The sequence below is a fragment of the Hamadaea sp. genome (genome assembly GCF_013362815.1).
GTDB lineage: Bacteria > Actinomycetota > Actinomycetes > Mycobacteriales > Micromonosporaceae > Hamadaea.
In genome coordinates this window covers 112,597-198,084 of record NZ_JABFVK010000043.1, presented here as the reverse complement: position 1 = coordinate 198,084, position 85,488 = coordinate 112,597, and the positions used below count along the sequence as shown (strand labels likewise).

Sequence of the window (85,488 nt, the reverse complement as noted above, 5' to 3'; positions counted from 1 at the left end):
TGACCTCCTTCATACCGGCCCGAGATCGTTCTTCGCGGTGGCCGTGATCGTTCTTCGCGCTGGCCGTGATCGTTCTTCGCGCTGGCCCGTGATCGTCGGATGCCGACAATCAATGCACGATTCGTGCCTCGATTGTCGGATGCCGACGATCACTGCAGTGTCGGGTGCTCCAAGATTGTCGGCATCCGACAGTGATGGCGGCAGGCAACCCAAGAAGGCGGGGGGCCTCGCCCGCCACGGCTATGGCGGCCCGAGGCGGTCCCGCAGACGTCCGAGCGGCGGCAAGATCAAGTGCCGCTGGCCAGCGGATCCGACGGCCAAACGGAGATCATGTTCCCTTAGTCAGCGCCAAGGGGCCTGTTTTCCGCTGGAAACCGGCTCATGATCTCCAAATTCGGGCTCTCGACGCTGACCACCGGCACATGATCTTGCGACTAACCGGAGCGGTCAGTTGATCAGGGTCATGAGGTGTTGATCAGGGCGCTCGGGACACGACACGCCGGTTGATCATGGCGATAAGTTCATGATCAACGGGGGTGAGCCTGGGCGCGAGGCGGGCCCGGCGCGAAAGCGCCGAGCCCGCGAAGCGAGCGGGGGCCCGCAAGGACGGGGTCACCGGGAGGCGAGCAGCCGCCGGGGGTTGAACCGAAGAAGGAACTCGCGGAACTGGCTCATCCGGTGAACGGTCCGGCTGAGCAGCTCCAGCATCCCGGTACGCCACCGAGCCAGCACCGACGGCGGCATGATCACCGCGAGGATGCGCGTACGCCGGTCGGACATGCCGGCGAGGTGCCGCCGGATGAGTCGCAGCGCTTCCGGCAGGGCCTGCGGATCGAGCGGGTTCCGGGCGTACCGGGCTCGTTCTTCGGCCAGTCCGAGTCGTTGCGCTCCGTCGGCCGCGGCCGAGTCGAGTTCCTGTTCGGCGATGAGTCGCCGGGCCACCGCGCGGGGAGTCTCCGCGGGGTCGGCCGGAACCCGGAAGTCGACCAGGGTGTCGAGCAGTTCGTCCCAGGCGTCGTGGGCCAGTGAGCGGGCTTGGTCGGCGCTGGTGTCGGAGATGACGACCATCGTCCCGGCCGGGGCGACGTCCAAGTCCGGCGACGGCTTGCCGTCGGACCGGGATCGACGCGTACGCAGCATGCGGCGGCGTACGCCGGGCACGCTGAGCAGCAGCACCAGGAGAACGACCGCGCCGAGGAGATACCAGGGCCATACGGGCGTCTTCTCGATCGGCTGGCCGTCCGCACCGAACTGCAGGTCGGGATCGTGGTCGGTGGGGTTGCGCTTGTCGATGTCGTCGCCGGAGCCCCCGCCCGGTCCGGCGCTGAACGACGGGTTCGCCGTCGGCCCGGTCGTCTGGTTCGGGTCCGGGGCCCACGCGGAGGCGACCGATCCCGCGACGTAGGTGCTCGGCGTAGCGTCGAACGGCACCCAGCCGAAGCCCTGGAAGTAGACCTCGGTCCAGGCATGCAGGTTGCGGTTGGTCAGGGTGAACGTGTACTGCCCGTTCGCCACGTGCACGTTGTTGCCGCGTGCGAAACCGAACGCGACCCGGGCCGGGATGCCCGCCGTACGCACGAGCCAGGCCATCGCGGCGGCGTACTGCTCGCAGAAGCCCGTCTTGTTGTTCAGGAAGTCGACGATCTTCTGCCCGGACGTGCCCGCCGGGGCTTCCAGGCTGTACTTGAACCCGTTCTTCGAGGAGAAGAAGTCGTAGATCGCGCGCACCTTCTCATACGGCGTCTTGGCGTTCTTCGTCAGCTCGTCGACCTTCTTGCGGACCTCCGCGACCAGCGGAACCGCGGTGAACTGCCGTCGCATCGCGTTCTCGGCCGACAGCTCGGGGGCCTCGTTCAATTCCTGTGGCGTATAGGTCGAGCGGACGTAGTCGAAGTCGTAGGAACGTCCGCCGGCCCGGGATCGGAGCGAGAAGACGACCCCCATGTTCTGGTCGTAGGACCAGTCCGAGCCGATCCGCCGGGTCTGGACGGGCTCGGCGTACACGGGCAACAGGGGCATGTCGAAGCCCTTGGAGACCTCGACCGTCGCCGAGTACTTCTCCCGCGTCACGCCGAACGACGGCCGCTGGTACGGATCGGGCAGCGGGTTGCCGATGCTGGTCCCGCTGGGCGGCCGGGTGCCGAAGCCACCCGAGCTCAGCTCGTCGGCGACGCCGAACCGCAGGTAGTACGGGTTCGCGTCGGTCGTGGTGACCTTGACGAGGTCGGTGACGTCCTTCTGGTTCAACCGGCCGCTGAGGTCGGCGAACAAGTCCGTCTGGCCGACGCCCCGGCCCGTGCCCTTGCCGGCGCCGCCCGAGCCGTTCGCCCCGAACTGGTCGAAGAAGCTGGAGCTGAGCTGGGGGATCAGCAGGGGGATCACGATCGCGACGACCACGCCGACCACGCCCAGCCGCCGGCCGGCCGAGGCGAGCGGGGACGGCTCCCAGACGTCGACGTCGCGGCCCTCCCCGGTGAACCGGCGGCCGAAGCGGCGTACGCGGTCGACGTTGTCGCTGACCAGGAGCCACAAGTACGCCGCGGCAGCGAAGACGAACGGGACGACCGCGACGGAGTCCGGGTAGACCGCCACCGGCACGGCGTAGATGGCCAGCATCGGCAGCCCGGTCAGGGCCGGCCGCCGCATCGCCACCGTGAGCAGGTCGTTGATGATCGCGACCAGCCCGATCCCGAAGACCGTCAGGAACAGCAGTCCGTCCAGGTCGGGCACGGGTACGCCGTTGTTCTGGATCTGCGTCCCGGCGGTGGACAGCAGCGACGAGAAGTACTTGACCGTCGCCGGGGTCGGGATGATGCCGAGCAGCGAGTGCCCGTTGGAGAACAGCAGCGTCAGGATGATCACCAACGCGCCGAGCATCCCGAACCCCTGAGCGGCCGCCCGGCCGCGCAGTGCGCGTACCCCTGCTGCCGTCGCGGCGATGACCCCGACGGCGAAGGCCGATTCGATCAGCCAGGTCCAGGACTGGAAGATGCCTGCGAGCGGCGTGGCCGCGAGCAGGGTGGCCGCCGCGGCGACGAAGCCGAGGTGACGACGGTTGGTCACGAGAGCACCAGCCTTTCAGCGGTCATCGGCGGCCCGTCGTGGGCAGGGCGGTCTCGGCCAGCGCGGCCCGCCAGGCGAACCCGGCCGAGCCGCGGCCGGCGTGCGGCCAGAGAGCGGCGAGCTTGGCGCCGTGTTCCGCGCCGACGACCCGCCATCCGTTGTGGAGCAGGGCGAGCGCCGCAGCGGCCCGGTCGCGGTCGGCGGTCGTGCGGGCCTCGGGCGGCAGGTTGAGCCAGGTCGAGGCGTCGATCGCGAACGCGACACAGGTGGTGCCGCTGGCCCGCAGCCCGGCGAGGATCTGCGTCTCCGCCTCGCCGATCTGGCCCAGGATCGCGATCACCAGACCGCCGTCGGACCGGCGCTTGGCGTGCTCGACCAGGGCGGCCAGGGTGGCCCGGTTGCTGGTCTTGACCTCGGCCAGCCGGTCCATCAGGTGCGCTTCACCGGCCGCGTCGTGCGCGTCGACGTCGATGTCTCCGTCGGAGACCAGCCGGATCCGGTAGCCCGCGTCGCGCAGGTGCATCGCGATGCTCGCGGCGGCGGAGACGGCCCACTCGAAGCTCGCCGTCGGTCCCTCCCCGCGATGGGCGGTGGCCCGGGTATCCAGCAGGATCGTCGCCCGGCTCTCCCAGGGCTGCTCCTCCCGGCGCACCATCAGCTCGCCGACGCGCGCGGTCGAGCGCCAGTGCACTCGCCGCAGGTCGTCGCCGTGCCGGTACTCCCGGGTGGCCGCATCGTCCTCACCGTGCACCGACACCGAGCGGGCCCGTGAGTCGCCCGAGCCCGCGAACTCGCCCGCTAGGCGTACCGAGGGAAGCGGCACGACCTGCGGGATGACCACCAGGTGGTCGGTGCTCGGAAAGGACCGGGTCAGCTCGCACAGCCCGAACGGGTCGGTCATGCGGATGGCGAGCGGGCCGACCTCGTACCGGCCCCGGGTGTCGGCCGGAACCGTGTAGGCGACCGAGCTCGCCTGGCCCGCGCCGAGCCGTTCCAGCACGAGCCGCGGCCGGCTGCCCAGGGCGTACGGGAGCCGGTCCTCCAGCAGGAGGGTCCCGGTGGGCAGCCGCGACATGTTCGCCAGCCGGAGCACGACGCGCGAGCGGGAACCCACCGGCACCCGGTGCGGCTCCACCGAGCGCGTGCACGACAGCTTGTACCGGGCCCGGCCGACGTAGGCCGCCGCGAGCAACGGCAGCACGGCCAGCAGGGCGGCAACGCGCATGAGGTCCCGCTCGCCGAGGATCAGGGATGCGAGCGCGGCGGCGGCGGCCGCGGCGAAGAACGCTCGCCCCCGGGTGGTCAGGCCGCTCAGCGCCTCGCGCACGGCGTCATCGCCTCCGCTCGAAGGCCTGCGTGCCCTGCCGCCGCTCGCTCGGCACCGGCAGGCGGTGCACCAGGTCCGCGACGATCGCATCAGTGGTACGCCGAGAGAGCTGAGCGTCGGCGGTGGGGATGATCCGGTGCGCCAGGACGGGCACCGCGAGCGACTGGAGGTCGTCCGGCAGCACGTAGTCGCGGCCGTCCAGGGCGGCGATCGCCTTCGCCGTCCGCAGCAGTTGCAGGGTGGCCCGCGGGGACGCGCCCAACCGCAGATCGCCCGACTCACGGGTGGCGGTCACCAGGGAGATCGCGTAACTCTTCACCGCTTCGGAGACGTGCACTGCGCGTACCGTGGAGATCATCTCGCGGACGCGCGCGGCGTCGGAGACCGCGGTCAGATCTTCCAGCGGGTCCTGCGCGGAGTGGACGTCGAGCATCGCGAGCTCGGCACTGGCGTCGGGGTACCCCATGGCGATGCGGGCGGTGAACCGGTCGCGCTGCGCCTCGGGCAGCGGGTAGGTCCCCTCCATCTCGATGGGGTTCTGAGTCGCGATGACCATGAACGGCGTCTGGAGCGGGTAGGTGACGCCGTCGACGGTGACCTGCCGCTCCTCCATGCACTCGAGCAGGGCCGACTGGGTCTTCGGCGAGGCCCGGTTGATCTCGTCGCCGACGACCAGGTTGGCGAAGACCGCGCCGGGCTTGAACTCGAAGTCGTGGTTCTCCTGGTTGTAGACGTTCACGCCGGTGACATCGCTCGGCAGCAGGTCAGGGGTGAACTGAATGCGCCGCACGGAACAGTCGATCGACCGGGCCAGCGCCTTGGCCAGCTTCGTCTTGCCGACGCCGGGGACATCCTCGATCAGCAGGTGGCCCTCCGCGAGCAGAACCGCGAGCGCGAGGCGGACGGTGGCCGTCTTGCCCTCGATGACCTGCTCGATGTTGGCGACGATGGCTTCCGCCGCCGCCTGGAAATCTTCGGCCGACAGAGCGGGGTTGAGCTCCTCGCGGCCGCCGTCCCACGACCCAGGTGTCAGGGGGTTACGGGTGGTCAACGGGCCTCCTCAAGATCGTGACCTCCGGTGCGTCTGTAAGACGCCCATGCCCCGCCTGTGGGTTGCAGGCCCGCCGTCGGCGAGGCGGCACTGGTTGTGTGGGAGAAGTCTCCCCGAGTTACTTGCTCCCGGCAACAAAGTGCGCTACCCGTTCGACGCTACCTCGGGTGCGGCGGTACACTGCGGGACATGGGCCGGACTTTCGAGCTCCTTAGCGAGCCGTGCTGACGCAGCAAGCAGCGTGAGCACGGCGACCCCTCCTGCGTGAGGGGCTTTTTTGTGCCTAAGTGTGCCCGGCAGTCGATAGACAGAGGTGAAGACGATGAGCGAGGCGGACACCCCCGCGTTCCGCTACACGGCGGCGCTGGCGAACCAGATCGAGAAGCGCTGGCAGGACTATTGGGCGGCGAACGGCACGTTCCACTCGCCGAACCCGGTCGGCCCGCTCGCCGATCCCGCCCACCCCCGGTCCGGCGCCGACAAGAAGTTCGTGCTGGACATGTTCCCGTACCCGTCGGGCGCGGGGCTGCATGTCGGGCATCCGCTGGGCTTCATCGGCACCGACGTCTTCGCCCGGTTCAACCGGATGGCCGGGTTCAACGTGCTGCATACGATGGGCTTCGACGCCTTCGGCCTGCCTGCCGAGCAGTACGCCGTCCAGACCGGTACGCATCCGCGGGTGACCACGGAGCAGAACGTCGAGCGCTACCGGGCGCAGCTGCGCATGCTGGGCCTGGGTCACGACGAGCGGCGCAGTGTCGCCACGACCGACGTGCCCTTCTACCGCTGGACGCAGTGGATCTTCCTGCAGGTGTTCAACTCCTGGTACGACGAGGCGGCCGGCAAGGCCCGCCCGATCGAGGAGCTGGAAGCCGCGTACGCCGCGGGCGAGCGCCCGACGCCGGACGGCCGCCCCTGGGCGGAGCTGACCGTGCAGGAGCGCCGCGCGATCATCAACGAGCACCGGCTGGCGTACGTGTCGAACGCGCCGGTCAACTGGTGCCCCGGGCTGGGCACCGTCCTGGCGAACGAAGAGGTCACCGCCGACGGCCGTAGCGAGCGCGGCAACTTCCCGGTCTTCAAGGCCAACCTGAAGCAGTGGATGATGCGGATCACCGCGTACGGCGATCGGCTGATCGACGATCTGGACACGCTGAACTGGCCGGAGCCGATCAAGCTGATGCAGCGGAACTGGATCGGCCGCTCGACCGGCGCGCACGTCGACTTCGCGTCCGACGCCGGTGCGATCAAGGTGTTCACGACTCGTCCCGACACCCTGTTCGGCGCCACCTACATGGTCCTGGCTCCGGAGCACGAGCTGGTCGACGTGCTGGCCCCGGCGGAGTGGCCGGAAGGCACCAACCCGAAGTGGACCGGTGGCCACGCCACCCCGGCCGCGGCGGTCGCGAGCTACCGGGCATTCGCCGCTGCCAAGACCGATGTGGAACGCCAAGCGGACGCGAAGGAGAAGACGGGCGTCTTCACGGGGGCGTACGCGACGAACCCGGTCGACGGCCGCCAGGTCCCGGTGTTCATCGCCGACTACGTCCTGGCCGGGTACGGCACGGGCGCGATCATGGCGGTGCCGGGACAGGACGAGCGGGACTGGGCCTTCGCCGAGGTCTTCGAGCTGCCGATCATCCGGACGGTGCAGACGCCGGACGGCTGGGAGGGCAAGGCGTACACCGGCGACGGCCCGGCCATCAACAGCGCCTCCCCGGTCAGCACCAGCCTGGACGGGCTGGGCGTGGCCGAGGCGAAGGCGAAGATCATCGAGTGGCTGGAGGCGAACGGCCACGGCACCGGTGCCATCACCTATCGGCTGCGGGACTGGCTGTTCAGCCGCCAGCGGTACTGGGGCGAGCCGTTCCCGATCGTGTACGAGGTGCTGCCGGACGGCACGGTCAGCGACGAGCCGATCGCGCTGCCCGACTCGATGCTGCCGCTGGAGCTGCCCGAGATCGACGACTTCTCGCCGAAGCTGTTCGACCCGAATGACGCGAACACCTCGCCGGAGACGCCGCTGTCGCGTACGCGTGAATGGGTGGAAGTAGAGCTGGACCTGGGCGACGGCCCGAAGCGCTACGTACGCGAGACGAACACCATGCCGCAGTGGGCCGGTTCCTGCTGGTACCAGTTGCGGTACCTGGACCCGACCAACGCCGAGGCGTTCGTCGACCCGGCGAACGAGGCGTACTGGGTGGGGCCGCGCGAGGGACAGGAGTCCGGCGGCGTCGACCTGTACGTCGGCGGCGTCGAGCACGCCGTCCTGCACCTGCTGTACGCCCGGTTCTGGCACAAGGTGCTGTTCGACCTGGGCAAGGTGTCCTCGTTCGAGCCCTACCACCGGCTGTTCAACCAGGGCTACATCCAGGCGTACGCCTACACCGACGAGCGCGGCGTCTACGTCCCGGCCGAGGAGGTGACCGAGGAGCACGCCGGCGTGTACGTCTGGCAGGGCGAGAAGGTCGACCGGGAGTACGGGAAGATGGGCAAGTCCCTGAAGAACGTCGTGACGCCGGACGAGATGTGCGCGCAGTACGGCGCGGACACCTTCCGCGTCTACGAGATGTCGATGGGGCCGCTGGAGGTGTCGCGTCCCTGGGAGACCCGGGCGGTCGTCGGCGCGCAGCGGTTCCTGCAGCGGGTCTGGCGGGCGATCGTCGACGAGGAGTCCGGCCAGGTCACCGTGGTCGACGAGGCCGCCGACGAGGCGACCCAACGGCTGCTGCACAAGACCATCGCGGGCGTCCGGGAGGACATGTCCGAGCTGCGGTTCAACACCGCCGTGGCGAAGCTGATCGAGCTGACCAACGGCATCACGCGGCTGGAGCACACGCCGCGCGAGACCGCCGAAGCCCTGACGCTGATGGTCGCGCCGTTCGCCCCGCACATCGCCGAGGAGCTGTGGCGCAAGCTGGGTCACGGCGACTCGCTGACCTACGCCGACTTCCCCCAGGCCGATCCGGCCCGGCTGGTCGAGGACCGCGTCACCTACCCGGTCCAGATCAACGGCAAGGTCCGCGGCCGGGTCGAGGTCGCGGCTTCCGCCGCAGAAGATGTGGTACGCACAGCGGCGCTGGACGCCGTGACGGACGCCTTGGGGGGCAAGGAGCCGAAGAAGGTCATCGTCGTGCCGGGCCGGATGGTCAGCATCGTCGCATGACACTTTTGTCATCATCGGTGGACGGCAGCGTTTTCGCAGGAAGACGGGCCGTTCACCGGTTGATGACAGCCCACGTGACAAAACAGAAGACGTTGGTCGATGAGCACGCCTGAGCTGCGCGACAAGGCTGTCGCTCATGAAACTCTTGTCCACTCGACGTCGCAAGATAACCGCCGCCATCGCGGCCTTCCTGCTCGTCGGCGCAGGCGGTGCGGCCGCCGCCGGTGAGAAGTTCTGGGAAGAACTCGGAGTCATCGACGAGCCCGGCGCGGGCACGCCGTTCCAGCCGCACGAGTTCGCCGAGATGATGGCCGGAGAGGCGGGCGAGAACGCCGGCGACGAGGCCTTCGAGGCGCTCACCATCGCCCAGCAGTTCGCCGACGCCCGCACCGCGCCCGGCATCGTCGCGCCCGGCGCCTACAGCGCGGCGTACGCGCAGCTCACGAGCATGCCGAAGACGGCGGGCACGTGGTCGGAGGTCACCAACAAGGTCTACGACGCCGACGATCCCCGCTACCGCGACTGGTACTCCAACTCGAGCGGCGGCGCGGGCAACGTGACCGGCCGCATCACGGGTCTGGCGGCCGACAACGCCGGTCACGTGTACGCCGCGGGCGCGGACGGCGGTGTGTGGCGCTCGGCGACCGGCGGCGGTCACTGGACCCCCATCGCCGACCAGCTCCCCTCGCTGTCGAGCGGCACCCTCGTCCTCGCCGACGACGGCTCGCTCTGGTACGGCACCGGTGAGGCCAACACCGGCGGGACCTCGTACGCCGGCTCCGGCGTGTATCGCCTGGCGGACCCGGCGAACGGCCAGTTCACCCCGGCGAACCGGGTCGGCGGCACCGAGCTGGAGAGCACCGTCATCTCGAAGCTGCGGTTCGCGGGCGGCCTGGTGTGGGCCGCGACCAACCGGGGCGTCTACAGCCACTCGGCCGCCTCGGCGACCGGAGCCTGGACGTTCCACTACACGCCGAACCCGTCCTACCTGCCGGGTGGCGCGAACGCGGGAACGGCGAACGCGGCGTACAAGAACATCGTGAACGACATCGCGGTGGACCCGAAGAACCCCAAGCACGTCATCGCGGCGATCGCCTGGCGGTCCGGTGACACGTACAACGGCTTCTACGAGACCACCGACTACACCCAGGGCACGGCGAGCTGGCACAAGGTGAACCCGACCGGCGCGATCCCGGCGGACGACATCGGCCGGGTGACCTTCGCGTTCGCGGCGGACGGCAGCACCCTGTACGCCATCAACCAGTCCCCGAAGCTGCTGAACAAGGCGGTCGGCACGGTCAACAGCTACCTCGACGGCGTCTACGTCTCCAACGACGGCAACCCGGCCGGTCCGTGGAACAAGATCGCGGAGTCGGAGAAGCTGGCCAACTCGGGCTCGGCGCTGAAGCAGTCGGTCGGCGGCAAGGGCTACGGACCGGGCATCCAGTCCTGGTACAACCACTTCCTGCAGGTAGACCCGACCGACCCGAAGCACGTCTGGCTCGGGCTGGAAGAGGTCTACGAGACCACCGACGGCGGCTCCACCTGGAAGACGGTCGGCCCGTACTGGAACTTCTACTTCGGCTGCTGGGCGATCGACGACGCGCACAACAAGTGCCCGGACTCGACCCACTCCGACCAGCACTCCATCGCGGTCGGCAGCTACCAGGGCAAGGCGTACGTGTATGTGGGCAACGACGGTGGAGCCTACCGTCGCCCCGTACGCGGGCAGACCAACGCCGAGGGCCACGCCACCGACTGGAGCAGCCTGAACGACGGCACCATCGACGCCTTGCAGTACTACTCGGTCTCGGTCGGCAAGGACACCTACAACGGCGTTTCCGGCGTCGGCGTGACCGGCGGTCTGCAGGACAACGGCACCTCGCTGCTGCGGCCGGGCGACACCGTGATGGGCTCCAACTTCGGCGGCGACGGCGGCGACTCGCTCGCCGACCCGCAGAACATCTGCCGGCAGGTGCAGGAGTACACCAACCTGTCCATGTCGGTGACCGAGAACTGCGCGGCGAACCCCGGCGCGACCAGCACGGACGACGCGACCTCGTGGAAGATCCAGCCGTACACGAGCCGCCCGGGTGACGAGCCCGCCCGGTTCATCGCGCCGTTCTCGCCGGACTCCACGAACCCGAACGTGTGGGTCGCGGGCGGCCAGCACGTGTGGGTCAACGACATGGGGTACGCCATCCGCAACGGCAAGCAGTGGAAGAACGTGTTCGACCTCGGGGCCGGGCACACCGCCACCTCGGTCGCCGTCAGCAACGGCGTCGCGTACGTGGGCTGGTGCGGTCCGTGCAACAACTCCGGGTTCACCCGGGGCATCGCCACCGGCAAGATCGGCGACCCGACCAGCTGGCACCAGCTGGCCCTGCCGATCACCGGCGTCGTGCCCAACCGGATGGTTCAGGGCCTCGACGTCGACCCGGCCGACGGCCAGCACGTCTTCGTCGCGATCAACGGCTTCTCCCGCCGGTTCACCGAAGGGCCCGGAGCCGGGATCGGCCACGTCTTCGAGTCCCACAACGGCGGGGCCGACTGGACGGACGTCTCGGCGAACCTCCCGGACGTCCCGGCCAGCTCGATCAAGCTGCTGCCCAACGGCGGGTTGATCCTCGCGACCGACCTCGCGTCGTTCTACCGCCCGGCCGGTTCGGCGAACTGGCTGCGCCTCGGAACCGGGCTGCCGCTGACCGTCGGCATGGACATCGAGTACTCGGCGGCGGACAACTCGGTGTACGTGGCCACCCACGGCCGGGGCATCTGGAAGATCGCGCTCCCGTAAGTACCGACGACGTGGCGGTCGGCTACGGCTCGAGAACGATCGAGTCGCCGCTGACCGCCACGTTCTTCGCGGGCAACGCCTGCGTGGCCGGCCCCTGCTTCACACTGCCGTCGGTGATCGAATACTGGCTGCCGTGGCAGGGGCAGGTGATCGTCCCGTCGGCCACCGTGCCGACCGTGCAGTGCTGGTGAGTGCAGACCGCACTGAATCCCTTGAAGTTCCCGGCGGTCGGCTGAGTCACCACCACCTCCTGATTCGCGAAGATCTTGCCGCCGCCGACCGGGATGTCCGCCGTCTTGGCGAGCGTCGTCGGGCCGGTGACGGAAGTGGTGGGCTGTCCGGTCGAGGTGGACGTGCCGTCTCCGCCCCCGCCACTGCACGCGGCGGCCAGCCCGGTCGCGGCGACTCCGGCCGCACCGGCGATCCCGGTCACGAAGGCCCGCCGAGTCGACGTCATGTCCGCCCCCACACTGATTCGGCACCGGAGTCGCCGGTGCGTACGACGTAATAGGCCGTGATCACCGCCAGGACCAGCACAACCACCTGGGTCACGGGTCGCAGCCAGGCCGGTCCGGCCGAGCCGCGCCGGAGCACCCAGAACAGCAGCCCCACGGCGACGGCCAGCGCCAGCGTCCACCAGAACGTGGAAGTGCCGAACGATCGGTGATGGAGCACGTTGGGTGGTCGTTGGGTGGGGTAGCGGGCGGCGATGAACTTGTCGCCGGACAGCTTCGCAGCCAGCGCGGCCAGCGGCGCGAGGACGGCCAGTCCGGCGGTCGCCCAGTCCGTCTTCGCGCGCCAGCGGGGTACGAAGGCGTACACCACGGCGAACAGCGCCAGCAGGGCCACGAAGACCACCGCCGCGTGCACGTAGAGCGGATGGGCCGGTATGCCCAGAATGTCACTGAACATGACGCCAGTCTGCCGCAAAGACCAGCGCTGGATCAGGGTTCCGGGTCAGATCTTGGGTCAAGATTCGACCCGGAACCCTGATCCAGCGCGCAACAGCGCGGTGGGCATTCGCCCAAAGATCAAGCGCGGCGGGAGGTCACTCGCCAGTAGACGGCGGCACTGGCGCTGACCAGCGCGCCCAGTGCGGCGGGCAGGTAGGTGAGCAGGGTGGCCCCGCTCGGGGCGACGACGGCGGCCCCGATCGCGGCGTACGCGAACGCACTGGGCGCGCCGCCGATCGCGGTGCCCGCCAGATAGTGCCGGAACCGGGTCGCCGAGCTGCCGTAGGCGTACCCGACGAGGCCGAACGGTGCGATCGGGAGGAGGCGTACGACGACGACGGCGAGCGTGCCGCGCTGCGCCAGCCAGGTGTCCAGCCGGGCGATCCGCCCCCGCAACCGTCGTTGCACGGTGTCCCGTCCGGCCCAGCGTCCCAGCCAGAACGTGGCGACCGCAGCGCCGACCGCCGCCACGAGGGCCACGCCGGCTCCGGCCACCGCGCCGAACAGCAGGCCGCACGCCAAAGAGATGGCGGTACGCGGAACGAGCGCCATGAGCAGGCCGGCTGCCGCGACGACGGTGGCCGCCGGGCCGAATGCGCCCAGTTCGCGTACCTCGCCGGGCACGGCGGTCAGGGGAACCTGGCTGGCCAGGAGCGCCACGACGCCGACGCCGAGACCCAGCACACCGGCGCGGATGAGGGCCCGGCGACGGAAGTCCGAGGCCGGAGTCTCCGCAGCGGTCATCGGCCGACGGCGGTCAGCCGCTCGGCCCGGAGCCGATCCGGCCAGGTGTCGTCCAGCGGCCCGAGCGACTGTTCGCCGGTCGCCCAGCACAGCAGGAGATCTGCGAGCGCAGGGTTACGAGCCAAGGCGGGGCCGTGTGCGTACGTCCCGAGAATCGTCTCGGACCAGGCCCCCTCCGTGACGCCGTCGTTGCCGACGCCCGTGGTGACGCGGACCAGCGGTTTGACCCCGGGCCCGAGATGGGTGCGGCCGCCGTGGTTCTCGAAGCCGGTGAGCGGCGGGAGACCGAGCGTGGGGTCGACGTCGCCGGCCAGCTCGCCGACGGCGCGTGAGGGGCCGCGGTCCGAGCTGATGTCGATCATGTCGAGGCCGGGGCACTTGTCGCCCTTGGCGAAGAACGTGCTGCCGAGCAGCTGATATCCGGCGCAGACGGCGAAGATCACGGCCCGGTTGGCGGCGGCCCGGGCCAGTCCGCCGTCGGTGAGCAGCCGCTGCGCGGCGAGCGCCTGCGGGCCGTCCTCGCCGCCGCCGAGCAGGTAGATGTCGCCCTGGTCGGGCAGTCGCTGGTCGGAGCGCACCTCGATGGTCTGGGCGGGTATGCCGCGGGCGCGGGCTCGGTGCGCGAGGATCAGCATGTTGCCGCGGTCGCCGTAGGTGGAGAGCAGGTCGGGGTAGACCCAGACGATCTGCAGCCCGCCGTTCAAATCAGAGGACACGATCCAGCTCCGCTCGGATGTCTTGGAACGCGGTGTAGTTGGCGATGACCTCGAGGCGGCCCTGCGGCACCGCTGCGACCGCGTCGGCGAAGGTCTTGACGTGCGTGAACGGCACGCCGTTGATCTCCAGCCGGACGGCTAGGTCCATCGCCCGATCGCCGCTCACGAGCACCTGACGCCCCCGCAGCGGACTGAAGTCCACGTCGTAGAGCCAGCTCGTGTCCAGGCCGTCGGGGTCGCGGGCGTTGATCGCCAGCAACGTCGGCGCGACGTCGGCCATCTCGAACGCCTCGAGCCAGCTCGCCGGGTTCTTCGCCAGGAGCAGCCGGACCAGCCGGCCGTCCCGCTCCACCTGGGCGTACCGGCCCGCGACGCTGGCCACCGAGCCGAGCCGGGGAATGGCATCGATCGGATTCACCCCGAACTTGGCGGCCACCGCGAGCGCCGTCGCGGCGTTGCCCAAGTTCACTGTGCCGGGCAGTTGCAGCTTCACCTCGTGCGGTACGCCGTCCGGCGCGACCACCTCGCCGTCGAGCAACGTCCACTGTGGAGAAGGACGGCGCAGATCCCCGTTGGCGCAAGCCCAGCCACCGGCCTCACCGCGCTGGATGTGGCCACCGCAGGCGGGGCAGACGTGCGAGTCGTCCTGCCACCGTTGACCGGCGGAGAACCAGGTGACCTCGTCGGCCGGGTGTGCGCCAGCGGCGTACACCACCATCGGGTCGTCGGCGTTGGCGACGATGTGCACCTTCGGGTGCGCGGCGAGCGCCTGCCGCCAGAGGTCGGCCATCATGGCGACCTCCTTGGCCCGGTCGAGCTGGTCACGTGAAAGGTTCAGCAGTGCCACGACCCGAGGTTCGGTCGCCTGAATGACCTGCGCGAGGTAGTGCTCGTCGACTTCGAGCACCGCGTAGCGAGTGGCGCCGGCGCGCGCGAGCGCGGAAGTGTGCCCGGTCGGCATGTTCGCGCCGAACGAGTTCGTCGCCACGTCGCCGAGTACGCCGAGCGCCGCCGCCGTGAACCGGGTGGTGGTCGTCTTGCCGTTGGTGCCGGAGACCAGCGCGATCTCACGACCCGCCGCCAGATGGGCGAGCAGGTCGGGATCGATCATCATGCCGAGCCGGCCGCCGATGACCGACCCGTCGCCCCGGCCAGTAGCGCGCGACAGCGCGGCCGCCGTCTTCGAGACGGATACGGCGAAGGCCGTACGCAGCGGCAGCTTCTTCTCGTCCGACACGCGGCTAGAGTACGCGATCCGTTTTCGTGATTGGTTGTGTGGCTTGAATCACGGACATCTCCGGCAAATCGTTGCGACAATCCGGGCGCTCGTCCTGCGGGAGGGACATCTTGGCTGCTCAGAGGCCCTTCGGCGGGGTTGGCTCGGGCGTCGGCCATGCACTAGAAAAAGGACGCCGGTCGATGACCGGTGGACGCCCGGTCCCGCCGAGCCCTGCCCGGCCGAGGCGTTCACCCCCGAAAGCATCGGGCAGGGGTGGGGGACCCACTTACGCCGTCGGCCACGCCGACGGCTTGGGGTGAAGCCGCCGTCCTGACCGGACGTCGTGGCCGGGCAACCTTCTGCGCCCGAACCCGACAGCTCACCTCACAGGCGTGCTGAAGGGAAGTCCCATGCTGAACTCCTTCTGGGAGCGCGCCCGGAGGCTGCTGTTCGGCAGCCGCCGGCGCGGTCTGCTCACCGTCGGCGCGGCGACCATCGCGGCCGCGGCAGTCGGCATTCCGGCGCTGGCCGCCGGGCCTCAGCCCACCCCCGGCGGCCTGCCTGCCTCGGCCCCCATGTCCGCCAGCGCCTCCGCCTCCGTTGAGCCTGTCTCGCCTTCCCCGTCGGTGTTTCCTTCCGCGTCTCCCTCTGCGGCTGCCTCGAAGAAAGCGACGGCGAAAGCGACCACCAAGGCCGCGACTTCGAGGGCAACGGCAACGGCTGCGACGAAGGCGGCGATCGTGCTGCGCGAAGTGGCGAAACTCAAGGGGTCGCCGTACGTGTTCGGGGCGACCGGGCCGCGGACCTTCGATTGCGCCGGGCTCACCCAGTTCGTGTACGCGAAGATCGGCGTCAAGCTGGTCAACTACGTGCCGACGCAGTTGGACAAGGCGAAGGTGGTGCCGCATTCGAAGCAGCGCCCCGGTGACCTCGTCTTCTTCCTGAGCGGCGATTTCGCGTACCACGTCGGGATCTATGCCGGGAACCACAAGATGTGGGACGCCCCGACCGAGGGCCAGACCGTCGGGCTGCACGAGATCTGGGACGACTCCTACGTCGTCGGCCAGTTCTTCTGATCAGTTTGTGGCCGCCGTTCGGCGGCTTCGGCTCGTCCGATCGGGGGAGGACCTCGGTCGGGCGAGCCGGACGAGTTCTGTGGGCTGCGTCACCAGCCGAACCGGACATCGCGGCCGTCGATATCGGACATCGATGCATCGACCGCTCGTTGAGGGTAGTTTTCCCAGCTCTCAGAGCCTTCTCAGGTTCTTGGCGAACTCGCAGCCTGGTGAGTAGAAACGATCCGCCGGTCGGGTTCACCCGGGCGGCGGCACTGCGGATACGCCGAATCCCGCCCGTTCGTGGTGCCCACCCCTGAGCAAATGGATGGGCGGGAGCCGGGCACCCCTGTACGCCGGGCCTGTTCAACAGGCCGGCCGCCGCGGAGCGCTGACTCACTCCGCCTTCCGTGCCCGGTGTCGGAGCCGCCGTCCTCATCGGACGCCGCGGTGGGCCGCCTCGCCGCGGCGATTCCGACAGCGCACTTCGCAGGCGTGCCGGAAGGACGACGATGAAGTCTCGGATCAGGCGGCGTACCGCCGGACTCGTGCTGGCGGTCGGCGCCGGCGTGCTGGCCGCGACGCTGACGGGCACCCCCACCCAAGCGTCCTCAGTTTCCACAGTGGTCTCGGCCGGCACCGTCGTGGCGGACTCCACGGTTCCCACCGTGCCGACGGCGACCGCGACGACCTCCACCGCGACCGTCTCGGCGGTTCCCGTCGCGGTGTCGAGCCGGGCGGCCAAGGCGGCCAAGGTGATCGCGCTCGCCAAGCGGTACAGCGGCCGCCCCTACCGCTGGGGCGCGGCCGGGCCCAAGCGCTTCGACTGCACCGGATACACGAAGTTCATCTACAAGAAGGTCGGCGTCAAGCTGCCCCACAGCGGCGGCCAGGGTCGGAAGGGCAAGAAGGTCTCGCGGGCCAAGGCTCTCCCCGGCGACCTCGTGATCTTCCGCGATTCGAGTGGGCGGGTGTATCACGTCGGCATCTATGCGGGCGGCAACAAGATGTACGACGCCCCGACCTATGGCAAGAAGACCGGACTGCACCGCATCTGGAGCAAGAAGGTGGAATTCCGCCGGGTGCTCTTCTAAGACTTCTCACCCATCCCCGTAAAGCAGCGGAGCCCGCACTACTAGTGCGGGCTCCGCTGTATTCGCAGCGCTTAACTGGTGCTTAACGAGCGCTCACGGTATCGGTGACGGTGATGTCGGAAACCGGACGATGTTGATCTTCATAGCCGCCCTCCACCCGAACGTACCTGTTGTGACCTGGCCAAATGGGGAGGGCTCGGGGCGTCGTGACCGTCGATTTTGGTTGACGGTGGAGGGAAGTGGAGTAAAGTGGGGCCCACTGGTGGGGCTGGGAGGCCCGGCCGGCCGGGGGAGCGGCTCGCCGCGAACGAGCTGATTCCCGTCTGCGTCACTGGGGGGTGGGGCCGATGTTTCTCGGCACGCATACCCCTCGCCTGGACGACAAGGGCCGGTTGATTCTTCCGGCGAAATTCCGGGACGAGCTGGCGGGAGGTGTCGTGATCACTAAAGGGCAGGAGCGTTGCCTCTACGTGTTCCCGGTCGCCGAGTTCCAGCGATACGCCGCCGAGCAGTCGGCCCGTCCGATGAGTGACAAGGCGGCCCGGGCATACACCCGGGTGCTGTTCTCCGGCGCCCATGACGAGGTCCCCGACAAACAAGGCCGGGTCACCATTCCGCCACCCCTTCGGGCGTACGCGGGACTGGAGCGCGACTTGGTGGTCATCGGGGCCAGCACACGTGTCGAGATCTGGGACAGCGCCGCCTGGGAGGCGTACCTCGCCGAGAGCGAGGACGTCTTCTCGGACGTCGACACCGCCGGTGACGCCGGCCTGCCGACGGAAGCGGGGTGACGCCGGCCCGACGGTGAGCGCCAGGCGCCTGGAAGCGATGCCGCGAACATCGCACACCGGGCACGAAACCGGCGTACCGCGAGATCTCCAGCCGCTTGTCGGCTCCTGGCGCCACTTCCCCGGCGCCAGGCGTACTGCTCTCTCGAACCCCTTGGGAACGGGGAACAAGAGGTGCGAGAAGCGGATGGGGATCTGGCGGTACGCCGGGATCAGACGAGCAGAACAGCAGGGGGTCGAGATGCAGCAGCCGCGCGGTAGGCACGTGCCCGTCCTGCTCGAACGCTGCCTCGACCTGCTGGCTCCCGCGCTCACCGTCGACCGCGCCGAGCAGGCCGGTGGCCGGACGTACCACGTCGACGCCACCCTCGGCCTGGGTGGCCACGCCGAAGCCGTGCTCCTGCGCCATCCCCAGACGGTCCTCATCGGACTCGACCGGGACACCGAGGCGCTGGAGCACTCCCGGCAACGGCTGGCTCCCTTCGCCGACCGCGTCCATCTGGTGCACGCCGTCTACGACGAGCTTCCGCAGGTGTTGCGGAGTCTCCGGATCGCCCGGATCGACTCGATCCTGTTCGACCTGGGCGTCTCCTCGTTGCAGCTGGACGAGGCGGACCGGGGATTCGCGTACGCCCAGGACGCTCCGCTCGACATGCGGATGGACCAGAGCCGAGGGATGACGGCGGAGCAGGTGGTCAACACCTACGAACCCGGTCAGCTGGTACGGGTGCTGCGCGTTTACGGCGAGGAGAAGTTCGCCTCCCGGATCGTGGAGTCCATCGTCAAGGAGCGGTCGAAGGGACCACTCACCAGCTCGGCGCGGTTGGCTGAACTGGTTCGCGACGCCATTCCGGCGGCTGCCCGGCGTACCGGGGGGCACCCGGCGAAGCGAACCTTCCAGGCCCTGCGCATCGAGGTGAACCGGGAACTGGTGGTGCTGGAGGCGGCACTGCCCGCGGCGCTGGACGTTTTAACGCCTGGTGGCCGGATCGTGGTCATGTCCTACCACTCCTTGGAGGACCGGATCACCAAGCAAGCATTCGCAGCACGGGCGAAGTCCACCGGGCCGATCGACCTACCGGTCGAGCTGCCGGGAACCGGACCGACCCTGCGGCTGCTGACCAGGGGGGCGGAGCTGCCCAGCGAGACCGAGGTCGCGGAGAACCCGCGAGCCGCCTCGGTCCGTCTGCGGGCGGCAGAGAAGATCGGGGGTCAGTCATGAGCAACTCCAACGCGGCGCGGGCGCCGCGCGACGACGACCGTCGGCTGGACCGGGCGCGGGCGGAGGCTCGCACCGAGGCGGGCCGGACCGCGCCGGAGCGGGCGAAGCTGCGGCTGGCGCCGCCGATGCCGGTGTCCGGTCCGCGGGTGCCGTTCGTCGTGATGATCGTGGTCCTGGTGATGGCCGGGGTCGTGGGCATCCTGGCGCTCAACCAGAAGATCAACGAGAACGCGTTCAAGCTCGACAAGCTGCGCGCGGAGCAGGCCAAGCTGGACCGGCAGGAGCAGGACCTCAACCAGCAGATCGCCGAGAAGGAGGCGCCGGGCAACCTGGCGGCGCAGGCGCGGAAGCTGGGCCTGGTCCCGGCGGGCGCGCCGGCCTTCATCCGGCTGCCGGACGGCCGCATCGTCGGCGTTCCGCAGCCGGCCAACGGCGAGCCGGCCATCACCAGCCAGGGGGGCTGATGCCGCAGCAGCGCGGCTCCGACGGCGACCGTGGGCGTACCGGGAAGTCCGGTGCGCCCACCGGCCGTTCCACGGAGGACAAGAACCGGCTCGGCCGGGCGCGGGCCTACACCCCCCGCGGCCGCACCGTACGCGAGCAGTCGTCCCTGCGGGTGGTGCCCCCGATCGATCAGTCCGAAGAGGAGTCGATCAGGGAGTCCCGGACACGCCACGCCGGTCGATCACGCCCGAAAGTTCATGATCGCGCGGAAAAGCCGGGAGGTCGCGCGGAAAAGCCGGGGGCGCGCGCGGAAAAGCCGGGAGGTCGCGCGAGCAAGGGCGGGATGAGCAGGCCGAGGCGGCCGAAGGCGGTCAAGGTGCCGAAGCCGCCGCGTCCGGCGAACCCCCAGCGACGGCTGCGTCTGGCGGCGGGCCTGGCGCTGCTCATGTTCACGGCGGTCGGCGTACGCCTGATCGAGTTGCAGTTCGAGGGCGCGCCCGCGGCGGCGGCCCAAGGCTTGGAGTCGCGCCTCGAACATCGCACGCTCTACGCCTCCCGAGGGTCCATTCTGGACCGCAACGGCGCGATCATGGTGCACAGCCTCGAAGCGCGTCTGGTGTACGCCGACCCGACGCTGATCAAGGATCCGGCCGGGGCGGCGGCGAAGCTCGCCCCGTTGCTGGGCCGCCCGGTGTCGGAGCTGCTGCCGCTGCTGGCCCCGCACAACCAGCCGAACACGACCAATCCGCAGCGCTACGAGGTGCTGGGCCGGGACGTGTCGATCGAGACCGGCGACGCGGTGAAGGCGATGAAGATCGACGGCGTCGCGGTGGACCGCTCGGAGCGGCGCGACGTGCTGAGCCAGGACGTCGCGGCCAACCTCATCGGCTTCACCAACGAAGACGGCGGTCTGGTCGGCCTCGAAGCGCGCTTCGACGAGCTGCTCGCGGGCAAGAACGGGCTGAGCACCTATGAGGTGGGTCAGGGCGACCAGCTCGACAAGGAGATCCCCGGCGGCTACCACAAGACGGTCCCGGCGCGGAACGGCTCGACCCTGCAGCTGACCATCGACCGGGATCTCCAGTACGAGGTCCAGCGCATCCTCACCGCGAAGATGCAGCAGGTCAAGGCCACCTTCGGCAGTGCGACGGTGATCGACGTCAAGACCGGTGAAGTGGTGGCCCAGGCGAGCTGGCCGACGTACAACGCGGCCAATCCGCTGGCCAGTCAGCCGTCGGATCGGGGCGACGTCGCGAGCAACGAGCTGGTCGACCCGGGTTCGGTGCACAAGGCGATCGTGCTGGCGGGAGCGCTGGAGGAGGGCGTGATCACGCCGGATTCCACCGTCACCGTCGCACCGACGATCAAGGTCGCGGACAAGACCTATGAGGACACCCACAAGTTCGCCAGCGGCACGAAGATCACGATGCCGGCGCTGATGGCGTACTCGTCGAACGTGGGCACCATCAAGATCTCGCAGCAGCTGGGCGCGGAGAACCTGTACAAGTACCAGCGGCTGTTCGGGCTCGGCCAGCCGACCGGGATCTCCATTCCGGGCGAGGCGTCCGGGGTCGCCCGGCCGCCGTCGGAGTGGCAGGGCTCGGACTTCGGCTCGATTCCGATCGGCAACGGCGTCTCGGTGACTCCGCTGCAGATGACCGCGGCGTACGCGGCGATCGCGAACGACGGCGTCTACATCCAGCCGCACCTGGTGAAGAACATCATCGGCCCGGACGGCAAGGTACGCCCGGCGGAGACCCCGGCCAGTCACCGCGTGATCAGCGCCGAGCACGCCGCCCAGCTGCGGCTCATCATGGAGCCGGTGACGACTGCGGTGGGCGCGACCGCGCGCAGCGCCGCGATCCCGGGGTATCGGGTGGCCGGCAAGACGGGCACCGGCCGCTATTACGCCACGAACGGGTACGGCAAGGGCGAGGTCGCGTCGTTCATCGGCATGGCGCCGGCCGAGTCGCCGCGCTACGTGATCGGCGTCTTCGCGTACACCCCGGGCGGTAACGGCGGCGTGGTCTGCGGTCCCGCCTTCAAAGACATGATGTCCTTCGCGCTCAAGCACTTCGGTGTCGCCCCGAGCGGGGAGAAGCCCCCGACCTTCGTGGCGACCCGCTGACCTCCGGTAGGGTGCTCAAGCGTGCCTGTCAGTCTCCGACCCGCCACCGGCGAGCCCGTGGCGCTGGCCACCCTGGCCGAGCTGCTGAAGATCCCGGCCGCCGAGCCGGGACCGCTCGTGAGTGGCGTGACGCACGCCGGTGACGAGGTGCTGCCCGGTGATCTCTACGCAGCGTTGCCGGGTTCTCGCCGGCACGGCGCGGAGTTCATCGGCCAGGCGGCGGAGGCGGGGGCGGTCGCCGTCCTGACCGATCCGGCGGGGGCCGAGATGGCCGCGGCCGCGGGGCTGCCCGCGCTGGTCGTGGACGATCCCCGGGCCGTCCTCGGGATCGTGGCCGATCGCGTTTACGGCGAGCCCAGCCGCGATCTCGTTCTCATCGGCATCACCGGGACCGCCGGGAAGACGTCGACGGCATACCTGGTCGAGTCGGGGTTGCGGGCCGCCGGGCACGTCACCGGCGTCATCGGCACGGTCGAGACGCGCCTCGGCGATCTGACGATCAAGAGCAAGCGCACCACGCCCGAGGCCACCGACCTGCACGCATTGCTCGCGGTGGCCCGGGAGAACGGAGTCACGGCCGTCGTCATGGAGGTCTCCAGCCACGCGCTGGCCCTCGGCCGGGTCGGCGGCGTCCGCTTCGCCGTCGCGGGCTGGACCAACTTCGGACTCGACCACCTCGACTTCCACGCCACGACCGAGGAGTACTTCGCCGCGAAGGCCTCGCTCTTCGACGGCCGCGCCCGATCCGAGGTGCTCAACCTCGACGACCCCGCGCTCACCCCGCTCATCAAGCCCACGACCATCACTTACTCCGCGTCGGGCAATACAAGCGCCATATGGTACGCACAAGGCATATCCGGCGGGTATGACCAGCAGTTCACGGCGTACGGGCCGGGGGGAGCGCCGGTGCGGGCCGGGGTCGCCTTGGCGGGCCGCCACAACGTGGCGAACGCGCTGCTCGCATTGGCTTCGCTGACCGAGGTCGGGGTGGACCCGCAGACGGCGGCTGACGGCATCGCCGCTTGTCCCGGCGTACCGGGGCGGTTGGAGCGGGTCGCCGGGCCGGTGAACACCCGACGAGACATCGTCGGCGTGGTGGACTACGCGCACAAGCCGGATGCGATCGTGGCCGCGCTGAAGGCGCTGCGGGAGCTGGCCGAGTACCGCCACGGGCGGCTCATCTGCGTCATCGGCGCGGGCGGCGACCGCGACCGGGGCAAGCGCCCGATCATGGGCAAGGCGGCGGCCGACGGGTCCGACCTGCTCATCGTCACCGACGACAATCCGCGGACCGAGGACCCGGCGCAGGTCCGGGCCGAAGTCATCGCCGGAGTTCCCAACCCGGCGGACGTCATCGAGATCGCCGGGCGGCGTACGGCGATCGACGAAGCAGTCCGGTTGGCGCGTACGGGAGACGTGATCGCCGTGCTGGGCAAGGGCCACGAGACCGGCCAGGAGGTCGGCGACGAGGTGTTGCCGTTCGACGACCGAGTGGAGCTGGCCGACGCGCTCACCGCGGCCGCCCTGGCGGAAGGGGAGTCAGCATGATCCGGATGACCCTGGCCGAGATCGCCGCCGCCGTCGGCGGGACGCTCAGCGAAGCGGACCCCGAGGCGACGGCGACCGGGCCGGTCGAGTACGACACTCGCCGGGACCTGACCGGTGGCCTGTTCGTGGCGTTCCCCGGAGCCAACGTCGACGGGCACGACTTCGCCGCCCGCGCGGTGGCCGACGGCGCCGTGGCGGTCCTCGGTTCCCGAGCCGTCGCCGGCGTACCGATGATCCTGGTCGACGACGCGCTGACCGCGATCGGCCGGCTCGCCCGGGCGGTGCTCGACCGGCTGCCCCAGCTGACCGTCATCGGCATCACCGGCTCGTCCGGCAAGACGAGCACCAAGGACATGATCGGCCAGCTGCTGGCACGGCTCGGCCCGACGGTGGCCCCGCCCGGCACCTTCAACAACGAGCTCGGCCTGCCGCATACGGCGCTGATGGCCGACGAGCAGACGCGGTTCCTCGTCCTGGAGATGGGCGCGCGCGGGCCGGGTCACCTGACCTATCTCTGCGGCATCGCCCCGCCCAAGATCGGCGTCGTGATCAACGTCGGCGTGGCGCACATCGGCGAGTTCGGGTCGCAGGACAAGATCGCCGAGGCGAAGGGCGAGCTGGTCGAGGCGTTGCCCGCCGACGGCGTGGCGGTCCTGAACTTCGACGATCACCGGGTGGCCGCCATGGCGTCACGCACCCGCGCTCAGGTCGTCGGAGTGGGCACGTCAGACCAATCGGTGGTACGCGCCGAGGACGTCACCCTCGACGGGCTCGGCCGTCCGGCGTACAAGCTGATCTGGCCGGAAGGCGAGACGGCCGTGACCTTGACCGTGGCCGGCGCCCACCAGGTGGGCAATTCGCTGGCCGCGGCGGCCGTGGCGCGCGCGGCCGGGATGAGCGTGACCGAGTGTGGCGAGGGGCTGTCCACGTTGCGCGCGGTCTCCAGCCGAAGGATGGATGTCTTCGACCGTGCCGACGGTGTCACGGTGATCGACGACTCGTACAACGCCAATCCGGCCTCGACCGCCGCCGCGCTGCGCGCGCTGGCCGCCCTGGGCAACGCCCCGGATGGACCGGCTCGCCGCACGGTGGCGGTGCTGGGTTATCACGCCGAACTCGGTGAGCACGAGCGGTCCGGGCACGAAGAGGTGGGCCGGACCGCTGCCGAGACCGGAGTGAGCCTGCTGGTCGTGGTGGGCGACAACGCCGCGCCGATTCGCGACGGAGCGACGGCGGTGGCGCGATGGGGAGGAGACTCGGTGCTGGTCAGCGATCAGGACGCGGCCGTCGCGCTGCTCGGGGAGCGGCTGCGCCCCGGCGACGTCGTGCTGGTGAAGGGCTCGCGCTATCGGACCTGGCAAGTCGTCGACGCGCTCCGTGCGGTGACCGCATGAGCGGCCGGAGGTCGATCATCGGCAAGCGCAGTCTTACTCAGGCGGTCGCCGGCCGAAGGACGGTGACCGCATGAGCGGCCGGAGGTCGATCATCGGCAAGCGCAGTCTTACTCAGGCGGTCGCCGGCCGAAGGACGGTGACCGCATGAGAGCGGTTTTCGTCGCGATCATCGTCGCCTTTGCGGTCTCCCTGTTCGGTACGCCGCTGGCGATCCGCGCGTTCACCCGGCTGAAGGCCGGTCAGCCGATCCGCTCCGACGGACCGCAGATGCACCAGACCAAGAAGGGCACCCCCACGATGGGTGGCGTCGTCTTCATCGTCTCCACCGTCATCGCGTACGTGGCGGGGCACATCGCCCTGATCACCCTGCCCAAGGCGCAGATCGGCCAGGTCCGCCCGACCATTACCGGCCTCGTCCTGCTCGGGTTGTTCGTGTTCTGCGGCGCGGTCGGCTTCATCGACGACTTCCTCAAGGTACGCAAGCGCAACAGCGAGGGCCTCAAGGAACGCGGCAAGCTCCTCGGCCAGCTGATCGTCGGCGTGGTCTTCGGCGTCATCGCGATCTGGCCGATCGACGCGTTCAAGAGCACCAACCAGCAGACCGTGGCCAGCACGAAGCTGTCGTTCATCCGCGACATCGACTGGCTGGAGCTCGGCCGGATCGGCGCCATAATCGTCTTCGTCCTGGTCATCCTCGCGGCCAGCAACGGCGTCAACCTCACCGACGGTCTCGACGGGCTCGCCACCGGCGCTTCGTTCATGGTGCTTTCGGCGTACGCGTTCATCGGGTTCTGGCAGTACCGCCACTGGTGCGCCGACCCGGCGTACAAGTCGGGCTACTGCTACGTCGTCCGCGACCCGCTCGAGATCGCCATGATCGGGGCGGCGGCCGCGGCGGCCTGCGTCGGCTTCTTGTGGTGGAACGCGTACCCGGCCCGGATCTTCATGGGCGACACCGGCGCGCTCGGTCTCGGCGGCCTGGTCGGCGGCCTGGCCGTCTCGACGCGTACCACGCTGCTGCTGCCCATCCTGGGTGCGCTGTTCGTCATCGTCACGATGAGCGTGATCATCCAGCGGATCTCTTACAAGACCACCGGTAAACGGGTCTTCCGCATGTCGCCTCTCCAGCACCACTTCGAATTAGTGGGCTGGAGCGAGGTGAACATCGTGATCCGGTTCTGGATCATCGCCGGAATCGGGGTGGCGGTCGCGCTGGGCATCTTCTACGCCGACTTCCTGAGCGCGGTCTCCTGATGTCCTCGGTGTACGAAGGCCGTCGGGTCCTCGTCGTCGGCACCGGCACCGCCGGGGCGGCGAGCGCTCGGGCGCTGCTCAAGGCTGGTGCGCAGGTCACTGTCACCGACCAGAAGGCGACTGACGCGCTCGCTGCGCTTCGGGATCTCGGGGCTGTGGTCTCCGTGGGCGCGGGTTCGGGCTCGAGCGTTGGGGATTTAGGGCTTTTGTCCGGTATTTCGGACTTAGTGGTGTCGCCTGGTGTGCCCCCGTACCACCCGCTCGCTGCGGCGGCGGTCGCGGGCGGGATCGACGTCTACTCCGAGCCGGAGTTGGCCTGGCGGCTTCGGGGTCCGGGCGCACCGCCTTGGTTGGCCTTGACCGGCACCAACGGCAAGACCACCACCGTGACGATGCTGGCCGCGATCCTGCGGGCCGCCGGGCACCAGACCGGCGCGTTCGGGAACATCGGCGTACCGCTGGTGGAGGTGCCGGACGGGCTCGACGTGCTCGCCGTCGAACTGTCCAGCTTCCAGCTGCACTGGTCGTCGCAGTTGGCGCCGGAGGCCGGGGCGATCCTCAACCTCGCCGACGATCACCTCGAGTGGCATGGCGACTTCGCGGCGTACGCGGGCGCGAAGGAGGCGATCTGGCGGTCGGCCCGGGCCGGCACCGGCACCGCCGTCGGCAACGCCGACGATCCGCGCGTGTTCGCCGCCCTCACCCGAGCCGGGGGCAAATCGCCGGTCGCATTCACCCTGGGCGCGCCCGCTCCGGATCGCTTCGGGGTGACCGACGGCCGGCTGACCACCCCGGACGGGCAGCCGATCATCGAGGCCGACCGGATCAAGCCGGCCGGTACGCACAACGTCGCCAACGCGCTCGCCGCCGCCGCGCTGGCCGTGGCGTACGGGGTCGCCGTCGAGGCCATTCGCGACGGGCTCGCCGGATACGTGCCCGAGCCGCACCGGAACGCGTACGTGACGACGGTCGCCGGGGTGGACTATGTGGACGACAGCAAGGCGACCAATCCGCATGCGGCGCTGGCGTCGCTGACGGCGTACCCGCGGATCGTCTGGGTGGCCGGCGGTCAGCTCAAGGGCGTCGACGTGGACGAGCTCGTCCAGACGGTGGCGTCGCGGCTGGCCGGTGCGGTGCTGCTGGGAGTCGATCGCGAGCAGATCGCGGCAGCGTTGGCGCGACACGCGCCCGAGCTGCCCGTCGTCCAGGTCGCGAGGACCGATGATGGTGCGATGGGGGAGGTCGTCGCCGCCGCGGCACGGCTCGCGCAGCCGGGCGACACCGTGCTGCTCGCTCCGGCCGCCGCCAGCAAGGACATGTTCCACGGGTACGACCATCGAGGTTCGGCGTACGCCGCCGCCGTCCGGGCACTGGCCACCGACGTGCGGGACGGCTGAGGGGCGGGCATGACGCAGGCGACCGGCACACCTGATCCGCCGCCTCCGGCGGACGGGACCGGCTCCGCCCGGGCCGCGGGTGAGCAAGCTCGACCGGCCCGGCCGCCGTTCGATCCGCAGCGCACCGTGCTGGCGTTCGTCTCCGCCCTGCGGGGACTGCTCGACCGGCCGCTCGCCTCGTACTACCTGCTGCTGGCGAGCGTGGGGCTGCTGCTGATCATCGGTCTCACGATGGTCTTCTCCGCGACCGCCGTGACCAACTACAGCAAGGGCCTCAACCCGTACGGATCGCTGATCCAGCAGCTCGGCGCGGCCGCCGTCGGCCTGGTGGCGTTCTGGATCTGCCAGCGGCTGCCCCGGCGCACCTACCGGGCGATGGCCCGGCTCATGCTGATGGCCGCCATCGCGCTGCTGGCGATGCTGGACCTGATCAACCTCGTCGCGTCGCTGCGCAACCAGGAGACCGCCCGGTGGGGCCCGGTCGAGGCGAGCGACCTGTGGCTGTCCATCGGCTCGGTCGTCCTCCAGCCCTCCGAGCTGGCCAAGTTCGCCCTGGTGGTGTGGGGCGCCGACGTGCTGGTCCGCAAGGGCGACCGCATTCTGCAGTGGCGAGAGCTGTGGACCCCGCTGTTCCCTGCGGTCGGCCTGCTCTTCGTCCTCGTCGGGTACGCCGACCTCGGCACGATGCTCGTGCTCCTGGCCATCTTCGTCGGCATGCTCTTCGTCGCCGGCGTACGCGGCCGGGTGTTCGCCGGCATGATCGGGGTGGCCCTGGTCGGCGTCATCCTGCTGGTGTTCGCGCCGGGCAAGGACTACCGCAAGGGCCGGTTCACCGCGTTCCTCGATCCGACCAACTGCAGCCGGGACGACTGTTACCAGATCAAGCAGGGGTGGTACGCCATCGCCCACGGCGGCTGGTTCGGCGTCGGCCTCGGCAACGGCTCGCTGAAGTGGAACTGGCTGCCCGAGGCGCACAACGACTTCATCTTCGCCGTCATCGCCGAGGAACTCGGGGTCGTCGGCTGTCTGATGGTGGTGACGCTGTTCGCCGTTCTCGCGTACACGGGACTGCGGATCGCCCGGCGGGTGCCGGACTCGTTCCGCCGGATCGCGGCGGCGGCGGTCACCATCTGGTTCATCACCCAGGCATTCATCAACATCGGCGGCGTCATCCGATTGCTGCCGGTCACCGGCCTGGTGCTGCCGTTCATCTCGCACGGCGGCAGCGCGATCGTGGTCTCCCTGGCGGCGGTCGGCATGCTGGCCTCGTTCGCCCGGACCGAGCCCGCGGCGGCGGCCGCCCTGCACGCCCGTCCGAGCGGGAAGTGGGTGCAGCTACTCTGGGCCCCGTTGCCCGCGATCGCCCGGCGGCACCGGCCGCCGGACGCCGCCGCGCCGGCTGCGCCCACCCCCCGGGCGCCCACCCGCACCGAGGCGGGAGCCGGACGAGGACGGCGAGGCGGCCGCGGGCCGGCCGAGGACTGAGGAGGACAGCGGTGAGTCAGTTGCGTTCGGTGGTGCTGGCCGGTGGAGGCACGGGCGGTCACATCTACCCGCTGCTCGCCTTCGCCGACTGTCTGCGGCGGCACGACCCGGGCATCCGGATCACCTGCCTGGGCACTCCGAAGGGGCTGGAGACCGACCTGATCCCGCCGGCCGGCTACGACCTGCGGCACATTCCGGCCTACCAGCTGCCCCGGTCGATCAACATGAACCTGCTGCGTACGCCGGACCGCATGTACCGCTCGTCGCGGGCGGCCCGGGCGATCCTCGACGAGGTCGACGCGCAGGTCGTCGTGGGCTTCGGCGGCTACGTCAGCGTCCCGGCGTACCTGGCGGCGTGGCGGCGGCACACGCCGATCGTCATCCACGAGGTGAACGTGCCGCCGGGCGTGGCGAACAAGCTCGGCATGCGCTTCACGGAGAACGTGGCGGTCGGCTTCCCGCACCAGGTGGTGCAGGCCGAGGCGCTGCGCGAGGCGACCGTGGTCGGCGTGCCGCTGCGGCGCTCGATCACCCAGCTGGACCGCCCGGCCATGCAGGCCGCCGCCCGCAAGCACTTCGGGCTGGACCTCGATCGGCCGACCCTGTTCGTGTTCGGCGCGTCCCAGGGCGCCCGCTCGATCAACCTGGCGATGGCCGGGGCCGCCCGGGCGATCACCGACGCCGGTATCCAGGTTCTGCACGTCATCGGGGCTCGCAACGACGACGTCGAGATCCCGGCCGGGCTGTCGGCGCCCTACGTCACCGTCAAATTCATCAACGAGATGGAACTCGGGTACGCCGCGGCCGACTTCGTGCTGTGCCGCGGTGGCGCGCTGACCTGCGCCGAGACCGCCGCGCTGGGGGTGCCGGCCGCGTACGTGCCGCTGCCCTACGGCAACGGAGAGCAGCGGCGCAACGCTCTACCAGTCGTTGAGGCCGGTGGAGGCCTGATCGTCGACGACGCCGATCTGAGTCCAGAGTGGATTGCACGGACGCTCGTCCCGATCGTCACCGACCGCCACCGGGTGGCGGCGATGGGGGCGGCCGCGGCGGCGTACGGACGGCGCGACGGCGACGAGGCCCTCCGGGAGTTCGTCCTGAAGGCGGCGGGAGTGAGGGACTGATGGCAGCAGTGGAGACCGCGAACATGACCCCGGCCGGGGTGCTCACGGCCGAGGAGCTCGGCACCGTGCACATGATCGGCGTGGGCGGCGTCGGGATGAGCGGCCTGGCCCGGCTGCTGCTGACCCGGGGCATCCCGGTGACCGGCAGTGAGCTGCGCGAGTGGCCGTCGCTGGCCGGCCTGCGGGCGCTCGGCGGCGTCATCCACATGAAGCACGAGCCGTCCAACTTGGACGGTGTCGACACGGTCGTCTACTCCACCGCGATCCCGGCGGACCACCTCGAACTCGTCGAGGCCCGGCGGCGCGGGCTGCGCGTACTGCACCGGTCCGAAGCGCTGGCCGCGGCGATGACCGGACGGCGCACCATCGCCGTCGCGGGGACCCACGGCAAGACCACCACCACCTCGATGGCGACGCTGATCCTCCAGCACGCCGGGCTCGACCCGTCGTTCTTCATCGGCGGGGAAGTGGGCGAGGTCGGCTCGAACGGCCATCACGGCTCGGGCGAGTACTTCGTCGCCGAGGCCGACGAGCACGACCGGTCGTTCCTGGTCTACCGGCCGCACGTCGCGATCGTCACCAACATCGACGTCGACCACCTGAACACCTACGGCGACATGGACGGGCTGCGGGCCGGGTTCGCCGAGTTCGCGCGGCTGACCGACGCCGACGGGTTCGTGATCACCTGCGCCGACGACCCGTACACCCGGGTCCTCGCCGAGACGCTGCGGGCCGAGGGCCGCTCCGTCTACACCTACGGTGAGGCCGAGGACGCCGACTTCCGGCTCACCGAGATCACCTCCGGCGTCGCCGGGGTCCGCTACTTCGGCTCGCTCGACGGCGAGCCGCTGGGCGAGTTCTCGCTGCCGACGCCCGGTCGTCACCTCGGACTCAACAGCGCGGCCGCGGCGCTCACCGCGCTCAAACTCGGGGTGCCGGCCAAGACCGTCATCGACGCGCTCGCGGCTTTTCCCGGCGTACGCCGACGGTTCGAGCTCAAGGGCATCGTCAACGGCGTACGCGTCTACGACGAGTACGCGTACCACCCGACCTCGATGACCGCCGCGCTGAGCACGTTGCGGGAGGTCGCCGGGGCGGGCCGGTTGCTGGTGGTGTTCCAGCCGTACCGCGTCTACCGCACCCGTGATCTCCAGGAGGAGATCGCCACCGCGCTGGCCATCGCCGACGAGGCGATCGTGCTGGAAGTGTTCGGCCCCGGCGAGGTACGCGAACCGGGCCAGGGTGGCGTGGCGCTGACGGCGGCGATCCCGTTGCCGGAGGAGGCCAAGGTGTTCGTGCCGTCCTGGGAGGACGTTCCCGCCGAGGCGGCTCGCCGGGCCCGGATCGGCGACGTGGTGGTGACCATGGGCGCGCCGCCCATCTCGCTGATGGGCGATGAGTTGATCGCCGCGTTGCGGGGCGACTCCGACGACGCCGAACCGCTCAACGGCAGCGGCGGCGGCGGTGGTTCGCCCTACCAGGCGCGGCATTCGCGCGCCGAGGCCTGACGGACGGATGGGGGACTGACGGGGGATGTCTCAGACGCCGGACGGGCCGCGTCGCTGGCGGCTGGTGCGGGCTTCCCGGGACGCGGTGCCGGCCTCGGTCCGCCGCTTCATGGCCCGGGCGCGCCGCCGCCGCTTGCGCGCCGCCGCGCCGTGGGGGGCCGGAGCGCTGATCCTGCTGCTGGTCGGCGGGCTGGTCTGGCTGGCCCTGCAGACTTCGGTGCTCGGCGTCGACCTGATCCGGGTCACCGGAGTGCAGATCCTCAGCCCCGACGACGTACGCGCCGCCGCCGAGATCCGGCCCGGTACGCCGCTCGCCCGGGTGAACACGAAGTCGGTGGCCCGCCGGATCGAGCAGCTGGCTCCGGTGGAGTCCGTCGACATCGGCCGGAGCTGGCCCAACACCCTGACCGTGAAGGTCGTCGAGCGTACGCCGATCGCAGTGGTGCCGGTGGACAAGAAGTTCGCCGTGGTGGACCGGTTCGGCGTCGTGTTTCTCACAGTGGACGACCGCCCTGGAGATCTGCCCGAACTCAAGCTGACCCAGCCGGGGCCGGACAGTCCGGAGACGCGGGCCGGGCTTCAGGTGCTGGCGTCGCTGACCCCGGAACTGAAGGCGGAATTGGTGCGCATAGTCGTGGACGCCCCCGCGCGTATCCGCCTGGAGCTGCGGAAAGGCCGTACGGTGGTATGGGGCGACGCGACACAGGGGGATGTGAAGGCTCGCGTCGCGACCGCTCTGCTGACCCGATCGGGTACGCAGATCGACGTGAGCGCGCCCGAGGTGGTGACGATCTCCTAGCCTGATCCAGGAGACAGTCCATAATGGAGCGCTTCCGACACGCCGGACCGGGTCCTTGGATCGCGGCGCGCGGACGCCTACTTTTTCGTCAGAGCCACATAGTTGACAAAACTCTAAGGCTCAACTAGAGGGTGAGGGTTTCACAAACCTCGCCCTCGCCGCACAGCAGCAGCACGGAAGCAGTACAGCAGCACCACAGCACCAGCGCCATCGGGGCACGGCCGGACCCGGGGCGATCCGACCTCGAAAGGAAGGCCCGATGACACCTCCGCATAACTACCTCGCGGTCATCAAGGTCGTCGGCATCGGCGGCGGCGGTGTCAACGCCGTCAACCGAATGATCGAGGTGGGACTCAAGGGCGTCGAGTTCATCGCGATCAACACCGACGCGCAGGCACTGCTGATGAGCGACGCCGACGTGAAGCTGGACGTGGGCCGGGAACTGACCCGCGGCCTCGGCGCCGGCGCGAATCCCGAGGTCGGCAAGAACGCCGCCGAAGACCACCGGGACGAGATCGAGGAGGTCCTCAAGGGGGCCGACATGGTCTTCGTGACCTGTGGCGAGGGCGGCGGCACCGGCACCGGCGGCGCGCCCGTGGTCGCCAACATCGCCCGCAAGCTCGGCGCGCTCACGATCGGTGTGGTCACCCGGCCGTTCTCCTTCGAGGGCAAGCGCCGTCAGGTCCAGGCCGAGTCGGGCATCGAGGAGCTGCGCAACCAGTGCGACACGCTCATCGTGATCCCGAACGACCGGCTGCTGGCTCTCGGCGACCGCGGCATCACCATGATGGACGCGTTCCGCCAGGCCGACCAGGTGCTGCTCTCCGGTGTCCAGGGCATCACCGACCTGATCACCACGCCGGGTCTGATCAACCTGGACTTCGCCGACGTCAAGAGCGTCATGAGCGGGGCCGGCAGCGCGCTCATGGGCATCGGTAGCGCACGCGGCGACAACCGGGCGGTCGAGGCGGCCGAGCGGGCCATCTCCAGCCCGCTGCTGGAGCAGAGCATGGACGGCGCGCGGGGCGTGCTGCTGTCCATCGCGGGTGGTTCGGACCTCGGTCTCTTCGAGATCAACGACGCCGCCCAGCTCGTCACCGATGCGGCGCACCCCGAGGCGAACATCATCTTCGGCGCGGTCATCGACGACGCCCTGGGCGACGAGGTCCGAGTCACGGTGATCGCGGCCGGGTTCGACGGGGGCACGCCGACCTACAAGCCGGCCGAGCTCAAGCGGCCCGTCCCGGTCACGGAGACGGTCATCCGGAACCCGGTGCCGACCAGCGAGCCGCCGCGTCAGCCGCAGCGCAAGGTCCTCTTCGACGACGTCGACGTGCCCGACTTTCTCAAAAACGGCTCCTGATCGTGTTGATCATGAACCCAAGGTCCCCGTCGTCGGCGTGTCGAGGCACCTGACTCCATGATCAACGAAGAGCGGCTGGCCGAAATAGCAGCCAACCTGGCGGCGGTGCGGAAACGCATCGCCGCCGCGTGCGCTGCCGTCCAGCGCCGGCCGGACGAGATCACCCTGGTCGCGATCACCAAGACCTATCCCGCGTCCGATGTGGTGCATCTGGCGACGCTCGGCGTACGCGAGGTCGGCGAGAACCGCGATCAGGAGGCGGCCGGGAAGGCGGCCGAAGTCCGGGCGGCCGGAGCCGACGTGCATTGGCACTTCGTGGGCCAGCTTCAGCGGAACAAGGCCCGGTCCGTCGCGTCCTATGCCGACCTCGTCCACTCGGTGGACCGGCCGGCGTTGGCGACCGCGTTGGCCGAGGCTGCGGCCAAGGTCCGCGATCGTCCGCTGGACGTGCTGATCCAGGTGAACCTGGACCCCGACGCCCCGGAAGTGTCGGATCCCCAACACCGCGGCGGCGTGTCCCCCGGGTCGGTGGCTGCATTGGCCGAGCTGATCGGCGAGGATGAGGCGTTGCGACTGCGAGGCGTGATGGCGGTGGCACCGGTGAACGACGACGCCGGAGCCGCCTTCGCGCGGCTGGCCGTCGTCGCACGAGAACTTCGGGCCGACCATCCGAACGCGACGGTCGTCTCGGCCGGGATGAGCGGTGACCTGGAAGAGGCGATCGCGCATGGCGCGACACACGTACGCGTCGGCACCGCGTTGCTCGGAAAGCGTGCGCTGCTCGGGTAGCCTGACGGCGGGCGAAACTACATCCGTGTGGTTCGCCCGACCGGCACCCGCGGCGGGCGGAGGCCGCAGGGGCGACGCGCCGCGAACGCTCGCCCCGACGACACAAGGGGGCGGTTGCTGATGAGCGCGTTGCGTAAGGCGGGTGTGTGGCTCGGCCTCGTCGAGGACGACGACGAGCGCGACTACGACGACCGCGGTTACAGCTCGTCCAGCTACCGCGACCGGGGCGGCTACCGGGATTCCCGCCGGACCGCCACCCGTGACTCGGGCTACGACGAGTTCGACGACGAGGAGGACGAGGACGACCTCCCGGCGGTGCCGCGTTCGCGCTACTCGGAGCGCCTGCGCGAGGACCGTGGGCGGGCAGACGACCGCGGTCGCGGTGAGACCTCGCGGTCGAGCGAGTCGCGCTACGACGGCGCGCGTTCGGCGGGCGCCGGTTCCACGGTCCGGCCGATCACCCGCCCGGTGAGCCCGTCAGCTCCGTCGACGCCGGCCGCCACGGCGACGCCGAGCACCTCGTCGAGCCGTTCCGGCGGGCTCTTCGGCACGCGCGAGAACCTCGCGCTCGCGCCGGAGGCGGAGACCGCCGCCCAGATCCAGCCGCGGTCCGCCGTGCCCGCCGCCGAGGAGGACCGCCGCTACCAGATCACCACCCTGCACCCCACCACGTACAACGAGGCACGCACGATCGGGGAGCACTTCCGCGACGGCACGCCGGTCATCATGAACCTCACCGAGATGGATGAGGCCGATGCCAAGCGACTCGTGGACTTCGCGGCCGGTCTCGCCTTCGGACTGCGCGGTACGATCGAGCGCGTCACCCACCGGGTGTTCCTGCTCTCTCCGGCCAACGTCCAGGTGACGGCGGAGGAGAAGGCGAAGATCGCCGAAGGTGGGTATCACCACACTTAACCCGTGCGAGGGATCCCACTGTCGTGTTTTCGATCGTCTGGCAAGTCGTATACCTCCTGCTGTACGCCTTCCTGCTGACCCTTTTGGCACGATTCGTGCTCGGGATGATCCTCCAGTACGGGCGCTGGTGGCACCCCGGCCGAGGCTCCGCGGCCACGCTGGAACTCATCTGGAGCGTCACTGATCCGCCCCTCAAGGCGTTGAGGCGTGTGATCCCACCGTTGCGGATTGGTACCGTTAGCGTCGACCTGGCGGCGATGATTCTGTTGGTTATTCTGTACGTTCTAATGCTGATCGCACAGAAGCTCTACCAGTAGCTTCATCCGACGCCGATGACCACCGCCCGACGCGGCCGCAACTGACCCGAGGAGTTTCGATGCCGCTCACCCCGGCCGACGTGCACAACGTGGCCTTCAAGAAGCCCCCGATCGGCAAGCGGGGGTACGACGAGGAGGAGGTCGACGCCTTCCTGGACGAGGTCGAGCGCGAACTCGCCCGTCTGATCGAGGAGAACAACGAGCTGCGCGCCCAGGCCGAGCGCGGCGGCGGCGGACGTCCTCCGGCCGGCCCCGGCGCCGACCCGCGCCTCGCGGCCGAGCTCAACGAACTCAAGATGCAGCTCGACCGGGTCCAGCGGGAGAAGGGCGAAGCCGACCGCGCCGCGCGCGCGATGCAGGCCGAGCTCGACCAGGTGCGCGGCGGCGGCCCCGTCGGCGCGGTCCCGGTCGGTCCCGACGGCGAGCAGCAGGCGCTGCGCGTCCTCATGATGGCCCAGCGCACTGCGGACGACCACGTCTCCGACGCTCGCCGGGAGGCCGACAAGGTCCTCTCCGAGGCGCGCGCCAAGGCGGAGGAGGTCACCCGCGACGCCCGGGCCAAGGCGGACGCCCTCGAGCGGGACGCTCGTCAGCGGCACCAGGAGGCGATGGGCGGGCTCGACGCCAAGCGCACCGCTCTCTCCAAGCACATCGAAGAGCTCAAGCAGTTCGAGCGCGAGTACCGTACCCGGCTCAAGGCGTACCTGGAGAGCCAGCTGCGCGACCTCGAAGGTCGTGGGCAGGGTCTCGAGGCCGAGATCGCCCGGTCCGAGAACGGTCGAGCGGTCACGGCCGGGGTAACCTCCGGCGCGGGCTTCGGCGCCAGCCGCTAGCTCTCGTGAACTCCGGTGCGGACCCCCGTCCGCGTCGGCCCCTCTCGACGGCCGTGACCCCTCCTCGTGGCCGATAACCTCCACGCGGCCGGCTCGCCGATGACCCCCGTCCTCGACGAGCCGCCGATGGAGCACCGCACCACCGAACCACCCCGACACCCAATGTGAGAGACCCGGCGCGGGACCCCGTGCCGGGATGACACCTGGATGCCGATTTCGGCGGGGGTGAGCTGTGTGATTGTCGCAAGTCTGCTGCTCATCGTCGTCGCGGTCGTACTGCTGGTCACTGGCCTGATCAACGGGTCGAGCGGAATGCTCGTCGGTTCGATCGGGACCAGCCTCCTGGCCGCGGTCGCCCTTGTGGTGGGCGCGCGTCAGGCTGCCGCAGCCCGTGCTGAGGCGGACTACGACGAGGACGAGCAGGACGAGAGCGACGCGTACGAGGAGGCGGTCAGCCGCTCGCGGTCCACGCGAGACGGCGGCCGGGACACGACCCGGGAGCCGGAGCAGCCGGTTCGCGGCCGGGTCGCAGAGCGAGTGGCGGACCGCGCCGACCAGACCGGGGTCACGATCCCGGCCCAGTCGGGCGGAGCCGCGCTCGGAGACGTCGACGACGACGAAGATCCACCGGACGAGCCGATCGCACAGCGGGTGCCGCCCGCAGATGCGGCGCGGGTCGCCCGGATGAGCACCGAAGTGCTGGTCATCGACGGTCGGCCGCGTTATCACGTGGCAGGCTGCGTGCACCTGCTCGGGCGGTCGCACGAGCCGCTGCCCGTGAACGAGGCCGTCGAACTCGGGTTCAGTCCATGTGGGCTCTGCGAGCCGGACAGCGCGCTGCTGGCCGACGCCCGCCGAGTCTGAGGACCGGTTCGAATCCGAGGGTCATGGCGTCAGGGGATCCCGCCCGGGGTCCCCTGACGCGCTGTGAGTTAGTTGATCACCTTGGCCTAGGATGAGCTATGGCGCAGAGTGTGACGGTCGCGGTCCGGGTCAAGCCCGGTGCCGCGCGGGCCAAGGTGGGTGGGCGTCATGACGGCTCACTCGGTCCCGCTCTCGTCATCGCGGTCAACGCGCCGCCCGTCGACGGTCGCGCCACTGAGGCGGTACGCCGTGCGCTGGCCGAGGCGCTGGGCGTACCGGCGTCGTCGGTGAGCCTGCGCAGTGGAGCGACCGGGCGGGACAAACTCTTCACCATCGCCGATCCGCCGGACGGGTTGACCGCCCGGCTCGACGCATTGCGGGACGGCGCTTGAGCGGGGCCTACTCCTTCGAAGTAGCCCTGCTGATCGGGGCCGGAGTGCTGCTGGCCGCCGTCGCCGCCGTCCGCTTCTCCAGCCGGATCGGCGTACCCAGCCTGCTGGTCTATCTGGCCCTCGGCATGCTCATCGGCGAGTCCGGGTTCGGCATCGACTTCGAAAACGCCGCCCTCACCCGTACGCTCGGCCTCTGCGCGCTCGTCCTGATCATCGCCGAAGGCGGGCTCAGCGCCCGCTGGAGCACGTTGAAGCCGGTCCTCCCGGCGGCGATCGCCCTGTCCACCGTGGGCGTCTTCATCAGCACCGCCGTCGTCGGGATCGTCGTCCACCTGCTCCTCGGCCTGTCGCTGCACGAAGGACTGCTGCTCGGCGCGGTGCTCTCCTCGACCGACGCCGCCGCCGTCTTCGCCACCCTCCGCTGGCTGCGCCTCAAACCCAAACTCATGGCCACCTTGGAGGCCGAGTCCGGGATGAACGACGCCCCGGCCGTCATCCTGGTGGTTCTCCTCGCGACGCCCAGCCTCGCCGGCGTGCACCGGACGACCGAGGCGGGGCTCATCGCGTACGAGCTGATCATGGGTGCGGCCTTGGGCCTGCTCGTAGGTCTGGCGGGAGCGTGGACCCTGAGGCGCGCGGCGCTGCCGGCGGCGGGCCTCTATCCGCTGGCGGCGGTCGGCCTGACGGTGCTCGCGTACGCCGCGGGCGTGGTCGTGCACGCCTCCGGCTTCCTGGCGGTCTATGTCGCCGGGGTGATCTTGGGTAATTCGCGGCTGCCCCACCGGCAGGCGATCCTCGGGTTCGCCGACGGCCTGGCCTGGCTGGCCCAGATCGGCCTGTTCGTGCTGCTAGGTCTGCTTGTGTCACCGGCCCGGTTGACCGACGCGCTCGTTCCGGCGCTGGTCATCGGTTTGACGCTGTTGCTGCTGGCTCGGCCGATCTCGGTGGCGGTGTCGCTGTGGCCGTTCCGCCAGCGGCGTCGGGGTTTCCAGCGGCGCGTTATCCCGGATGACGCTGCTTCCAGCGGCGGGAAGACCGCGATATCCCGGATGACGCGGAGGGGCGCGCGATTCGGGCGGCGCGATCTCGCCTTCCTGAGCTGGGCGGGGCTGCGCGGCGCGGTGCCGATCGTGCTGGCGACGATTCCGCTGTCCGAGGCGGTGCCGGGGGCGACCGCGCTGTTCGACGCGGTCTTCGTGCTTGTGGTGATCTTCACGCTCGCTCAGACGGGGACGCTCGCACCGGTCGCCCGATGGCTGCGGGTGACCTCGCCGGCCGAGCCGACCGAGCTGCGGGTGGAGACCGCCCCGCTCGAGCGTATGCGCGCTGACCTGCTCCAACTCGAGATTCCGGTGGGCTCGCAGCTCAACGGGGTGCACCTGGACGAGCTGCGGCTGCCGGTCGGCGCGGTGGTGACCTTGGTGCTCCGGGACGGCACCGGCTTCGTGCCCCATGAACAGACCCGCCTGCGGGCAGGCGACAGCATGCTCATCGTCGCGACCGACGAAGTACGCGATGCGACGTTAAGAAGGCTTCGAGAAGTGGGTAAGGCCGGAAGACTCGCGCGCTGGATTGCCGGAAATTCAGGTAAGACGGACGATTAGAGGCTAATGTCCGTTACTTGAGTACCGGCGGTGTCGAACCAGACACTGTCCGGTTTCGGCACACACGAGTGGCATGTTTGTCGGAAACCTGTGGCTTCCGTATTCTTGCCAACCTACTCCGAGTGCGCGGCACCCGCCGCGCGCCCGTTTTGCATGTGGGGGTATCCCATGGCCGAACCCGCAGGGCGCAAGGCGACCGCGAAGGCCACGGCGGGCGCCGCCGAAAGGACGACCGTGGCCCGGTCGGCGCGCAAGCCGTCCACGGCCGCCGCGGCGAAGAAAGCCGCGCCGTCCCGGAAGGCGCCCACCCCGAAACCCGCGCCCGCCCGCGCGAACGCGTCGTCCGCCCGGTCGGCCAAGGCTGTGCCGTCGAAGGCACCCGCGAAACCGGCGTCGAAGGCCGCACCCGCCATGCCGGCATCGAAGGCCGCACCCGCCATGCCGGCATCGAAGGCCGCACCCGCGAAAGCGGCGGGGAAGAAGGCGGCCCCGGCTGCGAAGAAGGCCGCTTCGGACGCGAAGACGACCGCTTCCGCGGCCAAGAAGACGGCCGTGACCCCGGCTAAGGCGGCGACCCCAGCCAAGGCGGCGGAGGCGGCGGCTGAGAAGCCGACCGCGAAGAAGGCCGCTTCGACGAAGGCGGCGGCGAAGACAACGCCGCCCGCTGAGAAGCCCGTCAAGAAGGCGGCGGCGCAGAAGGCCCCGGCCGCCAAGCCGACGACAGCGACCAAGCGCGCCGCGAAGGCGGCCGAAGCGGCGGTCAGTGCGGAGGTGGCCGAGCAGCCGACGGAGGCGACTGGCGCAGTGACAGCGGCGAGGAAGGCCGCGACCAAGAAGACCACCCCGGCGAAGCCGCCGGCGAAGAAGGTGGCGGCGAAAGCCGCGAAGCACCCCCCAGTTCCGGAAGACGAGACCGCCGCGACCACCGCGGCCGAGGGAGCGATGATGGCGAAGCAGACCACACCCAAGACCGCCGCCCCAGGCACCGCCACCACCGCGAAGACCGCTACCGCGGTGAGGGGCACCCGGAGTGCCGCGGACACGGAGAAGATCCGTACGGCGTTGTCGGGCCGGCTGGACGAGCTGCGTACGGAGTATGACCAGACCCTGGTCGACATCACCGAGCTGCAACGGGACCGGCTGACCGACTCGGCCGGCGACGACCAGGCCGACACCGGGACCAAGACGTTCGAACGCGAGCAGGAGATCACCCTCGCCAACAACATCCTGGAGCGGATCAACCAGGTGGAGCGCGCATTGGAGCGCCTCGATGAGGGAAGCTATGGGTGGTGCGAGCGGTGCGGCAATCCGATCCCGGTCGAGCGGCTGGCCGCTTTCCCGTCCGCCACACTGTGCGTGACGTGTAAGCAACTGGAGGAGCGGCGCTGACGATGAGCGAGCTGGGGAGCGTGGCGGTGTCCGAGGGAGAAGGCGAGCCGAAGACGCTCCCCGAAGCGGTCCCGGCGACCGCGATCAGCGTACGCCGATCGGTGGTGACGCTGCTCGCGGTCGCTGTGGCGATCATCGGGCTCGACGCGGCCACCAAGGAGTGGGCGACGAACACGCTGGAGGGCGCCGATCCGGTGCGCCTGCTCGGCGGGTTGCTGTACTTCTCGTTCACCCGCAACAGCGGGGCCGCGTGGAGCATGGGAAGCAACTACACGTTCGTCTTCCCGTTCATCGCGGGCGCGGTGGCGATCTGGATCGGCTGGACCGCCCGCAAGCTGCGGTCGCTGCCCTGGGCGATCGCGCTGGGCCTGGTCCTGGGCGGGGCGCTGGGCAACCTGGTCGACCGCGTGTTCCGCTTCCCCGGCGGGATCTCCGGTCACGTCGTCGACTTCATCAGCCTCTTCGGGCCGTACGGCGAGCGCTTCCCGATCTTCAACATCGCCGACATGTCGCTCAGTTTCGGCGTATGCCTGGCGATCCTGCTGGAGTTCACCGGTCGCCAGCGCGACGGTTCACGGCTGCGCCGGGAAACGAAGGAAGAGCAGCCCGGGGAAACGCGGTGAGCCGGGAGCTGCGCTCGCTGCCGGTGCCGGACGGGCTGGACGGGATGCGTCTTGACCAGGCCGTCTCCCGTCTGTTCGGGTTCTCCCGTACGCTCGCCGCCGATCTCGTCGAGTCCGGTGACGTCATGGTGGACGGGGCGACCCGGGCCAAGTCGGAGAAGGTCACCGGCGGCGCCTGGCTGGAGGTCACGATGCCCGCCCCGCCGGCCGCCGTCGAGGTGGTCGCCGAGCCGGTGGACGGTCTGCAGATCCTCTACAGCGACGACGACATCGTCGTGGTGGACAAGCCGGTCGGCGTCGCGGCCCACCCGAGCCCCGGCTGGACCGGTCCCACCGTGATCGGCGGGCTGGCCGCGATGGGCCAGCGGGTCGCCACGAGTGGCGCGGCCGAGCGTCAGGGGGTTGTGCACCGGCTCGACGTCGGTACGACCGGGGTCATGGTCGTGGCGAAGAGCGAACACGCGTACAGCTTTCTCAAGCGCGCCTTCAAGGCCAGGGAGGTGGACAAGCGTTACCACGCGGTCGTGCAGGGCCATCTCGACCCGCTGCGGGGCACCATCGACGCTCCGATCGACCGGCATCCGCACCACGACTACCGGTTCGCCGTGATGTCGAGCGGCAAGGCCAGCGTCACGCACTACGACACGGCTGAGGCGTTCCCCGCGGCGAGCCTGGTCGACGTGCGGCTGGAGACTGGGCGTACGCACCAGATCCGGGTGCATTTCTCGGCCATGCGGCACCCGTGCGTCGGCGACCTCACCTACGGCGCGGACCCCACTCTGGCGGCACGGCTCGGGCTCACGCGCCAATGGCTGCACGCCCGCGAGCTCAGCTTCGAGCACCCGGCCACCGGCGAAGAGGTCCGGTTCGTCTCGGCGTACCCGGCCGACCTGGCGCACGCGCTCGCGGTCCTGCGGGCGGCCGGATGAGCCGCTCGCTGGGCGAACGGCTCGGCGCGGTGGACGAGAAACTGCTCGCCCCGATCGCGCGCGGCTACCGGCGGATCGTCGGCGGACGCCGCCGCCCGCACTCGCTCACCGTCGCCGCGTGCCTGGTCGCCGGGGCGGTGCTCGCCGTCGCCGTCTGGCAGGCCGATCGGGCCGCGCCGGCCAGTGACATGTCGGTCGGCCAGGTGGTCAAGGTGGGGGTCGAGCCCAACGCTTCCATCCCCGAGTACGCCGAAAGCAGCCGGGCCGAGCTGGACAAGCTGGCCGCCGAGGGCGCCCCGGAGGCCTACGCCCTGGTGACGTTCTCGGAGTACCTGGCACCCGACCGGTTGACCCCGATCCTGACGGGCGTGGCGGTATCGGCGGTCTACGTCCGGGTGCCGACGCCCGGAGTGCAGACCGAGATCGTCCGCATCCCGGTGACGAAGGTGCCGGTCGACGTGGTGACCGGGATGGAGCAGATCGCCGACCGGAAGAATCGCGAGGCCACCGAGTACGCCGCCAAACTGAGCGCCAGTCCGACTGACCGCACTCCTGGCGGCTCGCCCAAGAGGCTCCCCGGCTCCGACCTCGTCGCCGTGTACGAATCCGGGCAGCGGGTCGCCACAGCCGAACGCGACGCCTACGCAAAGCACTGCGCTTGTGCGTACGCGGCGGTGGTCAGAGCGACCCCGGCGGCGCTGGAGCCGCTCTCGCACCGGCCGGACGTGCGCGTCGTCGACGTCGCCCCGGAGATCCGGCGGCTGGACCGGGCGGTCTTCTGGCCGCCGTTGCCCGAACAGCGGACCATCGCGACCCCACCGGGGGATAGCCGGAGTTGAGCGCCGGTCGTTGAACCCGTGACGCTTCGCCCGGTGCCAGATCGGCACGCAATCGGCCGACGGCGGGATGGCAGGTTGCCCCGCACGGCTTAAGGTTGACCGGGTATCCGGTAACGGCCGGCGGTGATCGCCGGACTTCGGCCGGATCACGGGCGGCGCTGGGAGGGCGAAGCGTGGAGCGCACACCACCGCAGGAGGACCACAACCCGCGTTGGCGTGTCCTGCTCGATCGCGGGCGTGCCCCTCGCCAGGAACCCCGCGACTATCCCCAGCAGCGCGGCGCCGTCCCGCTGCCGTCGAACCCGATCGAATGGCGGCCCGCGCCCACGGCCAGCAGCTCGGCCGACGCGGAGGTCAACCTCCTGCGCGGGGATCTCGGCGGTCCGCGTGTGCTCGCGTTCGCCAATCCCAAGGGCGGCGTGCACAAGACGACCGCCACCGTGCTGGCCGCCGCCACGATCGGCAGCGTACGCGGCCGCGGCGTGCTGGCCTGGGACGACAACGAGCTGCGGGGCACTCTCGGGCTGCGGGCCGGCAGCGCGCGACACGCCCGCACCATCCGGCATCTGCTGGCCGACCTGGTCACCATCGAGAACGCGCCGTCCTACGAGATGGCCGAGTTGCTCGACGGGTATCTGCGGCACGCCTCCGACGGGTCCTACGACGTCCTCGCGGGGGAGGAGAGCCCGCGATTCGCGCAGCGGCTGGACTCGCACACCGTCCGGCGCGTACTGGATTTGCTGGGCCGCACGCACGACGTGATCTGCGTCGACACGGGCAACAACGTGGAGAGCGCCAACTGGCAGACCGTTCTGCAGGCAGCCGACCAGCTGGTGATCACGACGGTGCCCCGGGAGGACGCCGCGTTCACCGCCGACTGGATGATCGACCTGCTGCACGAGGTCGGCCTGGGTCGCCTCGCCGACAACGCCGTGACGCTTCTGTCCTGCCCGACGCCCGGCCCATCCGCGCTGCTCGACGATCTGCGGGCGCACTTCGCCACGCGTACGCGGGGAGTGGCGGTCGTGCCGTATGACGCCGCGCTGGAACCGGGCTCGTCGATCGAGTACACGGCGCTCCAGCCGTCGACCCGGCGTGCCTGGCTGAGCGCCGCCGCTCTCATGCTGGAGCCGTTCAGTCGATCATGAGACGCGAGTCTCGGTTGGTGCTTCTTGTCGGCCGCTGCGACTAGGCTGTCCCAGGCTGACAAACGGTGGTTGGGGGTTGTGGTGGCTGACAGCTTCGTTCACCTGCACACGCACACCGAGTACTCGATGCTCGACGGTGCGGCCCGGTTGAAGGAGCTGTTCAAGGAAGCCGCCCGGCTGGAGATGCCGGCGCTGGCGATGACCGACCACGGCAACATGTACGGGGCCTACGACTTCTACAAGCAGGCCACCGCCGCCGGGATCAAACCCATCGTGGGCGTCGAGTCCTACGTGACGCCCAACACCGACCGCCGTGATCGCACCCGGGTCCGGTGGGCCGACGGCGGCGAGAACGACGTCTCCGGCGGTGGTGCGTACACGCACATGACGATGCTGGCGACCGACGCCGATTCGCTGCACAACCTTTTCCGGATGCAGTCGCTGGCGAGCTTGGAGGGCTATTTCTACAAGCCCCGGGCCGACCGTGAGCTGCTCAACCGCTACGGGAAGGGCCTCGTCGCGACGACCGGCTGCCCGTCCGGGGAGATCCAGACCTGGCTGCGGATCGGCGACTTCGACAAGGCGTGCGCGAGCGCGGGGGAGTTCGCCGACATCTTCGGCAAGGAGAACTTCTACCTGGAGCTGATGGATCACGGGCTCGACATCGAGACCCGGATTCGGCAGGACCTGCTGGCGCTGGGCAAGAAGCTCAACCTCAAGCCGGTCGCGACCAACGACCTCCACTACACCTACCAGGCCGACGCGGGCGCGCACGAGGTGCTGCTGTGCGTCCAGTCCGGCTCGACGCTGGCCGACCCGAAGCGGTTCAAGTTCGACGCCCAGGACTTCTACCTGAAGTCCCCGGCCGAGATGCGCGCGCTGTGGGACGGTCAGGTGCCCGGGGCGTGCGACAACACGCTCGAGATCATGGAGAAGGTCGGCGACTACTCCAGCGTCTTCGCCTCCCGGGACCTGATGCCGAAGTTCCCGGTGCCGGCCGGTGAGACCGAGGAGTCGTGGCTGCGCAAGGAGGTCCATCGCGGACTGGCCGAGCGATTCCCGGGCGGCGTACCGGAGGACCGGCTGGCTCAGGCCAACTATGAGCTCGACGTCGTCTGCACGATGGGCTGGCCGAGCTACTTCCTCGTCGTCGCCGACCTCTGCGAGTACGCGCGGCGGGAAGGCATCCGAGTGGGGCCGGGCCGCGGCTCGGCGGCGGGCGCCATCATCGCGTACGCGTTGCGCATCACCGAGCTGGACCCGATCCCGCACGGCCTGCTGTTCGAGCGGTTCCTCAACCCCGAGCGCGTTTCGATGCCCGACATCGACATGGACTTCGACGAGCGCCGGCGCGGTGACATGATCCGGTACGCCACGGAGCGCTACGGCGAGGAGCGGGTCGCCCAGATCATCACCTACGGCACCATCAAGGCCAAGGCCGCCGTCAAGGACGCCGCCCGAGTCCTGGGATATCCGTTCGCGATGGGCGACCGGATCACCAAGGCGATGCCGCCCGCGGTGATGGGCAAGGACATCCCGCTGTCGGGCATCTTCGACCCGAACCACCCGCGCTATCCCGAGGCGGTCGAGTTCCGCCAGCTCTACGACACCGACGCCGACGTGCAGAAGGTCGTCGACACCGCCAAGGGGCTGGAGGGCCTCAAGCGCCAGTGGGGCGTACACGCCGCGGGTGTCATCCTGTCCGGCGAGCCGCTACTCGACGTCCTGCCGATTCACAAGCGTGAGCAGGACGGCGCCATCATCACCCAGTGGGACATGGGCGCGTGCGAGACCATCGGCCTGCTCAAGATGGACTTCCTGGGCCTGCGCAACCTCACGGTGATGGACGACTGTCTGGAAGGCATCACGGCCAACCGCGGCGAGACCATCGTCCTGGAAGAGCTGGCGCTCGACGACAAGCCGACCTACGAACTGCTGGCCCGGGGCGACACGCTCGGCGTCTTCCAGCTCGACGGCGGGCCGATGCGGTCCCTGCTGCGGTCGATGATCCCCGACAACTTCGAGGACATCTCCGCGGTGCTGGCGCTCTACCGGCCCGGCCCGATGGGCGCCAACGCGCACAACGACTACGCCGACCGCAAGAACGGCCGGAAGCCGGTCGTGCCGATCCACAAGGAACTAGCCGAGCCGCTGGCCGACATCCTCGGCGACACCTACGGTCTGATCGTCTACCAAGAGCAGGTCATGGCGATCGCCCAGAAGCTCGCCGGCTACTCGCTCGGCGCGGCCGACCTGCTCCGCCGGGCGATGGGCAAGAAGAAGAAGGAGATCCTCGACAAGGAGTACATCCCGTTCTCGCAGGGCATGCGCGACAACGGCTACTCCGACGAGGCGATCAAGACGCTGTGGGACATCCTGGTCCCGTTCTCCGACTACGCCTTCAACAAGGCGCACACCGCCGGCTACGGTCTCGTCTCCTACTGGACGGCGTACCTCAAGGCCAACTATCCGGCCGAATACATGGCCGCCCTGCTCACCAGCGTCGGCGACGACAAGGACAAGTCCGCCGTCTACCTGGCCGAGTGCCGCCGGATGGGGATCAAGGTCCTGCCGCCGGACGTCAACGCCTCCACCGCCCGGTTCGCCGCCGTCGGCGAGGACATCCGGTTCGGTCTGTCGGCGGTCCGCAACGTCGGCCACAACGTGGTCGAGGCGATCGTGCGGGGCCGCAAGGAGAAGGGCGCGTACGGCGACTTCTACGACTACCTGCGTAAGGTCGAGGCGGTCGCCTGCAACAAGCGGACCATCGAATCGCTGATCAAGGCGGGCGCGTTCGACTCGATGGGGCACACCCGCAAGGGCCTGCTCGCGGTGCACGCCGATGCGATCGACTCGTTCCTCGACGTCAAGCGCAACGAGGCGGTCGGCCAGTTCGACCTGTTCGGCGCGGCTTTCGGCGACGACAACCCGATGGGCGGCGGCATGATCGTCACCCCGCCGATCCCGAACGACGAGTGGGACAAGAGCGACCTGCTCGCGTTGGAGCGGGAGATGCTGGGTCTCTACGTCTCCGACCACCCGCTGTTCGGCATCGAGCACGTGCTGGCAGGAGCGGCCGACTTCTCCATCGCCGCCCTGTCCGAGGAGGGCACCGTCGCCGACGGTCAGGTGGTGACGGTCGCGGGCATCCTCTCCGGCGTGCAGCGCCGGATCACCAAGCAGGGCAAGGCATGGGCGTCGGCCAGCCTCGAAGACCTCGCGGGCGCAGTCGAGGTGCTCTTCTTCCCGAACACCTACGAACTCGTCGGGCAGTACGTCGCCGAGGACGCCATCGTGGTGGTCCGCGGCCGGGTCGACCGCCGCGACGACCAGCCGCGCATCATGGCGATGGATCTGTCCATTCCGGACATCACCGTCCCCGACGACGTCAAACCCGTCGTCCTCGCCCTCCCCACCACCCGGTGTACGCCGCCCCTCGTGGCCCGGTTGCGGGAGGTGCTCACCACCCACCCCGGGCAGGCCGAGGTGCACTTGAAGCTCATCAACGGGCAGAAGGCGTCATTGTGGCGCATCGGCCCCGAGCGGGTCGCTACCACGCCGGCGCTGATGGCGGACTTGAAGCAGCTGCTCGGCGCGTCCGCCGTCGGCGGCTGACCCCGGCGGGACGGCGCATGATCATGGTCAATTCCACGTCGCGGGGGCAACGTGGAAATGACCATGATCATGGAAGTCGGCCGACATGCCCGCAGCCGGAAGACGGGCGGATCTGAGAGGATCATCCGGTGCTGGATGAGTCGGAGTACGCCTGGGTCCCCGAGCCCACCCCGGAGCCGCGCCGCCCTGTGCTGGTCCTGCTCCAGTCCCTCGCCGTGCTGCTGGCCGGCGTACTGGGGTTTCCGCTCGGCCTGCTCTGGCAGTCGATCGCGCCGAACGTGCCGGTGTTGATCGTTCAGGACGGCGCGATCTACAACGATTCCCAGCCTGAGCAGTTCATGTCCGGCGACGGCTGGTTCGCCGTGCTCGGCTTCTCGTTCGGCGTCGTGCTCGCGGTGATCACCTGGGCGCTTTTCCGGCGGCTCCGGGGTCCGCTGCTGCTCGTGCTGCTCGCCGTCGCGGGGACGGTCGCGGCCGTGATCGCGTGGAAGTTCGGCCGCGAGCTCGGCCTCGACGCGTACGTCAAGGAGCTGCACAGTGCCCCGGTGGGCACGGAGCTCGGCAAGCCGAACGACCTTCGCATCCAGGCCGCGCGGTGGTGGCCGCCCAAGCTTGAGGGCGTGCTGTTGCTGCCCGCGCTCGGCTCGACGCTCACCGTGACGCTGCTCGCGGCCTGGTCCCGGTGGCCGTCCCTGCGGGCTCCCCGATCCGCTGGTACGCCGGAAGCAGCGCCCGTCGTGGGTCCGGACGAGGCGGGCGGTCCCGCGTTCAGTTGAGCGACGGCGGCTTGTGCAGTTCCGACGGCGGCATCGGCACCGCCCGGACCTGCCGGAGCAGGGCCGACTCGCGGTGCAGGATCTTGATCTCCAGGCGCATCCGGGTGGTGGTGTCCGGCGCGGCGAGCAACGCTTGCCGGTCGGCCACGGTCAGCGCCGTGCTGGCCGCGACCAGGTGCGACAGCACCTTCGGATCGTCGGGGAGTTGGTCGTCGGGTCCACCGCGCAGGGCCGACAAGTAGTCCCGGAAGATGGAGAGCACCCGGGGAGCCAGCTCGTCGGCCTCAGCGTCGGCGTCGGGCTCCGGATACCACTCGACGTGGGCGATGGGGTAGGGGGCGTCGTCGGCGGCGATGCCGGTGATCTTGAACCGGCGGTCGCCGACCGCGACGATGTCGAAGTGCCCGTCCGGGTGCTCGGTGACCTGGCGCAGCTGCGCCACGCACCCGATGTCGTGCAGGCTGATCTCCGTGTGGTCCGGGCCCGGCGCGGGCGGCAGGACTTCCAGACCCTGATCGATGGCGACGACGCCGAACTCCCGGGGAGTGCCGTCGGGCAGGTCGATCAGCTGGCGGATCAGCGAGCGATAACGCTCCTCGAAGATGTGCAGGGGCAGAACCAGTCCCGGGAAGAGCACCGTCCCGAGCGGAAACAGCGGCAACCGAGGCGACATCTGTCCAAGGTACCCGCGGGATGTTACGCATCAACCATTCCGCACGGTTCGGCCCGCCGGCCACCTTCTCGTTGAACATGAACCGAGGGGGTCCGACGCGCCGTCGGATGGAACCCTAGGTTCATGATCAACGAGAAGGTGGTCACAGTGATCCCACCCGGTGGTAACGGCGCGCGGCCATCGGCCCGGCGCTCGGTAGACTTGCCCGCGTGTTGACCCGTATCGACCTGCGCGGACGGGATGTCGACCCGCGCAGTCTCCTGCCTCGTGCCCAGCTCGACGTGTCTTCGGCCGTCGAGCAGATCCGTCCGGTCATCGACGGGGTACGACACCATGGGGTCGACGCCATCCAGGAGGCCACCGAACGATTCGACGGGATCCGGCCCGCCCATCTACGCGTACCAGTCGAGGCTTTGAAAGAAGCCGAAGAGCGGTTGGAGCCGGAGGTGCGCGCGGCCCTGCTGGAGGTGATCGCGCGGACCCGGAAGGTGCACGCGGACCAGCGGCGCACGGACGTGACCACGCAGGTCGTGCCGGGCGGCACGGTGACCGAGCGCTGGCTGCCGGTACGCCGAGTGGGCCTGTACGTCCCGGGCGGCCTCGCGATGTACCCGTCCACGGTCGTGATGAACGTCGTTCCGGCGCAGGCGGCCGGAGTCGAGGGGCTGGTCGTGGCGAGCCCGCCGCAGAAGGAGAGCGGTGGCCTGCCCGACGACCGGGTGCTGGCGGCGTGCTCGCTGCTGGGCGTCGACGAGGTGTACGCCGTCGGCGGCGCGCAGGCGATCGCCATGCTCGCCTACGGCAGCCGGGGGACCGACCTGGACCGGGAACTGGACCTGGCCGACGACTGCGAGCCGGTTGACTTGATCACCGGACCGGGCAACGTCTGGGTGACCGCGGCCAAGCGGCTGGTCCGCGGCGTCGTCGGGATCGACGCGGAGGCCGGTCCGACCGAGATCGCGATCCTCGCCGACGACACCGCCGATCCCCGCCACGTGGCCGCCGACCTGATCAGCCAGGCCGAGCACGACCCGCTGGCGGCGAGCGTCCTCGTCACGACGTCGGCAGAGCTGGCCGACGCGGTGGACGCCGAGCTGGTCCGGCAGGTCTCGCTCACCAAGCACACCGAGCGGATTCAGACCGCGTTGACCGGGGAGCAGTCCGGCGTCGTGCTCGTCGGTTCGGTGGACCAGGGGTTGCGGGTCGTCGACGCGTACGCCGCGGAGCACCTGGAGATCCAGACGCGGGACGCTCGTGACGTCGCGATGCGCGTACGCAATGCCGGCGCGATCTTCGTCGGCCCGTGGGCGCCGGTGAGCCTGGGCGACTACTGCGCGGGTTCCAACCACGTGCTGCCGACCGGTGGCTGTGCCCGGCACTCGAGCGGGCTCTCGGTGCAGTCCTTCCTGCGGGGCGTCCACGTCGTGGAGTACACCGAGGAAGCGCTGCGCGAAGTGGCCCACCACGTCGTCACGCTCGCCACCGTCGAGGACCTGCCCGCACACGGCCAGGCCGTCACCGCGCGCTTCCCCTCGGGCGGTGCCGCGTGACCTCCGAGATTCGTGCGCTGCTCCGCGAGGAGCTACAAGGGCTTTCGGCGTACGGGGCGCCGCAGTTGGACGTGGCCGTCCGGCTCAACGTCAACGAGAACTCCTACGCCCCGCCCGAAGAGGTCGTCCGCGCGGTGGCTCGGGCGCTCGAAGGCGAGATCTCGACGCTCAACCGCTACCCCGACCGGGACGCGCTCAAGCTTCGGTCCGACCTCGCGGCCTACCTGGGCCACGGGCTGACCGCCGAGCACGTGTACGCCGCCAACGGCTCCAACGAAGTCCAGCAGCAGCTGTTGCAGGCGTTCGGGGGTCCCGGGCGGATCGCGCTCGGCTTCGGCCCGGCGTACTCGATGCACCCGCTGCTGGCCTCGGGCACCGCGACCGGCTGGGTCGACGGCGGCCGGGGGCCGGACTTCGGGCTCACGGCCGAGCATGTCGTGGCCGCGATCGAGCAGCACCGGCCGGCTCTCACGTTCCTGTGCTCGCCGAACAATCCGACCGGCACCGCGCTCTCGCTCGATGTCGTGCGAGCGGCGTTGGCGGCGACCTCCGGCCTGGTCGTCGTCGACGAGGCGTACGCCGAATTCGCCCGCCCCGGTACGCCCAGCGCGCTGACGCTGCTGGAGGGGAACCCGCGACTCGTCGTGACCCGCACGATGAGCAAGGCGTTCGCGTTCGCCGGAGCCCGGGTCGGCTACCTCGCCGCGGACCCGGAAGTCGTCGACGCGGTGCAGCTCGTCCGCCTGCCGTACCACCTGTCGGCCCTGACGCAGGCCGCCGCCCGGGCCGCGTTGGCCCACGCGGACGTGCTTCTCTCCACTGTGGAGCAGATCAAGATTCAGCGGGACCGGATCGTCGCCGAGCTTCGGGCTCGGGGACACGCCGTGGCCGACTCCGACGCGAACTTCGTGCTGTATCGGGTCGCGCGCGAGGGCACTGCGGACGAGACCGACCAGAAGGTCGTCTGGCGGCGGATCCTGGACGCCGGGGTGCTTGTGCGGGACGTCGGGCTGCCTGGGTGGCTTCGCGTCACTGCGGGCACGCCCGACGAGACGTCCGCGTTCCTCGACGCAGTCGGCGCGCCCGCGGGCGGCGCGCTCACTGCAGGCGGCCCGGTTGACGCGGGCGGCCCCGAGGCAGCAGGCGCGCCCGCGGGCGGCCCCGAGACCGCGGGATCCGGGATAACGTCCCTTCCGGCCGAGACAAAGGGACAAGATCCCGGATATCGCGAAAGGACCGAAGGCTGATGCGCACCGCGACAGTTGAGCGCAGTACGGCGGAGACCGAGGTCGTCATCGAGCTGGGCCTCGACGGCACCGGCCAGGCCGAGATCGCGACCGGCGTCGGCTTCTTCGACCACATGCTGCACCAGATCGCCCGGCACGGCGGCTTCGACCTGCGCGTGAAGACCGACGGCGACCTCGTCATCGACGCGCACCACACGATCGAGGACACCGCCCTGGCTCTCGGTACGGCGTTCGACAAGGCGCTCGGCGACCGCAAGGGCATCCGCCGCTACGGCGACGCGACGGTGCCGATGGACGAAGTGCTCGTGCGGGCCGCGCTGGACCTGTCCGGCCGACCGTACGTCGTGCACGACGAACCCGAGTTGGTTCCGATGATCGGGCCGGTCTATCCGACCAGCATGACCCGGCACATCTGGGAGTCGTTCGCGCAGACCGCCCGGCTGACGTTGCACGTCGACGTGTTGCGCGCGGCTCGGCCCGGCGGCCGCCCGGACGCCCACCACGTGGTGGAAGGCCAGTTCAAGGCGGTCGCTCGCGCGCTGCGCGACGCCGTCGCCATCGATCCGCGGTTCGCCGGCGTACTGCCGTCCACAAAGGAGGCACTCTGATGGGTGGCGTCGCTCCCGTCCTGCTGTTCGCCCTGGCCGGCATCCTGCTCGGCGGCACCTGGTCGCTCTACAAGCAAGGCGCGCACAAGGGTGTCGTGATCGTCGCCGGCGTACTGGCGCTGCTGTCGGCGGCCGGCGGCGTGGCTTGGCTGATGCCCGGGGAGGCGTGATGGCGCCGTCGGTCACCATCCTCGACTACGGCTCCGGCAACCTCCGCTCAGCCGAACGCGCGGTAGCGGCAACGGGTGCCCGGGTGACCGTCACCGACGACCTGAGCCTGGCTGTCGAGGCCGACGGACTGGTGGTGCCCGGCGTCGGCGCGTTCGCCGCCTGCATGGCGGGGATCGAGGAGGCCAAGGCGGGCCCGGTCATCGTCGAGCGCGTCGCGGCCGGTCGCCCGGTCCTCGGCATCTGCGTCGGCGCACAGGTGATGTTCGCCGAAGGCGACGAGCACGGGGTCGTCACCCCGGGTCTCGGTCTGCTGCCCGGCCGGGTCACCAAGCTGCCCGTACGCCGAGTGCCGCACATCGGCTGGAACACCGTCGACGTCCCATCGGCGTCGCGGTTGTTCACCGAGCGGGACGCCCGGTTCTACTTCGTGCACTCGTTCGCCGCTTCACCGACGGACTTCGACGGATCGGACGCACTCGTGACGACGACCGACCACGAGGGCGCGGTCTTCGTCGCCGCTGTGGAGGCCGGACCGCTCAGTGTCACCCAGTTCCACCCGGAGAAGTCCGGCGCGGCGGGGGCCGCCCTGCTCCGCGCCTGGGTCCAGACCCTTGAGTAAGGAACGGGCGCGGCGACGGGCCGTTCGGGAGGCCGAGCAGCTCAAGCTGCGCGAGAAGCGGGCGCGCAGCGAGGCGCGCCGGGCGAAGCGCCGCCGGATCACCGCCCGTCTCCGGTCGCTGCGGCCGGGCCGGACGGGGCGGCTGGCTCGCTGGAACCGAGGTCAGCGTTCGGTGATCGGGCTCGTCGGCGCGCTCGGTCTCGTCCTGATCTGGACGCTGGCCGGGTCGGTCGCGCTCAGCATCGCGCTGTCGCTGCTGCTGATCCTGGTCCTGCCGGTGCTGGCCGTGCTGGCCTTCGACAAGTGACCGCCGCTCAGCCTGCAGATCACGGATACGCAGGCTAAGACGACCCATGATCACATGCGTAACCGTGATCCGGAGCCAACAACGGAAGAGGACGAGATGACACTGGAGCTGCTGCCGGCCGTCGACGTCGCCGGGGGCCAGGCCGTACGCCTGGTGCAGGGCGCGGCGGGCACGGAGACGGCGTACGGCGATCCGCTGGACGCGGCGCTGGACTTCGCCCGGCAGGGGGCGCAGTGGATTCATCTCGTCGACCTCGACGCGGCGTTCGGCCGGGGCTCCAACGCCGAGCAGCTGGCGAGCGTCGTCCGCGCCTTGGACTGCCGGGTCGAGCTGTCGGGTGGCATCCGTGACGACGAGTCGCTGCGGCGGGCCTTGTCGACCGGGGCGGCCCGGGTCAACATCGGGACTGCGGCCTTGGAAGACCCGGAGTGGTGTGATCGCGTCGTCGGGGAGTACGCCGACAAGGTGGCCATAGGGTTGGACGTCCGTGGGCGTACCCTCTCGGCGCGAGGCTGGACCCGGGACGGCGGCGACCTGTTCGAGGTGCTGGAGCGCTTGGAGCGCGCGGGTTGCGCGCGGTATGTCGTGACCGACGTGCACCGCGACGGCACGATGACCGGCCCGAACCTCCAGCTGTTGCGTGACGTCTGCGGCGCGACCGACAAGCCGGTCGTGGCCAGCGGCGGCGTCTCCACTCTGGACGATCTGCGGGCGCTGGCCACGCTGGAGAAGGAGGGCGTCGAAGGCGTCATCGCCGGAAAGGCCCTGTACGCCGGCGCGTTCACAGTCGCCGAGGCGCTCGCCGCGTTGGAGGAAGCGTGACGGACGTTGTGATTCCCGGGTCGAAGTCGGTGATGGCGCGGGCCCTGTTCCTGGCGGCCGCCGCCGACGGAACGAGCACGCTGCGCCAGCCGCTCGCCTCCGACGACACCGAGGCGTTCGCCTACGGTCTACGCGATCTCGGCTACGACGTGACGCTCGAGCCCGACGTCTGGACGGTCGCCGGGCTGCCGCACGGGCCGTCCGGCAGCGCGAACGTATACACGAGGGACGCAGGCACGGCTTCCCGCTTCCTGCCCGCGCTGGTCGCGGCCGGGCACGGCACGTTCCGCTTCGACGCGTCCGAGCAGATGCGCCGCCGCCCGGTCGCCCCGCTGGTCGACGCGCTGCGGCAACTCGGCGTCGAGGTGACCTGCGCCGAGACCGACGGCCACCTGCCACTGACCGTCCAGGCCGACGGCGTCAAGGGCGGCACGCTGACCCTCGACGCCTCGCTGTCCTCGCAATTCCTGACCGCGCTGCTGCTGCTCGGTCCACTCACGACGGACGGGCTCGCCATCCGGGTGGGCGAGCTGGTCTCCGTGCCGTACATCGAGATCACGCTCGCGATGATGCGCCGATTCGGGGCCACGGTCGACTGGACCGGCGACACCTTCACCGTCGCGCCCGGCGGCTACCAGGCCCGCGACTACCTGATCGAGCCCGACGCCTCCAGCGCCAGCTACTTCTTCGCGGCCGCGGCGATGACCGGCCGCGAGGTCACGGTCCGCGGTCTGGGCAGCGAGAGCTTGCAGGGCGACGTGCGCTTCGTCGAGGTCCTGGCCCGCATGGGGGCGACGGTACGCGTAGAGCCCGAATCGGTGACGGTGACCGGCCCCGAGAACGGGCGGCTCGGTGGCGTGACGGTGAACATGCGCGACATCTCCGACACGATGCCGACGCTTGCCGCGATCGCGCCGTACGCCACGTCGCCGGTCCGCATCGAGGACGTCTACAACACCCGGGTGAAGGAGTGCGACCGCCTGGAGACGTGCGCCTTGAACCTGCGCCGCCTCGGGATCACGGTCGAGACCGGCCGGGACTGGATCGAGATCCATCCCGGGCAGCCGCATGCCGCCGAGATCCTGACCGAACGCGATCACCGCATCGCAATGAGCTTCAGCGTCACCGGCCTGCGTACGCCCGGGATCACTCTGGACGACCCGGACTGCGTCAAGAAGACCTTCCCGACGTTCCACTCGGTCTTCTCGTCCGCCTTCCCGCCGGCTTAGCTTCCTCTGTTTAGGGCGCTGGATCAGGGTTCTCGGTCGAATCTTGCCCCAAGATTCGACCCGAAACCCTGATCCAGCGCCTTCGCCGAGCGGCGGTAGGGTGAAGGTCCATGGACTTCACCACTGCGGTCGTCTCGTTCGCCGTCGTCGCCGGACTGCTGACCATCATCCCCGGGGTGGACACCGCTCTCGTTCTGCGTACGGCGGTCGTGCAGGGGCGTCGGCACGCGTTCGCCACCGCGTTCGGCATCTGCACGGGCGCTCTTGCCTGGGGTGCCGCTGCGGCGGCGGGCATCTCCGTCCTCCTGACGGCGTCGCGGACGGCGTACACGGTGATGCGGGTGGCCGGCGCGATCTACCTGATCTACCTCGGCGTCATGATGCTGCGGGACGCCCGGCGGCCCAAGACGGCAGCCGACGTCGACGTCGTGCCGGTCTCGCCGTGGCGGGCGTTCGCCCGAGGTCTGACGACGAACCTGCTCAACCCCAAGGTCGGCGTGTTCTATGTCGCGATGCTGCCGCAGTTCCTCCCGGCGGACGTGCCCGCGCTGCCGATGGGCGTACTGCTCGCCTTCGTACACGACGTCGAGGCGATGGTCTGGTTCACGCTGATCATCGGTGGCGTCGGGCTCGCCCGTCGTTGGCTCACCGGCAGCGCGGCCGCCGCCGTCCGCATCCGCCGGGTGACCGACGCCGTCGCCGGAACCGCGCTGGTGGCGCTGGGAATCCGGCTCGCCGCCGACTGATCAGCCCCCACCCGGGCCGATCTGCCGGAGAATCGACGGATCGGTGATCTTGGCGTCGGCGGCGAGTAGCAGCGCCTTGCTCAGGATGATGCTGAGCCGGTCATCGGTGAACGGCAGGAACACCGGTTCGGTCTTTCCGCGCGCCGGAACGATGCACAGGTACGCGTCGTCGGGGTCCATCAGGATGTTGCCGCTGCCCAGATGGATCTTGTAGGTACGCCGGGTGCCCCGCACGACCAGCCACCGATCCCGCAGCTCGCAGCGATCGGCGATGGTCAGCCGAGGCAGGAGGCGCGCCAAGGCGTCGCGACGACTCCGGGCGGTCTCCGTGAGATCACCGAAGCCCGCCTGCCACCAGTACGCGTGGTGCCGCGCTCGGTCCACCGTCCACTCTGGATCGATGGCGATCGAGGCGACCCCGACGAAGAGGTCGACATCCCGCATCGCCTCGCTGAACAGCAGCGGCGGTACGCCGGTCAGCGCAGCCGGGCGGAAAACGCCGTCTTCCAGGCGCTGGAACCGAATCCGGCCGGTGATCGCGCAGTCGTCCTCGGCATCGGCGTACTCCTGCTCCAGGACCGCGCGCCACTGGCCGCCCGGGAGGACCCGGGTCGCCTCGGCGAAGTCGCCGCCGTCCCAGGGGCCGAGCAGCGGCGTGCTCCAGCCTCGGCCTTTGACCAGGGCGTAGAACTGCTTGTATCGCACGACGTGGGCGGCGAACCGGAGCGACTCCGAGCCGGCCGACTCCTCGGCGGGCGTCAGCAGGTAGATCTCCCGGAACGCCTGCTTGAACGGTTGTCGCAGGCCGCGAGCCATGAGCAGGTCCCGCCAGGCGAGAATCTCCGGGGTGCTCGACCGGATCGGGTGCCACAGGCGGATGCCGGCCGCGTCGGCCGGTTTCACCACACCACCGTCGACGTCGACGAACGCCTCGCCGTCGAGCAGCACGGCCTGCCATCGGCCCGGGGCGCACTCGAGCTCCCAGACCAGTCCGCGGGCGACGGCGAGACCGAGGCCGGTGCCGGCGAGTTCGGCGTGCCACCGCTCGACGGTCTGTTCGGCCGGTGCCCCGATGCCGTTCTCCAGCGCCCGGATCAGCGACCGGTGATGTGCCTTGGCGCGCTTGTGCAGCTCCCGGGCGGCCGTGACGACCTGCTTGAAGTCGCGCTTGACCGCCGCCGACGGAGTGGCGGAGACCTTGCCGCCGTCGGCGCGCCAGCTCATCGTGACGTCCTCGGGCGTCGCGAGAACCACCGCAGTCTGCTGGCCGGCCGCGAACTCCAGCACGCCCTCGCGGTCGAAGCCCAAGTCGGGCAACCGAGTCGCGACCTCCGGCCGATCGGCCAACGCAAGCTCGATCAGCTTCAGCTTGCGGTCCAGCTGCTTGGCCACGCCTTTGTGGCGTACGCGAGATCGGGCCTCGCGCAGGATCGTCAGCACCTCGGGCGTGGGGAAGTCGACGGCCGCCCGGACGATCTCGTACAGCAACGCCTGTGACGGCAGCGTCTTCGCGGACTGCACTCCTGGCGGCTCGCCCGAGAGGCTCCCCGGCGTCATCGGCGCCACGCTCACGCCGAACACCAGCGGTCGCAGCAGCTCGGGCAGGTCACGTTCGTCGAGCAGGAGCAGTACGCGCAGAGCCCGGCCGAGGGTCCCGACCTCCAGGTGGTCGAACGCCTTGTCGGCCGCGAACGGCAGCTCTCCACTATGGATGCGAGCCACCCGGTCGGCCGCCGTACGCAACGCTTCCCAGGAGTATTCGCGGTACTGATCGTTCTCGGCGAGCCGCCGCCACTGGCCGGACGACGGTGGCGGCAGATCGTAGCTGCGGTCCCCGGCGGCCACCTCGGCGACGGGCAGCAACGCAGGTGGGCCGATCTTCGTCAGCACGGTCAGCTCCTCCTGAGCGATCGGTGGAAGGGTCGCCTTGAAGACCTGCCGGACGAGGACGCCGGTCAGGCCGCCCGAGACCGAGGCGAGCGCCACCATGGCGTACGGCGCGGTGATCCGGCCGTGCTTGATCAGCGACCGCAGCAATGAGCTGAGGGTCTTGGCGGCCTTCGGCGGCCACGGGCCGTCACAGTGGAGCAGCGCGTTCACGGCAAGCGTGGGATGGCCGCCGACGTCGAGAGCGGCGCGATCGGCGACGGCCTCCAGAAACGCGTCGCAGGTGACCGTGGTGAACCGCGGTTGCCTCGTCCCGAGCAGCATGCGAAGTCTGACCGCCAGGGGAGAGTAGCCGGATCCGGGCATCCGCCGCCGAGCCGCCACAGCCAACGCGCCGAGGTCGTGATCGGACAGCCGTGTGTCGTCCACTACCTGCTGCGACAGGGGATCGTCTGCGGCCGCCACGGGTTCGGAGATGACCCGGACGAGGTCCGCCGCGTACGCCGAAAGCTCCACGCCGCCGGAGTCTAGGCGGTCGGTCCGACAACCCCTACCTCGATCCGTCGATCATGGAGTTAACCGTGGTGTCACCGGTGTGTCGTGACCGGAAACTCCATGATCAACGGGATGGACGTCAGGGCAGCAGCGAAGCGAGTTCGCCCTGGATCACATCGAGGTGGTCCAGATCGGACAGATCCAGCACCTGCAGGAACATCCGGGTCGCACCCAGTTCGGCGAACCGCCCGATCTGCTCGGCGACCTCGGCCGGCGTACCGAAGAGTGGCGGCTGCTGGCCGATCGCCTCGGCTCGCCTCCGGGCCTCGGCGTCGGTCCGCCCGACCGCGATCGTCTGCGCCGCCGAGAACAACGGCGCTTCCCGGCCCGCCGACGCGCAGGCTTCCCGGACGCGTGCGTACGCCTCGCCGGTCGCCTCGACGGTGCCGAAGGGAACGTTGAACTCGTCGGCGAACCGGGCCGCCAGTTCCGGCGTACGCCGTTTGCCGTGCCCGCCCACGATGATCGGCGGACGGGGCGACTGCGCGGGCTTGGGCAGGGCGGGCGAGTCGGTCAGCTCGTAATGCTTGCCGTGGAAGGAGAAGCGCTCGCCCTCCGGGGTGGTCCACAGTCCGGTGACGATCGCGAGCTGCTCCTCCAATCGGTCGAAGCGTTCCCGCACCGACGGAAAGGGCACCCCGTACGCCGTGTGCTCCGCCTCGAACCAACCGGCCCCGAGCCCGAGCTCGACCCGGCCGCGGCTCATCTGATCGACCTGCGCGACCGTGATCGCCAGTACGCCCGGGAACCGGAAGGTCGCCGAGGTCAACAATGTCCCCAGCCGAATCCGCGACGTCTGTACGGCGATCGCCGCCAGCGTCGCCCACGAGTCGGTCGGTCCCGGCAGCCCGCTGTTGCTGCCCATGGTGAGGAAGTGGTCGGACCGGAAGAACGCCTCGAAGCCGAGCTCCTCGGCGTGCTGGGCGATCCGGAGCTGGTCGTCGTAGGAGGCCCCGAGCTGGGGTTCGATGAAGACAGCAAGCCGCATGCCCCCACCTTGCCACGACACTCCGCCGCCGGCATCAAGATCCCACGCGCCATGGGGCCACAGGGAACCCAGTACACGAATACGGAATGGCGAACAAGCCACGGAATGTGATTGGGCACCTGCGTGGCGTGGCTGATATACCGCATTGTTCATTCGCTGAATGCGGCCATTCGCTTATTTGCAACGCGATATGGCAACCTTCTCCCGTGAGCCTCGTGGTAGCCGTCGACGAATCGTTGCGCGGGAAGACGTACATCGTCGCGGCAGCAGTGTATGAAGGTGCCAGCCGCCGTGAGGTGGATGCGATGGTTCGAGCGAGCCGTCGCGCGGAGCAGACTCGCATTCACTTCAAGGCCGAGAGCGATTCACGCCGACGCCATTTGCTGAGCCGCTGGCGCGAGTCCTGCTTGGTGCGCGCATGGATCTACAGCGCGCCGATGCCTGGGCAGCGAGCCCGGGACACCTGCATGGAGGCACTGGCCGAGTCGGTCGGCAAGGCCGAGGCCGGTCGGCTCGTGATCGAGCTGGGCGATCCGGTGCGCAACCAACGAGATGTCCGGATCATCCAACCGCGGTTCCATGCCGCGGGTGTCCACGTCGCTTATTCGCACGAGTCTCCCGGATCATTTCCCGGGCTGGAGATCGCGGACGGCTTGGCTTGGGCATATGGTGCGGGCACAGGATGGCGGAGAATGATCTGGCCGATGGTTGAGATCGCGCCCGAAATCGGGGGCTAAATACGCGAAACCCGGTCCCACGGTCGTCCGGCCGGGCACCGGGTTCACTTCCTCTGCTACCGCATCGGCCCGCTCACTATAGCGCGAATGCGAAGCACGGCGCCAGCGCGTTGCCGACGGCCGTCACGACCCCGGGAGGTCGTCGGCCCACCGAGCCAGCATCGTGACCAACCCGGTGAGCCGCGCCAATTCCTCCTCAGCAGTCCCGCGTACGCCGTAAGACGCATTCCCGACGGTCCCTTCGGCGATGCAACGCCCGAGAACCGCCGGAGCAAGCCACGAATACTTGGCGGCCCCGTACGCGCGAATGAACGACGAGACCGAGGAAAGCGACCCGGTGTAGCCGCTCGCCCGCAGGCCGTCGATGTATCCGGACGTCACGGCGTCGTCGATCTCGGGGAGTTGCGAGACGGGCAGGTATCCGTCGGTGACGCTGTCGACGATGAGGTTGGCGGGGTCCTCGCCGATCCCGCCTTCGCCGACGAAGGCCCAGTCCAGCAGGGTGAAGCCGGTGGGGGAGGAGAACAGGTTCATGATCCAGACGTCGAGGTGGGCGAGCGTACGCGGCGCGGCGAGGGCGAGGGAGACCTGCGACAGCCGTGAGGCCCACAGCGACGCCAGGCGTTCACGGACCCAGGACGGCCAGACGCGGGCCAGCGGATGGTCCCAGTCGACGTCCCAGCGCGCCCAGACCGGCGTACGCTCCACATAGGATCGAAGCCAGTCCCGGGACAGCCAGGGCTCGTTGAACGGAAGGCCGCACAAAGAGCCCTGAGCCGAACCCAGCCGAGAAGCGAACGCGTGGAAGTCGGACGGTTTCCACGCGGTGCCCGGCGTACCGGTGACGACGTCCAGCCAGAAGGCGACCGAGCCGTCAAACAAGGAAGACGACGAGAGCAGCGAGGGGGCGGCGATGCCGTACGCCGAGTAAGCCTGGGCGACGCCGGAAGAGTAGGCGAGCGGTTCGCGTCGCCAGTAGTTCCAGTGTCCCGGGTCGTCGCTGGTCGGCCAGGCGGCGTTGCCCGAGGGCGGGTCGGTCGGCGGCCGGGCGATCTTGAGGACGGCCGATCCCGCCGATCCCTCGACGAGCCAGATGCCGCCGGTCGCGGCGTTGCCTTGGTTGTGGGTGGGCGCGACGACGCCGACGACCTTTCCGACGGACGCGGGCGGCGGAACCGGAAGATCACTCACTGGGCAAGTATGCCCTTGTTAATGCGGTTCGACGGGCGGCCGCCCGCGAGTAGAGTCGGCTGCACCGCATGAGACTATGAGAGGGAGCGCGCTTGATGCTGCCGGCCGACAACCCGTTCGCCACCCCCAGCGACCTGCCCTACGAGGTTCCGCCGTTCGACCGGATCGCCGAGGAGCATTATCTTCCGGCGCTGCGAGCCGGGATGGCCGAGCAACGCGCCGAGGTCGAAGCCATCACCGCCCAGACCGACGAGCCGACCTTCGAGAACACGCTGGTGGCGCTGGAGCGTACCGGTCGTCTGCTGAAGCGGGTGGCGCTCGCGTTCGACAACGTGACCTCGGCCGACACCACCCCCGGGCTGCAGGAGATCGAGTCCGAGGTCGCGCCGGAGCTGGCCGCCCACAGCGACGCCATCTTCCTCGACCAGGCGCTCTACGCCCGGGTCAAGTCGCTCTACGACCGCCGCGACTCGCTCGGTCTCGACCCGGAGTCGGCCTGGCTGCTCGAGCGGTACCACACCCAGTTCGTGCGGGCCGGGGCCCGGTTGTCCACTGAGGATGCGGAGCGGCTGCGGGCGTACAACGCCGAACTGGCGACGCTGTGCACGACCTTCGGCAACCAGCTGCTCGCCGACACGAACGAAAGCGCCGTCGTGGTCACCGACGCCGCCCAGCTGGCCGGGCTCTCCGACGACGCGATCGCCGCGGCCCAGGAGGCGGCCAAGGGCCGCGACCTCGACGGCTACGCGCTCACCCTCATCCTTCCGACCGCCCAGCCGCCGCTCGCGTCACTGCATGACCGCGGCTTGCGCCAGCGGATTCATCAGGCCTCGGTGGTACGCGGAGCGCAGGGCAACGACAACGACACGTCCGAGGTCGTGCGCCGGATCGTGAAGCTTCGCGCCGAACGGGCTCGCCTGCTGGGGTACCCGCATCACGCGGCGTACCAGATCGAGGACAACACCGCGCGCACCGCGGACGCGGCGCTGGGCATGCTGGCCAAGCTGGCTCCGGCGGCCGTCGCCAACGCGGAGGCCGAGCTGGCCGATCTGCAGGCGGTGGTCGACGCGGAGGGCGGCGGGTTCGCGGTCGAGGCGTGGGACTGGGCCTACTACACGGAGAAGGTCCGCAAGCAGCGGTACGACATCGACGAGGCTGAGCTGCGGCCCTACTTCGAGCTGGAGCGGGTGCTGGTCGACGGGGTGTTCTTCGCCGCGGGCAAGCTCTACGGCCTCCAGTTCACCGAGCGCCACGACCTGCCCGGCTACCACCCCGAGGTACGCGTCTTCGAGGTCTTCAACGAAGACGGCACCGCGCTCGGCCTGTTCTACGGCGACTTCTACACCCGCGACTCCAAGCGGGGCGGGGCTTGGATGAACAGCCTGGTCACCCAGTCGCACTTGTTCGGCAGCAAGCCGGTCGTGACCAACAACCTCAACATCAGCAAGCCGCCGGCGGGCGAGCCGACGCTGCTGACCCTCGACGAGGTACGCACCCTGTTCCACGAGTTCGGGCACGCGCTGCACGGGCTGTTCTCCAACGTCCGGTACCCGAAGTTCACCGGGACGAGCGTCCCGCGCGACTTCGTGGAGTTCCCGTCGCAGGTCAACGAGGTCTGGATGCTTTGGCCGGAGGTGTTGAGCAACTACGCGACGCACTACCAGACCGGCGAGCGGCTGCCGCAGGAGATCGTCGACCGGTTGCAGGCGGCGGCGAAGTTCAACGAGGGCTTCGCGACGACCGAGTACCTCGCGGCTTCACTGCTGGACCTGGCGTACCACACGTTGACCGTGGAAGATCTCGAGACGCCGGGGCTGCTGGACGACCTGCAGGCGTTCGAGGCCGACGCGCTGACGAAGGCCGGGGTGAACGTTCCGGCCGTCCCGCCGCGTTACCGGACGTCATACTTCGCCCACATTTTCACGGGATCGTCCTACAGCGCCGGGTACTACTCCTACATCTGGAGCGAGGTGCTCGACGCCGACACCGTCGAGTGGTTCAAGGAGAACGGCGGCCTACGCCGGAGCAACGGCGACACGTTCCGCATCGAGCTGCTGTCGCGCGGTGGCACGGCGGATGCGCTCAGCTTCTTCCGGGGCTTCCGCGGCCGTGATCCGCAGATCGAGCCGCTCCTGGTACGCCGGGGCCTCGACCGCGCCTGACCCCAGTTCCCCGCAGATCAGGGTTATGCATCCTTCCGACGCCCTCGGAAGCCTGCATAACCCTGATCTGCATACCGGCTGACCTCGGGTGGAACGTTTGAGGGCGTCCTGAGCCGCGAGGAGCCCCCAAACGTTCCACCCGGGAGATGGGCCGTCCTTGCTCCGGTGGGCGGTGACTTGCGACGGTCCGGCCAATTTCCGCCGTATGCCCGCCGGGGCAGCGGAAACGCGTAACGGGGCCCTACGCTCCGCGCGTGTTCTCAGCTGATCTTGCACTGAAGCCTGAGCTTGCACCGACGTCCGCCCGCCGTTGGACCGTTCGCCGCATCGTCCTCCTGACGATCTCGCTCGCCCTGATCGTCGGCCTGCCGGGCGCGGCTGCCGCCGCCTGGAGTCTCCGGCCCGATCGGCACCCCATCGCGCTACCGCCGATGCCGACGCCGAGCCCCAAGCCGACGATTCCCACCACCGTCGGCGAGATGTCCGACGCGCGCCGGGACGTCGTGCGTACGGGGTCTTCGCAGCGGCCAAGCGACTCTCGGAGACCTTGCTGGCCGGAGACGAGTCGGGATACCTGCAGGTAGCGGGCTCGCCCGGGGCGCTGGCGATGCTTCGCCGCCAGTTCACCAACCTGACTCGGATGCACGCCACCCGATACGACGTCGCCACCGGTCCGCCGGCCGCGATCGGAACCACCGGTCAGTGGAAGGCCGATCTGGCCATCGACGTCTGCTTCGTCGTGCCGAACTGCGCGGCGATGATCGGGTGTCGGAGCCGGCGACCTGGCAGGACACTGCTGACGGGCCGAAACTGATGTCGCTTTCCCCGTCGGCGAACGGCAATGGGTGGTTCGATCGAACGCAGCCCTGGGAGACGACCGATCTGTACGCGTCGGTCGCCGGACGTGTGGTCGTGGCAGCGCCCGCATCGCTGCGCGGCCGGCTCCCTGCCGCGCTCGCTGCCGCGCAGCAGGCGGCTACCCGCGCGGACGCGTACGCCGTCGGACAGAAGCCGGAAGCGTACGTCAGCTACCTAGCCGGTCCGAACGAGTGGAAGAAGTGGTTCGGCGGGCGGCAGGCGAAGTGGGCGGCCGGATACACGACTCCCACCAGCAACCGAAGCGCGGCCGTGGTCGTGAACTCCAAGGTGGTCTCGTCGTCGTTTCTGCCGAGGATGATGCGTCACGAGTTCACTCATGCGGCCTCGGTGTACGGCACGCACTACTGGGAGAACCGATGGTGGCTGATCGAGGGCTACGCCGAGACCGCGGAGCACGGTCTGACCTGGGACGCCACCTCCGTCACCCGGCGGTATGTCGACTCGGGTTGGAACGGCAAGCTGCCCGGGTTCGGACCGGCGAACAACGCGTCAAACATGACCGTCCAAGGCCAGTACGGCGTGGCGTTCCTGGCGATGTACCGGCTCGAACAGCGCTTCGGCCGGGGCGAGGTGATCGAGTTCTTCAACCAGGCCGTCCGGAATGGCTTGGACTTCGCCGCCGCCGCTCAGAACGTCTTCCAGACCTCGTGGACGGCGGTTCAGGCTGACCTGATCCGGTTCATCAAGCGGTACTGACCTCGGCGTACGCCCCTGGTCAAGATCGTCGGCTACATTGGCGGGGCACGGCAGCGCAACATCTTCGCGACACGGGAGCACTTGTGGCGTACCACCAGGTCATCTCACCCGGCACCGGCGGCCTTCCGCCCCGCGCGCACGTCGTCTCCGACGCGCCTCGGCTGAGTTTGAACGGGATCTGGCGGTTCCGTTGGTGGCCGCAGGCGGGCGCGCCCGAGGATTTCGCCGACCCGGGGTTCGACGACGCGAGCTGGGCGGAGCTGCCGGTTCCGTCGCATTGGCCGCTCTACGGCGACGGTGAGTGGGGCCGGCCGATCTACACGAACGTGCAGTTTCCCATCCCGATCGACCCGCCGTTCGTGCCGGACGAGAACCCCACAGGCGATCATCGGCTCGTCTTTGACCTGCCCGCGGAGTGGCCGGGTGGTGACGCCGTGCTGCGGTTCGACGGCGTCGAGTCGTGCGGGAAGGTCTGGCTCAACGGCGTCGAGCTGGGCATCACGTTCGGCTCGCGGCTGCCCGTCGAGTTCGCCGTCGGCCACCTGCTGCGCCCGACCGGCAACGTGGTCGCGGTCCGCGTGCACCAATGGTCCGCGGCGACGTACGTCGAGGATCAGGACATGTGGTGGCTTCCGGGGATCTTCCGGGACGTCACCCTGATCGCCCGGCCCACGGCCGGTCTGCCCGACATTCACCTCACCAGCTCGTACGCCGAAAGCAGCGGTCTGGGCACGTTGGTGGTCGACGTGCCGGCCGGCGGCGCCCGGGTGACCTGCGCCGAACTGGGCATCGACGTCGCGGCCGGGGAGTCGGTGAGCCGCCCGGTGCAGCCGTGGACGGCCGAGACGCCCCGGCTCTACCGCGTAGAGGTGGCCACGGCGACCGAACGGGCCGTACTCCAGGTCGGCTTCCGCACTGTGTCCATCGTGGACGGCATACTGCGGGTGAACGGCCGCCCGATCCTGTTGCGAGGAGTCAACCGGCACGAGTTCGACCCCGACCACGGCCGGGTCATGACCGACGAGGTCATGCGGGCCGACCTGCTGCTGATGAAGCGGCACAACGTCAACGCCGTCCGCACCAGTCACTATCCGCCGCACCCGCGGTTCCTGGACCTCTGCGACGAGCTGGGACTGTGGGTCGTCGACGAGTGCGATCTGGAGACGCACGGGTTCGAGGAGACCGGCTGGCGGCGTAATCCGACGGACGATCCGGCCTGGCGGGAGGCGCTGGTCGACCGGGCCGTCCGGATGGTCGCCCGGGATCGGAACCATCCCTCGATCATCATGTGGTCGCTGGGGAACGAGGCCGGAGTCGGCGAGAACCTCGGTCACATGGCGACGGCGATCCGGGAGCTGGATCCGAGCCGTCCGCTGCACTACGAGGGCGACCGCTCCTGCCAGTACGTCGACGTCTACTCCCGCATGTACGCCCACCAGGACGAGGTGGCTCTGATCGGGCAGGGCGCGGAGGCTCCGCTCGACGACGCCGAGCTCGACGCGCGCCGCCGCCGGATGCCGTTCATCCTCTGCGAATACGGGCACGCCATGGGCAACGGCCCCGGCGGCATCCTGGAGTACCAGCAGCTCTTCGAGCGCCACGACCGCCTCCAGGGCGGGTTCATCTGGGAGTGGATCGACCACGGTCTGCGTACGCGGGACGCCGAGGGCCGGGAGATCTACGGCTACGGCGGCGACTTCGGCGAGGAGGTGCACGACGGGAACTTCGTCTGCGACGGCCTCCTCTTCCCGGACCGTACGCCGTCACCCGGGTTGCTGGAGTTCAAGAAGGTCGTCGAACCGATCCGGATCACTTCTGGCGCTGCTGGAACTGTGCGGATCACGAATTTGTATGACTTCGCCGAGCTGATCGACATCCGGCTGCGCTGGTCGTATCAGGTACAGGGGATCGTTCTCGGCGCCGGTGAGCTGCCCTGCCCGGCGGTCGCCGCGGGCGCGCACGTGGACCTGCCGCTGCCCCCGGCGCCGAAGGGCGCGCCTGCGGGAGAGGCGTACTGGACGGTGCGAGCCGTGCTGGCCAAGGACACTCCGTGGGCGGCGGCCGAACATGAGATCGCGTGGGGTCAATGGCAGGCGGTCGCCTGGTCTCCTAGGCCGCTCAACGCGGTGCGACGGCCGGCCTCCGCGCAGCGGGTAGGCCCGGGGCGGTTCGCCAACGGCCGGCTCACCGGCATCGGCGGGGTCGCGTTCGAGTCGCCGCGGCTGGACGTCTGGCGCGCACCGACCGACAACGACGAGGGCTTCACCGGGAAGCTGGCCGACGAGTGGCGCAAGCACGGGCTGCATCGCGTACGCGAGCGGCTGATCTCCTCCACTGTGGAGAGTGACGCGCTGGTGGTGCGTACGCGGGCGGCTGCGGCGGCCGGCGACTTCGGGTTGTTCGCGACGTACCGGTGGACGGCGGACGAAGAGCGGCTGCGCCTGGAGCTGGCGGTCGAACCGGACGGGGAGTGGCCGGTCGTGCTGCCCCGGCTGGGGATCCGGTTCGGGCTGCCCGGTCTCATCGACGGCGTGACCTGGTACGGCGGCGGCCCCGGCGAGGCGTACGCCGACGTCCGGCAGGCGGCGCGGATCGGCCGTTTCGAATCCACAGTCGACAAGATGCAGACGCCTTACGTGATGCCCCAGGAGAACGGGTCGCGCATCGACGTCCGCTGGGCCGAGCTCGTCGACTTCTCCGGGTTGGGCCTGCGGATCGAAGGCGACCCGGTCTTCCAGCTCACCGCCCGCCGGTGGACGTCGGAGCAGCTCGCCGCGGCGAAGCACGCTCCCGACCTCGTGCCCGGCGACCGGGTCTGGGTCAACGTCGACCTCGCCCAGCACGGGATCGGCTCGGCCTCCTGCGGCCCGAAGACGCTGCCGGCGTACGACTTGGTCGCCGCCCCGATGTCGTTCGCGGTCACCTTCAGCCCCCTCGCCTGACCCCGTTGATCATGAACCTATGGTCCCACCTGACGGCGTGTCTGACCGCCTAACCTCATGATCAACGGGCGCTGGCGATCTCCGTCTCGTACCGCCGCCGAAGTCCGTCCGGGATCGACCGGTCGGCGAACCCGTTGGCCCGAGCCTGGTAGCGCGCCGGAATCAGGGCTTTGACGCGTTCGGGGTATCCCGCGCCGGACTGCGCGATGCGTACGACCGGTGGCGTGCTGAGCTGGACGGCGACCGGTCCGGAGATGCGCGACGCCACGTCCCATGGCGTGCCCGACGGAGCAGCGGCGCACAGATAATAGGCGTACGCCCAGCGCACTTCCTCGATGCGTCGGGCGTCGGCGGGTTCGTGGCCGAAGGCTTCGGCGGCGCACAGCACTCGATCGCCTTGGGCGATGTCGTGCCCGTGGTCGTGATGCTCCGTCGGCGACGCGTTTTCCAACGCGGCCACGATCCGCTGGCTGAGCGCGCTCAGCAGGTCCACTTCGGACGGTTCGCGGAGTGGCCCGGAGACGCCGATGGCGAGCAGGCCGAGGACGGTCAGGGCCGCCTCCACCCGAAGCCAGAACACGTTGCGTCGTAGCCATAAGAGCATTCGCATACTCTAGTGCCTCGATCGTCGGCAACGCCCTGCCGCGGGTGCCGTCGCCGCCGCGTTGGCACCAGCCCGTGTTGATCATGAACCTAGGGGGTCCGACGCGCCGTCGGACGGAACCCTAGGTTCATGATCAACGAGGCGGGGAGGTGCGATCTACGCTACGGGGAGGTGCGCCAGCTGTGTTCGGGGGAGTAGCCGAGCAGCTTGCGGGCCTTGTCGATGCTCAGCAGCGTCTCGGTGCCGGTGACCTCCCGGGTCACCGCGACGTCCGGGAAGACCTCGGCGGCCAACTCCGCCGACGGGCGGCTCATCACGGTGTCCGCGTTGGCGATGATGAAGATTTCCAGGCCGGGAGTCGGGTACTCCAGGGACTTGCGGACCGCCTGCGCGCCGTCGCGGGCGTCGATGTAGCCCCACAGGTTCCACTTGCGCAGCCGGGCGTCGTCGTCGAAGCCGGGGAAGCGGGCGTAGTCGGCGGGCTCCATCACGTTGGAGAACCGCAGCGCGATCATCTTCAACTGCGGGTCCCAGCGGCAGAACTGCGCCGCGATCGTCTCGTCGACCAGTTTGCCCAGCGAGTACGCCGATTCCGGCCGGGGCGGATGCGTCTCGTCGATCGGGATGGCGATCGGCGGCGTGTCCAACGGCAGACCGAGCAACGTTTCGCTGGAGGCCCAGACGATGTTGCGGATGCCGGCCACGCGAGCCGCCTCGAAGACGTTGTAGCTGGCCGTCACATTGTTGTGGAAGATCACCGCGTTCGGCGCCACCCCGGGAGCGGGCAGCGCGGCGAGATGCACCACGGCGTCGAGGTGGGCGTACCGGTCGTCCACGGCGGTCAAAGCGCCGGCGACCTGCCCGTAGTCGGACAGCTCGACCCGGGTGAACCGCGCTCTCGGATCGGCCGGCGGCACGAGGTCCAGCACGTGCACCTCGTAGCCGTGGGCGAGTAGATCGGTCACTACCGCTCGCCCGAGTTTGCCACTTCCGCCGGTCACCGCTACCCGTGTCATGCCCTTCATCCTGCCCGTACGTCGTCCGCGCCGACAAATCGGCGTTTTTCTGCGAACCGCCCACGAGGGCCGCTAGGTTGATCCGCGGGACCACGGGAGGATCTCGGGAAGGGGACGTGCCCAAGATGCCCAGCAAGAAGACCTACATCGCGGCCGGAGTCATCGCCGCGGGTTCGGCTGCCGCTGTCACGGCGTACGCGGTGCGCCGCAAGCGCAGCCGGGACAAGGCGGTCGACGCGGAACTCGCCGTGATGATCGACGAGGTCGAGGCCGAGCTCAGCGATTCGCCGCAGGCCGGCGATGCTGCCAAGCAGGCCGCCGCCACGGCGAAGGACGCGTCGGCGAAGGCGAAGTCCTCGGTCAGCGATCTGCTCGGCGCGAAGCCCGCCTTCGACGCCTGACAACGGACCGTCTGACCGCGCGCCGCCCGCCGGGCATCCGCCCGGCTGACGCGACGGACTGCACCGGATCAGGGATATGCATGCTTCCGGTACCTCGGGAAGCATGCATATCCCTGATCCGCAGGGGAACGCCGCAGGAAACTAAGTCTTGGCGAGCGAAGCGGTGACGCGTACGGCCTTGACGATGGCGGGAATCGAGCCGACGAGCAGCACGATGCCCCATACGATGCCGGTGACGGCGAAGATGATCGCGCCGACGTCGTCGAGGATGCTCACGAAGATCGTCGGCAGTAGGCCGTGCAGGAACTCCAGGCAGATCGTGCAGACCAACGAGGTCAGGATCAGCAGCACGAGTCCCTTGTTCTGCAGGAATCGCGGCTGAGCCAGGATCAGCAGGACCGCCCAGGCCAGCTTGAGGAACATCAGCAGGCCGATGATCACCGAGGCTTTGGCCGTCGGGAAGAACCCCCAGATCGCGAGGTACGCGATCGTCCCGAACGGGAACGCGAAGACCAGCGAGATCATGATCATCAGTTCGACGAACGCGATGATCAGCATGACGATCGAGACGATGATCAGGATTATCGAGCCGATCAGGGTCGCCACGCCCTGCACCCGTCCCTGTACGCGGTCGGGCACGATCAGGCTCAGCGTGAACAGCCCGGTCGTGTAGAGCGCGATTATGTCGACGAAGGCCAGGTACATGATCCCGCGGCCGGGCGGCTCGGAGACGTTGCCGACGTCGCCGAGGTCGACGTCCATCCCGCCGGCGGTGTGCGCCAAAGCTCCGGAGGCGTCGAACCCCCCGAGCATGAGCCCGGAGCCGAGCTCGACCAGCACGACCAGCAGCACGGCCAAGAAGGCCAGGAGCAGGAACGGCTTGCGTAGTTCGCCCATGTCTCCTCCTCGATCAGCCGGCCGTCGCGACGACGGTGCATTGGGTGCCGAAGCCGGGGCAGGTCAGCACGATCTCCGTCGTCCGGTCCACGGCGATCTTGGCCACCGCCTGGGACGATGCCGACGAAGGGGCAGGTGACGGTTGAGGCGACGGTGAAACGGTGTCCTTGACCTGCACATCGGCTCCCCCGGGAGCGGGCGCCTGGACGCCGAACGCCTTCGAGCTGCGCAGGGTCAGCGTCTTCAGCGCACCGGGGTCGGCCACGGTCAGCGTGCACGAGCCGGTGAAGGTGAAGGTGGTGGGTTTGCCGTCGACCGCGCAGTCGCTGCGTACCGTCGCCGGGTCCACCGCCGACTGTTTCGCCCCGAACTTGCCCAGCCAGCTCAGGAAGTCCGGGGGATCGGCGGGGTCGCCGTCCCCGCGCCGGCCGCCGATCCCGACGGCCAGCACGAAGAGGACGACCAGCACGACGGCCAGCCCGATCAGCAGCGCCTTCTGCTTGCCGCTCACGACTGCGCTCTCACTGCTTCAGCAGGGGGATCTTCGTGATGAGCACGAGGTCCCCGGGGTTGACGACGCCGACGGACGAGGTGATCACGATCTGGTCCACCCCGGCGAAGTAGCCGCCGCTCGCCGCGTTCTTGCCGACGATCCGCAGGGTGAGCGTATGCGTACCGGCGGCCAGTTTGAACGAGCCGACGTTCAGCAGTGCGGTCTTCCGGACGTCTGCCGTGAAGCCGGCGAACGTGCCGCCGACGAGCTGACCGTCCACAGTCCACACCGTGTCGGCGTAGTCGAACGACGTCGTGCGGATCGTCTTCAGGGCGAGGGTCGCTTCCCGCGGCGTCGAGAAGCTGACCGACAACGTCTCGTCCACGGCATGCGCCTGGAACCACAGCTGGCGGTTGCCGCTCCAAGCGATGTTGCAGCAGTTGTCCTGGACCACGACGGCCGTCGACCCCACCTTGCGGGAGAGCTGAGCGGTGGAGACGAGGTTCTCGGCCTCGAAGGTCAGGTTGATCGGCGGCACCGGAGCCGGTGAAGCCGCCGACGGGCTGGTGCTCGGCAGGACCACCGGCTTGCCCTTGTTCGAGACGAGCAGCCAGGTCACGACGCTGCCGACGAGCAGGACCAGGGCGACGGCGGCGGCGATCCACGGCCAGATCGGCTTGGGCTTCTCCTTCGGCTTCCACTCGAAGGCCACCCGCCCGCTGGTCCGTGAGGACTCTTCGGGGGCGGTGTTGGCCGAGTACGCCAACCCCACGACATCGGCGCGGGCGGGTGGCGTACCCGCGGGAACCTTGAGTTTGACCAGGAATTCGACGGATTCGTTGGGGCCGACCCGGCGCTGAGGTTCGTCGACGGAGAACCAGCTTCGGTCAGCGCCGTCACCGGGCACGACGTCGAACACGACGGTGTCGGCCACCGCGCCGGGATTGGTGACGCTGAACTTGAGCTCACCGGTGTTCTCGGCGTTCAGGGTGAACTGTTCGGCGAGGGGGACCACGGCCCACTCGGTCGTCATAAGGGGCTCCTTGAGAACTCGGGGAAGGCGGGAGTGAGGTTCATCGGCCCCACTCCACGATGTACTGGAGCCGATCGGCACCGGTGTATCCGCGGCCGACGTAGCAGTGTGCGGTGTGGTGCCGCATCACCAAGAGCACGTTGTTCGCATCCGCCTCGGTCGACATGACCTCGATGTACTCGCTGCCGCTTTGGACTCGCCAGCCGATGTCGCCCGCGTTGGCGACCGTAAGCGAGGTGGGGTCGTGCGACAGACAGTCCGGGTTGGCGATGGCGGGCGCCGGGCGCACCGGCTCCTTCCAGTACGTGTAGATGTACCGGTAGCGGTCGGGTCTCGTGTTGTCCCGGCCGACGAAGCACTGCAGCCGGTAGGCCTGCGCGAGCGCCTGCCCGGCGACTGCGTCCTCCTGGCGTTTGAACGCCATCATCGCCTGATTGCCCGAGATGACCTGCCAGACGTTGAACGAGCCGTTGAATGTGACCGTGACGTTGTTGGGGTCGTGCGCCAGACAGTCCGGATTGGACGGCCAGGGCGACTCGGGTGGCGCGCTGGTCGGTTTCGGGCCGGTCGGTGCGGCCGACGGCGACGGCGAGGTGCTCGGCAGGACCACCGGCTTGCCCTTGTTCGAGACGAGCAGCCAGGTCACGACGCTGCCGACGAGCAGGACCAGGGCCACCGCCACGGCGATCCACGGCCAGATCGGCTTGGGCTTCTCCTTCGGCTTCCACTCGAAGGCCACCCGCCCGCTGGTCCGTGAGGACTCTTCGGGGGCGGTGTTGGCCGAGTACGCCAACCCCACGACATCGGCGCGGGCGGGTGGCGTACCCGCGGGAACCTTGAGTTTGACCAGGAATTCGACGGATTCGTTGGGGCCGACCCGGCGCTGAGGTTCGTCGACGGAGAACCAGCTTCGGTCAGCGCCGTCACCGGGCACGACGTCGAACACGACGGTGTCGGCCACCGCGCCGGGATTGGTGACGCTGAACTTGAGCTCACCGGTGTTCTCGGCGTTCAGGGTGAACTGTTCGGCGAGGGGGACCACGGCCCACTCGGTCGTCATGAGGGCTCCTTGAGAGTTAAGGGGAGACAGCGAGCTCGAAGGTGGTGGCGGCCGGCTTCTCGACGGCGACCAGGCGGGTGACCAGAGACAGCCGGTCGACGGCGGCCGCGGGTACGCGGACGATCAAGTGGAAGGGACGGTCGGCGGGCTCCTCGACCGTGAACCCCGGTACGCCGGTGGCGACCTCCAGCGCCCGTTGCATCCCGTAGGGCGTACCGCGCCATTGGGCCAGGTGAGCGCCGATGGCGACCAGATTCCGCAGATCCCCGGGACGGATCGGCAGCCGAGCCCCGGACGGCGCGGCGATCACCTGATCGAGGGCCACCCATCGAGTCAGGTACGCCGCCAGCGCGTCCGAGGTCCGGTACGCCGAGAACAGCGAGTCGACGTCGGCGAGCAGCCGTTCGTCCGGCTCGTGGAGGGTCTCCATCGCGTCGAGCAGCGCCCCGAGCACGCTGCCCGGGACGGCGGCCCGCTGGTACGCGGCCGGGAGCAGCCGCTCAATTGCCGCTCGGCGCATCCTGTTGCACCACCTTGATCTCATGCTCGCCGGAGCAGAGCAGCCAGGTGTCGGGGACGGTGACGACGTCGGCGGTGGACTGGTTGGCGCTGGCCGTCCACTCCACCGCGGTCGGACTGCGGAAGACGCCGTTCGCGCCGCCCGCCAAGATCAAGCGGCCGGCGCCACCAGACGAAGCGCCCGAAGCGCCAGAAGCGCCGGAAGAAGCGTTGGAGCAAGCGACCGCGTCCACCGGGACGAAACGCGTACGGTCTCGCAGCGGGAGGCCGCAGTTGACCGAGACGGTCTTCCACTGTGGATCGGCGGCCAGCGTGTCCAGGCTGAGCACGCCACCGCTCTGGGTCGCGGCGACGGCCAGCCCACCGGCGAAGTCGAGTGCCCGGCAGGTGCCGCCGGTCCAGCCGGACTGCAGGCCCTGCCACTTCACGTCGGCTTCGAACAACCGGGTGCGGTAGCAGCCGTGACCCGGTTTCTGCGGATCGGCTTCGCCGGTGCCGCTCCACAGCAACGTCGCCGGGCCGTCGTACTGGACCGCCAGCACGCGATTGTCGGTGTTGGCGAGCCCGACGTTGGCGTACGAGCCACTGCGGCCCGCGTTCGTCGACAGGTAGACGCCGAACTTCGCCATCGCCGCGAGCGCCACTCCGGCGACACCGCGTTCGGAGACGAACGTACGCACCGAGTAGAACCCGCGATCGGCGTCGGTGGCGTCGACCTGAATCGGCAACGGCACCGATCCGGGCAGCAGCGGCACCTCGTAGAGCCCGGTGTCGGTGGCGACGAGCAGGATGCCGACGCCGTCACGGTCCAGCCAGGCGACGTCCTGCGCCCGGGAGTCCAAGCCGGACAGTTGGGTCCAGGTCTCGCCGAGATCCGTGGTCAGGTGTACGCGCGAACCGTTCTCCCGCTGAGTGAGGACGGCGACCGAGCCGGGCCGCGGCACGATGCCGGGGCGGGCCGGCGCGGGAGCCGGCGCGACGCGTACCACCGTCTCGCCGTCGAACCGGCCGACCGCCTCCCAGCCCGCGCCGCCGTTGGTGGAGCGGAACAGCGTCGGCCCGGTCCCGGCGTACCAGGTGTTCGGCTGGTACTGGTCGGCGGCCAGGCAGCGTACGCCCGCGTCGGGCGCCTCGTCGACCACGAAGCGGACGTCGTCGACGTAGCGCACACCCGGCTCGGCCTGCTCCAGCATTCGGTACACATTGGATGCCCGAAGCGGTTCGCCGAACGCCCATCCGGTCGGGTTCAACGCCGTCGGCAACGGGCTGAGCGTCTGGTAAAGCCGGTCGTGGATACGACGGGCCACCGCCTCGGCGTCCTCCTCTCGGCGTACCACAACTGTCGCCTTGATCGAGACGGCCTTGTAGCGCGCCCAGGTGGCCCGGCAGCTGGTGCCGAGCGAGCGCCGCCGTTCCAGATCGGCCTCGGCGCGGTCGCGCGCCTCCTCGACCTCGTGGTCGTGCAGGACCGCGACCGGCAGGCGGCCGCCGGGGCGCGCCTCGTCCGGTACCGACGGGACCAGCACCACCTCGACCTCGCCGGGCCGCGCGAAGCTGTAGACGTCCGCGCGGGTGAAGGCGCGGGCGCGGGCGATCGCGCCGGACTTGGCCGCGAGGATCTCGTAGTCGCGCGCGGTCACCGCGCGCTGCTGGGCGAAGAACTCGTACGGTCCGCGCAGCATCGCCGCGTCCATCGACTCCATCGCGCGCCCACCGCGCGCAGGCTGCGGATTCGTCGCTTTCACGCCCGGCAGCGGGTCGCGCAGGCCGGTCAAGGTGTCCGCGCCGACGTTGCCCGCCGGGCCGCCGCCGGCTCGGTACCAGACCCGCACCTGGCGGCCCGCGGACGGCACCGCCGCGAGGGTGGTCAAGCCGTTCGAGGATTCAGGGGTACGCAGATCGAGGGCGGGCGCGAAGGTGAAGGTGCCGGTGGAGCGGTCGACGACGTAGACCTTCGCCTGCCCGGAATTGGTCGGACCGGCCTCGGCGAAGTTGGCCACCGGCCGCCAGATCTCGAACGTCCGCCCCTCGTGTTCCCGGGCAGCCGCCCCGAGCTCGACCGAACCGGCCGGAACCTCCACTCCGAGCAGCAGGTCCAGCGACTCGGCGGTATGCGCCAGTGGCGCACGCGCCGCCCGCAAGACCTGACCGGGTTCGCCGGTGCCCACGCCGAGCAGCTCGGCGTCGACGAGCTCGCAGTGGTGCAGGCGTACGGTGACCTCGGTCTGGCCGGCCGCCAGCAGCGCCGGTTCGGTGGTGACGAAGACGACCGGCTGCGGATCTGCGCCCCGCGCGGCGGCGACTCGGGTGCCGGCCGGAATCCGGATCGACCCCTGATCCGACCCGGTACGCGTGAAGGTGACGTCGGCCCAGGCGGCGGCCGGGGCGTGCCGGCTGACTCCGAGCAGGTTCAGGAAGGCCACGTACGCCTTCTCCGGCAACTGGTTCAGCCGGTAGATCAGCACCTCGCTGATGTGGGCGAAGGCCTCGACGAGCACGATGGCCGGATCGTGGACGGACAGGTCCCAGTCCGGGCGCGTACGCCGGATCCGGTCCCGCGCCTCGGTCACGAGGTCGAGGAAGGCGCGGTCGTCGAGGTTGGGCACGGGCAGGGTCATCGCGTGTCTCCCGCGTCTGCTTCGGAGCCCGGCTGGGCATAGGGGTCGAGATCCACCGAGAAGGCCAGCACACCCTGGGACAGGCTCGCCTTGACCCGGTAGTCGAGCCGGATGAGCAGCCGCCATGGCGCGTCCGGATCGGAGTGCGCGTCGACGTCGAGCACGTCGACCCGGGGCTCCCAGCGGGCGATCGCCTGGCGTACGTAGTGGATGGCCAGCCCGGCGGTGGTGTCGTCGTTGGGCGCGAACACGAGCCGGTGCAGCCGCGAACCGTACCCGGGCCGCATCAGCCGCTCGCCCGGTGTCGTCGACAGCAGCAGGAACAACGCCTGCCGGACGGTCTCGTCGTCGGAGGTCATCGCCAGCGTTCCGGCCGAGGTCAGGCCGAGGCCGCCGGTGACCGCCGCGTCGAATCCCGCGCCCAGGAACCGGATCGCCTTCACAGGTCGGCCCTCACGTAGGTCTGCTTCGGATCACGGACCTTGTAATGGACGAGGCCGGGCGGCGTACCGTCGGTGAGACCGTCCAGATGGGACAGGACGACGGCGTGCCCGTCGATCTTGACGCGGTCGCTGTAGCCGACGGCGACCTTCAGCGTCTTCACGCACGGCTTGATCGTCGGGCCATAGTTCGGGCAGGCCACGATGTCGCGCCCTTCCGGATCGGTCGCGACCAGCACCGGTACCCGGCCGATGGTGACCCACTGCTGGGACGCCTGGTTGGCCACCCGCCCGTCGTGGTCGCACTTGATCACCGACTCGAGGTCGATCCACTCCATCGCTCCGCCTCCCCTCAGCCGCTCTGCTTCGCCGCCGCGGCCGCCTGATCGGCCGCCGCCTGCGGTTCCTCGGGCGCGTCGGCGTGCTGGAAGTCGACGGTCCGGGCCCGGATGACCATCGCCTTGCCGGGCGCCTGGAGCACCAGCGGCGTCGCGGCGTGCAGGGTGGTCAGGTCCGGTGTCAGCTCCAGGTAGCTGCCCACCTCGGTCTCCAGCCGCAGGCTGCGGCCACCGTCGTCCACGACGATCTTCTGCCCGTACGCCGTGCGCATCGACCAGCGCTGGGCCTTGCCGTCGTTGATCCCGGCGTCGTAGGGCTCGACCGTGCCGAAGAGCGAGCCGAGGACGATCCCGGCGGCCGGTTCGCCGCCCGGCAACGCCACCAGCACGGTGTCCTCCGGGTCGGGCAGCGCCACGATGCCCTTGCCCTTGCCCGCGCCGGGCATCGCGACGGCGAGCCAGCCCGCGTCGAGACCCCCGTACGCCGGGAGCTCGATCCGGACCCGGCCCAGCCGGTCGGGATCGTCCACATCGGTCACCGAGCCCAAGGTGAGCACGGCGGCCGAGGACTGCGGCGGCACGGGCGGCGGCTCGGTGGAGAAGCGGGTCAGATGCCCGGCCGCGTCGATCGTGTGCACCACCTCGGTCAGCACGTACGCCCCGCAGAACCGCTCGGCGACGCCGCCGATCGCGATCCGCCGCCCCGGCCGCAGACGTCCATCGCCGTCGGCCACCCCGGTCGCGGTCGCCCACGCGGCAGTACGCGTGTCGAGCCAGGCTTGGGCGAGCGCGGCCAGTTCGTCGTCACTGCGGCCGGGCTGGTTGACCGCGGTACGCGTACCGTCGGCCCCGACGTCGCCGGGATCGGGCCGAAGCGGGATCTGCCGCCCGGACCGCGCCGATCCGGCGGACTGCTCGATCAGTTCGGCCCGCTGCGGATGCCAGCCGAGCGCCGTGCTGTCGCCGGCCGCCTGGTCGAGGTTCGCCTCGACGCGTACGCCGAGCAGCGTCTTGCCCAGGTCGAGCGGGACGGGGAAGCCGTAACCGTCCAAAGTGATCAGTCGCAGGGTGTCGCCGTCGACGGCGAGGTGCAGTCCGGCCCGTCCGGCGACCTCGGTCAGCAGCTCCAGATCGGTCTGCCGATGCTGCAAGAGCCGCTCGATCCGGGGACCGTCGTCGTCCGCATCCACCGTCAGACCGGCCGATCCGGCGAGCTGACCGGCGAGGTCGGCCACCGTCACCGATTCGAAGACGCGCAGCTCCTGATGCTTGCGCAGCCGATGCAACGGGTCGTACGCCCGCGCGCGTAGCAGCGGTGCGCCGTCGGCGGCGTACTCCAGCTCCACGGCGGTCACCTCGCCGGTGAACAGCTCTTCGGCGGTGTCGTCCAGGCGTACGGCCAGCGCCGCCCCGAGCGGGAACATGGCCGGGTCCGCCCCCGACCCCGGATCGGCGGTGAAGGTCAGCTCGCACTGACCGGGCTGGTCGAGCCGGGCCGAGACGCGTACGCCGATCAGCCGGGTCAGCGCCGACGGCGGCAACGGAGTGCCCTTCAGCGTGACGGTGATCGCCCGGGGCGTCACGGAACTCATGGTGTCTCACCGGCCGACCCGGCGACCGTGCCCGTGATCGGGGGTACGGCCAACGCCGTCCCCGCCTCCACCTCGAACGGATTGGTGATGTCGTTGTGCTCGGCCAGCAGCCGCCACCGCAACGGCGAACCCAGGGCATCGTGCGCGAGCAGGTCGAACCGCACCCCGGTGGCTCCAGCCGTGCCGGTCGTGCCCGTCGCGCTGCCGTCGCCGGTCGCCACGATCGCCGTGCCCGGTGCGGCCGGCGTACTGGCGGCGGCGAGTTCCTCCTCGAACCCCGCCTGCGCCTGGTCGGCCGACTCCGCCACCCGGACCAGCTTCAAGCGAAGCCAGGAGCGTTTCGGCGTACCGCCGAGGGTGAAGGCGTCGAAGCGCTCGGCGATCGCCACGATGATCCCGGGCACCAGCCAGGTCTTGCCCCACGCGAACAGCACCTTCGGCGGGCGTACCCAGCCGTGCTCGGTCGCCGAGTTCTCGGCCAGCATCCACAGGGGACGCGTGAGCGCGCGGACGTCGGCCGGGCGGGTCTGCGACTCCACGAAGTCGATGTCGAATAACAGATCCAGGGTCAGCTCGGTACGCCCACCGCCGGTGAAGATCAGCGGATCGTCGGCCAGCCCTTGCCCGGTGATCTGCCCGGCCGCCGACGAGCGCGGACGCACCCCGGCCAGCCGGGTGACCTGGACGGTCTCCGGATTGAGCAGGCAGTCCACGCGTACTCCGGTCTCGTCGATGAGGAAGGCGACCCGTTCCATCAGCCACCCGCCTGTTCCCGGTCGAGGCGGGCGAGCCGGTCGGCGGTGAACAGCGGCGGCACGACGGCCCACAGCTCGGCGTCGTCCGGCAACTCCGGCCACGGACTCACGGCTCGCGGCACCTCCGCGTCCGCCGGGGTCCGCGGTCGTCGCGCGGGTGCCGTCGGCTCCGACGCCGCTCCGCGCGTGCGCACCGGATCAGGGATCTCGGACGAATCTTGGCCCAAGATTCGACCGGGATCCCTGATCCGCCCGGAAAACGGGGCGGCCTGAGTGATCGCGGCGGACGGAAGGGGCAGCGGCGGAACGGGGGTGACCCGGGCCGCAGGCACCTCGCCTCCGGCGCTGCCGGTGTCCGTAGTGGACCACCGTGCTGCGGCCACGGCGGGTTCGCCGGACAAAGCCGGCCACCGCGCCGGTCCCACCGGCTCGTCCCGCCCGCGCGTGACCACCGCGTCCGGCACCGCCGGGTCCACCCGCCCCGGCCTGACGGCCGGCGGCACCGGCGTCCCCGGGCTCGTCGGCGTACGCAGCGGATCAGGGATCCGGGGCGAATCTTGGGCGCTGGGAGCGTGGACATCCCTGATCCGGCGCGAAAAGGGAGCGGTCGGCGTCACGAGAGCAGGCCCGATCGGCAGCGGCCGGACCGGAGAAGCGACCGGGGCGGGAAAGTCGGACGCGACCGCCGAATCCGGGTACGCCGTTGTGCGTATCCCTTCATCCGGAGCGGAACGATCGCGCAGCAGGCCGGGCGCGTGCGCGGTGACCAGCGCGAGCCAGTGCTCCGGAGGCCGGCCGGGCGAGCGGGGCGCGGCGGTCTCCACCGGCGGATCCAAGACGGACGCCGCCCGGCGGAGCAGCCGCGCGACGCTACGCAGGCTTGGCCGCCGCGCCACTGCCGCTCTCCAGCTCGAGGCTCTCGTACGCGAGCGCGATCGACTCGATCGCGATCTCCTGGGCGAGCGTGTTGAGGTGAGCCCCCCGCCAGCGGGTCGGCCACGCGTTGATGACGTTCCAGCGCAGCACCTCGGTCGTGCCCGCCGCGTCGAGCAGCACGATGGAGACGTTGCGGCGGCTGACCGCGCCCTTCGCGCCGGCGTTGGCCCAGTCCCAGAGCTCGCGGGACCGCGTCAGTCCGAAGTGGAGGACGATCGGCTCGTAGTCGACCTGGCCGGGGACGAAGCGGACGCGGTCGTTGCCGCCCTCCCGGTACGCGATCCGCGGGATGGTGAACTCGAGCCCGGAGACCTCGGTGAAGTGGCCGTTGGTGACGCCGTTGATGAGCAGCTTGAAGTTGTACGCGCGGTAGGGGTCTTCCGGCGTGCCCGGCTGCGGAGTGGCCTGTGCCATTGTCAGCTCCCAATCGTCTCGGTCTCGGTGCCGCCGGCCCACTGGCTCAGCTTGAACACCACGAACTCGGCCGGCTTGACCACCGCGATGCCGATGTGCGCGACCACCATTCCGGCGTCCCGGACGTCGGCGGGGTTCGTCTCCTCGTCGCACTTGACGAAGAACGCCTCTTCCGCCGTACGCCCCAGCAGGGCGCCGTCGCGCCAGACCCGGGTCAGGAACGCGCCGATGTCGCGGCGGATCGAGCGCCACAACGTGTAGTCGTTGGGCTCGAACACCATCCAGCGGGTGCCGTTGGCGATCGACTGCTCCAGCGAGATCGTCAGGCGGCGTACGTTGAGGTAGCGCCACTCGCTCGCCTCGGCGGCCAGCGTCCGCGCGCCCCAGACGCGGATGCCCTCCCCGGCGAACGACCGGATGCAGTTGACCCCCTTGGGATTCAGCACGTCCTGCTCCGAGCGGGTCAGCTGGCGGGCGAGATCGACCGCTCCGCGTACCGGCTCGTTGGCCGGAGCCTTGTGGACCCCGCGAAGGGCGTCGGTACGCGCCCAGATCCCGGCGATGTGCCCGGACGGCGGAGTGTCCACGAGTTCGCCGGTCAGCGGGTCGCGGACGGTGATCCACGGGTAGTAGAAGGTGCCGAACTCCGACTGCCGGGGCCGGTTGCCGACCTCCTCGGGCGAAGCGGCGGGAGTCGCGGCCGCGGCGTCGTCCGGCTTCGGCGGCTTGGCCGGCTTCTCGGTCGGCGTCGCCACCCGGGTCAGGCTGGAGATGTCGTCCACGTCCGGCGGCGGGTCGCAGATGGCGACCACCGTCCGCAGCCGCTCGGCCAGGCTGAGGACGGCCTCGGTGGCGACCGCGCCGTGGAAGCCGGGCGCGGCGAGGATGGAGATCTCGTCCACCGTCTCCAGCAGCTGCAACCCGGCCCGCTTACGCCCGGTGCCCGAGATCTGGCCGTTCGCCCCCACGTTGACCACCCAGCAGCGGGTGCCGCCGTTGTCGAAGAAGCCGAAGACCGCGCGGGACAACGGAGTGCCCTGCGGATTGTCCACACCGGACGCGAAAACGTTCAGGAACTCGGTCCAGTTGTTGACCGCGACCGCGCGGTCGGACACGGCGTTCGGGTTCGGGGCGACCCCGACGAAGCCCGCCGTGCTGGTGCCCACCGCGCTGATCGGGCGCGCGCCACTGGGCACCTCCTCGACGTAGATGCCGGGGGAGAAGTAGTTGGGCATGGGATCTCCTCAGTCTTTACCGGGTGGGCAGATCGCAGCGGAGGATGAGGTCCGGGCCGTCGGGACCTCCGCCGATATCTCCGCCGGGTTCGACGGCGGCGACGAAGGTCCGGCCGCGCCCGGCCAGGCGTAGGCGTACCTCGCCGGTGTCGGGCACGCCCGCGACGGTGAACCGCCCGTGCGCATCGGTGGTGGCGGTCAGCGTGGTGCCGAGCACTTCGACCCGGACGGCCGCCAGCGGAACGTCGCCGGGGCCGACGACGGTGCCGGCCAGCGTCCGCCGGCCGATGTGCTCGATCTTCAGCGGATGGAGCACCGGCGGGGCCGGGAGTTCGGGGAAGGTGACGGCGGCGGGCAGATCGACGATCAGCGCCGGTCGCGGCGGTATGCCGAGCGCCTGCCACAGCGCCGGATCGCCCGCCGTCAGCAGGATCTCCGGCTCACCGGCTCGGACGGCAGCGATCAGCAGCCGGTCCAACGCGGGCAGCGGGCCGGTCACGAGGAACCGCACGGTGAACCGGTACGGCTCGCGGGGGCCGGTGCCGCGTGTCTGCCTCGCCGGGCGTACTTCCAGCGGGTAGACGGTGACGCCGCTGTCCGGCTTCCCGCCGGATTTCTGTTCCGCGGTGGACAGATGCGCGGCGGTGCCGGCCGTCCGCCCCAGCCAGTCGAGCAGCCGAGCGGAGGCCGCCTCGATGGGCCCGGGCCCGGGGTCGGTCATGCGGAGCATTCTGTGACGGCGCGATCACTATTCACAGTCACCGATCCGTCACATGGATGTCGCCGATCTAACGACAGCGCAGTCGCATTCGGGTGACGACACCATGACGTTGGGTAGCTAGTCTGAGGGGTTGGCCTCCGACAGGTGATCGTCCGTGAGTTCCTGGAGTTCGTGCTGCTTGGGGACGTCGCGGAGGGGCAGATAGGGCTCCGCGCGCGGGGGCAGCCCGGCCGCGATCGCCCGGGCGCGGCCGAGTTCAGCGTCGAACTCCGCGCCCAGCAGTACGGCCACATTGGTCAGCCACAGCCAGACGAGGAAGACGATCACCCCGCCGAGGGTTCCGTATGTCTTGTTGTACGACCCGAAATGGGCGACGTAGAAGGCGAACCCGGCGGACACCGCGATCCAGAGGATCACCGCGAACAGGCTGCCCGGGGTGATCCAGCGGAAGCCGCCCTGGCGGGCGTTGGGGCTCGCCCAGTAGAGCAACGCCAGCATCATCGTCACGCCGAGAATCAGCGCAGGCCATTTCACCACGTCGAAGACGCGTACGGTGGCGTCCTCGAAGCCGAGCGCCTTGCCGGTCTGCGCGGCCAGCCGCCCCGTGAACACGACCGCCAGCGCGCTCGCGGCGAGGAAGACGCCGGTGATCGCGGTGATGGCGAGCTGCGTCGGCACCGTCTTCCAGAACGGCCGGCCCTCGGGCACGTCGAAGATCCGGTTGGCGGCCCGCATGAACGCTCCGATGTAGCCGGTCGCCGACCAGAAGGCGATCACCAGACCGGCGACGGCCAGCACTCCCGCGGCCTGCGGGCTCGCCCGGAGGTTGTCGATGCCGTCGGCGACGATCTGCTGCGCCGGGCCGGGTGCGAGCTCGCGGATGTTCGCCTCCACGGCGCTCGCGGTCGAGTCGCCCAGCAGGCCCACCGCGGCGACGAGCACCAACAGGCCCGGGAAGATCGACAGGATGCCGTAATAAGTCAGGGCCGCGGCCATGTCGCCCAAGTCGTCGGCCACGAATTCCGTGATGGTACGCCGAAAGACGCGGGCCCAGGCTCGGAAGCCGAGGTCGGAGGGGTGCCGGGGCGCCCGTTTGAGCAACCGGAGGAGGCGGTCGCGATGCAGCCGGCCGGGTTCTGCGGTGCGCGGCGTCTTGGGGGCCATGACCGTAGTTATACCCATGACTGGCCGCCCGCCATGCGCCCCAGCCGTTTTGGCGCTGGCCGCTTTTGGCGCTGGATCAGGGATCTGGGTCGAATCTTGGCGCGAATACGACCCAGATCCCTGATCCGGCGCGGATCTTGCGACGCGCACGGGCGCGGGATCGCCGTCAGACGGCGGGGGCGGCGGGGGCGGTGGCGCGGTCGGCCCACGCGGTGCGCAGCGCAGCCACGGTCGCGCCGAGCGCCGGGCGTACCTCGGTCGCCTTGCGCCAGGCGACGACGACCCGCCGAGTCGGGGCGGGGTCGATCGGGACGACCGCCGTGCCCGGGACGGTGTGCGTACGCGCCAACCGGGGGATGAGGGCGACGCCGAGTCCGGCCGCCACCAGCGTCTGCTGGGTCTCGAACTCGCCGACCAGGAAGTCCGGGCGTACGCCGGGCAGCACGCGCATCAGCCAGTCGTGGCAGATCGTCCCGGGCGGCGACGCGATCCACCGTTCGCCACCGGCGCGGGCCAGCGGTCCGGGCGGCGCACCGGCCAACCGGTGTCCACTGGGGACGATGAGGTCGGC

74 protein-coding genes, 3 pseudogenes and 1 riboswitch (1 of these 78 only partly in view) are annotated in these 85,488 nt (G+C 69.9%); of the genes and pseudogenes, 46 read left to right on the top strand and 31 right to left on the bottom strand.

Going from position 1 to position 85,488, the window contains the following annotated elements:
• Window positions 1-612: 612 nt before the first annotated feature.
• Genes HOV77_RS21090 through HOV77_RS21080 form a run of 3 tightly spaced genes read right to left on the bottom strand, consistent with a single transcriptional unit; the run spans window position 613 to window position 5,375 of the window.
• Window positions 613-3,063 (bottom strand): DUF3488 and transglutaminase-like domain-containing protein, encoded by a 2,451-nt coding sequence (locus HOV77_RS21090; RefSeq protein ID WP_290864225.1) that lies wholly within the window; start codon window positions 3,061-3,063, stop codon window positions 613-615.
• A 22-nt stretch (window positions 3,064-3,085) separates the two neighbouring features.
• Window positions 3,086-4,390: a DUF58 domain-containing protein gene (locus tag HOV77_RS21085; RefSeq protein WP_290864223.1), complete on the bottom strand. Its 1,305-nt coding sequence runs from the start codon at window positions 4,388-4,390 to the stop codon at window positions 3,086-3,088.
• A gap of 4 nt (window positions 4,391-4,394) precedes the next feature.
• The gene (locus HOV77_RS21080; RefSeq protein ID WP_290864250.1) at window positions 4,395-5,375 is read right to left on the bottom strand and encodes a MoxR family ATPase; all 981 of its coding nucleotides are present in this window, start codon (window positions 5,373-5,375) and stop codon (window positions 4,395-4,397) included.
• Between the two features lie 388 nt (window positions 5,376-5,763).
• Between HOV77_RS21080 and leuS the strand changes: the two genes are divergently transcribed.
• Both leuS and HOV77_RS21070 read left to right on the top strand, forming a co-directional pair.
• Window positions 5,764-8,607, top strand: a complete 2,844-nt coding sequence (gene leuS / locus HOV77_RS21075; RefSeq protein WP_290864221.1) for a leucine--tRNA ligase — start codon at window positions 5,764-5,766, stop codon at window positions 8,605-8,607.
• Window positions 8,608-8,743: 136 nt separating this feature from the next.
• Window positions 8,744-11,404 carry a glycosyl hydrolase gene (locus tag HOV77_RS21070; RefSeq protein WP_290864220.1) on the top strand — a complete coding sequence of 887 codons (2,661 nt, stop codon included), beginning with the start codon at window positions 8,744-8,746 and terminating at the stop codon, window positions 11,402-11,404.
• A gap of 22 nt (window positions 11,405-11,426) precedes the next feature.
• Here the strand turns inward: HOV77_RS21070 and HOV77_RS21065 are convergent, their stop codons facing one another.
• The 5 genes from HOV77_RS21065 to HOV77_RS21045 all read right to left on the bottom strand — a co-directional run bounded on the left by HOV77_RS21065 (window position 11,427) and on the right by HOV77_RS21045 (window position 15,036).
• On the bottom strand, window positions 11,427-11,861 hold the full coding sequence (locus tag HOV77_RS21065) for a Rieske (2Fe-2S) protein (RefSeq protein WP_290864218.1): 435 nt from the start codon (window positions 11,859-11,861) through the stop codon (window positions 11,427-11,429).
• A complete protein-coding gene (locus tag HOV77_RS21060) occupies window positions 11,858-12,316 on the bottom strand; it encodes a DUF2231 domain-containing protein (protein ID WP_290864216.1) in 459 nt (152 codons plus the stop codon). The genes HOV77_RS21065 and HOV77_RS21060 overlap by 4 nt, the downstream gene beginning before the upstream one ends.
• 119 nt (window positions 12,317-12,435) lie before the next feature.
• Entirely contained in the window at window positions 12,436-13,101 is a 666-nt protein-coding gene (locus HOV77_RS21055) for a VTT domain-containing protein (RefSeq protein WP_290864214.1), read from the bottom strand.
• On the bottom strand, window positions 13,098-13,817 hold the full coding sequence (locus tag HOV77_RS21050; RefSeq protein ID WP_290864213.1) for a glutamine amidotransferase: 720 nt from the start codon (window positions 13,815-13,817) through the stop codon (window positions 13,098-13,100). Before HOV77_RS21050 ends, HOV77_RS21055 begins: the two co-directional genes overlap by 4 nt.
• On the bottom strand, window positions 13,807-15,036 hold the full coding sequence (locus HOV77_RS21045) for a MurT ligase domain-containing protein (RefSeq protein ID WP_290864249.1): 1,230 nt from the start codon (window positions 15,034-15,036) through the stop codon (window positions 13,807-13,809). Before HOV77_RS21045 ends, HOV77_RS21050 begins: the two co-directional genes overlap by 11 nt.
• A 242-nt stretch (window positions 15,037-15,278) precedes the next feature.
• Window positions 15,279-15,443: riboswitch (cyclic di-AMP (ydaO/yuaA leader) on the top strand.
• Window positions 15,444-15,446: 3 nt separating this feature from the next.
• Here HOV77_RS21045 and HOV77_RS21040 point away from each other — a divergent pair.
• The 22 genes and pseudogenes from HOV77_RS21040 (at window position 15,447) to HOV77_RS20935 (ending at window position 39,353) form a co-directional block, all read left to right on the top strand.
• Window positions 15,447-16,112 carry a C40 family peptidase gene (locus HOV77_RS21040; protein WP_290864211.1) on the top strand — a complete coding sequence of 222 codons (666 nt, stop codon included), beginning with the start codon at window positions 15,447-15,449 and terminating at the stop codon, window positions 16,110-16,112.
• Window positions 16,113-16,603: 491 nt separating this feature from the next.
• Window positions 16,604-17,185, top strand: coding sequence for an NlpC/P60 family protein (locus tag HOV77_RS21035; RefSeq protein ID WP_290864209.1), 582 nt, complete (start codon window positions 16,604-16,606; stop codon window positions 17,183-17,185).
• Between the two features lie 347 nt (window positions 17,186-17,532).
• Window positions 17,533-17,976, top strand: a complete 444-nt coding sequence (gene mraZ / locus HOV77_RS21030; protein ID WP_290864207.1) for a division/cell wall cluster transcriptional repressor MraZ — start codon at window positions 17,533-17,535, stop codon at window positions 17,974-17,976.
• 238 nt (window positions 17,977-18,214) lie between these two features.
• Window positions 18,215-19,180, top strand: a pseudogene (rsmH, locus tag HOV77_RS21025) (16S rRNA (cytosine(1402)-N(4))-methyltransferase RsmH); the annotation flags it as partial.
• Between the two features lie 11 nt (window positions 19,181-19,191).
• Window positions 19,192-19,659 (top strand): hypothetical protein, encoded by a 468-nt coding sequence (locus HOV77_RS21020; protein ID WP_290864205.1) that lies wholly within the window; start codon window positions 19,192-19,194, stop codon window positions 19,657-19,659.
• 323 nt (window positions 19,660-19,982) lie between these two features.
• Window positions 19,983-21,767, top strand: a complete 1,785-nt coding sequence (locus HOV77_RS21015) for a penicillin-binding protein 2 (protein WP_290864202.1) — start codon at window positions 19,983-19,985, stop codon at window positions 21,765-21,767.
• A gap of 57 nt (window positions 21,768-21,824) precedes the next feature.
• Window positions 21,825-23,315, top strand: coding sequence for a UDP-N-acetylmuramoyl-L-alanyl-D-glutamate--2,6-diaminopimelate ligase (locus HOV77_RS21010; protein ID WP_290864247.1), 1,491 nt, complete (start codon window positions 21,825-21,827; stop codon window positions 23,313-23,315).
• The gene (gene murF, locus HOV77_RS21005) at window positions 23,312-24,709 is read left to right on the top strand and encodes a UDP-N-acetylmuramoyl-tripeptide--D-alanyl-D-alanine ligase (protein WP_290864200.1); all 1,398 of its coding nucleotides are present in this window, start codon (window positions 23,312-23,314) and stop codon (window positions 24,707-24,709) included. Before HOV77_RS21010 ends, murF begins: the two co-directional genes overlap by 4 nt.
• A 144-nt stretch (window positions 24,710-24,853) precedes the next feature.
• Window positions 24,854-25,963, top strand: a complete 1,110-nt coding sequence (gene mraY / locus HOV77_RS21000) for a phospho-N-acetylmuramoyl-pentapeptide-transferase (RefSeq protein WP_290864198.1) — start codon at window positions 24,854-24,856, stop codon at window positions 25,961-25,963.
• The gene (gene murD, locus HOV77_RS20995; RefSeq protein WP_290864196.1) at window positions 25,963-27,360 is read left to right on the top strand and encodes a UDP-N-acetylmuramoyl-L-alanine--D-glutamate ligase; all 1,398 of its coding nucleotides are present in this window, start codon (window positions 25,963-25,965) and stop codon (window positions 27,358-27,360) included. The genes mraY and murD overlap by 1 nt, the downstream gene beginning before the upstream one ends.
• Before the next feature lie 9 nt (window positions 27,361-27,369).
• On the top strand, window positions 27,370-28,845 hold the full coding sequence (locus HOV77_RS20990) for a putative peptidoglycan glycosyltransferase FtsW (protein ID WP_290864194.1): 1,476 nt from the start codon (window positions 27,370-27,372) through the stop codon (window positions 28,843-28,845).
• Between the two features lie 11 nt (window positions 28,846-28,856).
• The gene (gene murG, locus HOV77_RS20985) at window positions 28,857-29,969 is read left to right on the top strand and encodes an undecaprenyldiphospho-muramoylpentapeptide beta-N-acetylglucosaminyltransferase (protein WP_290864192.1); all 1,113 of its coding nucleotides are present in this window, start codon (window positions 28,857-28,859) and stop codon (window positions 29,967-29,969) included.
• Window positions 29,969-31,477 (top strand): UDP-N-acetylmuramate--L-alanine ligase, encoded by a 1,509-nt coding sequence (gene murC / locus HOV77_RS20980; protein WP_290864190.1) that lies wholly within the window; start codon window positions 29,969-29,971, stop codon window positions 31,475-31,477. Before murG ends, murC begins: the two co-directional genes overlap by 1 nt.
• A 25-nt stretch (window positions 31,478-31,502) precedes the next feature.
• Window positions 31,503-32,276, top strand: coding sequence for an FtsQ-type POTRA domain-containing protein (locus HOV77_RS20975; protein ID WP_290864188.1), 774 nt, complete (start codon window positions 31,503-31,505; stop codon window positions 32,274-32,276).
• A gap of 259 nt (window positions 32,277-32,535) precedes the next feature.
• Entirely contained in the window at window positions 32,536-33,639 is a 1,104-nt protein-coding gene (gene ftsZ, locus HOV77_RS20970) for a cell division protein FtsZ (protein WP_290864186.1), read from the top strand.
• A gap of 57 nt (window positions 33,640-33,696) precedes the next feature.
• Window positions 33,697-34,428, top strand: a complete 732-nt coding sequence (locus HOV77_RS20965) for a YggS family pyridoxal phosphate-dependent enzyme (protein ID WP_290864184.1) — start codon at window positions 33,697-33,699, stop codon at window positions 34,426-34,428.
• Window positions 34,429-34,548: 120 nt separating this feature from the next.
• A complete protein-coding gene (sepF, locus tag HOV77_RS20960) occupies window positions 34,549-35,343 on the top strand; it encodes a cell division protein SepF (RefSeq protein WP_290864182.1) in 795 nt (264 codons plus the stop codon).
• Window positions 35,344-35,366: 23 nt separating this feature from the next.
• On the top strand, window positions 35,367-35,660 hold the full coding sequence (locus HOV77_RS20955) for a YggT family protein (RefSeq protein WP_290864180.1): 294 nt from the start codon (window positions 35,367-35,369) through the stop codon (window positions 35,658-35,660).
• A 59-nt stretch (window positions 35,661-35,719) separates the two neighbouring features.
• Window positions 35,720-36,493: a DivIVA domain-containing protein gene (locus HOV77_RS20950; RefSeq protein WP_290864178.1), complete on the top strand. Its 774-nt coding sequence runs from the start codon at window positions 35,720-35,722 to the stop codon at window positions 36,491-36,493.
• A gap of 234 nt (window positions 36,494-36,727) precedes the next feature.
• Entirely contained in the window at window positions 36,728-37,357 is a 630-nt protein-coding gene (locus tag HOV77_RS20945; RefSeq protein ID WP_290864176.1) for a hypothetical protein, read from the top strand.
• A gap of 98 nt (window positions 37,358-37,455) precedes the next feature.
• Window positions 37,456-37,749, top strand: a complete 294-nt coding sequence (locus tag HOV77_RS20940; protein ID WP_290864175.1) for a DUF167 domain-containing protein — start codon at window positions 37,456-37,458, stop codon at window positions 37,747-37,749.
• Entirely contained in the window at window positions 37,746-39,353 is a 1,608-nt protein-coding gene (locus tag HOV77_RS20935; RefSeq protein ID WP_290864173.1) for a potassium/proton antiporter, read from the top strand. The genes HOV77_RS20940 and HOV77_RS20935 overlap by 4 nt, the downstream gene beginning before the upstream one ends.
• A gap of 113 nt (window positions 39,354-39,466) precedes the next feature.
• Here the strand turns inward: HOV77_RS20935 and HOV77_RS20930 are convergent, their stop codons facing one another.
• The gene (locus HOV77_RS20930; protein WP_290864170.1) at window positions 39,467-39,895 is read right to left on the bottom strand and encodes a hypothetical protein; all 429 of its coding nucleotides are present in this window, start codon (window positions 39,893-39,895) and stop codon (window positions 39,467-39,469) included.
• A gap of 403 nt (window positions 39,896-40,298) precedes the next feature.
• Here HOV77_RS20930 and HOV77_RS20925 point away from each other — a divergent pair, with 403 nt between their 5' ends.
• From HOV77_RS20925 to HOV77_RS20895, 7 genes and pseudogenes are all read left to right on the top strand, one after another.
• Window positions 40,299-40,742: a TraR/DksA C4-type zinc finger protein gene (locus HOV77_RS20925; RefSeq protein WP_290864245.1), complete on the top strand. Its 444-nt coding sequence runs from the start codon at window positions 40,299-40,301 to the stop codon at window positions 40,740-40,742.
• Between the two features lie 2 nt (window positions 40,743-40,744).
• A complete protein-coding gene (gene lspA, locus HOV77_RS20920) occupies window positions 40,745-41,365 on the top strand; it encodes a signal peptidase II (protein ID WP_290864168.1) in 621 nt (206 codons plus the stop codon).
• A gap of 44 nt (window positions 41,366-41,409) precedes the next feature.
• Window positions 41,410-42,294, top strand: coding sequence for an RluA family pseudouridine synthase (locus HOV77_RS20915; RefSeq protein WP_290864243.1), 885 nt, complete (start codon window positions 41,410-41,412; stop codon window positions 42,292-42,294).
• A complete protein-coding gene (locus tag HOV77_RS20910) occupies window positions 42,291-43,133 on the top strand; it encodes a hypothetical protein (protein WP_290864166.1) in 843 nt (280 codons plus the stop codon). Before HOV77_RS20915 ends, HOV77_RS20910 begins: the two co-directional genes overlap by 4 nt.
• Before the next feature lie 305 nt (window positions 43,134-43,438).
• Window positions 43,439-44,281 (top strand): annotated as a pseudogene (locus tag HOV77_RS20905) (AAA family ATPase); the annotation flags it as partial.
• A gap of 81 nt (window positions 44,282-44,362) precedes the next feature.
• Entirely contained in the window at window positions 44,363-47,896 is a 3,534-nt protein-coding gene (gene dnaE / locus HOV77_RS20900) for a DNA polymerase III subunit alpha (RefSeq protein ID WP_290864164.1), read from the top strand.
• Window positions 47,897-48,024: 128 nt separating this feature from the next.
• On the top strand, window positions 48,025-48,672 hold the full coding sequence (locus HOV77_RS20895) for a DUF2567 domain-containing protein (RefSeq protein WP_290864162.1): 648 nt from the start codon (window positions 48,025-48,027) through the stop codon (window positions 48,670-48,672).
• Here the strand turns inward: HOV77_RS20895 and HOV77_RS20890 are convergent.
• Window positions 48,665-49,345 (bottom strand): LON peptidase substrate-binding domain-containing protein, encoded by a 681-nt coding sequence (locus HOV77_RS20890; RefSeq protein ID WP_290864160.1) that lies wholly within the window; start codon window positions 49,343-49,345, stop codon window positions 48,665-48,667. The genes HOV77_RS20895 and HOV77_RS20890 overlap by 8 nt on opposite strands.
• 209 nt (window positions 49,346-49,554) lie before the next feature.
• On the opposite strand from HOV77_RS20890, the gene hisD reads away from it, so the two are divergent.
• The 9 genes and pseudogenes from hisD (at window position 49,555) to HOV77_RS20845 (ending at window position 56,644) form a co-directional block, all read left to right on the top strand.
• The gene (gene hisD / locus HOV77_RS20885; RefSeq protein ID WP_290864158.1) at window positions 49,555-50,895 is read left to right on the top strand and encodes a histidinol dehydrogenase; all 1,341 of its coding nucleotides are present in this window, start codon (window positions 49,555-49,557) and stop codon (window positions 50,893-50,895) included.
• Window positions 50,892-51,971: pseudogene (locus HOV77_RS20880) on the top strand (histidinol-phosphate transaminase); the annotation flags it as partial. The gene hisD and the pseudogene HOV77_RS20880, both read left to right, overlap by 4 nt.
• Window positions 51,972-52,138: 167 nt before the next feature.
• Window positions 52,139-52,750 (top strand): imidazoleglycerol-phosphate dehydratase HisB, encoded by a 612-nt coding sequence (gene hisB / locus HOV77_RS20875; protein WP_290864241.1) that lies wholly within the window; start codon window positions 52,139-52,141, stop codon window positions 52,748-52,750.
• On the top strand, window positions 52,750-52,920 hold the full coding sequence (locus HOV77_RS20870; protein ID WP_290864157.1) for a hypothetical protein: 171 nt from the start codon (window positions 52,750-52,752) through the stop codon (window positions 52,918-52,920). Before hisB ends, HOV77_RS20870 begins: the two co-directional genes overlap by 1 nt.
• A complete protein-coding gene (gene hisH, locus HOV77_RS20865; RefSeq protein WP_290864155.1) occupies window positions 52,920-53,540 on the top strand; it encodes an imidazole glycerol phosphate synthase subunit HisH in 621 nt (206 codons plus the stop codon). The genes HOV77_RS20870 and hisH overlap by 1 nt, the downstream gene beginning before the upstream one ends.
• Window positions 53,533-53,847 carry a hypothetical protein gene (locus HOV77_RS20860; RefSeq protein ID WP_290864153.1) on the top strand — a complete coding sequence of 105 codons (315 nt, stop codon included), beginning with the start codon at window positions 53,533-53,535 and terminating at the stop codon, window positions 53,845-53,847. Before hisH ends, HOV77_RS20860 begins: the two co-directional genes overlap by 8 nt.
• A gap of 96 nt (window positions 53,848-53,943) precedes the next feature.
• Window positions 53,944-54,669: a bifunctional 1-(5-phosphoribosyl)-5-((5-phosphoribosylamino)methylideneamino)imidazole-4-carboxamide isomerase/phosphoribosylanthranilate isomerase PriA gene (priA, locus tag HOV77_RS20855; protein WP_290864151.1), complete on the top strand. Its 726-nt coding sequence runs from the start codon at window positions 53,944-53,946 to the stop codon at window positions 54,667-54,669.
• Window positions 54,666-55,898, top strand: coding sequence for a 3-phosphoshikimate 1-carboxyvinyltransferase (gene aroA / locus HOV77_RS20850; protein ID WP_290864150.1), 1,233 nt, complete (start codon window positions 54,666-54,668; stop codon window positions 55,896-55,898). The genes priA and aroA overlap by 4 nt, the downstream gene beginning before the upstream one ends.
• A gap of 110 nt (window positions 55,899-56,008) precedes the next feature.
• A complete protein-coding gene (locus HOV77_RS20845; protein ID WP_290864149.1) occupies window positions 56,009-56,644 on the top strand; it encodes a LysE family translocator in 636 nt (211 codons plus the stop codon).
• On the opposite strand, the gene HOV77_RS20840 is transcribed toward HOV77_RS20845, so the two are convergent.
• Complete coding sequence (locus HOV77_RS20840; protein WP_290864147.1) at window positions 56,645-59,047, bottom strand: DUF4132 domain-containing protein; 2,403 nt, start codon at window positions 59,045-59,047, stop codon at window positions 56,645-56,647.
• A 118-nt stretch (window positions 59,048-59,165) separates the two neighbouring features.
• A complete protein-coding gene (locus HOV77_RS20835; protein WP_290864145.1) occupies window positions 59,166-60,074 on the bottom strand; it encodes an LLM class F420-dependent oxidoreductase in 909 nt (302 codons plus the stop codon).
• A gap of 206 nt (window positions 60,075-60,280) precedes the next feature.
• Here HOV77_RS20835 and HOV77_RS20830 point away from each other — a divergent pair, with 206 nt between their 5' ends.
• Window positions 60,281-60,811 (top strand): hypothetical protein, encoded by a 531-nt coding sequence (locus HOV77_RS20830; RefSeq protein ID WP_290864143.1) that lies wholly within the window; start codon window positions 60,281-60,283, stop codon window positions 60,809-60,811.
• A gap of 123 nt (window positions 60,812-60,934) precedes the next feature.
• Here the strand turns inward: HOV77_RS20830 and HOV77_RS20825 are convergent, their stop codons facing one another.
• On the bottom strand, window positions 60,935-62,002 hold the full coding sequence (locus HOV77_RS20825) for a hypothetical protein (RefSeq protein ID WP_290864141.1): 1,068 nt from the start codon (window positions 62,000-62,002) through the stop codon (window positions 60,935-60,937).
• A gap of 95 nt (window positions 62,003-62,097) precedes the next feature.
• Here HOV77_RS20825 and HOV77_RS20820 point away from each other — a divergent pair, with 95 nt between their 5' ends.
• The 4 genes from HOV77_RS20820 (at window position 62,098) to HOV77_RS20805 (ending at window position 68,681) form a co-directional block, all read left to right on the top strand.
• Window positions 62,098-64,164 carry a M3 family metallopeptidase gene (locus HOV77_RS20820; protein ID WP_290864239.1) on the top strand — a complete coding sequence of 689 codons (2,067 nt, stop codon included), beginning with the start codon at window positions 62,098-62,100 and terminating at the stop codon, window positions 64,162-64,164.
• 547 nt (window positions 64,165-64,711) lie between these two features.
• Entirely contained in the window at window positions 64,712-64,978 is a 267-nt protein-coding gene (locus tag HOV77_RS20815) for a hypothetical protein (protein ID WP_290864139.1), read from the top strand.
• Entirely contained in the window at window positions 64,930-65,739 is an 810-nt protein-coding gene (locus tag HOV77_RS20810; RefSeq protein ID WP_290864138.1) for a hypothetical protein, read from the top strand. Before HOV77_RS20815 ends, HOV77_RS20810 begins: the two co-directional genes overlap by 49 nt.
• Before the next feature lie 83 nt (window positions 65,740-65,822).
• Window positions 65,823-68,681, top strand: a complete 2,859-nt coding sequence (locus HOV77_RS20805; protein WP_290864136.1) for a glycoside hydrolase family 2 TIM barrel-domain containing protein — start codon at window positions 65,823-65,825, stop codon at window positions 68,679-68,681.
• Window positions 68,682-68,742: 61 nt separating this feature from the next.
• Here HOV77_RS20805 and HOV77_RS20800 read toward each other — a convergent pair whose 3' ends face one another.
• Window positions 68,743-69,291, bottom strand: coding sequence for a hypothetical protein (locus HOV77_RS20800; protein ID WP_290864134.1), 549 nt, complete (start codon window positions 69,289-69,291; stop codon window positions 68,743-68,745).
• A gap of 155 nt (window positions 69,292-69,446) precedes the next feature.
• On the bottom strand, window positions 69,447-70,301 hold the full coding sequence (locus HOV77_RS20795; RefSeq protein WP_290864132.1) for an NAD(P)-dependent oxidoreductase: 855 nt from the start codon (window positions 70,299-70,301) through the stop codon (window positions 69,447-69,449).
• Window positions 70,302-70,417: 116 nt separating this feature from the next.
• On the opposite strand from HOV77_RS20795, the gene HOV77_RS20790 reads away from it, so the two are divergent.
• Window positions 70,418-70,702: a hypothetical protein gene (locus HOV77_RS20790; protein WP_290864130.1), complete on the top strand. Its 285-nt coding sequence runs from the start codon at window positions 70,418-70,420 to the stop codon at window positions 70,700-70,702.
• Window positions 70,703-70,843: 141 nt separating this feature from the next.
• On the opposite strand, the gene HOV77_RS20785 is transcribed toward HOV77_RS20790, so the two are convergent.
• From HOV77_RS20785 to HOV77_RS20710, 16 genes are all read right to left on the bottom strand, one after another.
• The gene (locus tag HOV77_RS20785) at window positions 70,844-71,599 is read right to left on the bottom strand and encodes a hypothetical protein (RefSeq protein WP_290864129.1); all 756 of its coding nucleotides are present in this window, start codon (window positions 71,597-71,599) and stop codon (window positions 70,844-70,846) included.
• 13 nt (window positions 71,600-71,612) lie between these two features.
• The gene (locus HOV77_RS20780; RefSeq protein WP_290864127.1) at window positions 71,613-72,110 is read right to left on the bottom strand and encodes a hypothetical protein; all 498 of its coding nucleotides are present in this window, start codon (window positions 72,108-72,110) and stop codon (window positions 71,613-71,615) included.
• Window positions 72,111-72,120: 10 nt separating this feature from the next.
• Window positions 72,121-73,125, bottom strand: a complete 1,005-nt coding sequence (locus HOV77_RS20775; RefSeq protein ID WP_290864125.1) for a hypothetical protein — start codon at window positions 73,123-73,125, stop codon at window positions 72,121-72,123.
• Between the two features lie 40 nt (window positions 73,126-73,165).
• Entirely contained in the window at window positions 73,166-74,185 is a 1,020-nt protein-coding gene (locus tag HOV77_RS20770; protein ID WP_290864124.1) for a hypothetical protein, read from the bottom strand.
• A 16-nt stretch (window positions 74,186-74,201) separates the two neighbouring features.
• A complete protein-coding gene (locus HOV77_RS20765; RefSeq protein ID WP_290864122.1) occupies window positions 74,202-74,705 on the bottom strand; it encodes a phage tail protein in 504 nt (167 codons plus the stop codon).
• Window positions 74,686-77,322, bottom strand: coding sequence for a putative baseplate assembly protein (locus HOV77_RS20760; protein WP_290864120.1), 2,637 nt, complete (start codon window positions 77,320-77,322; stop codon window positions 74,686-74,688). The genes HOV77_RS20765 and HOV77_RS20760 overlap by 20 nt, the downstream gene beginning before the upstream one ends.
• Window positions 77,319-77,765 (bottom strand): GPW/gp25 family protein, encoded by a 447-nt coding sequence (locus HOV77_RS20755; RefSeq protein WP_290864118.1) that lies wholly within the window; start codon window positions 77,763-77,765, stop codon window positions 77,319-77,321. The genes HOV77_RS20760 and HOV77_RS20755 overlap by 4 nt, the downstream gene beginning before the upstream one ends.
• Complete coding sequence (locus tag HOV77_RS20750; RefSeq protein WP_290864116.1) at window positions 77,762-78,100, bottom strand: hypothetical protein; 339 nt, start codon at window positions 78,098-78,100, stop codon at window positions 77,762-77,764. The genes HOV77_RS20755 and HOV77_RS20750 overlap by 4 nt, the downstream gene beginning before the upstream one ends.
• Window positions 78,101-78,114: 14 nt before the next feature.
• Window positions 78,115-79,692, bottom strand: coding sequence for a phage baseplate assembly protein V (locus tag HOV77_RS20745; RefSeq protein ID WP_290864114.1), 1,578 nt, complete (start codon window positions 79,690-79,692; stop codon window positions 78,115-78,117).
• Window positions 79,689-80,447, bottom strand: coding sequence for a hypothetical protein (locus HOV77_RS20740; RefSeq protein ID WP_290864112.1), 759 nt, complete (start codon window positions 80,445-80,447; stop codon window positions 79,689-79,691). The genes HOV77_RS20745 and HOV77_RS20740 overlap by 4 nt, the downstream gene beginning before the upstream one ends.
• Window positions 80,447-81,343 (bottom strand): hypothetical protein, encoded by an 897-nt coding sequence (locus tag HOV77_RS20735; protein ID WP_290864110.1) that lies wholly within the window; start codon window positions 81,341-81,343, stop codon window positions 80,447-80,449. The genes HOV77_RS20740 and HOV77_RS20735 overlap by 1 nt, the downstream gene beginning before the upstream one ends.
• Window positions 81,318-81,797 carry a phage tail protein gene (locus HOV77_RS20730; RefSeq protein WP_290864108.1) on the bottom strand — a complete coding sequence of 160 codons (480 nt, stop codon included), beginning with the start codon at window positions 81,795-81,797 and terminating at the stop codon, window positions 81,318-81,320. Before HOV77_RS20730 ends, HOV77_RS20735 begins: the two co-directional genes overlap by 26 nt.
• A gap of 2 nt (window positions 81,798-81,799) precedes the next feature.
• The gene (locus tag HOV77_RS20725) at window positions 81,800-83,032 is read right to left on the bottom strand and encodes a phage tail sheath subtilisin-like domain-containing protein (RefSeq protein ID WP_290864106.1); all 1,233 of its coding nucleotides are present in this window, start codon (window positions 83,030-83,032) and stop codon (window positions 81,800-81,802) included.
• A gap of 16 nt (window positions 83,033-83,048) precedes the next feature.
• Window positions 83,049-83,753 carry a carboxypeptidase-like regulatory domain-containing protein gene (locus tag HOV77_RS20720; protein ID WP_290864104.1) on the bottom strand — a complete coding sequence of 235 codons (705 nt, stop codon included), beginning with the start codon at window positions 83,751-83,753 and terminating at the stop codon, window positions 83,049-83,051.
• A 117-nt stretch (window positions 83,754-83,870) separates the two neighbouring features.
• Window positions 83,871-84,917 carry a YihY/virulence factor BrkB family protein gene (locus tag HOV77_RS20715; protein ID WP_290864102.1) on the bottom strand — a complete coding sequence of 349 codons (1,047 nt, stop codon included), beginning with the start codon at window positions 84,915-84,917 and terminating at the stop codon, window positions 83,871-83,873.
• A gap of 166 nt (window positions 84,918-85,083) precedes the next feature.
• A protein-coding gene (locus HOV77_RS20710) for a LysR family transcriptional regulator (protein ID WP_290864100.1) crosses the window boundary here: on the bottom strand, window positions 85,084-85,488 show its 3' end. Its footprint extends 507 nt past the window's final position; only the last 405 of its 912 coding nucleotides appear in the window; its start codon lies beyond the right edge, outside the window; the stop codon is at window positions 85,084-85,086.

Excerpts from the sequence above, each read along its gene's own strand:
- leuS (WP_290864221.1), top strand. The coding sequence starts at position 5,764 with ATGAGCGAGGCGGACACCCCCGCGTTCCGCTACACGGCGGCGCTGGCG.
- HOV77_RS21070 (WP_290864220.1), top strand. The coding sequence starts at position 8,744 with ATGAAACTCTTGTCCACTCGACGTCGCAAGATAACCGCCGCCATCGCG.
- HOV77_RS21065 (WP_290864218.1), bottom strand. The coding sequence starts at position 11,861 with ATGACGTCGACTCGGCGGGCCTTCGTGACCGGGATCGCCGGTGCGGCC.
- HOV77_RS21060 (WP_290864216.1), bottom strand. The coding sequence starts at position 12,316 with ATGTTCAGTGACATTCTGGGCATACCGGCCCATCCGCTCTACGTGCAC.
- HOV77_RS21055 (WP_290864214.1), bottom strand. The coding sequence starts at position 13,101 with ATGACCGCTGCGGAGACTCCGGCCTCGGACTTCCGTCGCCGGGCCCTC.
- HOV77_RS21040 (WP_290864211.1), top strand. The coding sequence starts at position 15,447 with ATGCTGAACTCCTTCTGGGAGCGCGCCCGGAGGCTGCTGTTCGGCAGC.
- HOV77_RS21035 (WP_290864209.1), top strand. The coding sequence starts at position 16,604 with ATGAAGTCTCGGATCAGGCGGCGTACCGCCGGACTCGTGCTGGCGGTC.
- mraZ (WP_290864207.1), top strand. The coding sequence starts at position 17,533 with ATGTTTCTCGGCACGCATACCCCTCGCCTGGACGACAAGGGCCGGTTG.
- HOV77_RS21020 (WP_290864205.1), top strand. The coding sequence starts at position 19,192 with ATGAGCAACTCCAACGCGGCGCGGGCGCCGCGCGACGACGACCGTCGG.
- HOV77_RS21015 (WP_290864202.1), top strand. The coding sequence starts at position 19,983 with ATGAGCAGGCCGAGGCGGCCGAAGGCGGTCAAGGTGCCGAAGCCGCCG.
- murF (WP_290864200.1), top strand. The coding sequence starts at position 23,312 with ATGATCCGGATGACCCTGGCCGAGATCGCCGCCGCCGTCGGCGGGACG.
- mraY (WP_290864198.1), top strand. The coding sequence starts at position 24,854 with ATGAGAGCGGTTTTCGTCGCGATCATCGTCGCCTTTGCGGTCTCCCTG.
- murD (WP_290864196.1), top strand. The coding sequence starts at position 25,963 with ATGTCCTCGGTGTACGAAGGCCGTCGGGTCCTCGTCGTCGGCACCGGC.
- HOV77_RS20990 (WP_290864194.1), top strand. The coding sequence starts at position 27,370 with ATGACGCAGGCGACCGGCACACCTGATCCGCCGCCTCCGGCGGACGGG.
- murC (WP_290864190.1), top strand. The coding sequence starts at position 29,969 with ATGGCAGCAGTGGAGACCGCGAACATGACCCCGGCCGGGGTGCTCACG.
- HOV77_RS20975 (WP_290864188.1), top strand. The coding sequence starts at position 31,503 with ATGTCTCAGACGCCGGACGGGCCGCGTCGCTGGCGGCTGGTGCGGGCT.
- ftsZ (WP_290864186.1), top strand. The coding sequence starts at position 32,536 with ATGACACCTCCGCATAACTACCTCGCGGTCATCAAGGTCGTCGGCATC.
- HOV77_RS20965 (WP_290864184.1), top strand. The coding sequence starts at position 33,697 with ATGATCAACGAAGAGCGGCTGGCCGAAATAGCAGCCAACCTGGCGGCG.
- sepF (WP_290864182.1), top strand. The coding sequence starts at position 34,549 with ATGAGCGCGTTGCGTAAGGCGGGTGTGTGGCTCGGCCTCGTCGAGGAC.
- HOV77_RS20950 (WP_290864178.1), top strand. The coding sequence starts at position 35,720 with ATGCCGCTCACCCCGGCCGACGTGCACAACGTGGCCTTCAAGAAGCCC.
- HOV77_RS20940 (WP_290864175.1), top strand. The coding sequence starts at position 37,456 with ATGGCGCAGAGTGTGACGGTCGCGGTCCGGGTCAAGCCCGGTGCCGCG.
- HOV77_RS20925 (WP_290864245.1), top strand. The coding sequence starts at position 40,299 with ATGGCGAAGCAGACCACACCCAAGACCGCCGCCCCAGGCACCGCCACC.
- lspA (WP_290864168.1), top strand. The coding sequence starts at position 40,745 with ATGAGCGAGCTGGGGAGCGTGGCGGTGTCCGAGGGAGAAGGCGAGCCG.
- HOV77_RS20915 (WP_290864243.1), top strand. The coding sequence starts at position 41,410 with ATGCGTCTTGACCAGGCCGTCTCCCGTCTGTTCGGGTTCTCCCGTACG.
- HOV77_RS20910 (WP_290864166.1), top strand. The coding sequence starts at position 42,291 with ATGAGCCGCTCGCTGGGCGAACGGCTCGGCGCGGTGGACGAGAAACTG.
- HOV77_RS20890 (WP_290864160.1), bottom strand. The coding sequence starts at position 49,345 with ATGTCGCCTCGGTTGCCGCTGTTTCCGCTCGGGACGGTGCTCTTCCCG.
- HOV77_RS20870 (WP_290864157.1), top strand. The coding sequence starts at position 52,750 with ATGGGTGGCGTCGCTCCCGTCCTGCTGTTCGCCCTGGCCGGCATCCTG.
- hisH (WP_290864155.1), top strand. The coding sequence starts at position 52,920 with ATGGCGCCGTCGGTCACCATCCTCGACTACGGCTCCGGCAACCTCCGC.
- priA (WP_290864151.1), top strand. The coding sequence starts at position 53,944 with ATGACACTGGAGCTGCTGCCGGCCGTCGACGTCGCCGGGGGCCAGGCC.
- HOV77_RS20845 (WP_290864149.1), top strand. The coding sequence starts at position 56,009 with ATGGACTTCACCACTGCGGTCGTCTCGTTCGCCGTCGTCGCCGGACTG.
- HOV77_RS20835 (WP_290864145.1), bottom strand. The coding sequence starts at position 60,074 with ATGCGGCTTGCTGTCTTCATCGAACCCCAGCTCGGGGCCTCCTACGAC.
- HOV77_RS20820 (WP_290864239.1), top strand. The coding sequence starts at position 62,098 with ATGCTGCCGGCCGACAACCCGTTCGCCACCCCCAGCGACCTGCCCTAC.
- HOV77_RS20800 (WP_290864134.1), bottom strand. The coding sequence starts at position 69,291 with ATGCGAATGCTCTTATGGCTACGACGCAACGTGTTCTGGCTTCGGGTG.
- HOV77_RS20795 (WP_290864132.1), bottom strand. The coding sequence starts at position 70,301 with ATGACACGGGTAGCGGTGACCGGCGGAAGTGGCAAACTCGGGCGAGCG.
- HOV77_RS20785 (WP_290864129.1), bottom strand. The coding sequence starts at position 71,599 with ATGGGCGAACTACGCAAGCCGTTCCTGCTCCTGGCCTTCTTGGCCGTG.
- HOV77_RS20775 (WP_290864125.1), bottom strand. The coding sequence starts at position 73,125 with ATGACGACCGAGTGGGCCGTGGTCCCCCTCGCCGAACAGTTCACCCTG.
- HOV77_RS20770 (WP_290864124.1), bottom strand. The coding sequence starts at position 74,185 with ATGACGACCGAGTGGGCCGTGGTCCCCCTCGCCGAACAGTTCACCCTG.
- HOV77_RS20765 (WP_290864122.1), bottom strand. The coding sequence starts at position 74,705 with ATGCGCCGAGCGGCAATTGAGCGGCTGCTCCCGGCCGCGTACCAGCGG.
- HOV77_RS20760 (WP_290864120.1), bottom strand. The coding sequence starts at position 77,322 with ATGACCCTGCCCGTGCCCAACCTCGACGACCGCGCCTTCCTCGACCTC.
- HOV77_RS20750 (WP_290864116.1), bottom strand. The coding sequence starts at position 78,100 with ATGGAGTGGATCGACCTCGAGTCGGTGATCAAGTGCGACCACGACGGG.
- HOV77_RS20745 (WP_290864114.1), bottom strand. The coding sequence starts at position 79,692 with ATGAGTTCCGTGACGCCCCGGGCGATCACCGTCACGCTGAAGGGCACT.
- HOV77_RS20740 (WP_290864112.1), bottom strand. The coding sequence starts at position 80,447 with ATGGAACGGGTCGCCTTCCTCATCGACGAGACCGGAGTACGCGTGGAC.
- HOV77_RS20730 (WP_290864108.1), bottom strand. The coding sequence starts at position 81,797 with ATGGCACAGGCCACTCCGCAGCCGGGCACGCCGGAAGACCCCTACCGC.
- HOV77_RS20725 (WP_290864106.1), bottom strand. The coding sequence starts at position 83,032 with ATGCCCAACTACTTCTCCCCCGGCATCTACGTCGAGGAGGTGCCCAGT.
- HOV77_RS20720 (WP_290864104.1), bottom strand. The coding sequence starts at position 83,753 with ATGACCGACCCCGGGCCCGGGCCCATCGAGGCGGCCTCCGCTCGGCTG.
- HOV77_RS20715 (WP_290864102.1), bottom strand. The coding sequence starts at position 84,917 with ATGGCCCCCAAGACGCCGCGCACCGCAGAACCCGGCCGGCTGCATCGC.